This window comes from Streptomyces sp. NPDC006510 (assembly GCF_040611955.1).
Taxonomy (GTDB): Bacteria; Actinomycetota; Actinomycetes; order Streptomycetales; family Streptomycetaceae; genus Streptomyces.
In genome coordinates, this window is sequence record NZ_JBEXPH010000011.1 from 1 (window position 1) to 87752 (window position 87752).

The 87752-nt window shown below is 71.0% G+C and carries 82 protein-coding genes, 1 tRNA gene and 1 pseudogene; 36 read left to right on the plus strand and 48 right to left on the minus strand.

What is annotated here, in order from left to right:
• The 3 genes from ABZY11_RS05800 to ABZY11_RS05810 all read right to left on the minus strand — a co-directional run.
• On the minus strand, positions 1-1048 hold a 1048-nt coding region (locus ABZY11_RS05800), incomplete at its 3' end, for a carboxyl transferase domain-containing protein (RefSeq protein ID WP_356477907.1).
• Positions 1041-2495: an acyl-CoA synthetase gene (locus ABZY11_RS05805; protein WP_356477908.1), complete on the minus strand. Its 1455-nt coding sequence runs from the start codon at positions 2493-2495 to the stop codon at positions 1041-1043. The genes ABZY11_RS05800 and ABZY11_RS05805, both read right to left, overlap by 8 nt.
• A 195-nt stretch (positions 2496-2690) precedes the next feature.
• Positions 2691-3899 carry an MFS transporter gene (locus tag ABZY11_RS05810; RefSeq protein ID WP_356477909.1) on the minus strand — a complete coding sequence of 403 codons (1209 nt, stop codon included), beginning with the start codon at positions 3897-3899 and terminating at the stop codon, positions 2691-2693.
• A gap of 151 nt (positions 3900-4050) precedes the next feature.
• On the opposite strand from ABZY11_RS05810, the gene ABZY11_RS05815 reads away from it, so the two are divergent.
• Entirely contained in the window at positions 4051-4482 is a 432-nt protein-coding gene (locus ABZY11_RS05815; RefSeq protein ID WP_356477910.1) for an Lrp/AsnC family transcriptional regulator, read from the plus strand.
• On the opposite strand, the gene ABZY11_RS05820 is transcribed toward ABZY11_RS05815, so the two are convergent.
• From ABZY11_RS05820 to ABZY11_RS05835, 4 genes are all read right to left on the minus strand, one after another.
• Positions 4460-5980, minus strand: a complete 1521-nt coding sequence (locus ABZY11_RS05820) for a GAF domain-containing protein (protein ID WP_356477980.1) — start codon at positions 5978-5980, stop codon at positions 4460-4462. The genes ABZY11_RS05815 and ABZY11_RS05820 overlap by 23 nt on opposite strands.
• 101 nt (positions 5981-6081) lie before the next feature.
• The gene (locus ABZY11_RS05825) at positions 6082-7119 is read right to left on the minus strand and encodes a rod shape-determining protein (protein WP_356477911.1); all 1038 of its coding nucleotides are present in this window, start codon (positions 7117-7119) and stop codon (positions 6082-6084) included.
• Positions 7120-7265: 146 nt separating this feature from the next.
• On the minus strand, positions 7266-7832 hold the full coding sequence (locus tag ABZY11_RS05830; protein WP_356477912.1) for a hypothetical protein: 567 nt from the start codon (positions 7830-7832) through the stop codon (positions 7266-7268).
• Positions 7829-8329, minus strand: coding sequence for a MarR family transcriptional regulator (locus ABZY11_RS05835; RefSeq protein WP_356477913.1), 501 nt, complete (start codon positions 8327-8329; stop codon positions 7829-7831). Before ABZY11_RS05835 ends, ABZY11_RS05830 begins: the two co-directional genes overlap by 4 nt.
• 151 nt (positions 8330-8480) lie before the next feature.
• Here ABZY11_RS05835 and ABZY11_RS05840 point away from each other — a divergent pair, with 151 nt between their 5' ends.
• From ABZY11_RS05840 to ABZY11_RS05855, 4 genes are all read left to right on the plus strand, one after another.
• Complete coding sequence (locus ABZY11_RS05840) at positions 8481-9500, plus strand: NADP-dependent oxidoreductase (RefSeq protein ID WP_356477914.1); 1020 nt, start codon at positions 8481-8483, stop codon at positions 9498-9500.
• An 89-nt stretch (positions 9501-9589) separates the two neighbouring features.
• On the plus strand, positions 9590-10018 hold the full coding sequence (locus ABZY11_RS05845) for an organic hydroperoxide resistance protein (RefSeq protein WP_356477915.1): 429 nt from the start codon (positions 9590-9592) through the stop codon (positions 10016-10018).
• A 169-nt stretch (positions 10019-10187) separates the two neighbouring features.
• Complete coding sequence (locus ABZY11_RS05850; RefSeq protein WP_356477916.1) at positions 10188-11003, plus strand: EI24 domain-containing protein; 816 nt, start codon at positions 10188-10190, stop codon at positions 11001-11003.
• A gap of 15 nt (positions 11004-11018) precedes the next feature.
• Positions 11019-11627 (plus strand): LysE family transporter, encoded by a 609-nt coding sequence (locus ABZY11_RS05855; RefSeq protein ID WP_356477917.1) that lies wholly within the window; start codon positions 11019-11021, stop codon positions 11625-11627.
• Positions 11628-11667: 40 nt separating this feature from the next.
• On the opposite strand, the gene ABZY11_RS05860 is transcribed toward ABZY11_RS05855, so the two are convergent.
• The gene (locus tag ABZY11_RS05860) at positions 11668-13629 is read right to left on the minus strand and encodes an FAD-dependent oxidoreductase (protein ID WP_356477918.1); all 1962 of its coding nucleotides are present in this window, start codon (positions 13627-13629) and stop codon (positions 11668-11670) included.
• A gap of 119 nt (positions 13630-13748) precedes the next feature.
• Positions 13749-14342, minus strand: coding sequence for a TetR/AcrR family transcriptional regulator (locus tag ABZY11_RS05865; RefSeq protein WP_356477919.1), 594 nt, complete (start codon positions 14340-14342; stop codon positions 13749-13751).
• A 151-nt stretch (positions 14343-14493) separates the two neighbouring features.
• Here ABZY11_RS05865 and ABZY11_RS05870 point away from each other — a divergent pair, with 151 nt between their 5' ends.
• Positions 14494-16965 carry a glycoside hydrolase family 3 C-terminal domain-containing protein gene (locus tag ABZY11_RS05870; protein ID WP_356477920.1) on the plus strand — a complete coding sequence of 824 codons (2472 nt, stop codon included), beginning with the start codon at positions 14494-14496 and terminating at the stop codon, positions 16963-16965.
• A gap of 83 nt (positions 16966-17048) precedes the next feature.
• On the opposite strand, the gene ABZY11_RS05875 is transcribed toward ABZY11_RS05870, so the two are convergent.
• Both ABZY11_RS05875 and ABZY11_RS05880 read right to left on the minus strand, forming a co-directional pair.
• Entirely contained in the window at positions 17049-18047 is a 999-nt protein-coding gene (locus ABZY11_RS05875; RefSeq protein ID WP_356477921.1) for an aldose epimerase family protein, read from the minus strand.
• An 11-nt stretch (positions 18048-18058) separates the two neighbouring features.
• Positions 18059-18967 (minus strand): SGNH/GDSL hydrolase family protein, encoded by a 909-nt coding sequence (locus ABZY11_RS05880; RefSeq protein ID WP_356477922.1) that lies wholly within the window; start codon positions 18965-18967, stop codon positions 18059-18061.
• 350 nt (positions 18968-19317) lie between these two features.
• Here ABZY11_RS05880 and ABZY11_RS05885 point away from each other — a divergent pair, with 350 nt between their 5' ends.
• On the plus strand, positions 19318-19812 hold the full coding sequence (locus tag ABZY11_RS05885; protein ID WP_356477923.1) for a DUF3145 domain-containing protein: 495 nt from the start codon (positions 19318-19320) through the stop codon (positions 19810-19812).
• 167 nt (positions 19813-19979) lie between these two features.
• Here the strand turns inward: ABZY11_RS05885 and fabF are convergent, their stop codons facing one another.
• From fabF to ABZY11_RS05910, 5 genes are all read right to left on the minus strand, one after another.
• Positions 19980-21242, minus strand: a complete 1263-nt coding sequence (fabF, locus tag ABZY11_RS05890) for a beta-ketoacyl-ACP synthase II (protein WP_356477924.1) — start codon at positions 21240-21242, stop codon at positions 19980-19982.
• A gap of 77 nt (positions 21243-21319) precedes the next feature.
• A complete protein-coding gene (locus ABZY11_RS05895; RefSeq protein WP_356477925.1) occupies positions 21320-21568 on the minus strand; it encodes an acyl carrier protein in 249 nt (82 codons plus the stop codon).
• 64 nt (positions 21569-21632) lie between these two features.
• On the minus strand, positions 21633-22634 hold the full coding sequence (locus ABZY11_RS05900) for a ketoacyl-ACP synthase III (RefSeq protein ID WP_356477926.1): 1002 nt from the start codon (positions 22632-22634) through the stop codon (positions 21633-21635).
• A 14-nt stretch (positions 22635-22648) separates the two neighbouring features.
• Positions 22649-23563 (minus strand): ACP S-malonyltransferase, encoded by a 915-nt coding sequence (locus ABZY11_RS05905; RefSeq protein ID WP_356477927.1) that lies wholly within the window; start codon positions 23561-23563, stop codon positions 22649-22651.
• A gap of 89 nt (positions 23564-23652) precedes the next feature.
• Positions 23653-24852 carry a helix-turn-helix domain-containing protein gene (locus tag ABZY11_RS05910; protein ID WP_356477928.1) on the minus strand — a complete coding sequence of 400 codons (1200 nt, stop codon included), beginning with the start codon at positions 24850-24852 and terminating at the stop codon, positions 23653-23655.
• A 116-nt stretch (positions 24853-24968) separates the two neighbouring features.
• Here ABZY11_RS05910 and ABZY11_RS05915 point away from each other — a divergent pair, with 116 nt between their 5' ends.
• Positions 24969-25634: a pirin family protein gene (locus tag ABZY11_RS05915; protein ID WP_356477929.1), complete on the plus strand. Its 666-nt coding sequence runs from the start codon at positions 24969-24971 to the stop codon at positions 25632-25634.
• Between the two features lie 10 nt (positions 25635-25644).
• On the opposite strand, the gene ABZY11_RS05920 is transcribed toward ABZY11_RS05915, so the two are convergent.
• The 3 genes from ABZY11_RS05920 to ABZY11_RS05930 form a co-directional block, all read right to left on the minus strand.
• Positions 25645-26235, minus strand: a complete 591-nt coding sequence (locus ABZY11_RS05920; RefSeq protein WP_356477930.1) for a GNAT family N-acetyltransferase — start codon at positions 26233-26235, stop codon at positions 25645-25647.
• 103 nt (positions 26236-26338) lie between these two features.
• Positions 26339-26533 (minus strand): DUF397 domain-containing protein, encoded by a 195-nt coding sequence (locus tag ABZY11_RS05925; RefSeq protein WP_356477931.1) that lies wholly within the window; start codon positions 26531-26533, stop codon positions 26339-26341.
• A complete protein-coding gene (locus ABZY11_RS05930; protein ID WP_356477932.1) occupies positions 26493-27341 on the minus strand; it encodes a helix-turn-helix transcriptional regulator in 849 nt (282 codons plus the stop codon). Before ABZY11_RS05930 ends, ABZY11_RS05925 begins: the two co-directional genes overlap by 41 nt.
• A gap of 85 nt (positions 27342-27426) precedes the next feature.
• On the opposite strand from ABZY11_RS05930, the gene ABZY11_RS05935 reads away from it, so the two are divergent.
• Positions 27427-27861, plus strand: a complete 435-nt coding sequence (locus ABZY11_RS05935; protein WP_356477933.1) for an ATP-binding protein — start codon at positions 27427-27429, stop codon at positions 27859-27861.
• 6 nt (positions 27862-27867) lie between these two features.
• Here the strand turns inward: ABZY11_RS05935 and ABZY11_RS05940 are convergent, their stop codons facing one another.
• On the minus strand, positions 27868-28689 hold the full coding sequence (locus ABZY11_RS05940; protein ID WP_356477934.1) for a serine hydrolase domain-containing protein: 822 nt from the start codon (positions 28687-28689) through the stop codon (positions 27868-27870).
• 117 nt (positions 28690-28806) lie between these two features.
• On the opposite strand from ABZY11_RS05940, the gene ABZY11_RS05945 reads away from it, so the two are divergent.
• Both ABZY11_RS05945 and ABZY11_RS05950 read left to right on the plus strand, forming a co-directional pair.
• Entirely contained in the window at positions 28807-29268 is a 462-nt protein-coding gene (locus ABZY11_RS05945) for a MerR family transcriptional regulator (protein WP_356477935.1), read from the plus strand.
• Positions 29268-30284 carry an aldo/keto reductase gene (locus ABZY11_RS05950; RefSeq protein WP_356477936.1) on the plus strand — a complete coding sequence of 339 codons (1017 nt, stop codon included), beginning with the start codon at positions 29268-29270 and terminating at the stop codon, positions 30282-30284. The genes ABZY11_RS05945 and ABZY11_RS05950 overlap by 1 nt, the downstream gene beginning before the upstream one ends.
• Positions 30285-30314: 30 nt before the next feature.
• Here ABZY11_RS05950 and ABZY11_RS05955 read toward each other — a convergent pair whose 3' ends face one another.
• Positions 30315-31361, minus strand: a complete 1047-nt coding sequence (locus ABZY11_RS05955; RefSeq protein ID WP_356477937.1) for an alpha/beta hydrolase — start codon at positions 31359-31361, stop codon at positions 30315-30317.
• Between the two features lie 259 nt (positions 31362-31620).
• On the opposite strand from ABZY11_RS05955, the gene ABZY11_RS05960 reads away from it, so the two are divergent.
• A complete protein-coding gene (locus tag ABZY11_RS05960; protein ID WP_356477938.1) occupies positions 31621-33120 on the plus strand; it encodes a helix-turn-helix domain-containing protein in 1500 nt (499 codons plus the stop codon).
• Positions 33121-33331: 211 nt separating this feature from the next.
• Positions 33332-33823: a hypothetical protein gene (locus ABZY11_RS05965; protein WP_356477939.1), complete on the plus strand. Its 492-nt coding sequence runs from the start codon at positions 33332-33334 to the stop codon at positions 33821-33823.
• Positions 33824-33922: 99 nt separating this feature from the next.
• Here ABZY11_RS05965 and ABZY11_RS05970 read toward each other — a convergent pair whose 3' ends face one another.
• The 5 genes from ABZY11_RS05970 to ABZY11_RS05990 form a co-directional block, all read right to left on the minus strand.
• Entirely contained in the window at positions 33923-34606 is a 684-nt protein-coding gene (locus ABZY11_RS05970; protein ID WP_189541760.1) for a response regulator transcription factor, read from the minus strand.
• Positions 34603-35985, minus strand: coding sequence for a sensor histidine kinase (locus tag ABZY11_RS05975; protein ID WP_356477940.1), 1383 nt, complete (start codon positions 35983-35985; stop codon positions 34603-34605). Before ABZY11_RS05975 ends, ABZY11_RS05970 begins: the two co-directional genes overlap by 4 nt.
• A gap of 93 nt (positions 35986-36078) precedes the next feature.
• Positions 36079-37071: a DUF4429 domain-containing protein gene (locus ABZY11_RS05980; RefSeq protein WP_356477941.1), complete on the minus strand. Its 993-nt coding sequence runs from the start codon at positions 37069-37071 to the stop codon at positions 36079-36081.
• Between the two features lie 85 nt (positions 37072-37156).
• Positions 37157-38368, minus strand: a complete 1212-nt coding sequence (locus tag ABZY11_RS05985) for an alpha/beta hydrolase (protein WP_356477942.1) — start codon at positions 38366-38368, stop codon at positions 37157-37159.
• 245 nt (positions 38369-38613) lie between these two features.
• Positions 38614-39279, minus strand: a complete 666-nt coding sequence (locus tag ABZY11_RS05990) for a TetR family transcriptional regulator (RefSeq protein ID WP_356477943.1) — start codon at positions 39277-39279, stop codon at positions 38614-38616.
• 117 nt (positions 39280-39396) lie between these two features.
• On the opposite strand from ABZY11_RS05990, the gene ABZY11_RS05995 reads away from it, so the two are divergent.
• Together ABZY11_RS05995 and ABZY11_RS06000 are read left to right on the plus strand one after the other, a co-directional pair.
• Positions 39397-41007: an MFS transporter gene (locus ABZY11_RS05995; RefSeq protein WP_356477944.1), complete on the plus strand. Its 1611-nt coding sequence runs from the start codon at positions 39397-39399 to the stop codon at positions 41005-41007.
• A 189-nt stretch (positions 41008-41196) separates the two neighbouring features.
• Entirely contained in the window at positions 41197-41574 is a 378-nt protein-coding gene (locus ABZY11_RS06000; protein WP_356477945.1) for a peptidase inhibitor family I36 protein, read from the plus strand.
• 70 nt (positions 41575-41644) lie between these two features.
• Here ABZY11_RS06000 and aceE read toward each other — a convergent pair whose 3' ends face one another.
• The gene (aceE, locus tag ABZY11_RS06005; protein WP_356477946.1) at positions 41645-44386 is read right to left on the minus strand and encodes a pyruvate dehydrogenase (acetyl-transferring), homodimeric type; all 2742 of its coding nucleotides are present in this window, start codon (positions 44384-44386) and stop codon (positions 41645-41647) included.
• A 471-nt stretch (positions 44387-44857) separates the two neighbouring features.
• On the opposite strand from aceE, the gene ABZY11_RS06010 reads away from it, so the two are divergent.
• The 6 genes from ABZY11_RS06010 (at position 44858) to ABZY11_RS06035 (ending at position 49591) form a co-directional block, all read left to right on the plus strand.
• Positions 44858-45295, plus strand: coding sequence for a DUF3052 domain-containing protein (locus tag ABZY11_RS06010; protein ID WP_093895494.1), 438 nt, complete (start codon positions 44858-44860; stop codon positions 45293-45295).
• Between the two features lie 245 nt (positions 45296-45540).
• Positions 45541-45999, plus strand: coding sequence for a peroxiredoxin (locus ABZY11_RS06015; protein WP_356477947.1), 459 nt, complete (start codon positions 45541-45543; stop codon positions 45997-45999).
• A 145-nt stretch (positions 46000-46144) separates the two neighbouring features.
• Positions 46145-46720, plus strand: coding sequence for a TerD family protein (locus ABZY11_RS06020; RefSeq protein WP_037696943.1), 576 nt, complete (start codon positions 46145-46147; stop codon positions 46718-46720).
• 171 nt (positions 46721-46891) lie between these two features.
• Positions 46892-47467, plus strand: a complete 576-nt coding sequence (locus tag ABZY11_RS06025) for a TerD family protein (RefSeq protein WP_072483485.1) — start codon at positions 46892-46894, stop codon at positions 47465-47467.
• A gap of 70 nt (positions 47468-47537) precedes the next feature.
• Positions 47538-48683, plus strand: coding sequence for a DUF475 domain-containing protein (locus ABZY11_RS06030; RefSeq protein WP_356477948.1), 1146 nt, complete (start codon positions 47538-47540; stop codon positions 48681-48683).
• A 173-nt stretch (positions 48684-48856) separates the two neighbouring features.
• Complete coding sequence (locus ABZY11_RS06035; RefSeq protein WP_356477949.1) at positions 48857-49591, plus strand: Tellurium resistance; 735 nt, start codon at positions 48857-48859, stop codon at positions 49589-49591.
• 59 nt (positions 49592-49650) lie between these two features.
• Here ABZY11_RS06035 and ABZY11_RS06040 read toward each other — a convergent pair whose 3' ends face one another.
• Positions 49651-50517 carry a TerD family protein gene (locus ABZY11_RS06040; protein WP_356477950.1) on the minus strand — a complete coding sequence of 289 codons (867 nt, stop codon included), beginning with the start codon at positions 50515-50517 and terminating at the stop codon, positions 49651-49653.
• Positions 50518-50737: 220 nt separating this feature from the next.
• On the opposite strand from ABZY11_RS06040, the gene ABZY11_RS06045 reads away from it, so the two are divergent.
• Genes ABZY11_RS06045 through ABZY11_RS06060 form a run of 4 tightly spaced genes read left to right on the plus strand, consistent with a single transcriptional unit; the run spans position 50738 to position 56055 of the window.
• Positions 50738-51901 carry an HpcH/HpaI aldolase/citrate lyase family protein gene (locus tag ABZY11_RS06045; protein ID WP_356477951.1) on the plus strand — a complete coding sequence of 388 codons (1164 nt, stop codon included), beginning with the start codon at positions 50738-50740 and terminating at the stop codon, positions 51899-51901.
• Positions 51898-54483 (plus strand): phosphoribosyltransferase, encoded by a 2586-nt coding sequence (locus ABZY11_RS06050; RefSeq protein WP_356477952.1) that lies wholly within the window; start codon positions 51898-51900, stop codon positions 54481-54483. The genes ABZY11_RS06045 and ABZY11_RS06050 overlap by 4 nt, the downstream gene beginning before the upstream one ends.
• A complete protein-coding gene (locus ABZY11_RS06055) occupies positions 54480-55349 on the plus strand; it encodes an HAD family hydrolase (RefSeq protein ID WP_356477953.1) in 870 nt (289 codons plus the stop codon). Before ABZY11_RS06050 ends, ABZY11_RS06055 begins: the two co-directional genes overlap by 4 nt.
• Positions 55350-55395: 46 nt before the next feature.
• Positions 55396-56055 carry an O-methyltransferase gene (locus tag ABZY11_RS06060; RefSeq protein ID WP_356477954.1) on the plus strand — a complete coding sequence of 220 codons (660 nt, stop codon included), beginning with the start codon at positions 55396-55398 and terminating at the stop codon, positions 56053-56055.
• A gap of 30 nt (positions 56056-56085) precedes the next feature.
• On the opposite strand, the gene ABZY11_RS06065 is transcribed toward ABZY11_RS06060, so the two are convergent.
• The 4 genes from ABZY11_RS06065 to ABZY11_RS06080 form a co-directional block, all read right to left on the minus strand.
• Positions 56086-56310 carry a zinc ribbon domain-containing protein gene (locus tag ABZY11_RS06065; RefSeq protein ID WP_356477955.1) on the minus strand — a complete coding sequence of 75 codons (225 nt, stop codon included), beginning with the start codon at positions 56308-56310 and terminating at the stop codon, positions 56086-56088.
• A gap of 132 nt (positions 56311-56442) precedes the next feature.
• Positions 56443-57033 (minus strand): DUF4383 domain-containing protein, encoded by a 591-nt coding sequence (locus tag ABZY11_RS06070; protein ID WP_356477956.1) that lies wholly within the window; start codon positions 57031-57033, stop codon positions 56443-56445.
• 94 nt (positions 57034-57127) lie between these two features.
• Positions 57128-58495: a hypothetical protein gene (locus ABZY11_RS06075; protein WP_356477957.1), complete on the minus strand. Its 1368-nt coding sequence runs from the start codon at positions 58493-58495 to the stop codon at positions 57128-57130.
• A gap of 71 nt (positions 58496-58566) precedes the next feature.
• Positions 58567-59283, minus strand: coding sequence for a DUF4097 family beta strand repeat-containing protein (locus ABZY11_RS06080; protein ID WP_356477981.1), 717 nt, complete (start codon positions 59281-59283; stop codon positions 58567-58569).
• 238 nt (positions 59284-59521) lie between these two features.
• On the opposite strand from ABZY11_RS06080, the gene ABZY11_RS06085 reads away from it, so the two are divergent.
• A tRNA-Val gene (locus tag ABZY11_RS06085) sits at positions 59522-59596 on the plus strand.
• Positions 59597-59753: 157 nt separating this feature from the next.
• Here ABZY11_RS06085 and ABZY11_RS06090 read toward each other — a convergent pair.
• Positions 59754-60050 carry a GYD domain-containing protein gene (locus ABZY11_RS06090; RefSeq protein ID WP_356477958.1) on the minus strand — a complete coding sequence of 99 codons (297 nt, stop codon included), beginning with the start codon at positions 60048-60050 and terminating at the stop codon, positions 59754-59756.
• Between the two features lie 431 nt (positions 60051-60481).
• Complete coding sequence (locus ABZY11_RS06095) at positions 60482-61105, minus strand: hypothetical protein (protein ID WP_356477959.1); 624 nt, start codon at positions 61103-61105, stop codon at positions 60482-60484.
• Between the two features lie 93 nt (positions 61106-61198).
• On the opposite strand from ABZY11_RS06095, the gene ABZY11_RS06100 reads away from it, so the two are divergent.
• On the plus strand, positions 61199-61456 hold the full coding sequence (locus tag ABZY11_RS06100) for a hypothetical protein (protein ID WP_356477960.1): 258 nt from the start codon (positions 61199-61201) through the stop codon (positions 61454-61456).
• 260 nt (positions 61457-61716) lie between these two features.
• Here the strand turns inward: ABZY11_RS06100 and ABZY11_RS06105 are convergent, their stop codons facing one another.
• Positions 61717-62628 (minus strand): MerR family transcriptional regulator, encoded by a 912-nt coding sequence (locus tag ABZY11_RS06105; protein WP_356477961.1) that lies wholly within the window; start codon positions 62626-62628, stop codon positions 61717-61719.
• A gap of 94 nt (positions 62629-62722) precedes the next feature.
• Here ABZY11_RS06105 and ABZY11_RS06110 point away from each other — a divergent pair, with 94 nt between their 5' ends.
• From ABZY11_RS06110 to ABZY11_RS06125, 4 genes are all read left to right on the plus strand, one after another.
• On the plus strand, positions 62723-63352 hold the full coding sequence (locus ABZY11_RS06110; RefSeq protein WP_356477962.1) for a hypothetical protein: 630 nt from the start codon (positions 62723-62725) through the stop codon (positions 63350-63352).
• Between the two features lie 173 nt (positions 63353-63525).
• Entirely contained in the window at positions 63526-63960 is a 435-nt protein-coding gene (locus tag ABZY11_RS06115; RefSeq protein WP_356477963.1) for a hypothetical protein, read from the plus strand.
• Positions 63961-64005: 45 nt separating this feature from the next.
• A complete protein-coding gene (locus tag ABZY11_RS06120; protein WP_356477964.1) occupies positions 64006-65355 on the plus strand; it encodes a DUF1254 domain-containing protein in 1350 nt (449 codons plus the stop codon).
• A gap of 74 nt (positions 65356-65429) precedes the next feature.
• Entirely contained in the window at positions 65430-65654 is a 225-nt protein-coding gene (locus ABZY11_RS06125) for a DUF2277 domain-containing protein (protein WP_356477965.1), read from the plus strand.
• Here ABZY11_RS06125 and ABZY11_RS06130 read toward each other — a convergent pair.
• From ABZY11_RS06130 to ABZY11_RS06140, 3 genes are all read right to left on the minus strand, one after another.
• Complete coding sequence (locus ABZY11_RS06130) at positions 65641-66315, minus strand: VTT domain-containing protein (protein ID WP_356477966.1); 675 nt, start codon at positions 66313-66315, stop codon at positions 65641-65643. The two genes, ABZY11_RS06125 and ABZY11_RS06130, sit on opposite strands and share 14 nt — an antisense overlap.
• 244 nt (positions 66316-66559) lie before the next feature.
• Positions 66560-67015 carry a DoxX family protein gene (locus tag ABZY11_RS06135; RefSeq protein WP_356477967.1) on the minus strand — a complete coding sequence of 152 codons (456 nt, stop codon included), beginning with the start codon at positions 67013-67015 and terminating at the stop codon, positions 66560-66562.
• Between the two features lie 1014 nt (positions 67016-68029).
• The gene (locus tag ABZY11_RS06140; RefSeq protein WP_356477968.1) at positions 68030-68674 is read right to left on the minus strand and encodes an HNH endonuclease family protein; all 645 of its coding nucleotides are present in this window, start codon (positions 68672-68674) and stop codon (positions 68030-68032) included.
• A gap of 265 nt (positions 68675-68939) precedes the next feature.
• Between ABZY11_RS06140 and ABZY11_RS06145 the strand changes: the two genes are divergently transcribed.
• Positions 68940-69674, plus strand: a complete 735-nt coding sequence (locus ABZY11_RS06145; RefSeq protein WP_356477969.1) for an ABC transporter permease — start codon at positions 68940-68942, stop codon at positions 69672-69674.
• A gap of 58 nt (positions 69675-69732) precedes the next feature.
• On the opposite strand, the gene ABZY11_RS06150 is transcribed toward ABZY11_RS06145, so the two are convergent.
• Entirely contained in the window at positions 69733-70395 is a 663-nt protein-coding gene (locus ABZY11_RS06150; RefSeq protein ID WP_356477970.1) for an HAD-IA family hydrolase, read from the minus strand.
• A gap of 231 nt (positions 70396-70626) precedes the next feature.
• Complete coding sequence (locus ABZY11_RS06155; protein WP_356477971.1) at positions 70627-71721, minus strand: peptidoglycan-binding protein; 1095 nt, start codon at positions 71719-71721, stop codon at positions 70627-70629.
• Positions 71722-71911: 190 nt separating this feature from the next.
• Here ABZY11_RS06155 and ABZY11_RS06160 point away from each other — a divergent pair, with 190 nt between their 5' ends.
• Positions 71912-73984 carry an MDR family MFS transporter gene (locus tag ABZY11_RS06160; RefSeq protein WP_356477972.1) on the plus strand — a complete coding sequence of 691 codons (2073 nt, stop codon included), beginning with the start codon at positions 71912-71914 and terminating at the stop codon, positions 73982-73984.
• A 38-nt stretch (positions 73985-74022) separates the two neighbouring features.
• Here the strand turns inward: ABZY11_RS06160 and ABZY11_RS06165 are convergent, their stop codons facing one another.
• Both ABZY11_RS06165 and ABZY11_RS06170 read right to left on the minus strand, forming a co-directional pair.
• Complete coding sequence (locus tag ABZY11_RS06165) at positions 74023-74520, minus strand: GNAT family N-acetyltransferase (protein WP_356477973.1); 498 nt, start codon at positions 74518-74520, stop codon at positions 74023-74025.
• Between the two features lie 119 nt (positions 74521-74639).
• The gene (locus tag ABZY11_RS06170; RefSeq protein WP_356477982.1) at positions 74640-75734 is read right to left on the minus strand and encodes a DUF2330 domain-containing protein; all 1095 of its coding nucleotides are present in this window, start codon (positions 75732-75734) and stop codon (positions 74640-74642) included.
• A gap of 468 nt (positions 75735-76202) precedes the next feature.
• Between ABZY11_RS06170 and ABZY11_RS06175 the strand changes: the two genes are divergently transcribed.
• Positions 76203-78194, plus strand: a complete 1992-nt coding sequence (locus ABZY11_RS06175) for a bifunctional glycosyltransferase 87/phosphatase PAP2 family protein (protein WP_356477983.1) — start codon at positions 76203-76205, stop codon at positions 78192-78194.
• Between the two features lie 180 nt (positions 78195-78374).
• Here ABZY11_RS06175 and ABZY11_RS06180 read toward each other — a convergent pair whose 3' ends face one another.
• Both ABZY11_RS06180 and ABZY11_RS06185 read right to left on the minus strand, forming a co-directional pair.
• Positions 78375-79466, minus strand: coding sequence for an AEC family transporter (locus ABZY11_RS06180; RefSeq protein WP_356477974.1), 1092 nt, complete (start codon positions 79464-79466; stop codon positions 78375-78377).
• Positions 79467-79600: 134 nt separating this feature from the next.
• The gene (locus tag ABZY11_RS06185) at positions 79601-80881 is read right to left on the minus strand and encodes a cytochrome P450 (RefSeq protein WP_356477975.1); all 1281 of its coding nucleotides are present in this window, start codon (positions 80879-80881) and stop codon (positions 79601-79603) included.
• A 281-nt stretch (positions 80882-81162) separates the two neighbouring features.
• Between ABZY11_RS06185 and ABZY11_RS06190 the strand changes: the two genes are divergently transcribed.
• Both ABZY11_RS06190 and ABZY11_RS06195 read left to right on the plus strand, forming a co-directional pair.
• The gene (locus ABZY11_RS06190) at positions 81163-82332 is read left to right on the plus strand and encodes a steroid 3-ketoacyl-CoA thiolase (protein ID WP_326765407.1); all 1170 of its coding nucleotides are present in this window, start codon (positions 81163-81165) and stop codon (positions 82330-82332) included.
• A 122-nt stretch (positions 82333-82454) separates the two neighbouring features.
• Positions 82455-83798, plus strand: coding sequence for an alpha/beta hydrolase (locus tag ABZY11_RS06195; protein WP_356477976.1), 1344 nt, complete (start codon positions 82455-82457; stop codon positions 83796-83798).
• Positions 83799-83907: 109 nt separating this feature from the next.
• Here the strand turns inward: ABZY11_RS06195 and ABZY11_RS06200 are convergent, their stop codons facing one another.
• From ABZY11_RS06200 to ABZY11_RS06215, 4 genes and pseudogenes are all read right to left on the minus strand, one after another.
• On the minus strand, positions 83908-84540 hold the full coding sequence (locus ABZY11_RS06200; RefSeq protein ID WP_356477977.1) for a hypothetical protein: 633 nt from the start codon (positions 84538-84540) through the stop codon (positions 83908-83910).
• Between the two features lie 280 nt (positions 84541-84820).
• Positions 84821-85639: an ECF transporter S component gene (locus tag ABZY11_RS06205; protein WP_356477978.1), complete on the minus strand. Its 819-nt coding sequence runs from the start codon at positions 85637-85639 to the stop codon at positions 84821-84823.
• The gene (locus ABZY11_RS06210) at positions 85636-87348 is read right to left on the minus strand and encodes an ATP-binding cassette domain-containing protein (protein WP_356477979.1); all 1713 of its coding nucleotides are present in this window, start codon (positions 87346-87348) and stop codon (positions 85636-85638) included. Before ABZY11_RS06210 ends, ABZY11_RS06205 begins: the two co-directional genes overlap by 4 nt.
• Positions 87345-87656, minus strand: a pseudogene (locus ABZY11_RS06215) (energy-coupling factor transporter transmembrane protein EcfT); the annotation flags it as partial. The pseudogene ABZY11_RS06215 and the gene ABZY11_RS06210, both read right to left, overlap by 4 nt.
• Between the last annotated feature and the right edge of the window lie 96 nt (positions 87657-87752).

Genomic DNA, 87752 nt, shown 5'->3' on the forward strand with positions numbered 1-87752 from the left:
CCGCCGCCGCGTCGTTGGCCGCGCCCGGGGTGTCGATCAGGGTGAGCACGGGAACCCCGAGCCGGTCGGCCAGCCGGACCACCCGGGCCGCCGCGCGGTAGCCGGCCGGACGGGTCGCGGTACCGCACTGGGCCACGTACGCGATCGACCGCCCGTCGCGCCGCCCGAAGCCGCAGAGCAGCCCCGGGTCCGTACCCCCGCAGCGGTCGCCGCCGAGCGCGAGCCGATGGTCGAAATACGCGTCCAGATACGCCTCGGCGCGCGGCCGGGAGGGCGAGCGGGCCTGCCGCACCGCGTCCCAGCCGGTCACCGGGAGGCCGGTGGCGGACAGGGCGTCCGGTACGGGGGCGGGCAGCGCCGGGGAGCCCGGGGCATGCAGCGCCCGCAGCCAGTGGGCCACCGTCTGCGGGAGCTCGTCCGGCGGGACGACCGCGTCGATCTGACCGGCGGCCAGCTGGCCCTCGGCGGTGTACGCGTGCGGGTCCGCGTCCGGCGGCCGTACCCGGGAACCGGCGAACCCGACCTGGGCGCCCGGCAGCGCCAGGATCACATCGGCGCCCGCCCCCAGAGTGGCCCAGCCGCCCCCCGTCGTCGGGTCGCGCAGCACCGCGAGCTGTGCGGGGCCCGCCGCCCGCAGCCGCGCCGAGGCCCGGGCCACCCGCTGGAGCTGGGTCAGGGCGACCATGCCCTCCTGCATCCGGCTGCCGCCCGTCGCGATGAGCGAGACGAGCGGCAGCGCCCGGGTCCGGGCGGCCTCGTACGCGGCCTCCAGCCGGTCCCCGGTGCGCTGCCCCAGCGAACCGCCCAGGAACCCGAACTCGAACGAGACCAGCACGCAGCGCCGGCCGCCGACCGAGGCGAGGCCGTGCACGACGGACTCCTCCTCGCCGGTCCGGGCGGCGGCGCGGGCCCGGGAGTCCGCGTACCCGGCCCAGGCGAGCGGACCGTCCCCTGCGCTGTCGCGACCGGGCGCGGCGGGTTCCGGGAACTCCTCGAAGTCCGCGGTGAGTGCCGCGATCGCCGCTCTCGCCGTCAGCCGGTCAGCCATGGAGCGACCGCTTCATGATCTTGCCGAGGTCGTTGCGGGGCAGCGCGTCCAGGTAGCGGACGGTGCGCGGGCGCTTGTGCGGGGAGAGCTGGGCGGCCACATGGTCCGCGAGCTCGTCCCCGGACGGCGGTGACGCCGGGTCGGCCGGCACCACCCAGGCGACGATCCGCTCGCCCAGATCCGGGTCCGGTTCACCGGTGACGGCGGCCTCGCGGACACCGGGGTGGTCCAGGAGCGCGTTCTCGATCTCCCCGGCGCCGATCTTGTAACCGCCACTCTTGATCAGGTCGGTGGCCTTGCGCCCGACGATCCGTACGTAGCCGTCGGCGTCCCGGGTGGCCATGTCCCCCGTACGGAACCAGCCGTCCTCGGTGAGCGCGGCGGCCGTGGCGTCGGGGCGGTTCAGATAGCCGGTGAAGAGGTTCGGGCCGCGCACCTGGATCTCGCCGATGGCGTCGGGGCCGGTGCCGTCCTCGGCGAGGACGGTGCCGTCCTCCTCGACCAGGCGGAGCTGCACGCCGCGCAGGGGCGCGCCGACCGTTCCGGGGCGCGGCTCGCCGTCGGCCCGGATGCCCGTGTTCATCAGGGTCTCCGTCATGCCGTACCGCTCGATGACCCGGCGGCCGGTGGCAGCGGCGATCCGCTCGTGGTCGTGCACCGGCAGCGCGGCCGACCCGGACACCAGCAGCCGGGCTCCGGCCAGCGCCTTCGCCAGCCCCTCTGCCCCGGGGCCGTCGAGGGCCTCGGCCAGCCGGTGGTACATCGTCGGTACGCCGAAGAGTATGGTGCCGCCGGACGACAGTTCCCGGGCCACCCCGTCGGTGGAGAACCTGCCCAGGTGCCGTACCGAACCGCCCCGGCGCAGCGGCCCGAGCACGCCCAGGATCAGGCCGTGCACATGGAACAGCGGCAGGGCGTGGACGAGCACGTCGTCGCCGGTCCACTGCCAGGCGTCCTCCAGCGCGTCCAGCGATGCGGCGATCGCCCGCCGCGGCAGGATCGCGCCCTTGGGCGGACCCGTGGTGCCGGAGGTGTAGACGATCAGCGCGGGGGACTCGGGGGAGGGCTCGGGGAGCGCGGCGCGGGCGCCCTCGGCGGCCGTGTCGACGTCGATGCGCTCCAGCGCGTCCAGCACCGGCGGGAGCGTGTCGCCAGCCCCGGCCAGCACCGCGGCCGGTTCGCTGTCGGCCACGATGTGGGTGAGTTCGCGCGTCCCCGTCTTCGGGTTGAGGGGAACCGCGGGCACCCCGGCACGCAGCGCGGCCACGACGGCGACCACGGTCTCGGGTGTGGGAGTGGCCCAGACCGCGACCCGCCCGGCGCCGGCGAGACGCCCGGCGAGCGCGGTGGAGGCGGTGGCCAGCCGGTCGTAGGTCATGGTGTGTTCGCCGAACCGGGTGGCTTCCCGGGTCGAGCCGTCATCCGGCACAAACAGAAGAGGAGTCACCCACCGCACCCTAAGGGCTACGCCGAACGGGAGACCCTATGGCCTGTCCGGCGGATCACGGCCGGGGTTGCGACGTCTGGCACGGCACCTCGCGGCGTTGCCGAAACGTCCGAACAGCTCCGCTGTCAGGAGGCTCCGGCGCCTGCACCGCACCGGACACCGCGCCCTGTCCGACCCCGATCCGCCGGACAGGCCCTAGTCCCGCTGGAGCCCCCGCATGCGGCCGTACACGTACACGCAGCCCGCCAGCGCCAGGTCCGACAACAGCATGAAGCCGATCGAGTACGAGCCCTTCGCGCTGTAGATCGCGCCCATCACCAGCGGCGGCACGAAGCCGCCCAGGCCGCCCATCGCACCGACGATCCCGGTCACGCTGCCCACCTTCGCCTGCGGCGTCACCTGCGAGACCAGGGCGAAGACGCTGCCGCTCGCGGTGCCCAGGCCCGCCGCCATGCAGAGCAGCGCGATCGTGCCGCCCGGGGCCAGCGGCGGGTCGAAGGCCTGGACGATCGCCATCAGGGCGGCCAGGCCGAGCGCCGCCGCCGTGATCACGGCCGGGTGGACACGGTCCGAGAGCCAGCCGCCGATCGGCCGGAAGACGACCGTGACCAGGGCGAACCCGGCGGCCTTCGTGCCGGCGTCGGTGGGCGACAGGTCGTACCAGGTCTTCAGATACGTGGGGAGGTAGACGCCGAACGCGACGATTCCGCCGAAGCCGATCGCGTACAGCGCGGACAGCTCCCAGGTGACCCGCAGCCGTCCGGCGTCGGCCAGCCGGTGGCCGAGCGAAGCGGTCGGCACCGGGCGGCCCGGACGGTCGGTGACCAGCACCGCGGCCAGTGCCGCGTATATCACGAGCGCCGCCGCGACCACCAGGTACGGCAGGTTCTCGCCGTGCCCGGCGATCCGCGGGGTGAAGTACCCGGACAGGGCGACACCGCCCATGCCCATGCCGAACACCCCGAGCGCCAGGCCCCGCTTGGCGGGCGGGAACCAGGAGTTGACCAGCGGGATGCCGATCGCGAAGGTGGTGCCGCCCAGGCCCAGCAGAAAGCACACGGCGAGCATCGCGGCGTAGGAGCCCCGTGCCGGGATCAGCAGCATTACGGGCACGATGGTGAGCGCCGAGACCAGCGGGAACATCAGCCGTGCGCCGTACTTGTCGGTGAGCGCGCCGGCCGGGATCCGGCCCAGCGAACCGACCAGTACCGGCACCGCCACCAGCAGTGACTGCTCGAACGAGGTCAGCCCCAGCCGCTCCTTGTAGTCCCCGGACAGGGGCGCGATCAGGTTCCAGGCCCAGAAGGTGAGCCCGAAGCCGATCGTGGCCGTCACGAGGTTGCGATACGCGGCCGCGGACGGTGTGCCGACCGTGGCGGGGGACTGCTTGACGGCTGTATCCACCCCTTCAGTCAAGGGCGGGCACAGGCCGCGGGCCTGCCGGAATGCGCCATGCGGGGTCACCCCGGTGCTTGGGGGGCCGGGAACGGGGGCGGGGTACCGCCGGACACGACTTGCCCAGTCACGAACCGGACAAAGCTGCGACAATCGCAGTATGGACCGTCTGGACAGAGAAATCCTCGGCATCCTCCAGGAGGATGCCCGGATCTCGTACCGCGATCTGGGCGTACGGGTCGGGCTCAGCGCCAACGCGGCGGCCGACCGGGTGCGCAGACTGCGCCGAGATGGCGTCATCCGCGGCTTCACCGTGATCATCGACCCGGCCGCCGACACCCGTACCGGTCTCGTCGTCTTCATCGATGTGACGCTGCGGATCGATACGACCAACGAGGTGTTCGAGCGGGCGGTGCTCGCCCTGCCCGGCATCACCGAAGTGGTCCATGTGACCGGCGGCCACGACTATCTGGTACGGGCCACCGTCGCCGACACCACGGCCCTGGACGGGCTGCTGCGCCGACTCAAACGGGAGGCCGGGGTCGCCCACTCCAACACCCGGGTCGCGCTCAGAGCGGCGCCTGCCAGGTGACGGTCGACGAGCGCGAGCCGTCCTCGTCGCGGCCGTCGTCGGCCACCGTCAGCCGGACCGCGGCCCGCCCGTCCGGCAGCTCGGCGGTCACGTCCACCTCCACCTCGATCGCCGACACCCCGGTCCGCCGGTGCGCGGTCGCGAGTGCGCACCGCAGCGCGGCGAGCAACTGCCGGTCCACCGGATCCCGGACCAGTGCGTCGACCGCCCCGGTGAAGTGCACCGACGGCGGGAAGCCGAGTACGGCGGCGGCGCCCCCGGTCTCCCGCAGCACCCGGCCGCGGAAGGTGGCGGGGGCCTCGGCGGGCGGCTGCTGGAGGGCGAAGATCGCCGTCCGGACCTCCTGAATGGTGGAGTCCAGCTCGTCGACGGCCCGGCCGAGCAGCTCGTCCGTCTCCGGGGCCCCGGCCTTGCGGCGGGTCGACTCCAGCATCATCTCGGTCGCGAACAGCCGCTGGACCACGAGGTCGTGCAGATCGCGGGCGATCCGGTCCCGGTCCTCGTACACCGCGAGCTGTTCCCGGTTGTGCCGGGCGTCCGCCAGGACCAGCGCGAGCGCGGCCTGCGAGGCGAACTGCGTGGCCAGCAGCCGGTCCATGGCCGTGTACGGGCGGTCGCCGCGCCGCCGGGGCAGGGCGAGGGTGCCGATCAGCCGGCCGTCGCTCTGCAACGGCAGCATCATGCTCGGGCCGAACCGCGACCGCACATGCGTCGTCATCCGCGGATCGGTCGCCGAGTCCTCGATGAACACCGGTTCCCCGCCCAGCAGTTGGACCAGCACATCGGAGCCGGGCTCGATGGCCGTACCGACGATCCCGGCCGGGTCGTCGAGGGTGGAGGCGGTGACGATCTCCATCCCGCCCTCCTCGTTCGGCTGGAGGATGACCCCGGCACAGGCGTCGGCGAGCGTTCTGGCCCGTTCGGCGACGGTCATCAGCGCGTCGGCCGCGCTCCCGCCGGTCAGCAGGGCGGTGGTGACGGCGGCCGCCCCCTCGATCCAGCGCTCCCGCTGCCGGGCCGCCTCGTACAGCCGGGCGTTGGCGATCGCGATGCCGGCCTGCGAGGCCAGCGCCCTCAGCACCGCCGTGTCCGCGTCGGTGAAGCCGCCGGTGTGCTTCCCGGTGAGGCAGAGGTTGCCGAAGAGCTGGTCGTGCACCCGGATCGGCGTCCCGAGGAAGGAGCGCATCGGGGGACGGCCGGGCGGCACCCCGCCGGTCGGCGGCTCGGCGGTCAGGTCGTCGCGGCGCCACGGCCCCGGCTCGTCGGCGAGCGCGCCGAGCATCCCCGAGTGCCCGTCCGGGAACCGGCCGATCCGCTGCCGCTCGGTGTCGTCGAGCCCCGAGGTGTACAGCTCACCGATGGTGCCGCGCTCCGGGTCGAGCATCCCGAGCACGCCGCACCGGGCCCCGGTCAGGACCGTCGCGGTGTCCACGATCTGCCGGAGCATGGCCCGCAGTTCGAGATCGGGGCCGAGGCCGAGCACCGCCTCCAGGAGCATCGACAGCGGCGGCTTCTCCGGGGCGGGAGCCGCCCCGGACGGTCCCGCGTCCACTGTCTCTTCGGTTGTCTCTTCGGTCATGCGCCGTACCCCCTTGGTGCTCAGCAGGCGAGCGGGTCGAGGACCAGCGGCTCGATCTCTCCGTCCAGCATGGCGCCCAGCCCCAGCACCGCGCAGACGTCCGGCCGCTCCGCGATGTGCACCGGCACGCCCGTCGCGTCCCGCAGCATCTGGTCGAGGCCGGGCAGCAGGGCGCTGCCGCCGACCATCATGATTCCGCAGTCCGCGAGGTCGGCCACCAGATCGGGCGGGCATTCGCGCAGGATCTTGCCGAGCCCGTCCAGGACCGCGGTGAGCGGGGCGTGGATGGCCTGCTGCACGGCGGCGGTGTCGACATGCACCGAGCGGGCCAGACCGGTCGCCACGTCCCGGCCGTGGATCTCGGTCGTGGCGGGCCCCTTCGAGGTCAGGCCGCTGCCGCTGAGCGCCAGTTGCAGCGGGCGGACGGACTGACTCGGCAGCATCAGCTGATGGTGCTGCCGCAGATGCTGGATCACCGCGTGGTCGATGGCGTCGCCGCCGACGGGGATGCGTACGGCGCTCACGATCGAACCGAGCGAGAGCACCGCGATCTGGGTGGTCGCGGCCCCGCACACCATGATCATGGTCGCGGTCGGCTGCTCGACCGGCAGCCCGCAGCCGACGGCCGCCGCGATCAGGGTGTCGACCAGTTCGACCCGCCGGGCACCGAGGCCGACCAGCGTCTCGACGGCGGCCCGCTGGGCGAGCGGATCGCTGTCGTGCGGGGTGCAGGCCGCGGCCCGCAGCCGAGGCTTGCGGCGCAGCTGCCGGCGGAGCTTCTCGCCGAGCAGATGGCGGAGCATGCGCTGGGCCATCTCGATGTCGACGACGGTCCCGCCGGAGACCGGGCGGACCACCCGGATGTAGTCGGGGGTACGGCCCGTCATCTGTTCGGCGAGCGCGCCGACGGCGATGAGTGACCCGGTACGGGTGTTCACCGCGGCGACGCTCGGCTCGTCGACGACGAGCCCGAGGCCCTTGACGTACACCCGGGTCCGGGCGGCCCCGAGGTCGACGGCGACATGGCAGCGGCGCAACTGCTCAAGACTGACGGTCACGGCAGGTCTCCCGAGAGCGCGGACGGTGGCACCGGCGGCAGCCGGCCTCTCTGGCATAGTGCGCCGTTCGGAGTCATGGCGCGCGCTGGGATGAGCCGTAGGGGTACTGAGCTGACGGGCCGACAGAAGGGTGCGGTACGCGCGGATCAGCCCGGCAGCAGCCGCTGGAACAGTCCCCAGGTGAACTCGGCGACGTACGGCTCGCCCGTTCCCGGCGCGGTGATCGCCAGCGCCCACCGGGTCGGCGCGCTGCCCTCCATCGGGCGGGCCGGCGCGAAGGCCCGCGCGACCTCGTCGACCGTGCCCGACCAGGGGCGCAGATCCTCGACCGTACGCAGCTCGGGGCCCGGCGCCCCCGGCGCCCGGACCAGCCACTCGTTCCAGACCGCGCCGTTCGGTGCGACCATCACCTCGAACCACAGGTCCGGCCACAGCTCCATCGGCCACCGCAGCGCGTCGCACTCCAGGTCGCCGATCGTGCGGCGTACGGACGACACGGGTTCGCCGAGCACCGAACGGTAGCGGCGCAGGGCGCCCCGTGCGCCGGGCGCCCGCACCATGGCCTGCCAGCGGCGGTTGGCCTCGCGCAGCTCGGCGGACGAGGCGCCCAGCCGGTGCCGGGCGTCCTCGACGAGGCCGGGCTGATGGTCGGCCATCCGGCGCAGCAGGACGAGCTGGAACTCACGGGGGCCGAAGGGCGCGGGCGCGGTCATGGACTCAACGGTTCCACACCCCGCGAGCCCCGGCCCGATCCAGCCGAAAGCCCCTGACCGCCGGACGGACCCGGCTCGCCCAGCATCCGGCGCAGCAGGTCCCGCAGCATCGTCCGGTCCCCGTCCGACAGCTCGGCCAGCGGCTCCCGGGCGAAGGTGAGCGAATCGCGCAGCTGCTGCGCCGTCCGCGCGCCCAGCTCCGTCGGAGCGGCCAGCTTCACCCGCCGGTCGGCCGGATCCGGCCTGCGCTCCACCAGGCCGCGCGTCTCCAGCCGGTCGACGATGCCGGTGACGTTCGACGGCTCGCACTTCAGCTTCTGGGCGATCCTGCGCATCGGCATCGGTTCCAGCGAGAGCAGCCCGAGCACCCGCGCCTGTGCACCGGTGAGCGAGTGGGCCGCCGCGGCCTCGTCGTACTCCTCGTAGTAGCGCGCCACGACGGTACCGATGAGCTCGACGACTTCGAGGGTCAGAGGGTCTGTACGGGTGGTGGCCATGACACCCAGGATAGCCGGTTGCTTGACAACATGAAATATTCAGGAGCATGGTTGTTTCACCACCTGAAGTATTTCGCTTCCCCGGCGCGGCCGCGACCGCCCCGGCCGGAGCTTCCCCCGCTCCGTAGGACATCGAGGAGAATCCGAGCCCATGTCAGCAGCACTTCCCACGTCCGGCCGTGAATGGCACCTTGTCGCCCGCCCCCACGGCTGGCCGAAGGCCGAGGATTTCGCGCTGCGTGAGGCCCCGGTCGCCGCTCCCGGCGAGGGCCGCGTCCTCGTCCGCAACCTGCACTTCTCGGTCGACCCGTACATGCGGGGCCGGATGAACGACGTGAAGTCATACACCCCGCCCTTCAAGCTCGACCACCCCATGGACGGCGGAGCGGTCGGCGAGGTCATCGCCTCGAACGCCGAGGGCTTCGCGGTCGGCGACCACGTCCTGCACGGTCTCGGCTGGCGCGAGTACGCCCAGGTCCCGGCCGAGCACGCGGTGAAGGTCGACGCGTCGCTCGCCCCGCTCTCCGCCTACCTCGGGGTGCTCGGCATGACCGGGCTCACCGCCTACGCGGGCCTCTTCGAGGTCGCCTCCTTCAAGGAGGGCGACGCCGTCTTCGTCTCCGGCGCGGCCGGCGCGGTCGGCAGCCAGGTCGGCCAGATGGCGAAGATCAAGGGCGCCTCGCGGGTCATCGGCTCGGCCGGTTCCGAAGAGAAGGTCCAGCTCCTCGTCGAGGAGTACGGCTTCGACGCGGCCTTCAACTACCACGACGGCCCGGTCGCCGAGCAGCTGCGCGCGGCCGCCCCCGACGGCATCGACGTCTACTTCGACAACGTCGGCGGCGAGCACCTCGAAGCGGCGATCTCCTCGCTCAACCTGCACGGCCGCGTCACCGTCTGCGGAATGATCGCCCAGTACAACGCGACCGAGCCGACCCCCGGCCCGCGCAACCTCGCCCTCGTCATCGGCAAGCGGCTGCGCATCCAGGGCATGCTCGTCAGCGATCACGCCGCACTCCAGCCGCAGTTCGTCCAGGATGTCGCCGGCTGGCTGGCCTCGGGCGAGCTGAAGTACCGCGAGACCTTCGTCGAGGGCATCGAGAACGGCTTCGACGCCTTCCTCGGTCTGCTGCGCGGCGAGAACACCGGAAAGATGATCGTCTCCCTCGCCTGACAGCCGCTCCGGCGCACCCGTTAGGCTCACCAACAGGCCGTCGCGATCGCGGGCGCGAGTCGCGGCGCACAGCAGGAGGAATCCTCAGCATGACCATTCAGGACATAACCGTTGCCTACACCGCCGTCGCCACCGCCGAGAACGGCCGTGACGGCCGCGTCTCGTCCGACGACGGCAACCTCGACGTCGTCGTCAACCCGCCCAAGGCCATGGGTGGAAGTGGTGCGGGCACCAACCCGGAGCAGCTCTTCGCGGCCGGCTACAGCGCCTGCTTCCAGGGTGCGCTCGGCGTGGTGGCCCGTCAGGAGAAGGCGGACATCTCCGGCTCCACGGTGACCGCCGAGGTCTCCATCGGCAAGACGGCCGAGGGCGGCTTCGGTCTGGAGGTGGCGATCAGCGCCACCATCCCGAACGTCGACACCGCCACCGCGCGGGCGCTCGTCGAGAAGGCCCACCAGGTGTGCCCGTACTCGAACGCCACACGAGGGAACATCAAGGTCGAGCTGTCGGTCGCCTGACCGCGCTCGCAGCCGGCCGCGGGCCGTACCCCCGAAGGGGTGCGGCCCGCGGCCGTGTTCCGGACACGGGAAGGTCCGGTCCGGCGATTGGGGGCAAACCGTCCGGACGGCCGTGCCCCGCCCCAACGCCCCGGCCGGCGGCCCCCTTCCCCACCAGTACGCTGACGCCATGCGTGATCTAGGGGCGGGCTTCGGCTACTTGATAAAGGGACAGCGCTGGGTCGGCCGGCACGGACGCTGGTTCGGCTTCGGACTGCTGCCCGGACTTCTCACACTCGTCCTGTACGCGGGCGCCCTGGTCGGTCTCGGCTACGGCGCCGACGACCTCGTGGACTGGGCGACCCCGTTCGCCGACGACTGGTCCTCGCCCTGGCTCGGCCTGCTCCGCACCACCCTGACCGTGCTGGTCTTCGGCCTCGGACTCTTCCTCGCCGTGATCACGTTCACCGCCGTGACCCTGCTGGTCGGCCAGCCCTTCTACGAGTCGCTCTCCGAGCAGGTCGACCGCACGGAGGGCGGCGCGGTCCCCGAGTCCGGGCTGCCGCTCTGGCGGGAGCTGTGGATCTCCGCCCGCGACAGCGTCCGCATCCTGGTGCGGGTGGGGTGCTACGCGGTGCTGCTCTTCGCCCTCGGATTCATTCCGGTCGTCGGCCAGACCGTCGTCCCCGTGATCGGCTTCTGCGTCACCGGCTACTTCCTTGCCGAGGAGCTCACCGCCGTCGCCCTCCAGCGCCGCGGCATGGTGCTGCGGGACCGGCTCGCCCTGCTGCGCGGCCGCCGCCTGCTGACCCTCGGCTTCGGTGTACCGCTGGGGCTCGCCTTCCTGATCCCGTTCGTCGCCGTGTTCCTGATGCCGGGCGCCGTCGCCGGGGCGACTCTGCTGGCGCGTGATCTGGTGCCGTCCGTCGAGAACGAGAACAAGGGCGAGAACAAGGGCGAGGACGAGGGCGAGACTCCGACTCCGTACGACCTCGACAAGGACTGAGGAGAGCACCCGCCCATGACCGAGCTCATCGCTGTCGCCGTCATCACCGTCCTCGCCGTCATCAGCCCCGGTGCGGACTTCGCGATGGTCATCCGCAACAGCTACCTGTACGGCCGGACGACGGGGCTCATGGCCGCCCTCGGGGTCGCCGCGGGCGTGCTCGTCCACGTCACCTACACGATGCTCGGCGTCGGGCTGCTGATCGCCTCGTCGACCGCCCTGTTCACCGCGATCAAGCTGGTCGGCGCGGCCTATCTCGTCTACATCGGGCTGCGTACCTTCTTCGCCCGCGGCGATCTCGACGTCGACCTGGAGTCCAAGCCGCAGCTGACGCGGTTCGGGGCCCTGCGCACCGGTTTCCTCACCAACGCGCTGAACCCCAAGACCACGCTCTTCGTCGTGTCGACCTTCACCCAGGTCGTCGGGCCCGGAACCAGTGTGTGGCAGCAGGCCGGCTACGGGCTGTTCATGTCCGCCGCCCACTTCGGCTGGTTCGCCCTGGTCGCGCTGTTCTTCTCGAACTCGCGCCTGCGCACCTCGATGCTGAGGTGGCAGAAGGCCCTCAACCGGGGCATCGGATCGGTGCTCGTCGGACTGGGCGTCACCCTGGGCCTGGCCCGCTGAGCGACGCCCGCCGCGCCCGATCCGAACGGAAGACGCCGATTCAGCTGGTGTGCACTTCCAGCGCCGACCTGACCGCCGACTCCAGCGCCCCCTCGATCCAGGCCGGCTTGATCGAGGTGTGGCAGCCGGCGAAGTGCAGCGGCCCCTCGACCGACCGCACATCGGCGAAGAGTTCGGTGTGCTGGCCGGGCAACAGCACCGACGCCTCGCCGTACGCGTACGGGTCACGCATCCACGACTGGGTGGCGCCGACGCCCGTGTAGAACACCTCGACGCGCTGCCCGTACACGTCCTGCACCCCGCCCAGGGCGTGCGGATAGCGCTCGTCGTCGTCCAGCGAGTCCCACTTCAGCGCGTCGTCGGCCCAGCTGTACGAGGCGAGGACGACACCGCCCGCGCTGCCCTCGACCGGGTGGGAGGGCTGGAACATGAAGCGGTTGGGGTTGTCGGTGACCGATCCGCCGCCGATGACATGCGCCGCCTCGGGCTGGTTGCGGGCGGTGGCCCGGTACGCCGCGTAGTGCACCCGCTGGTTGGGCGGGAGGTGACCGCGCGGTACGGAGGGGTGGGCGCCCAGCAGCGAACCGTCGGCCGGTGCCTTGCCCAGCCGGTAGGCGTCGTACAGACCGGGCCTGACCTTCTCCAGCTCAACCTTCCAGTCCTTCTCCTCGAACTCCCACCAGCGGCGGCTGAATTCGAGCAGCACCTTGGTCGCCGCGTCGTAGTGGATCTCGGTGATCGCACGCCGCTTGCCGTACGACAGCGCGGGCGAGACGGGGATGTGGCGCAGCCCGGAGAACGGCACGGTGATGATCGCCCGGTCGCCGCGGAACGTCTGCCGCACCAGCGGCTTGCCGTTGCGGCCCTCGGAGATCGTCTCGACCTCGACGCTGTCGCTGCCGTAACTGATCCTGGTGGCCCGGCGGTCCAGCCGCACCACGTCCTCGACCCGCTTGTACATCGCGTCGGCAAGGGTGGCCGTGCCGTCCGGCAGCTCGAAGAACGCGGTGTCCGGGCTGATCAGGGAGGCCCCGATGAAGCTGTGCACAAAGGCGAGATGGAGGCGGGACGTGAGGTTCTCGACCGTGCCGATGAGGTCGATGGTGCGCTCGTCGAGCTTGGCCGCCTCGGTCAGGAAGCGGAACATCGACCAGTGCCCGTACTTCTGGATCACCCGGGCCCAGCCCTCGACGAGTTCCCGGCCCTCCAGCCCCTCGAACTCCTTGCGCACCGGCGCGAACGCCTCGCGCACGATCGTCGCGGCGGTCTTGTTCTCGAACTCGGCGGGGACCCCGAACGAGCGGTTGATGGCCCGGGGCCTCTTCGCGTAGTCGGCCTTGCGCATCCGGATGCCGTTGACGTGGATCCAGGTGCGGTTGACGGGCCGGCCCTCGGCGTCGACGTCCACCAGGTAGAAGCGGCGGCGCTTCAGACCGAAGCTGTCCATGAGGCCGGTGACCAGCGGATGGCTGTCGGGGATGCGCATCGCGCCGGCCTCGGCGTACTGCTTCGGGTCCGCGAACGGGGCCTTCGCGTTCTCGTGGCCGCCCTTGCGGAAGGTCTTGATCCGGCCGCCGACGCGGTTGCCGTTTGCCTCGATGACGGTGACGGTGTGCCCGGCGCTGCGGAGCAGGTGGGCGGCGGTGAGCCCGGCCGGGCCGGCGCCCACGATCAGCACCTTCTTGGGGTCCCTGCGGCTGCGCGGCAGGCCCTTGGACAGCAGGATGTCGCGGTAGAGGGGGACCAGCGGCTGGTCCTGCTCGTCGCGGACGAGGATGGCGCGGGCGATGGCCAGGCAGGCGTCCCAGTCCGAGCCGGTGGCCGCGGGGGCGAGCGCGGTACCGGATGCGGCGGCTCCGGCGGCTCCGGCGGCGCCGGGCGCGGCGGCGCTCGCGGCTCCGGCGGCGGTGACGGCCAGGGCCGCGGCACCGGCGGTGGCACTCGTGATCAGGGTGCGGCGGGAGGACAGGCCGGAGGAGGGTCCGGCGGGCTTGGAAGTCATGCGGCCAACCCTGGGGCGCCCGGGAGGGTGCCTTGTGCCCGAACGCGCGTAGACCACCCGGAATCACCCGCAGGAGGCCCTGATTGTTTACGTTCTCACCCGCGTCGCCGCAGGTCATGTCATGATTGCGGGTTCTTCGGAGTCTCTGGTTCCGACGGCTGCAACAGCGCCAGGAAATCCCCGAACGCCGCGGGCATGTCCACCGATTCCGGGTCCAGCAGCCACTGGTACTGGAGCCCGTCCAGCACCGCCACCAGCAGCGGCGCCGCGCGCTCCGGGGTCAGCCCGCCGGGCAGCCGGTCGCCGTACTCCGCGCGCAGTATCGCCGCCATGCTCGCCCGGACCTGGGTGTAGCGGCGGGTGAAGAACTCCCGCGCGGGATGACCCTCCGTCACGCTCTCGCCGAGCAGGGCGGAGAACGTCTGGACGATGCCGGGCCGCATCGCGTTGTACTCCACCAGCGAGGCCAGCAGCTCGATCCGCCAGACGCCGTCGCCCCGGGTGCCGCCGGTGTCCCACTGGTCGCGCTCCTCCAGCACGGCGACGAGCAGCGCCTCCTTGGTCGGGAAGTAGTGCAGGAGCCCCTGCTGACTGAGGCCGACCCGCTCGGCGACGGCGCTCAGCGAGGCGCCGCGGTAGCCGCGCTCGGCGATCACTTCGAGCGTGGCCCGGACGATCTCCGCCCGCCGCTCCGTACTTCTGGCCCGCACCATCGCCCCGGCCCCTTTCGGCGCTTCATCGGTCCCGCACTGGGGACCGTACGCCATCCCGAAAATCACAGAACGATAACAAAACCTACTGCTCTACCTGTGATGGGGTCAGTATGGAGGCATTCAGTCCAGAATCCGACGAGGAGGAACGGCCGTGGCAGACGCGTCCACACCCACCCACCCCGATGCGGCCCGCGAGGCCGTGGTCGACGCGGCGCTCGCCGCGCTGGGGCTCGACGACAAGGCACGGCTGCTGGCCGGCCAGGACATGTGGTCGCTGCCCGCACTCCCCGCCATCGGGCTGCGCTCCCTGGTGATGTCCGACGGACCGATCGGGGTCCGGGGCGTCGCCTGGAGCGCCGACGACCCGTCCGTCGCCCTGCCCTCGCCCACCGCGCTGGCCGCGACCTGGGACCCGGCGCTGGCCCGCCGGGCCGGCCGGCTGCTGGCCCAGGAGGCCCACCGCAAGGGGGTGCACGTCCTCCTCGCCCCGACCGTGAACCTGCACCGGACCCCGCTCGGCGGGCGCCACTTCGAGACGTACAGCGAGGACCCGTACCTCACCGGCGAGATCGGCACCGGCTATGTGCTCGGGGTGCAGGACGGCGGGGTCGGCACGACCGTCAAGCACTTCGTCGCCAACGACGCCGAGACCGACCGCTTCACCGTCGACAACATCGTCGCCCCGCGCACCCTGCGCGAGATCTACCTCGCCCCGTTCGAACGGATCGTCAGGAACGCCCACCCCTGGGGCATCATGGCCGCCTACAACCGGGTCAACGGCTTCACCATGACCGAGCACCGCTATCTGCAGAACGCGGTGCTGCGCGGCGAGTGGGGCTTCGACGGCTACATCGTCTCCGACTGGCTGGCCGCCCGCTCCACCGTCGCCGCCGTCAACGGCGGCCTCGATGTCGCGATGCCCGGCCCGAAGACGGTGTACGGCAGGGCGCTCGCCGACGCCGTGCGGGCCGGTGAGGTCGAGGAGTCCGTCGTCGACGGCGCCGTACGCAATGTGCTGCGGCTGGCCGCCCGCGTCGGCATCCTGGACGGCGCCCCGCCCGTCGTCGACGAGGCCGGCCGCCCCGAGGCGGTCGACGGCGACGCCCTGGCCCGTGAGATCGCCCGCCGCTCCTTCGTGCTCGTACGCAATGAGCGCGCCGCCCTGCCGATCGACCCGGCGGCCGTCCGCAGGATCGCGGTCAGCGGGGCGCTCGCCCGGGACGCCCGGGTCCTCGGCGGCGGCTCCGCCCAGGTCTTCCCGCACCACATCGTCACCCCGCTCGACGGCCTCCTCGCCGCCCTTCCCGAGGGCGTCGTCGACTACCGGGTCGGCGCCGACCCCAACACCGAACTCACTCCCGCGGAGAAGGGCTTCGGGCTCAAGGCCGTCTGCTACGACGAGGCCGGCACCGTCATCGGCTCCGCGCCGCTGCGGGGCGGTACCGTCCAGTGGATCGGTGACGACCTCCCCGAGGGCGTCACCCGCCGGGCGCTGCACAGCGTCGAGATCACCGGCACCTTCGTCCCGCGCGACAGCGGCGAGCACATCTTCGGCACCCGCGGCACCGGCGCGCTCACCCTTACCGTCGCGGGCGAGACCCTGTACGACGAAATCCACCGGGTCACCGGATCCGCCGACCCCGGCGAGGCCTTCTTCGGCAACCCGCTGGAGCGCGGCCGGATCACCCTCACCGCGGGCGAACCCGTCGAGATCTCGCTGCGGCAGGTCCCCGAGACCCTGGGCGACGACGAGCCGATCCTCGGCGTCTCGTTCTCCCTCTGCCACCTCGGCCCGCGCCGCGACCCCGAGGAGCTGATCGCCGAGGCGGTCGAGTCGGCCCGCGCCGCGGACACCGCGATCGTCGTCGTCGGCACCACCGAACGCGTCGAGTCCGAGGGCTTCGACCGCACCGACCTGAGGCTCCCGGGCCATCAGGACGAGCTTGTCAGGGCGGTCGCCGCCGCCAACCCGAACACCGTCGTGATCGTCAACTCCGGCTCCCCGGTGGAGCTTCCGTGGCGCGACGAGGTCGCCGCGGTGCTGCTCAGCTGGTTCCCCGGCCAGGAGGCCGGCCACGCGCTGGCGGACGTCCTGCTCGGCGCCGGGGAACCGGGCGGGCGCCTCCCCACCACCTGGCCGGCCGCGCTCACCGACGTCCCGGTCTCGAACACCGCCCCCACCGACGGCGAACTCCACTACGACGAGGGCGTCTTCGTCGGCTACCGGGCCTGGGAGAAGTCCGGCACCGCGCCCGCGTACCCCTTCGGCCACGGGCTCGGCTACACCACCTGGGAGTACGAGAACCTGACGGCCGACCCGGACTCCGTCACCGTCCGCGTCCGCAACACCGGCACCCGGCCCGGCGCCGAGACCGTCCAGATCTACCTGGCGCCCCGGGACGACACCGCCGACCGCCCGGCCCGTTGGCTGGCCGGCTTCGCCCGGGTCGAGGCCGCGCCCGGCGAGAGCGCCGAGGCGGTGATCGCGCTGGAGCGACGGGCTTACGAGATCTGGGACGAGGAGGCGTACGACTGGGTCCTCGTCCCAGGCGCGTACGAGGTGCAGGCGGCCCACTCGCTGGGTGACGTACGTCTGACGGCGGCCGTGGACATCAAGGACTAGGGGCGGCCGGGCGGCGGATCATGGCCGGGGTCGCCCCTGGCGGCCGGGCAGGGGGACGGGACGACCCCGTCCCCCTGCCGCCGTCAGCGCACCGTGAATCCGTACACGGTCGTCGAGACGAACTCCTCGCCCGGCCGCAGCACCGTGCTCGGGAACGCGGGCCGGTTCGGGGAGTCGGGGAAGTGCTGGGTCTCCAGCGCGATCCCGGCGCACGGTCCGAACGGCCGCCCGTCGAAGTGGTCCGCCGTGTACAGCTGGAGCCCCGGCTCCGTCGTGGTCACGGTCAGCACGCGCCCCGAGGCCGCGTCGTACAGCTCGGCCGCCGGGCCCGCTCCCGCCGCGTCCAGCACGAAGTTGTGGTCGTAGCCCGCGCCGACCGGCGCCGGCTCACGGAAGTCGAACCGGGACCCGTCCACCGGCAGGAACTCGCCCGTTGGCAGCGATTCGGCGTCCGTCGGAGTGATCCGCCCGGCCGCGATCCGCAGCCGCTGCCCGAGCGCGCTGCCGCTGTCGTCGCCGGCGAGGTTCCAGTACGTGTGGTTCGTCAGGTTCAGCACCGTCGGGGCGTCGGTCGTCGCCCGGTACGTGATCCGCAGCGCCCCGCCCTCGTCCAGGGTGTAGGCCGCCGACACCGCGAGGCGGCCGGGGAAGCCCTCCTCGCCGTCCTCCGAGACCAGCGAGAGCTCGACACCGTCGACCACCTCCCGCGCCCGCCACACGCGCTTGTCGAAGCCCCTGGCCCCGCCGTGCACCTGGTTGCGCCCCTCGTTCGGCGTCAGCCGGTGCGTGTGCCCGTCCAGCTCGAAACGGGCCCCGCCGATCCGGTTCGCGTACCGCCCGACCAGCGCGCCGAAGTACGGGCCGGAGAACGTCTCGTACCCGGCGAGGTCCGGCAGCCCGAGGGCGACACCCACCCGCGCCCCGTCCCGGTCCGGCACCTCCACCGACTGCACGATGCCGCCGTACGTCAGCACGCGCACCCGCGTACCGTCCCGTTCCAGCGTCCAGCGGTGCACGGGGGTGCCGTCCGCGAGGGTGCCGAAGTCTTCCGTGCGCATCGCCGTGCGCGAACCAGTGACCATGATCACGGACCTTACGCCGGAGGCCGGGCGGCGGTGACATTGCGGTACGCGATCTCCGCCAGCCTCGCCTGCCCGTCGCGCCCGGGATGGAACCAGTCCCATTGGCTGAGCTGCCTGCCGGTGAACGGGTAGTCGAAGACCGCCCCGCCGTCGTAACGGCAGCGCAGGTCCTTCACACAGACCTCCCGGAGCACCTTGTTGTACGCCACGACCCGCTCCTGCACCGATGCCCGCCGGGCCATCGCGGGCGCTCCCATGTCGTCCGCGTCGCCCAGCATCGACTGACAGATCCCCAGCTTCCAGATCTGCTTGCCCAGCGCGTTGCCGCGCCCCGTCGACCAGAGCCGCTTGAGATCCGGCACGCTCGACACATACACCTGCGCCTTCGGTGCCCCGGCCCGCAGCTGACGCATCGACGCCTCGAACGAGGCACGGAAATCAGCCACCGGCGTCATGTACCGCGCCGAGTCCCGGCAGGCGTCATTGGCGCCGATCATCACTGTCACCAGATCGGGTTCTTCCTTCGCGGCCAGCGCCATCTGCTCCGGCAACTGCGCGATCCTGGCGCCCGTCTCGGCGTGGTTCCAGCTGCGCGCGGCGGCCCCCGACTCACCGAGCAGCCGCACGGCGAGGCTGCGCACCTGGCTGTCGGTGCCGGTCGCCCAGGACACCTCCGGACAGTCCGCCAGCACCGAACAGGCGTCGAAACCACGGGTGATGGAGTCGCCGACGGCGGCCACCGATCCCGGTTCGCGGTCCCAGACCGGGCCGGGCCTGGCGGACGGCTGCGCGGCCGCCCCCTTCGTCGTCCCCTCCGGGCCGGAGTCACAACCGGTCAGAACGGCCGCGCCGAGCAGTGAGAGCGCCGCCAGGACGGCGGCCGAGGTACGCGAACGGCGGCGGGCGGAACGATCCTGCATCCCTTGGTCCCCTCGGTTATGCCCCCGGCAACCCCTGGTGGCACCGGTCGGAAGGCCCGGCCGCTCCGGCGGGTGAAAGCTGAGCGAATGATGGACCCAGGACCGACCGTACGTCACACCTGGGACCCCGCCGCGCGGTAGCTTTTCCTCGGCGAACCAGCGGCGCGTTCCCCCGCCCGGCTCCACTCGGGTGGCTTTCCGGAAATCACATCACGTCACATACTGTCCCTTTTCAGGAGCTTCACCCCGATGCTGTTTACTGATGACAACCTCGGGATCCGGCCGAGAAGAGACGGTACGGGCGCGAGGCCGCTGGGGAAGGCGAACTTCGTCCCACACTGGAGGTCCCGGTGACGACACGTGGAGTTCTGTACGTTCACTCCGCACCGCGCGCGCTCTGCCCCCATGTCGAATGGGCGGTGGGGGGCGTCCTCGGTGTGCGGGTCCAGCTGGACTGGATCAGACAGCCTGCCGCGCCCGGCACCTGGCGGTCCGAGTTCTCCTGGCAGGCCCGCCCCGGCACGGCGTCCAAGCTCGCCTCCGCGCTGCGGGGCTGGGACCTGCTGCGCTTCGAGGTGACGGCGGAGCCGAGCCCCACGTCGGAGGGCGAGCGCTACAGCTCCACGCCCGGCCTCGGCATCTTCCACGCCGTCACCGGCATGCACGGCGACATCCTGGTCCCCGAGGACCGGCTGCGGGCGGCGCTGGCACGGTCCGTGCGGGGCGAGACCGACCTGGAGGCCGAGATCGCCAAACTGCTCGGCAAGCCCTGGGACGACGAGCTGGAGTCCTTCCGCCACGCGGGCGAGGGCGCGCCGGTGCGGTGGCTGCACCAGGTGGTGTGACGGCGCGAAAATAAGCCCCTCCGGCGATCGAGGAGCGGGGTCCGGGGCGGAGCCCCGACATCCCCCCCCCGCCGGCTGCGCGGGCGGCGCCCGCCCCCCCCCCCCCCACGGGGGCGTTGCCCCCGCACCCCCACTCCTCGATCGCCGGAGGGGCTTGATTGTGCAGGTCAGACGCTGCGGAACGCCAGGACCACGTTGTGCCCGCCGAACCCGAACGAGTTGTTGATCGCGGCGATCGAACCCTCCGGCAGCGGCCGGGGCTCATCGCGCACGATGTCCGCCTCCACGGCCTCGTCGAGGTGCTCCACGTTGATCGTCGGCGGCGCCGTCCGGTGGTGCAGCGCCAGGACCGTCGCGACGGTCTCGATGCCGCCCGCGCCACCGAGGAGGTGACCGGTCATCGACTTCGTCGCGGAGATCGCGACATGGTCGAGGTCGTCGCCCAGGATCTTGCGCAGCGCCTTCAGCTCCGCGACGTCGCCCTGCGGGGTCGACGTGGCGTGCGCGTTGAGGTGCACGACCTCGGAAGGCTTGAGGTCCGTCTGGTCCAGCAGGTTCTGCATTGCGGCGGCGATGCCGCGCCCGGTCGGCTCGGGCTGCGCGATGTGGTGGGCGTCCGCGGACAGCCCCTGGCCCAGCACCTCGCAGTAGACCTTGGCGCCACGCGCGGCGGCGTGCTCCGCGGACTCCAGGACGACGACCCCGGCGCCCTCGCCGAGTACGAAGCCGTCACGGCCGGTGTCGTACGGGCGGGAGGCCTTCTCGGGCTCCTCGTTGTTCTTGGACATCGCCATCATGTTGGCGAACGCGGCGATCGGCAGCGGGTGGATCGCCGCCTCGGTGCCACCGGCGAGGACCACATCGGCGCGGCCGGTGCGGATCATCTCGACGGCGTACCCGATCGCCTCGGCGCCCGAGGCGCAGGCGGAGACCGGCGTGTGCACACCGGCCTGGGCGTTGACCTCCAGGCCGACGTTGGCCGCCGGGCCGTTGGGCATGAGCATGGGCACGGTGTGCGGGGAGACGCGGCGTACGCCCTTCTCCTTGAGCACGTCGTACTGGTCGAGCAGGGTGATCACACCGCCGATGCCGGAGGCGATGACCGAGCCCAGCCGCTCGGGCTGGATGTTCTCGTCCTCGCCGGCCTTGCCGGTGAAACCGGCGTCCGCCCAGGCCTCACGGGCCGCGATCAGCGCGAACTGCGCCGAGCGGTCCAGCTTGCGGGCGAGCGGGCGGGGCAGGACGTCGCCCGGGTCGACTGCCGCGAGGGCGGCGATCCGGACGGGCAGTTCGGCGAAACGTTCGCCCTCGAGAGGCTTGACGCCGGAACGACCGGCCATCAGACCTTCCCAGGTCGACGCCGAGTCGCCACCCAGCGGAGTGGTTGCGCCGATACCGGTGACGACCACGGTGCGATTGGTCGAGTTCACTGGAAAATCTTCTCCACGTGTAGAGGGTCGTGAATCAGCGGCGCCACCGCCGGGTGGCGACACAGGAGCCGGCCTGATCAGGCCTGGTGGTTGAGGATGTAGTCGGCAGCGTCGCCGACCGTCTTGAGGTTCTTGACGTCCTCGTCGGGGATCTTGACGTCGAAGCGCTCCTCGGCGGCGACGACGACCTCGACCATGGACAGCGAGTCGACGTCCAGGTCGTCGGTGAAGGACTTGTCCAGCTGGACGTCCTCGACCGGGATCCCGGCGATCTCGTTGACGATCTCGGCGAGACCCTTGACGATCTCTTCCTGAGTGGCGGCCATCTTGGCGCTCCTTCGATGTTTAACTGCAGGGTTCTGGTGTCCGGGCCCAAAAGGCCTGGTGTGCCTAGGGGAGGGTAACGACCGTCGCGGCGTAGACGAGACCCGCCCCGAAGCCGATGACGAGCGCGGTGTCGCCGCTCTTCGCCTGACCGGTCGCCAGGAGCCGCTCCATTGCGAGCGGAATCGAGGCGGCGGAGGTATTGCCGGTGGTCTCCACGTCGCGGGCGACGGTGACGGTCTCCGGCAGCTTCAGGGTCTTCACCATCGAGTCGATGATCCGCATGTTGGCCTGGTGCGGAATGAAGACGTCCAGGTCTCCCGGGGAGATCCCGGCCGCGTCCAGCGCCTGCTGGGCGACCTTCGCCATCTCGAACACGGCCCAGCGGAACACCGCCTGGCCCTCCTGCGTGATGGCCGGGAACTTCTCCGGGCGCTCGGCGTGGAACTCGTCCCACGCCACGGTCTGCTTGATGGTCTCGGACTTGTCGCCCTCGGAGCCCCAGACGGTCGGGCCTATGGCGGGCACCTTGGAGGGACCGACGATGACCGCACCGGCACCGTCACCGAACAGGAAGGCCGTCGCGCGGTCCTCCTTGTCGGTGAGGTCGCTCAGCCGCTCCACGCCGATGACCAGCACGTACTCCGCCGAACCCTCGACGATCATGCCCTTGGCGAGGGTCAGCCCGTAGCCGAAGCCCGCGCAGCCGGCCGAGATGTCGAAGGCGGCCGGCTTGCCCGCGCCCACCAGGTGGGCGATCTCGGTCGCGATGGCCGGGGTCTGCTTGAAGTGCGAGACGGTGGAGACGATCACGGCACCGATCTGCTCGGGCGTGATCCCGGCGTCCGCGATCGCCTTGCCGGACGCCTCCACGGACATCGCGGCCACGGTCTCCTCCTCGGAGGCCCAGTGGCGGGTCGCGATGCCGGAGCGCGAGCGGATCCACTCGTCGGACGAGTCGATCGTCTCGAGGATCACCTCGTTGGGCACGACCCGGGTCGGGCGGTAGCCGCCGACACCCATGATCCGTGCGTACGGGGCGCCCTGACTGGGCTTGATCTTCGACATTCTCTCGGGCTCCTTCAGGCGCCTGCGTGCTCGGAGACGAGCGCGCGGGCCGCGTCGAGGTCGTCGGGGGTCTTCAGCGCGAGCGTCTTCACACCGGGCAGCGCGCGCTTGGCAAGGCCCGTGAGGGTGCCGCCGGGGCATGCCTCGATGAGAGCCGTGACGCCCAACTCCTTGAAGGTCTCCATGCACAGGTCCCAGCGGACCGGGTTGGCCACCTGGCCGACCAGCCGCGAGATGACCTCGTCGCCGGTGGTAACGGCCTTCCCGTCCGCGTTCGAGATATATGTCACGGCCGGGTCGGCGGGCTCCAGCGCCGCGGCGGCCTCGCGCAGCCGGTCGACGGCGGGGGCCATGTGGCTCGTGTGGAAGGCTCCGGCGACCTTGAGCGGCACCACGCGGCGCACGCCCTCGGGCATGTCCTCGATCAGCGCGGCGATCTGCGCGGTGGTGCCCGCGGCGACGATCTGGCCGGCCCCGTTCACGTTCGCCGGGGTCAGCCCGAGCTTCTCCAGGTGCGCGACCGACACATCGGGGTCGCCGCCCAGCAGCGCCGCCATGCCGGTCTCGGTGACCGCCGCGGCCTCGGCCATGGCGAGCCCACGGGTACGTACGAGACGCAGCGCGGCCTCGTCGCCGATGACTCCGGCGAAGGCTGCGGCGGTGATTTCACCAACGCTGTGACCTGCGACGACGTCCGGCGACGCGTCGAGTGCGGCGGCGGACAGCAGACCGGCGGCCACCAGCAGCGGCTGCGCCACCGAGGTGTCACGGATCTCGTCCGCGTCGGCCTTGGTGCCGTAGTGGGCGAGGTCGAGCTCGATGGCGTCGGACCAGAGCGCGATGCGTTCGGCGGCACCGGGGAGATCGAGCCAGGGAGTCAGGAAGCCGGGCGTCTGAGCGCCTTGGCCGGGAGCGACGAGTACGAGCACCCTCACACTCTCTCTTGTGAACGGTCCGGAACACCCGTGGGGACAGGGACGAAGAACCGTATGGGGAATTGTTGATGTCCGACAAAAGTCTAGGACTGAGGATCCTTCGCGGCCAAGCGCCCCAGAATCAGGGCGATCCGCAGCGTGAACGCCGAGCGGACGTCGGACGGTGACCATCCGGTGACGTCTGTCACACGTCGAAGCCGGTAGCGCACGGTGTTGGGGTGAACGAAAAGCATTCTGGCCGCGCCCTCCAGACTGCTCGCCTGTTCCAGATACACACTCAGCGTCTCCAGGAGCGCGGAGCCCGCTTCCTCCAGCGGTCTGTAGATCTCCTCCACCAATTGGTCCCGTGCGGCGGGATCGCCCGCCATCGCGCGCTCCGGCAGCAGATCGTCGGCGAGCACCGGCCTGGGGGCGTCCTGCCAGGCGCCGCACGCCTTGAGCCCGGCGGCCGCGGCCTGCGCGGACCGGGTGGCCGCGAGCAGGTCGGGCACCACGGGCCCGGCGACGACGGGGCCTGCCGCGTACGGGCCGATCAACGCCTTCGCGACCTGCAGCGGGTTGTCGCTGCCGCCCGCGATGACGACCAGGCGGTTGCCGAGGACCCCGGTCAGGACCTGGAGCTTCGCGTGCCGGGCGGCCCGCCTGATGGCTTCCACGGTCAGTTCGCTGTCGCCGTCCGGGGCCGTGCCGAGCACCACGCAGACGTGCTCGGGGGAGTTCCAGCCGAGCGCCGCGGCGCGTGACACGGCACCCTCGTCGGCCTCGCCGGACAGCACCGCGTTCACCACGAGCGATTCCAGCCGGGCGTCCCAGGCGCCGCGCGCCTCGGCCGCCTGGGCGTACACCTGGGCGGTCGCGAAGGCGATCTCCCGGGCGTAGACGAGCAGCGCCTCACGCAGCACCGACTCGTCGCCGGGCGCGGCGACCTCCTCGATCGCGGCCTCCATGACCTCGATCGTCGTACGCACCATCTCGACGGTCTGCCGCAGGGTGATCGCCCGGGTCAGCTCGCGCGGAGCCGTCCCGAAAACATCGGTGGAGATGGCCTGCGGGGTCTCCGGGTGCCGGAACCACTCGGTGAACGCGGCGATACCGGCCTGGGCCACCAGGCCGATCCAGGACCGGTTCTCCGGTGGCATAGCCCGGTACCACGGCAGCGACTCGTCCATGCGGGCGATCGCGTTCGCGGCGAGCCGGCCGGAGGACTGCTCCAGGCGCTTCAGGGTCGCGGCATGCAGGTGGGCGGCGTTCGCAGCGGGCTGCTCAGGATCGGGTCGGGGCACGGAGACAAGATTGCCTTATCGGACCACGGGCACGGAGGGCCGGGGCGACCGCGGGTCGTACCGACCGGTAGCAGTCGGGGGATTCCTTCGCTCCCCCGCCCGGCTACCGTGGGCAGGTGATTTCCGTACACCGCGCCGAAGACCGCTTCCTCGGCGGGGACCAGGACGCCGGCATCCTGTCCCGGCACGCCTTCTCGTTCGGCAGTTTCTACGACCCGGACAATCTGCGCTTCGGCGCGATCCTGGCGTGCAACTCGGAGCGGCTGGAGCGCGGCGCGGGTTTCGAGGAACACCCCCACAGCCATACGGAGATCGTCACCTGGGTCGTCGAGGGCGAGCTGACCCACCGTGACTCCACCGGGCACGCCACGGTCGTACGGGCCGGTGACCTCCAGCACCTCAGCGCCGCCTCGGGTGTGCGCCACGTCGAACGCAATGACGGGGACGCCCCGCTGACGTTCATCCAGATGTGGCTGGCCCCGCTCGAACCGGGCGGCGAACCCTCGTACACGATCGTCCCCGGCATCGCCGACTCCACCCCGTACGCCCTTCCGGCGGCCGGCGCGATGCTGCATGTGCGCAGGCTGGGCGCGGGGGAGCGGGCGGCGGTGCCGGACGCGGCGCGGGTGTACGTCCATGTGGTGGCCGGGGGCGTCCGGATCGGCGACGAGGAGGGCGAGGAGCTGGAGCCGGGCGACTCGGTGCGGATCACCGGCGAGGCGGGGCTTGAGCTGGTGGCGACCGGATCGGCCGAGGTGCTGATCTGGGAACTGTCGGCCTGAACGGCCTGAGCTACCGGTCGGCGTTGCGGCGCCACATCGACCACATCGGCGGCCCGGCGCGGAACGTCATCTCCTCGTGCACGGCGAAACCGTGCCGCTGATAGAAGGTGAGGTTGCGGCGGTTGCTGGACTCCAGGAAGACCGGCCGCCCGTCCGCGTCCGCCCGCTCCAGCAGCCCGCCGAGCACCCGAGCCCCGCGCCCGGTGCCGCGCGCGTCCGCGCGGGTGCCGATGTACTCGACGTACCAATGCTCGGGACCGGCCGGGTGGCGGTGCTCCATGGTGAACAACCGACCGGCGGTACGCGGGAGTTGGATGCGCGCCGCACACAGGAGAGGACCCGCGTTGCGCAGCAGGTACGTCACCGGCAGCTTCCACTTCCCGGGCTCCGTCCACACCGCCGCGGCCGTGCGTTCCGGATCGGTCCACACCCGCCCGGCCGGGACCTGCTGGGCCAGGTGCGCGGTGAACAGCAGCCGCAGCCGCCGGTCCCGGTCGCGCGGCATCAGCCAGGTCCAGACGGGATCCTCGGCGTAGGCACTGGCGAGTACGGAGGCGAGCGCGGGGACATCGGCGGCGGCAGCGCGGACTATGTCGGCCATGGCCGAGGAGGGTAGTGGGTGCCGCCCGCTCGTCTGACGAAGGGGGTCGGGGACGACGACCAGTCGTCTCCGACCCCTGGGTCGTACGGACGTGTCGCGGCGGTCAGACGAGCCCGTCGACAAACGCCCGCCAGGCATCCGCCCCGACGACCAGGACGGGGCCGTCCGGGTTCTTGCTGTCGCGGACGGGCACGGCGCAGGGAAGACCGTCGACCACTTCGAGGCATTCGCCGCCGGTGTTTCCGCTGTAGCTGGACTTACGCCACCGCGCGTTCTTCAGGTCGTGACCGGTCTTCATAACGCTCCTCCATCACGCGGGTGATCAGGGCCGCGGAATCCTCGACGGAGAGGGCTGCGGCCTGCAAGTGAGCGTAACGGAGTGCGGCTTCCCTGACGGTGTCGGGGCTGGCGGTCATATGGCCGGAGATGACGTCCTCCGTGTAGACGATGTCCGGGTCGTCGTCGAAGCGCATCGCGGTGAACGACCCGGCGAGGCTCGCGTGTTCACCGGCCGCGAAGGGCAGCACCTGGATCCGCATCCAGTGGTGGTCGGCAAAGTCCAACAGCCGCTGGAGTTGCTTCCGCATGACCTCGCGACCACCGATCGGCCGGTGCAGCACGGCCTCGTCGAGCACGGCCCAGGCGAGCGGCGGCCGTTCCCGCTCCAGGATGCGCTGGCGCTCCATCCGGGCCGCCACCAGGTTTTCGAGGTCGTCCGGCATGCCAGTGGCCAGCACCGCCCGCGCGTACCCCTCCGTCTGCAACAGCCCGTACACCAACTGTGCCTGGTACGTGGAGATATACGCGGCACACGACTCCATCTCCGCGTACGGCTGGAACCAGGTGGGCAGTTGGCTGCGCAGGACCAGGCCGATCAGCCGGGAGAACACCCCGTCCGTCCCGAGCGCCGCGTCCAGCCGCTCGGAGAATTCGCGGGTGGGGACCTTCTTCGTGGTCTCGATCTGGCCGATCAGCGAGCCCGTGCAGAAGATGATGTCGCCGAGCTGGCCCTGCGTGAGACCGCTGGCCTCTCTCTGGCGGCGCAGCTCCCAGCCGTAGTAGTCCAGCGGGGAAGCGCTGGGGTCGAGTGTTTGGATGTTGGTCACGGCGGGGCACCTCCGGCTTTCAACGCCTTGCGGCGTTCGTTTCGGTACGTAGCCGAGCGTAATCACGTCGCTGCACTCTGGTGACATGAATGACGTAATCGATCCGCAGGCCGGTGGCATTGGGGCCACCTACCGCGCCGACTTCGCGATGGGTGAGCACTCGGCCCGGCATTTGCGCCGCATCCTGCGGCTCTACCTCACCGGCTGGGGTCTCCTCGAAGTGGCCGACGCGGCCGAGCTGGCGCTCACCGAGCTGATCGCCAATGTCGTACGGCACGTCCCCGGCCGCCGCTGTCAGACGCTCATCTTCCTGCTCCCGGACGGGGGTGTGCGCGTCGAGGTCGCGGACAACTGCCCGGAACTGCCCCGCGCGGTCGCGGGTGATGCCCTCGACGAGGGCGGGCGAGGGCTGATGCTGGTCGGCGCCGTCACCGACCGCTGGGGCGCGGAACCGCGCCGCGACGGCACCGGTAAGACGGTGTGGTTCGAGTGCCTGGCCACGAAAGCGGCCGACGGGTGACGTCGCTCAGCGGCCGGAACGCAGCTCCGCGAGCACCGCGTCCGTGAACGGCGGCCACACCTCTACCGCCCACGGGCCGAAGGCCCGGTCGGTCAGCGCGATGCACGCCGCGCTTGCGACCGGGTCGATCCACAGGAACGTCCCCGACTGACCGAAGTGCCCGAAGGCCGCGGGCGACGAGGAACTGCCCGTCCAGTGCGGCGACTTGGAGTCCCGGATCTCGAAGCCGAGGCCCCAGTCGTTGGGGTTCTGGTGGCCGTAGCCCGGCAGTACGCCCTTCAGGCCGGGGTGTACGACGGTCTGCGCGGCCAGCACCGTACGCGGGTCGAGCAGGCGGGGCGCCTGCACCTCCGCCGCGAACCGTATGAGGTCGTCGACGGTCGAGACGCCGTCCTTGGCGGGTGAGCCGTCCACCGTGGTCGCCGTCATCCCGAGCGGTTCCAGCACCGCCTGGCGCACGTACTCCGGGAACGGGATGTCGGTGGCCTTGGCGATGTGGTCGCCGAGCACCTCGAAGCCCGCGTTGGAGTAGAGCCGCCGGGTGCCGGGCGCGGCCGTCGTCCGGTGCTCGTCGAAGGCGAGCCCGCTGGTGTGCGCGAGCAGATGCCGGACGGTGGACCCTTCCGGCCCGGCCGGTTCGTCGAGCTCGACCGCGCCCTCCTCGTACGCCACCAGCGCCGCGTAGGCCGCGATCGGCTTGGTGACGGAGGCGAGCGGGAAACGGTGCGCGCTCGGACCGTGCGTACCGACGACGGTGCCGTCCGCTCGTACGACGGCAGCCGCCGCGGTGGGGACGGGCCAGTTGTCGATCATCGCCAGGCTCTGCATGCGTACGAGCCTAAAGGGCGCCCCGGAGCGGCGCGGAGGGGGTGGCCCGGGGGCCGCCGGAACCCGTCCCCGATTGCGCTTGCTTCGAGTGCACTCCAAGGTTCTAGCGTGGAGGTCATGACGGTGATGGAGAGCACTTCGGCGAAGGTGGACGCCTGCGCCACGGCCCCGCAGGCGCATCCGCGTCCCGAGGGCCAGGACCGGTACACCATCAGTGAGGTCGCGGCCTTCACCGGGCTCACCGCGCACACCCTGCGCTGGTACGAGCGGATCGGGCTGATGCCGCACGTCGACCGGTCCCACACCGGCCAGCGCCGCTTCAGCAACCGCGATCTGGACTGGCTGGCCTTCGTCGGCAAGCTGCGGCTGACCGGGATGCCGGTCGCCGACATGGTCCGGTACGCGGAGCTGCTGCGCGAGGGCGAGCACACCTTCGAGGAGCGGCAGGAGCTGCTGGAGGCGACCCGCCGCGACGTGAGGAAGCGGATCGCGGAGCTCCAGGACACCCTCGCCGTGCTCGACCACAAGATCGACTTCTATGCGAGCGCCCGGCGGGCGCCGGAAAGGCCCTGTGCCTGATGACTGACGACAAGATCACTACCGTGGAGCTCGGCGACGGCGGCCCGCAGGTCGGCGTGCAGGGGCTCGGCTGCATGGGCATGAGCGAGTTCTACGGCGAGACCGACGAGTCCGCAGCCCGCGAGACGCTGGAGACGGCGCTGGCGGCGGGCGTCACCCTCTTCGACACCGCGGATGTGTACGGTCTCGGCGCCAACGAGACCTTCCTCGCCCCGTTCGTCGGGGCGCACCGGGACGAGATCACCCTCGCAACGAAGTTCGCCATAGAGCGCAAGAAGGACGACCCGCACTACCGGGGCGTGCGCAACGACCCCGCGTACATCCGCAAGGCCGTCGAGGACAGCCTGCGCCGGCTGAACACCGACGTCATCGACCTCTACTACATGCACCGCCGCGACCCGGCCGTCCCGCTGGCCGAGTCCGTCGGCGCGATGGCCGAGCTGGTCCAGCAGGGCAAGGTCAAGCAGCTCGGGCTGAGCGAGGTGACCGGCGCGGAGCTGCGCGAGGCGCACGCGGTGCACCCGATCGCGGCCCTGCAGTCCGAGTGGTCGCTCTTCAGCCGGGACGTCGAGCGCAGCGCCGTACCGGCCGCCATCGAGCTCGGGGTGACCTTCGTGCCGTACTCGCCGCTCGGCCGGGGCTTCCTGACCGGGGCGTTCACCGACGCCGCCAAGGACCTGTCCAAGGGCGACTTCCGCCAGTACCAGCCCCGCTTCACCGGCGACAACGCGAAGAAGAACGCCGCCCTGCTGGAGCCGGTCCACAAGATCGCGGCGGCGCACGGGGCGTCGGCCGCGCAGGTGGCGCTCGCCTGGGTGCAGCAGCGGGCCCAGGTGCACGGGCTGACCGTGGTGCCGATCCCGGGCACCCGCAAGAGCAGCCGGCTGCTGGAGAACGTGGCCGCCACCCGGCTCACCCTGACGGACGGGGAGCTGGCACGGCTGGAGCCGATCGCGGGGCTGGTGGCCGGGGACCGGTACCCGGACATGAGCTCGACGTCCGCCGCGCGCGAGTAGCCGGTACGGGGCGGGCCGGGTGCCCCGGGCTCAGCGCGCCCTCCCCTCGGTGATCGCGGCGAAGGCGCGGAGCGAGTCCGTGCCCGGGGCGAAGTAGCCGGTGTGCCCGCGGGCGTCGTCGGCCGGGACGTGGCGTGCGCCGAACTCCGGGGCGGCCGGATCGGGGCCGTGGCCGAGCCCCGCCACCTCGATGTTCGGCACGTCGTCGATCCAGTCCGTGGCGTCCTTCGCGGCCCAGACCCGGGCGTCGGTGCGCAGATCGGCGACGTCGTCCACGCGCATCCCGGGGGAGCCGAGGACGACCAGGTCCCTGGCGCGCAGCCGGGGTGCGGCGAGCCCGCACACGACGGAGCCGTAGCTGTGGCAGAACACGGCGGGCTCGGGGAGGCCGTCGGCCGCGAGACCGTCCGTGAACCGGGTCAGCCGGTCCGCCCCCGCCTCGGCGAGCGAGCCCGTCGCGGCGTCGATGCCGAGGCCCACGGGGGTGGTGTACCCGGCCCAGGCGATGACCGCGCTGCCGGGCCCGGTCCGGGCGTACAGCGCCTTCGCCATGCCGGCCGGAGTGCCGTACACATCCTTCGTACGGTCGAAGGTTCCGGCGTCGATGTCCGAGCCCGGCACCACGACCGCGACATGACGTGCGGTGCGCAGGTCCCCGAAGACCTCGGCGACCTGACCGCGTCCGCGCGGGTCGAACGCGAGGATCTGCCGACCCCGGGCTTTTCCGAGATGCGCGTACCGGGGATCGTGACTGGCTTGCAAGGAACGGGCGTTGGCGCGGTAGCGCAGTTCGACGGGGACGCCGTCCAGATTGCCGACGACGAGCGGATGCCGTACGACCAGGGCCTGTTGCTGTGCTTCGGTCAACCCCCGGAAGAATCGGGCCACTTCGGCCGGCGTGCTCCGCCCGGGGTCGGGCAGCTCCCGCCCCAGCGCGTGATCCGCGCGCCAGGCCGCGGTGCCCGGGGGCGGCCCGGTGAGGGCCTGTTGCGCATTCCCGGACGCCCAGCCGGCCGTCCCCGCCACCACGGTGGTGGCCAGCGCGACCGCGACCAGAGTCCTCGCGTAACGGCGCATCCCGCCCTCACTCTCCGGCTGATCCGGCTCCCGCACGCCGTCCGGCGCGACGGAGAGGAAGGTAGGGAGAGGACCGGTGCGAGGGCGTCGCACCGGGGGGCCAGAAGCGGAGTGATACCGGGGTAGGGGGCGTACGGGTATCGGCCGGCACGCTGCCCGCGCCGTGTCCCGGAATGACTGGCCCCACGGCGAACGGGTACCAAGAGATGCGAACGCTCAAGAGATCGGCCCTTGGGGCGACATGGGAGGAAGACCGGGTATGACGGACCCCAGGGCGCTTCGGCCCGCCGAGCGGCTCGACGAGTTCCTGAGTCTGGTCGGGCAGGTGGCCCGGAAGCCGGACGCCGATCTCCGGGTGATCGCCGAATGGCTTCCGCGCGAGCTCGGCGCGGAAGCGGCGATCGTCAACGGAGTCCTGAGGACGGTGGAGTTGTCGACGGCCGGGTTCTCCGAGCGCGTTCTGGACCACCTCGAACCGATGCTCACCCGGCTGGCCAACGGGCGGGTGGCCTCGGCCGCCATGGACGTAGGGACGGCGCAGGTACGGCTCGAAGCGGTCGGCGCGGAGCTGCCGCGCCGGGTGCTCGTGCTGGTCAGCCCCACCCCGCTGACACGCCAGGCCGCGGCCCTGGCCTCCCGTACCGGCGGCATCATCGCGGTCCTGCACCGTGCCCGGGAGACCGACCGGGTGATCCGCAGCTACCAGCAGAAGGCGCACCAATTACGTGTGGGCGTCATCATGGCCCTTCAGGCCGGGGACCCCCTGCTGGCCCGCCGTATGACGACCGGATCCGTCCCGGAACTGCTGGACTGCGACCGGCTGCGCGTCCACATCCTGCGGTGCGCGAAGGACGACCGCGAGCGGATCGCCCAGGCCTACCAGGACCCCTCGGGTTACCACGGCGACGGTCTGATGGTGGGGTGCCCCGTCTACGACGAACACCTCGTCTGCCTGATCGCCGACCGGGACGGGAGCGGCGCCGAAGCCACCGACGGCCTGGCCGCGGTGCTCCGCGACCTCGTCGCGGACAACCCCCGTTACGCGCTGGGCATCAGCAGCGCCCATCCGCTCCCCGCGACGGCCGAGGCATACGGGCAGGCCCGGCACGCCCTGGCCGTGGCGTCCAACACCCCGAGCCGGGTGGCCGGTTACCGGGGCCAGGAGCCCCTGGAGCGGCTGCTGCCCCGGGCGGAGGCCATCGAGTGGGCCGGCTCCGTCCTCTCGCCGCTGACCGGCTTACCGGAGCTCACCAACGAGATCACCCGGCTCGCGATGCACTTCCACCGCTCGGGAGTGGCACGCATGATGAACGTCAGCCGCAACACGGTCACCGCCCACCTCGGCCGTGCGCAAGCGGCGCTCGGACTGGACCTCCGTGATGTCCGCTGCCGGGCAACTCTGGCCCTGGCCCTGGGTGTTGCCGCCCTCCACCGGGAAGTCGGGCATGCTCCCGCGCAGGCGGACCCACCCGCTCTGGAAGAGCTGTTGCACACGCGGCCCGCGGCGGAGTGGGGCCGTACGTTCCTGGAGCCGCTGCGAGACGCCAGGTACCACCCGGTGCACCGCACCCTGCGCACCTGGATCGACACGAACGCCGACGCCCAGCAGGCCGCCCGCCGCCTGGGGTGCAGCCGTACCACCGTGGCCGCCCATCTCCGAACCGCCGAGCGCCGGCTGACGCGGGATCTGCTGAGCTCGGGCTCGGGGGTCCACGACCTCGTCCACGCGCTCCACCTCTCGGGCGACACCCCTCTCTGACCGTGCACCGTGAGCAGTCGGCCGGAGCCGAGGTGTGCATCGTGCCCTGTCCCGCCCCCGGGGTGCGCAGCGTGCACACCACGGGCGCGGAAGTTGGGCAGCGTGCACACATATCGGCCCTTCTGGCCCCCTGGACGGCGTGCTCCACTCGTTCTGAACAGCCCGTACTGCACAGCATCGGCCCACGGGGGCAGATGCAGAACGGAGAGAAATGATGTTCAGGACGAAGACCACACTCGCCGCCCTGGGGACCGCCGTACTGCTCGCCGCGGGCGGTGCCACGGCCACGACCGCTCAGGCGTCGGCGGACGCCGCGTCGAGCCCGCAGATCCTCGGCACCAAGGGCTCGTCGAAGGCCAACGCGAAGTTCGGCTACGCACACGCCACGTGGAAGTGGACGGGCGCCGGCAAGACCGGAAAGGTCAAGGTCTACGTCAACGACCAGGACTGCGGCGACGGTGACGACACGTTCGCTTTCATGCAGTTCAAGGGGGGCAGGTGGGGCAAGGACACCACCGACGGGGAAAGCCGGGCCTGGAACGACAACTCGGACTGCGTCGGCAAGGGCAAGACCTTCACGTTCCCCGGCTACACGGACACCTTCAACGTGCTGAAGGCCCGCGTAGTGGTCTGCAAGAACGACGTCTTGGGGACCGGCGACACCTGCCTTGAGGGCAAGTGGCACAAGAACCCCAAGGCGTAGGCGCATCCCGCCGGCAGAGCGCCCCGGTGGCCCGGGGTGACCGGGTCCGCCGTCGGGGGGCGGCGGACCCTTCGGTTCCGGGCGAGGGGGGAAGCACTCTCACCCCTCGCCCGGCACCACCACCCCCGCCTCGTACGCGAAGATCACCGCCTGCGCCCGGTCCCGCAGGTCCAGCTTGGCCAGTACCCGCCCGATGTGCGTCTTCACCGTCTGCTCGGCCAGCACCAGCTTCCCCGCGATCTCCTGGTTGGACAGGCCCCGCGCGATCAGCTCCAGCACCTCCGTCTCGCGCGGAGTCAGCCCGTTGAGCCGCAGCGACTGGCCGCTCCGGGTGGCCCCGGTCGGGCCCTGCCGGGCGAAGTCGGCGATCAGGCGGCGCGTCACGGACGGGGCGAGCAGCGCCTCGCCCGCCGCGACCACCCGCACCGCCGAGATCAGATCCGCGGGCGGCGCGTCCTTCAGCAGGAAACCGGACGCCCCGGCGCGCAGCGCCTCGTACACGTAGTCGTCCACGTCGAACGTGGTGAGCATCAGGACCTTCGGCCGGTGCACCACACCGGCTGGCGGGTTCAGCAGCTCGCGGGCCGCCGCCAGGCCGTCCATCTCGGGCATCCGGACGTCCATCAGGACCACGTCCGGGTGGACGCTCCGGCTGACGTCGATGCCCCGGCGGCCGTCCGGCGCCTCACCGACCACATCGATGTCGCTCTGCGCCGAGAGCAGTGCCGCGAACCCCGCCCGCACCATGGCCTGGTCGTCGACGATGATCACGCGGATGGTCAAGAGTCCTCCGGGGCCGGGGGTGTAACAACGGTCAGGGGCAGTCGCGCGGCGACGCGGAAGCCGCCGTCGGGCAGCGGGCCGGTGTCCAGCGTGCCGCCCGTCAACCGTACGCGTTCGCGCATACCGACCAGGCCGTGCCCGGTCCCGGTCGTCTCCAGCGGCGAATCGGGTTGCTCCGCCCGGTCGTTGACCACCAGGACGGTCAGATGCGCGCCGTCGGACGTGATCGACACCCGGGTCCGCGCACCGGGCGCGTGCCGGATCGCGTTGGCCAGCGCCTCCTGCACGATCCGGTACGCCGACAGATCCACCGCCTGCGGTACGTCCGGGAGTCGGCCGGAGAGCGACAGCTCGACCGGCAGCCCCGCCCGCACCGTCGCCTCCACCAGCTGCTGCACCCGGTCCAGCCCCGGCTGCGGGGCCCGCTCGCCCTCCGTGCCGTCGCTGCGCAGCACGGCCAGCAGCCGCCGCATCTCCGTCAGCGACTCCCGCGCGCTCGCCGCTATCGCCCCGAACTCCTCGCGCGCCTGCTCGGGAAGGCCGCTGATCCGGTAGGGCGCGGAGTCTGCCTGGACCGTGATCACGGACATGTGGTGCGCGACCACGTCGTGCAGCTCACGGGCGATCCTGGCGCGCTCCTCCAGCAGCGTGCGCTGCGCCCGCTCGGCCTCGCTGATGGTCTCCTGCTCGGCGAGGCGGCGCTGGGCGTCGCCCCGTTCCCGGATCACCGCGCCGATCACCATGAGCACCGCGCCGAACGCCGGGAGCAGCGCCGAGGTGCCGTTGCTGCGGTCCGTGCCGCCCAGGTGCAGGACCAGGCTCGCCACGGCGGTCAGCGCCCAGACGGAGACCACGGTCCGCCGGGTCTCGCGCAGGGCCACCGCCAGCATCACGAAGAGGTAGCAGATCAGTGTGGGCGGGGGCCACGGCCAGATGCCCTGCGGCGGGTCCGGGTACTCCAGCAGTACCAGCGCCCCCACGATGTCGGCGGGGAGGATGATCCACCACGCCTGCAACGGGCGGTGTGCCAGCATCAGCAGCGGCGCCGTCTGGGCGACGGTCAGCAGGCCCGCCAGTCCCTCGGCCACACCGTATTCGTTGGTCAGCACATTGAGCGTGACCGGGATGAAGATCGCCGCGAGGGTGAGGACGACGACGTACGGCAGCAGCCTCCGCCACCGCTTGGGCGCGTCCGCCAGGGGCGGGACCGGGGGATGGGACGGGTGGGAGAGCCCGTGGGCGATCTCGCGCAGATTGCGGCGGGCGGCGCTCACCAGGCCGTCGGCGGCGGGCTGAGGGCGCGGCGGTGCCTCGGGCGGAACGTACGGCGGATCACGGGGTGGGTCGTGCGGCGGGTCATGCGGCGGGGAAGTGGTCATGGCCGGGTCAGCGTAGGCAGCGGACCGGCCCGGTGGCGTCATACCCGGGTTCCGGTCCGCGACCGGGCCTCTCATACGGGAGTACTACCGGCCCTACAGCTCGGCGAGCAACTGGGCCTTCTTGGCGCTGAACTCGTCGTCCGTCACCAGACCGGCCTGGTGCAGCTCCCCGAGGTGCCGGATCCGCTCCGCGATGTCCGCGGGGTCGCGCCGCCCCGCGCCCGCCAGGACGGCGGCAGGTGCGGCGGCTGCTGAATGGTGCCTGCGCACCGATTCCAGTACGGCCGCGGCGAACGGCAGCGACTCGTGCACCGGCCCGTAGCCGAGGCCGAAGATCACCGCGGCCGGGTCCTGATCGGCGCGGGTGGGGCGGGATGCCACCGGCTGCGGGCTGCGCACCGCGCCGGTGCCGAGCCCCGTGCCCGGCCCCGCGTCCGGGCCCGCGCCCATGCCGGAACCGCTGCCCGGGGCGGGATCCGCGCCCGGTCCCGGGACCGCGCACTCCAGGCCCCTCGGCAGCAGCCGCAGATAGCCCTCGAACGCTTCCGGGGAGCGCCACTCGACCCCGCTCAGCTCCGTCACCGGGAACGTCTGGTCGCCGGCCTTCCACTTCGCGGTGGAGGCACCCGTCCAGAACCAGCGGAAGGAGACCCGCTGCCCGTCGAAGCCGGCCCGGCCGTCGTACGCCTTGAACTGCATCGGTGCCTCCGGCGCCGCGACCAGGAACCGGTCGGCGGGCTCCGCAGCGTCGAGGCCGAGCCGGGCGCGCAGTTCGTCCGCGTAGTACTCGGCCAGCGTCTCGCGCTCGGCGGGGAGCACCAGCCGGTACGGATCGCAGCCGTCCTTCAGCTGCCCGGCCGCGGCCTCGACCAACGGGTCGGCACCGGGTCTGGGCACGGCACGCAGGACCACCGTGCCCCGCTTGCCCGGGGTCAGCGTCACCGACGACAGCGCCGCGTGCGGTACGCGTCGTTCACGCAGGCTCTGGAAGAGCTTCGGCGTGCGGATCCCCCGTTCGAAGCGGATGAGCACGGAGTCGGTGTCGAACTCCCAGGTGGCATGAATTCCGGCCAGCACATCACCCATGTGCCTCATCGTATGCGGCACTTGCCCCACACGTCCCCCCTCGGCGCAGGCTGTGATCGATGACCGGCCAGGGCCCCTGCGCCCGTCAGATGGTCCGGCTTCCGGTGATTCGTTCGCGGCAGGCGCTGTCGGATGCCGCGCAGCTCACCGATTCGTAGGCGCCCACGCCGATGGCGGCGAAGTTGTCGAGGCTCTCGGTCCCCGGCTCGAAATAGCCACTGTGCCCGACCGCGTCGCCCGTCGAGACGATGCGTGAGCCGAACCCCGGGTCGACCGGGTCGGCCCCGTGGCCCAGACCGCCGAGCTCCAGGTTCGGTACGTCCTCGATCCAGTCGTCGCGGTCCCGCATCGCCCACACCCTGGCCCCGGTACGCAGCTGCGCGGCGTTCTCCACCCGCATGCCGGGGCTGCCGGCCACCGCGATGTCGCCGACCCTGGAGGGCAGTTCATGTGCGGCGACCCCGCACAGCACCGAGCCGTAGCTGTGGCAGAACAGCGAGACCGGGGCGTTCCCGGGCAGCGCGTCCACCAGTGCGTTCAGCCGTACCGCGCCGCGCTCGGCGAGGTTGCCCAGGGCCGCGTCCACGCCGATTCCGGCGGGCGTGGTGTAGTCGGCCCAGGCGATGACGGCGGTACGGGTGCCGGGGCTCGCCGCGCGCTCGGCCGCGTACAGCGACTTCGCCATTCCGACCGGGGCGGCGTTCACCTTGGGCGCGGACCGCTCCAGCGTCAGCAGATTGGTGTCGACGCCGGGGACGATCACCGAGACCCGCTCGGCCCGGTCGAGACTGCCGAACACCTCGGCGGCGCGGCCCCTCCCGGACGGGTCGAAGGCGAGGAAGTGGCGGCCGCGGGCGAGCATCGAATCGAAGCGGTGCATCCGGCGGACCGCCTCGGCGCGGCCGTCGGGGGAGAGCCGCACATCGTGCATGCGCTGCCGCTCGACCTTCCGCGCCTGCACCACGGCCAGCCGATTGGCGCGATAGCGCAGAGTCACCGGCGCGCCGTTCAGATTGCCCACGACCAAGGGGTACTTGTCGGCCAGCCCGGCGCGCTGCGCGGCCGTGAGTGTGGCGAAGAAGCGGGCCAGCCGGTACGGCGGCGCATCGGCGTCCGGAAGCGCATGACCCGCTACCCGGCCCCGGGCCCAGGCGGCGAGTGCGAGGGTGCGTGGCTCGTCGGAGTGCTGGTGACGTACGGCGGTCCAACCAGTGGTCGCCAGCATCACGAACACGACCGCGACGGCGAGCAGTGCGCGCCACGCGGTGAGTGTGGGGGAGGAGTCGAAGGAAGTCACTCCGGCCCACATTAGGAGACGCGCGACGACAGCCGTGAAGAGGGTGACACACATCACTCCGCTGCGGGGAATTCGGCGCCGATCTTTTCACGCTGTGTGGTTGTCATACGCACGCTCAGGCGCGGGAAGCGCCTCCGGGAAGCCGCATGTGGCCACCGGGGCACGGCTGTTGTGAAGTCGGTCATGCCGCGGCGCTGAGGCGTACGGCACACCGGACGGGGCGACCGCCATCACGCCGGCCCCCGTCACGCCGGTCCGGCGTCCGCCCGCCAGTCCCCGGCCAGCGCCGGCCCGAGCTGGTCCAGGTACGCCTCGGTCAGGGCGCGCAGTGAATCCACATCGCCGTCCCGGCCCCGCCCCCAGAGCTGACCGGTCACCCGCATCACCCCGCAGAACGCGGCCACGGCGACCCTCGGCCGCGGGTCCTCGTCCATGTCGAGCCCCTCGCGCCCGGCGATCAGCAGCGCGATCTGGTTCTCCAGATCCATGCACCGTCGCAGGTGGACGGCAAGCAGTGAGGGCGTCGACTCGATCATCCGGTACGTACGCAAGTGGAGTTCGACCGAGACGATCTCCTCGATCGTCTCGTCGATGCTGTTCCAGGCGCGGACGACCGCGTTGCGCAGCGCCTCGAACGGGGCCTCCGCGGCGGGGCGCCGGCGCAGCTCCGAGAGGAAGCGCGACTCCAGCATCTCCTGGATGGCGAAGGCGGCTTCCTCCTTGGAGGCGAAGTAGCGGAAGAACGTGCGCTGGGAGACCTCCACGGCGTCGACGATCTCGTCGACGGTGGTCTCGTCGTAGCCCTGGGTGGTGAAGAGATCGAGGGCGGCGTGCAGCAGGGCGTCCCGGGTGCGTCGCTTCTTCCGTTCACGCAGTCCGGTCGGATGTGCGGCCCGCTGCCCATCGGTCACTTAACCGGCCTTCTTTCTCCTGCTTTGTCCAGCTCAGCGTACCTGTGAGCTACGTGACAGTTACTGGCTTGTGAAATGGTTTGTCAACTGTCAGAGGCTGACACTAATCTCCCGGGCATGACTAGTCAGACCACCGTCGACAAGGCGTCGCGGGAGCCGCAGAAGACCGCCGCTCCCGCACCTGCCAAGGGGCTGCGCGGCCACCCCTGGCTGACGCTCTTCTCCGTGGCCATCGGCGTGATGATGGTCGCGCTCGACGGCACGATCGTCGCGATCGCCAACCCCGCCATCCAGCAGGACCTGCACGCCTCGCTCGCAGACGTCCAGTGGATCACCAATGGCTACATGCTCGCCCTCGCGGTCTCCCTGATCACCGCGGGCAAACTCGGTGACCGGTTCGGTCACCGCCAGACCTTCCTCATCGGTGTCGTCGGCTTCGCCGCGGCATCGGGAGCCATCGGCCTGTCCGACAGCGTCGCCCTGGTGATCGTGTTCCGGGTGCTCCAGGGCCTCTTCGGCGCCCTGCTGATGCCCGCCGCGCTCGGCCTGCTGCGCGCCACCTTCCCGGCCGAGAAGCTGAACATGGCGATCGGCATCTGGGGCATGGTGATCGGTGCCTCGACCGCGGGTGGTCCGATCCTCGGCGGCGTGCTCGTCGAGCACGTCAGCTGGCAGTCCGTCTTCTTCATCAATGTGCCGGTCGGTGTGATCGCGCTGCTGCTGGGCCTGGTGATCCTCAAGGACCACCGCGCCGAGAACGCGCCGCGCTCCTTCGACATCGGCGGCATCGTGCTGCTGTCGCAGGCGATGTTCTGCCTGATCTGGGCGCTCATCAAGGGCGCCGAGTGGGGCTGGGGCGACTACAAGACGCTCGGCTTCCTGGGCGCCGCCGTGGCCCTGTTCGTGGTCTTCGCGCTCTCCCAGAAGAACGTCAGGGAACCGCTGATCCCGCTCGCGATGTTCCGGTCCGTGCCGCTGTCCGCGGGCGCGGTCCTGATGGTGCTGATGGCCTTCGCGTTCATGGGCGGCCTGTTCTTCGTCACCTTCTACCTCCAGAACGTGCACGGTCTGAGCCCCGTCGACAGCGGCCTGCACCTGCTGCCGCTGACCGGCATGATGATCGTCGCCTCGCCGCTCGCGGGCGCCATGATCACCAAGTTCGGCCCGCGGGTTCCGCTGGTCGGCGGCATGGTGTGCACGGCGGTCGCCATGTTCGGCATGTCCCAGCTGGAGATCGGCACCGGCACCCTGACCATGTCGATCTGGTTCGGCCTGCTCGGGCTCGGTCTCGCCCCGGTGATGGTCGGCGCCACCGAGGTCATCGTCGGCAACGCCCCGATGGAGCTCTCCGGCGTCGCGGGCGGTCTCCAGCAGGCCGCCATGCAGGTCGGCGGCAGCCTCGGTACGGCGGTGCTCGGCGCCGTCATGGCCTCCCAGGTCGACTCGAAGCTGGCCGACAACTGGAAGGCGGCGGAGCTTCCGCCGCTGAGCCCGCAGCAGCTGGACCAGGCTTCCTCGGCCGTCGAGGTCGGCATCCCGCCGGTCGACGGGAACGTCCCGCCGGAGGTCGCGGCGAAGATCGCGGGCGTCGCCCATGACACCTTCGTGTCAGGGATGAGCACGGCGTTCATGGTCGCCGGCATCGTCGCGGTGGCCGCCGCGCTGGTCGCCACGCTCACCAAGCGCGGTGCGAACGCCGAGGCGGGTGCGGGCGCCGGTCACATCTGACCGGTCGTCACGACGACGCCCCGGGCCCGCGCCGACGCGTCAACACAGTGCGTACAACAGCCCCGCCGGACCGTTTCCGGCGGGGCTGTCGCCTATCAGGGTGGTGTGCCCCGCACCCCCTTCCCCGGGCACTGCCCCGCAGGTCAGGGTGCGTGCAACTGATTCGCACCAGCACGGGGGACGATTTCCATGCGTACGACCGTTCTTGCCACCACCCTGGCCACCGCCGCCCTGGCCGCCACCGCACTGATCCCGCAGACCGCCGCCCACTCCGCGCCCGTCCGGCTCGGCTCCTGCGCCGCCGGCCAGCTCTGCCTCTGGGACGCACCGGACTTCACCGGCACCCGCCGGACGCATGAGCTGTCCACGACCGACATCGAGAGCTGCGTCCCGCTGCCGAAGGGCAGCAGGGTCCAGGCGCTCGCCAACCGCACCGGCCGCCCCGTCACCACGTACCAGTCGGCGGAATGCGCCGAGACCGGTGAGTTCGAGACCTACCCGGGCGGCGGCACCTGGGTGCCCCGGTCCCCGTACCAGGTCAGGGCCTTCAAGATCTGGGAGAACTGACCGGCCTCCGGACGCCGAAGGGCGGCGGGACCTCTCGGTCCCGCCGCCCTTCGTGCGTACTCCGTCGGCCCTACGCGTCGCCGCCGGCCGCGCCCGGGTCGGCCGCGGTCACATCCAGCAGCTCGTACCGGTCGATCGCCTGCTTCAGCAGCGAACGGTCGATCCGGTTCTCCTTCGCGAGCTCGGTGAGCACCGCGAGGACGATCGACTGCGCGTCGATGTGGAAGAACCGGCGGGCCGCACCACGGGTGTCGGCGAAGCCGAAGCCGTCCGCACCCAGCGACTGGTACGCACCGGGCACCCAGCGCGCGATCTGGTCCGGCACCGAACGCATCCAGTCCGAGACCGCCACGAACGGGCCCTCGGAGCCGGAGAGCTTCCGCGTCACGTACGGGACGCGCTGCTCCTCCTCCGGGTGCAGCAGGTTGTACCGCTCCACGTCCACGGCCTCGCGGCGCAGCTCGTTCCAGGAGGTCGCCGACCAGACGTCCGCCCGGACGTTCCACTCGTCGGCGAGGATCCGCTGCGCCTCGACCGCCCACGGGACCGCCACACCGGACGCCATGATCTGGGCCGGGATCTCGCCCCGGTCGGCGGCCTTGAAGCGGTACACGCCCTTGAGGATGCCCTCCACGTCCACGTCCGCCGGCTCGGCCGGGTGCTGGATCGGCTCGTTGTAGACGGTGAGGTAGTAGAAGACGTCCTCGTTCTCCTCGGGGGTCCCGCCGTACATCCGGCGCAGACCGTCCTTGACGATGTGCGCGATCTCGTAGCCGAACGCCGGGTCGTACGCGACACAGCCCGGGTTGGTCGAGGCGAGCAGCTGCGAGTGGCCGTCCGCGTGCTGGAGACCCTCACCGGTCAGTGTCGTACGGCCGGCGGTCGCACCCAGCACGAAGCCGCGCGCGAGCTGGTCGGCCATCTGCCAGAACTGGTCACCGGTGCGCTGGAAACCGAACATCGAGTAGAAGACGTACACCGGGATCAGCGGCTCGCCGTGCGTGGCGTACGCCGAACCGGCGGCGATCAGGGACGCCGTGCAGCCGGCCTCCGAGATGCCGTCGTGCAGCATCTGACCGGTCGGCGACTCCTTGTACGCGAGCAGCAGATCGCGGTCCACCGCCTCGTACTGCTGGCCCAGCGGGTTGTAGATCTTCGCGCTCGGGAAGAAGGCGTCCATGCCGAAGGTGCGGTACTCGTCGGGCGCGATCAGCACGAAGCGCTTGCCGATCTCCTTGTCCCGCATGAGGTCCTTCAGGATGCGGACGAAGGCCATGGTGGTCGCGATCGACTGCTGGCCGGAACCCTTCTTCGCGGTCGCATACGTCTTGTCCTCGGGCAGGACCAGCGGCTTCGCACGCACCACCCGGGTCGGGACGTAACCGCCCAGACCCTTGCGGCGGTCGTGCATGTACTGGATCTCCTCCGAGTCGCGGCCCGGGTGGTAGTAGGGCGGGTAGCCCTCGTCCAGCTGCTTGTCCGTGATCGGGATGTGCAGCCGGTCGCGGAACCGCTTGAGGTCCTCGACCGTGAGCTTCTTCATCTGGTGGGTCGCGTTGCGGCCCTCGAAGTTCGGCCCCAGGGTCCAGCCCTTGACCGTCTGCGCCAGGATCACCGTCGGCTGGCCCTTGTGGGCCTTGGCCGCCGCGTAGGCCGCGTAGACCTTCCTGTGGTCGTGACCGCCGCGGCCCAGGTGCAGGATCTGGTCGTCGGTCATGTCCTTGACCATGTCGCGCAGCCGCGGGTCGTCCCCGAAGAAGTGCTCACGGATGTACGCGCCCGACTCGGTGGCGTACGTCTGGAACTGGCCGTCCGGCGTGGTGTTCAGCTTGTTGACCAGGATGCCCGTGCGGTCCTGCGCGAGCAGCGGGTCCCAGGAGCGGTCCCAGACCAGCTTGATGACGTTCCATCCGGCGCCGCGGAACTGCGATTCCAGCTCCTGGATGATCTTGCCGTTGCCGCGTACCGGGCCGTCGAGCCGCTGCAGGTTGCAGTTGACCACGAAGGTGAGGTTGTCCAGGCCCTCACGGGCGGCGATGGAGAGCTGGCCGAGCGACTCGGGCTCGTCCATCTCGCCGTCGCCCAGATAAGCCCAGACATGGGACCTGGAGGTGTCGGCGATGCCGCGCGCCTCCATGTAGCGGTTCATCCGGGCCTGGTAGATCGCGCCGAGCGGACCGAGGCCCATCGAGACGGTCGGGAACTCCCAGAAGTCCGGCATCAGCCGCGGGTGCGGGTAGCTGGAAAGGCCGTTGGGCGCCTTCGACTTCTCCTGGCGGAAGGCGTCGAGCTGCGCCTCGCTCAGCCGGTCGAGCAGGAAGGCGCGGGCGTAGATGCCCGGGGACGCGTGCCCCTGGAAGAAGATCTGGTCACCGCCCAGACCGTCGTCCTTGCCCCGGAAGAAGTGGTTGAAGCCCACGTCGTACAGCGAGGCAGAGGAGGCGAAGGTGGCGATGTGGCCGCCGACACCGATTCCCGGGCGCTGGGCGCGCGAGACCATCACGGCCGCGTTCCAGCGGGTCGCGTTGAGGACCTTGCGCTCGATCTCCTCGTCGCCGGGGAAGAACGGCTCGTCCTTCGTGGCGATCGTGTTCACGTAGTCCGTACTGCGCATCTCCGGCACGGCGACGCGCTTCTCGCGCGCACGCTCGATGAGCCGGAGCATCAGATAACGGGCCCGCTCACGGCCTCGCTCGTCGACCGCGGCGTCGAGCGAGTCGATCCATTCCTGGGTCTCTTCGGGATCGAAGTCCGGGACCTGGCTCGGCAGGCCGCCAATGATGATCGGGTTGCGATCGGATCCGGAAGCCACGCTGTTCCTTCGCTGTTCGGTGGTGCTCTACGGGGCCTGATCGAGGGAGAACATGCCCCCGGGATGTATGCAAGTGCGCCATCACCATCGTGTACCGCGAGGGCGCAAACGTCATCTCTACCGAGGGGTAACCGCCGTGTTGTGAGACATCGTGTCCGGTGCGCGGGGATGGGTCGGGCCAAACCGCAACCATACGCCCAACCCGTCCAAGCGTTCCCAAAGGATGTTCGACTCCGAATGGCGGACCGAAACGGCATAAGCTGTGGAAGGACGTAAAGGGTGTGGGCGGTAGCGCCGGGCCCCCGGAGGGGATCTGCCGACAGTGCGGCGACGTGGCAGGGAACGTCACCGTTTAGGCGGTCTCGCACGCTGGGTACTTGCGCGATCCGCCGCTCCCGTGTGGACTACGGCCAACGCCCCGCGCACGCGCGTGGCTGAAGCATTTTCCGAAACATGATCAGGAGGCAACCCGTGAGCGCGACCGCGGACCACGCGGAGGAGCGGACCAACCCGGCAGCACGCCTGGGGTTCGAGCCCGGACAGGTGGTCCAGGAGATCGGCTACGACGACGACGTCGAGCAGGAGCTCCGTGAGGGCATTGAGGCCACAATCGGCCAGGATCTCGTCGATGAGGACTACGACGACGTCGCAGACGTCGTCCTGCTGTGGTTCCGCGACGAGGACGGCGACCTTACGGACGCGCTGGTGGATGCCATTGGTCTGATCGAGGACGGCGGTGCGGTCTGGCTGATGACGCCGAAGACCGGCCGTGATGGGTACGTCGAACCGAGCGACATCAACGAGGCCGCACAGACGGCCGGTCTCTCCCAGACCAAGAGCATCAACGCCGGCAAGGACTGGACGGGCAGCCGCCTGGTCACGCCGAAGGCGGCCAAGGCCAAGCGCTGAACCACGCTCGCCACGCATTCGCCCTGAAGGCCCCCGACGGCATCGAGCCGGCGGGGGCCTTCGTACAGCCGGCTACAGCCACCCGAGGCCACCGGACGGCCGGTCGGGAGGCGCGGACGGCCGGGGAGTGAGGGGAGTGCCGGGTCGTCCCCGTGCGGGCGCTGCGTGGCCCGCCGCGGGCTCTGCGTAGGGTGGGAGCCACCCGGACGGCCCAGCCCGGTGAACGTAGCGAAGGGACGCTTTTCATGGCGATCGAGGTCGGCACCAAGGCCCCGGATTTCGAGCTGAAGGACAACCACGGCCGGACCGTGCGGCTCTCCGACTTCCGCGGCGAGAAGAACGTCGTGCTGCTGTTCTACCCGTTCGCCTTCACTGGCGTCTGCACGGGTGAGCTCTGCGCGCTCCGCGACGAGCTGCCGAAGTTCGAGAACGACGACACGCAGCTGCTCGCCGTCTCCAACGACTCCATCCACACCCTGCGCGTCTTCGCCGAGCAGGAGGGGCTGGAGTACCCGCTGGTCTCGGACTTCTGGCCGCACGGCGAGACCTCGCGGGCCTACGGCGTCTTCGACGAGGAGAAGGGCTGCGCGGTGCGCGGCACCTTCATCATCGACAAGGAGGGCGTGGTGCGCTGGACCGTCGTCAACGGTCTGCCCGACGCACGCGACCTCAACGAGTACATCAAGGCGCTCGACGCTCTCTGATCCGGCACCGGTGGATCTGTGGCCGACCCGATGAAAAGCCTGCTTCGCCGGGAACCGGTCACTAGGATCCAGTCGTTGATCGGATGCCAACGCAACGTGGAGGCGCCGGCGTCTGCCGGCCCCCAAGAAACCAATGGGAGGACTCGTGGGAGTCAGCCTCAGCAAGGGCGGCAACGTCTCGCTGACCAAGGCCGCGCCCAACCTGACCGCGGTCGTCGTCGGTCTCGGCTGGGACGCTCGCACCACCACCGGTGGTGACTTCGACCTCGACGCCAGCGCCCTGCTGACGAATGCCGAGGGCAAGGTCGGCAGCGACGGAAACTTCGTCTTCTTCAACAACCTCAAGAGCCCCGACGGCTCCGTGGAGCACACCGGTGACAACCTCACCGGTGAGGGCGAGGGCGACGACGAGGTCATCAAGGTGAACCTGGCCGGCGTCCCGGCCGATGTCGACAAGATCGTCTTCCCGGTCTCGATCTACGAGGCCGAGACCCGGCAGCAGAGCTTCGGCCAGGTGCGCAACGCCTACATCCGCGTGGTCAACCAGGCCGACAACAGCGAGCTGGCCCGCTACGACCTGAGCGAGGACGCCTCGACGGAGACCGCCATGGTCTTCGGCGAGCTGTACCGCAACGGGGCGGAGTGGAAGTTCCGTGCCATCGGTCAGGGGTACGCCTCGGGGCTGCGCGGCATCGCGCAGGACTTCGGCGTCAACGTCTGAGAAAGCGCGACCGGGCCGGGCCGCCGAGGCACGGCCCAGGTCACGCCAGCAAGTACCCCGTCCGGCGCCGCACCCTTGTGTGCGGCGCCGGACGCGCTCAACAGACGGCTCGGGGGCTGACGGCCCGACGGGCCCGGCAGACGGTTCATCGACTCGGGGAGGACACACACCATGGGCGTCACGCTCGCCAAGGGAGGCAATGTCTCCCTCTCCAAGGCCGCACCCAACCTCACCCAGGTGCTGGTCGGTCTCGGCTGGGACGCACGGTCCACCACCGGCGCCGACTTCGACCTCGACGCCAGCGCGCTGCTGTGCCAGTCGGGCCGGGTGCTCGGCGACGAATGGTTCGTGTTCTACAACAACCTCACGAGCCCCGACGGCTCCGTGGAGCACACCGGCGACAACCTCACGGGCGAGGGCGAGGGCGACGACGAATCGGTCATCGTCCATCTCACCCAGGTGCCGGCGCACTGCGACAAGATCATTTTCCCGGTCTCGATCCATGAGGCCGACAACAGGGGACAGACCTTCGGCCAGGTCAGCAATGCGTTCATCCGCGTGGTGAACCAGGCGGACGGCCAGGAACTCGCGCGTTATGACCTCAGCGAAGACGCATCGACGGAAACCGCGATGATCTTCGGCGAGCTCTATCGGTACAACGGCGAGTGGAAGTTCCGTGCAGTGGGACAGGGGTACGCGTCCGGTCTGCGCGGCATCGCTCTAGACTTCGGGGTCAACGTTTCGTAAAACCGCGCACGGCGCGGGGGAGCCCCGTACACCTCGGGGGAGACCCGTTACATACACGATGGGGTAGCCAGTGCTTCTGAAAACCTTCGGCTGGTCGTTCGCGGTTACCGCGCTCGGCCTTGTCGCAGCTGTGATCTACGGAGGGTGGGAAGCCTTCGGGGTCGTCGCGATTCTTTCCGTCCTGGAGATTTCGCTGTCCTTCGACAATGCGGTGGTCAACGCCGGAATCCTGAAGAAGATGAATGCCTTCTGGCAGAAGATCTTCCTCACAATCGGCGTGCTCATCGCGGTCTTCGGTATGCGGCTGGTGTTCCCCGTCGTGATCGTGGCCATCACCGCCAAGATGGGTCCGATCGAGGCGGTCGACCTTTCCTTCAACCAGCCCGAGCGCTACCAGGAACTCGTCACCGACGCCCACCCGGCGATCGCCGCCTTCGGTGGCATGTTCCTGCTGATGATCTTCCTCGACTTCATTTTCGAGGACCGTGACATCCAGTGGCTGCGCTGGATCGAGCGCCCGCTCGCCAAGCTCGGCAAGGTCGACATGCTGTCGGTCTGCATCGCGCTGATCGTGCTGCTGATCTCGGCCATGACCTTCGCGACCAGCGCGCACCAGCACGGCGGCGGTCACGCGGACAAGGCGGAGACGGTCCTGCTCGCCGGTGTCGCCGGTCTGATCACGTACCTCATCGTCGGCGGCCTCTCCGGCTTCTTCGAGAACAAGCTGGAGGAGGAGGAAGAGCGCGAGCACGAGGAGGAGGAAGAGGCCAAGCGGACCGGCAAGAAGATCTCCGCCGTCGCGCTCTCCGGCAAGGCCGCGTTCTTCATGTTCCTCTACCTGGAAGTGCTCGACGCGTCCTTCTCGTTCGACGGCGTCATCGGCGCCTTCGCCGTCACCAACGAGATCGTGCTGATGGCCCTCGGCCTCGGTATCGGCGCCATGTACGTCCGTTCGCTCACGGTCTACCTGGTCCGCCAGGGCACGCTCGACGACTACGTCTACCTGGAGCACGGCGCCCACTACGCGATCGGTGCGCTGGCCGTGCTCCTGCTCGTCACCATCCAGTACCAGATCAACGAGCTCATCACCGGCCTGACCGGCGTCGTGCTGATCGCCTGGTCGTTCTGGTCCTCGGTCCGGCGCAACAAGGCGCTGGAGGCCGAAGCCGGCGACAACGACGCGGGTTCCAAGGCGGAAGTCCCGTCCGGGGTGTGACCCGGTAGGGATTGAGGAACGCTCTCAGCGGGGCGGTCCGTGAGGCAACGGTTCTCCGGAGAAATCCGGACCCGGCCCCGCGGCCGCCCCGCAGTGATGTGGGCGCCCCCGGCGAGGCGGGGGGCGGTCACGGGGCCGGGGCACTTTTCTACCGATACGTGTGGGGGTTGGGGATGGCGTTCTGGGACAGCCTGTGGCCGGGGCGGGAGGCACAGTTCGAGTCGGGCAACGCGGCGACCAACTCCATCGTGCTCTCCCGGCGGCACGCCACGGTCTCGCTCACCAAGCAGGGTGCGCTGACCGGCAATCTGCGGGTCAACCTCTCGTGGCGGATGCGTACGTCCGACATCGAGGGCAGATCACGGCAGAGCGGCCGGCTGCTGCGGCCCCTGAAGCTCTTCCAGCCCGATGTGGTCCAGGCACACACCCAGGGCGTGGTCAACGTCGACCTGGACCTGGGCTGCATGTACGAGCTGAAGGACGGCACCAAGGGCGTGGTCCAGCCGCTGGGCAACCTCATGGGCGACCTGAACGCGCCGCCGTACATCCGGCTCAGCGGGGACGACCGCTTCGGGGCGCCGTCTGGTGAGACCGTCTACGTCAATCTCGACCAGCGCGACCAGATCAAACGGCTGCTGTTCTTCGTCTACATCTACGACCGGACACCGGCCTTCGACCGTACGCACGCCAAGGTGACGCTCTACCCGGGCAACGGCCCGCGGATCGAGATCGAACTCGACGAGCGGGCCCCGCAGGCCCGTTCCTGTGCCGTGTTCACGGTGGACAACGCCAAGGACGAGCTGATCGTTCGGCGCGAGGTGAAGTTCGTCTACGGATTCCAGTCGGAGCTGGACCGGATGTACGGCTTCGGCATGCAGTGGGGGCGCGGCTACAAGTCCCGGACCTGAGGGACGCCCCGGAGCCCGTACGGGCCGGGCTCCGGGGCGTCGTTCAGGACCGTACGGACTCAGGACCGTACGAACTGTGGCCCCTGCGGCGGCAGCACGAAGTTCGGGTCCGGGGCGGGCGCCGCCGCGGCGGCGGGCTGCGGATAGCCGTAGGCCGGCCGAGAGGCGGCGGCGGGCTGCGGGTACCCGTACGCGGGCCGGGCAGCGGACTGGGCCGCCGCGGGCTGCGGATAGCCGTACGCGGGCTGCCGGTGCTGGACCGTGGCCTGAGCGTCGGGGCCGGGTGCCGCTGCCGGAGGGAAGTCGGGCGCGGGCGGGAACCCGGGCGCCGGTCCGGGCGAGGGAGCCGCCGCGGGCGACGTGGCCGGCTCGGGCTCGGCCGCGGACTCGTCGACCGAGATACCGAAGGCGGTCGCCAGACCGACCAGCCCGGTCGGATAGCCCTGCCCCACGGCTCGGAATTTCCAGCCATCGCCGCGCCGGTAGAGCTCGCCGCAGATGATCGCCGTCTCCTCGCCGGTCTCCGGCCGCACATCGAAGACCGCGAGCGGCTCCCCGCCGGCCGACGCCGAGTCGTACAGCAGGATGCGCAGATCGAGCACCTGAGCGAATGCCGCGCCGTCGGAGGACGCGGCGACGACCACCTGCTCGACCGAGGCGTCCAGCCCGCCCAGATCGGCCTCGATGGTGTCCGTGAGCCCCTCGGGGACGCTGCGCTTCGGCAGCCGTCGTACCAGGCCGGAGGGGTGGCGGGGCTGGTTGTAGAAGACGAAGTCCTCGTCCGAGCGCACGCGGCCACCGGCTCCGAGCAGCAGCGCCGAGGCGTCCACGTCCGGAACTCCGGCGCCCGGGGTCCAGCGCAGCACGGCCCGTACGGCCATGGCGTCCAGAGGGACGTTCGAGCCTTTCACCATCGCGTGCGTCATGCCCGTCATCCTGCCTGCTGGCTGCCCGCGCGGACAACGCGGGGGTCGTACCGGGTGTCCCGGCGACAGGCCGGAAGGTCGCCGTCCGTGGCGCTCCGACCCATCGGGAAATGGACGAGTTACCCGGAATTCATGCACGTGGGGAACTCTTGACACCCGTCCATACGTACTATTACCGGCCATGCGTTGTCCGGCCGGTCAGCCAGTTCGGGGGAGTTACATGCGTCATTTCGGGCATATTGCGCCCGCTGCGAGGGAGGGCCTGTTCTTCCAGGAGCCGTGCGAGTTCGGTCCGGACTCCTCGGCGGATGTGCTTTCGGCTGCCCTGGGAGCGACCCTGTACAGCCCCGCCACCCGGCCGAGACTTGCTGACGACGTCATCAAGCAGGCCGGGCGCGGCGTTGTCTCGATGGTGCTGTGCCTGGAGGATTCGATCGAGGACTCCGAGGTCGCCGACGCCGAGGAGAACCTGGTCAGGCAGTTCGCCGACCTCGATGCGCGCGGCACCGAGTTGCCGCTGCTCTTCATCCGAGTCCGGGAGCCGGGCCAGATAGTCGACCTGGTGCACCGGCTCGGCGACACCGTCCGGATGTTGTCTGGTTTTGTACTTCCGAAGTTCACCGAAGAGCGCGGCGTGCCCTTCATGGAGGCGCTCACCCAGGCCGAAAAGGCATGCGGGCGACGCCTGTTCGCGATGCCCGTTCTCGAATCACCGGAGCTGCTGCACCTGGAGACCCGTGGCGAAACGCTCCAGGGGATAGCCCGCACCGTCGACAAGTACCGCGAGCGGGTCCTCGCGCTGCGGCTCGGCGTCACCGACTTCTGCTCGGCGTACGGACTGCGCAGAGCACCCGACATGACGGCGTACGACGTGCAGATCGTCGGCGCCGTGATCGCCGACGTGGTCAATGTGCTGGGCCGCGCGGACGGCACCGGCTTCACGATCACCGGGCCGGTGTGGGAGTACTTCCGGCTCCAGGAGCGCATGTTCAAGCCCCAGCTCCGCCGCAGCCCCTTCCTGGAGGGCCGGGCCGAGGAACTGCGCACGGCACTGATCGAGCACGACCTGGACGGCCTGCTGCGCGAGATCGAGCTCGACCGGGCCAACGGCCTGCTCGGCAAGACCTGCATCCATCCGTCGCACGTCGCGCCCGTGCACGCGCTGTCCGTGGTCAGCCACGAGGAGTTCAGCGACGCGCAGGACATCCTGCGGCCGGAGCGCGACGGCGGTGGCGTCATGCGCTCCGCGTACACGAACAAGATGAATGAAGTGAAGCCGCACCGCGCCTGGGCCGAGCGGACCCTGCTGCGGGCCGAGGTCTTCGGCGTGGCGAGGCAGGACGTCGGCTTCGTGGAACTGCTGGCCGCGGGCCTCGCGGAATGAGCGAGCACAGCGAGCACTCGGCAAGGACAGAGAAAGAGACGGCGAACGTGGTGTGGTCGGGCAGCTGGGTATCGGAGCGACTGGGCATCGAGCTCATCGGTGACGGGAAGCCCGACGGCGACAGTGAGCTGAAGGACCTGCTCGGCCTCGCCCTGCGCCGCAACCCCAAGCGGGCCCATCTCCTCGTGTCCAATGTGCTCGGCAAGCATGTGCCGCAGAAGCCCTCCGTGGTGTACGGCGCCGGATTCGAGCTCGGCCGACGGGTGCGCGACCTCCTCGGTGACACCGAGGCGCGCCGGGCCGTTGTGCTCGGTTACGCGGAGACGGCCACCGGCCTCGGCCACGCGGTCGCCGACGGGCTGGGCGTCGCGCCGTACCTGCACTCGACACGTCGCCCCGTCGAGGGCGTGGCGCGGGCGGGCGGCTTCGAGGAGTCCCACTCGCACGCCACCTCGCATCTGCTGCTCCCGGAGGACCCGAGTCTGCTGGCGGGCGATCGCGACCCGGCGGACGCCGGGCGGGGCGACGGCGCGGCACCCCCACCGGCCACCGCTTCCGACGCGCCGCTGGTGCTGGTCGACGACGAATTCTCCACGGGCAACACCGTGCTCAACACCATCCGCGCACTGCACGAGCGGTACCCCCGGAGCCGTTACGTCATAGTCGCCCTGATGGACATGAGGTCGCCGGCCGATCGGGGAAGGCTGGCCGGGTTCGCCGCGGAGATCGGCGCCCGCGTCGACCTGGTGGCGCGCGGCTCGGGCACGGTCACCCTCCCGGACGGCGTCCTGGAGAAGGGCCAGGCACTGGTCGCCGCGCACGACGCGGAGCCGGCCGCCGCCACCGCGCGCGAGCCGGCCGCCGCCCCCGGCCGCCGGCCCTGCACCCGGGTGGATCTCCGCTGGCCCGCCGGTGTGCCCGACGGCGGACGGCACGGCTTCACCCCCGCCCACCGGGCAGTCCTGGAACCCGCCCTCCCCGCCATGGCCGCCCGCATCGCCGGAGCGCTGGGCGACGCCCGCCGCGTACTGGTCCTCGGCTTCGAGGAGCTGATGTACGCCCCCCTGCGTCTGGGCACGGCCCTGGAGGACCACACCGACGCCGAGGTGCGCTACTCCACCACCACGCGTTCCCCGGTCCTCGCCGTGGACGACCCGGGCTACGCGATACGGACCCGGCTGGTCTTCCCGGCCCACGACAACCCGGCCGACGGGCCCGGTGACCGGTACGCGTACAACGTCGCGGGCGCCGGTTTCGACGCCGTGGTGCTCGCCGTCGACTCCACCGCCGACACCCCCGAACTCCACGCCCCCGACGGCCTGTTGGCGCAGCTCGCCGCACACACCGAGCATGTCCTGCTCGCGGTCGTCCCCTCGTACATCCCCTCGTACGCCCTGTCGGGCCCCGACACGTACGTCGCCGAACGGCAGGAACCCCCCATGCTGCCCGAGCCCCTCCGCGGCCCCGCCTTCTCCTCCTACGCGCCGGACGAGGTCGGCTGGCTGCTCCAGGACCTCTCGGGCACCGAGCTGGAGGCACCCACCGAGGAGCGCGAGGAGGCGATACAGAGCGGTGGCGCGCACTATGCCGAGTCGCTGCCCGTCGAGTACCAGCCGTCCGCCCAGTACCAGGACCTGTTCAAGGCGGCGCTGGAGCTGTCGGCCGCCCGCGTCGCCCGCGCCGTCGGCACCGTCACCGAGACGGTCCTCGCCGAGCGCACCCCCCGCCCGGTCCTGGTCTCGCTCGCCAGGGCCGGCACGCCCGTCGGCGTACTGATGCGCCGCTGGGCCCGGCACCGGCACGGAATCGATCTGCCGCACTACGCCGTCTCCATCGTGCGGGGCCGCGGCATCGACGCCAACGCCCTGCGCTGGCTGGCCGCCCACCACGACCCGGCGGATGTCGTCTTCGTCGACGGCTGGACCGGCAAGGGCGCGATCACCCGTGAACTGTCGGCGGCGCTCGCCGGGTTCGAGGGCTTCGACCCCGAGATCGCGGTGCTGGCCGACCCCGGCGGCTGCGTCCGCACCTACGGCACCCGCGAGGACTTCCTCATCCCGTCCGCCTGCCTCAACTCCACCGTTTCCGGGCTGATCTCGCGGACCGTCCTCCGTTCCGACCTGGTGGGACCCGAGGACTTCCACGGCGCGAAGTTCTACCGCGAGCTCGCGGACACCGATGTGTCCGGCCACTTCCTCGACACCGTCGCCGCGCACTTCGACGAGGTCGTCGACGCCGTGGACGCCGAGGTCAAGGAACTGCTCGCGACCGATCGCGCACCCACCTGGGAGGGCTGGGCAGCGGTGGAGCGGATCAGCGAGGAGTACGGCATCCACGATGTGAACCTCGTCAAGCCGGGCGTCGGCGAGACGACCCGGGTACTGCTGCGTCGCGTCCCGTGGAAGATCCTCGCCAAGCGCGGCGCGGGCGCGGACCTCGAACACATCCGTCTGCTGGCCGAGCAGCGCGGCGTACCGGTGGAGGAGGTCGACGGACTCCCGTACACCTGCGTCGGTTTGATCCACCCGAAGTACACCAGGGGCGCGACGGGCGCGGACGGCAGGGCGGTGGAGTCGAAGTGACCACCCCGACGACCCCGGCCACATCTGCTTCCGGTCCGGCCGCCGCCACCGTGACGCTCGTCGCCAGCGACCTCGACCGCACCCTGATCTACTCCGCGGCGGCGCTCCAGCTCGCCATGCCGGACGCCGAGGCCCCCCGGCTGCTCTGCGTGGAGGTCTACGACCACAAGCCGCTCTCCTACCTGACGGAGACGGCCGCGGCGCTGCTCGACGAACTGGCCCGCACCACGGTCTTCGTCCCGACGACCACCCGCACCCGCGAGCAGTACGGCCGCATCCATCTGCCCGGCCCCGCACCGCGGTTCGCGATCTGCGCCAACGGCGGACACCTCCTCGTCGACGGCGAGTCCGACCCCGACTGGCAGCGGCAGGTGGCCCGCAGGCTCGCCGACGAGTGCGCCTCCCTCGCCGAAGTCCGCGCCCATCTCCTGGCCGCGGCCGACCCCGCGTGGCTGCTCAAGGAACGGGTCGCCGAGGACCTCTTCGCCTACCTCGTCGTGGAACGCCCGCTGCTGCCGGAGGGCTGGGTCAAGGAACTGGAGGAGTGGGCACAGGCACGCAACTGGACGGTCTCCCTCCAGGGCCGCAAGATCTACGCAGTCCCGGGCCCGCTCACCAAGAGCGCCGCCATGGCGGAGGTGGTCCGGCGCACCGGTGCCACGCGCACCCTCGCCGCCGGTGACAGCCTCCTCGACGCGGATCTGCTCCTCGCCGCCGACCGCGCCTGGCGCCCGGCCCACGGCGAACTGGCCGATACCGGCTGGAGCGCCCCGCACGCCGGGGCGACGGCCGAGCGCGGTGTGGCGGCGGGCGAGGAGATCCTCCGGTGCTTCCTCCGGGCCGCGGGCGAGGGAAGATCGTCCTGACGCCGGCCGCAGGCGTACCGGCCGATCCACGGACGAGGAGCAGCGCATGACCAAGGGCAACGAAACCAAGATCACGGACGAGCTGTACGCGTACATGCTGGCGCACAATCCACCGCTCGACGCGGTGCAGCGCGAGCTGGTCGAGACCACGTACGCACGCCTGCCCGAGCACGCGGGCATGCAGTCGGCCGAGGAGCAGGGCCCGCTGCTCGCCTTCCTCGTCCGGCTCACCGGGGCCCGGCACATCGTGGAGGTCGGGACGTTCACCGGATTCTCCGCCCTGTCGATGGCGCAGGCGCTGCCCGCCGACGGGCGGCTGATCGCCTGCGACGTCTCGGAGGAGTGGACCGCCTACGGCCGACAGGCCTGGGAGAAGGCGGGCGTCGCGGACCGGATCGAGCTCCGTATCGCCCCCGCGCTCGACACACTGCGGGCGATGCCGGCCGAGCCGCACATCGATCTCGCCTATCTGGACGCGGACAAGGGCAACTACATCCCGTACTGGGAGGAGCTGGTGCCCCGGATGCGGCAGGGCGGCCTGATCGTCACGGACAACGTGCTCTTCCACGGCGGGGTGACCGACCCGCAGGCGACCGGCGGAGCGGCGGCGATCAAGGAGTTCAACGAGCACGTGACCGCCGATCCGCGGATGGACAGCGTGCTGCTGACCGTGTCGGACGGCCTGACGCTCTCCCGCAAGCGGTAACGGCCCCGGACAGCCCGGGGCCACCCGCGCTCAGCCGCAGCAGCCCCCACCGCAGCAGCCGCCCCCGCCGCCACCGGCCGACGGGGCGGCAGGGGCGGACTTGCCGGACGACCCGCCGACGGCCACGGTGGAGAGCAGCTTCACGGTGTCGGTGTGCCCGGCGGGGCAGGCGGCCGGGTCGGAGGACTGAGCCATCGGGCGGCTGAGTTCAAACGTGTCTCCGCAGGAGCGGCAGCGGAATTCGTAACGAGGCATGGCCTCAGATTAGAGCCTTCCGCCGGGATCACGCCGGGCTCGCGGGGCATTGGGACCCTGCCGGGCCCGGAGGGTCGTCGGGATCCTGCCGGCCCGCGGGGCATTGGGATCCTGCCGGGCTCTGCGGCGGGTTCAGGGGTTACGCCGGACGACCGGCATGGGTGGCGTGGTCGCCCTCCGGTTCAGCCGCATTTCCCGCTCGGCCTCCTCGGGGTGCCGGGCCCGCCAGTACGGGTTGTCGTGCGGAAGGCCACCGCTGACCCGTCCGTACATCCCGAAGACCATCAGCATCAGGCCGACCACAAAGCTGAACAGCACGTTCTGGATGTGGAAGGCGAGGAAGTTGTAGTCGGTCTCCAGCAGCGCGAGATTGACGAAGCCGCTGAGGATGAAGGCGATGCCCAGAATCATGTTGAGCGTCGAGGCGAAGTTGCCGCCGATCACCATCCCGATGAACAGGAGCAGGCCGACGCAGATGGACAGGACGCTCAGGGCGCCGTTGGTGTTGAGGCCCGCGACGGTGGCTCCGCCGGTGTTGAAGAAGCCGATCTTGTTGATCAGCCCCAGGACACCGAAGGCGAGCAGCACCAGTCCCATCAGCCCTGCCCCGACCCGGTAGACGCTGTTGAGCCGGTGGTCGACCGGCAGATGCTTGTCGAGCTGCGTGACCTTGCGGCGGCGGGGGGTACGCCGTCCCGTGGTGTGCAGTACATGGGGGGCCATGTCGGTCTCCTTCGGGCGTACTACCAGGATCCGCCCACGCCCACGCCACCGCACATCAACGCCCACGGGCCCGTACGCCGGTACGCCGACAGGGCTAACCGCCCGCCCCGCGCTCCTCACGGATCTCCGAGACCACCCGCGCGGCCGTCCGCCGCACCGCTTCGGTCTCGGTCAGGAAATGCCAGTAGTCGGGATGACGCCCATCGAGTCCGACGACGGCACGATCCAGCCGGGCCACGGCATCGTCCAGCGGACGGGCATGGCGCGGATCGGGCGTGCTGCGACCGTCCATGGCCAGGCGCTGGGCGTCCCGGACCGCGAACCGGGTCCGCTGGATCTCCTGCTGCGGGTCCTTGGCCACATCGTCCAGCCGGTGCAGCCGGTCACCGGCCGCGGACACCGCCTCGTCCGTGGCGTTCAGCAGGGCGCGGACCGTGCTCAGCCGGGACGTCGCATCGGCCCACCGCTGCTCGTCCCGCGCCTGGGCGGCTTCCTTCAGCTTCTCCTCGGCCTGCCGCACATTGACGGCCGCCTGCTCGGGCACGGGCTGGAGATCCTGCCAGCACGCCGCCGAGAAACGCCGCCGCAACTCGCTCAGCACCGGCTCCACCGAGCCCGCCCTGGTGGTCAACGCCTGGGCGCGGGTACGCAACGACACCAGCCGGTGGTCGATCTCGGCGGCGCGCTCCGGCAACTGGGCCGCCTCGGCCCGCACCGCCTCGGCATCGCGCAGCACCCGATCGGCGCGCTGCAAGGTCTCCGGAACGCCGTGCCGGCCGGCGCCCTGGTTGAGTTTGGTCAGCTCGGGAGCGAGGGCCGCCAGCCGGGCGGCGAGCTCATCCGCCCGCAGTCCGGACGCGCGCACCGTGTCGAGAGCGTTGCTCGCACCGAGCAACGCCTGCCGGGCCCGCTCCACGGCGGGCGCGAGCCGCGCGAGCTGCGTCTCCGCGCTGCCCAGCAGCGGACCGAGCCCCTGCGCGAACCGGTCCAGCTCACCGTTGACCCGTACCAGCTCGTCCTTGGCCGTGGTCAGCTCGTTCCGTGCGCGGGCGGCGACCCCCGGTTCCAGATCGTCCCGGTCCAGGTCGTGCGCATCGACCGCGGTGATGTACGTATGACTGGCCTCGTCGATCCGCCGCCCCAGGGCCGCGAAGTCGTCCACGGCCCTGCGCGCGGCGGGTGAGCTGTCCACCGCGGTGATCGTCTCGATCGAGATCCGGAGATCACGCTGAGCAGTGTCCAGCTCGTAGAAGGCCGACGCGGCGGCATCCTTCGCCGCCTGCGCCTCGGCACGCTGACTCTCCCCGCGCCCGCCGAACCAGCGCCTCGTACCGCCACCGGCAAAGGCGGCCGGCAACGCGGCGGCGAGCAGCGGCACCGGCAACAGCATCAGCACGAAGACGTCCCTGACGGCGGAACCCCCACCCGCTCTCGCCCGCGGCTGCGCGTGTGTCGCCGTCACATCCCTCTCCCGTGCCGTTCCGCCCTGCCCGGTACATTCTCCCACCAGGTAAGGACGAACACACGGGCCGGTTAGTTCACACTTCGGACAGTGACTTCGCCGTTGTCGCTCCGGGCCTTCACCACATGACTGCTGCCGTCGCTGCGCGGCGCGTCCACCGAAGTGCTCCCGTTGTGCGCGACGGCGTCCACCGCGTACGTCACGGAGCCGCCCGGCAGATCGATGGTGATCGCCCCGTTGTCGCTCACGGTGTCCACGAGATCGGGCACGGCCGTGAACCCCAGCCGGACGCTGCCGTTGTCGGACCGCGCCGAGACGGACCTGGCCGAGATCCCCTCGGCGACGATGTCACCGTTGTCGCTGTCCAGCTTGAGCGGCCCGGTGGAGTCCCGGACGGTCACCTGCCCGTTGTCGGCGCGGAGCTCAAGCGGAGTACGGAAGCCGGAAGCGACGACCTTCCCGTTGTCCCCCTTGACGACCACCGCCACTCCGCGCGGCACCTTCACCTGATGCTGCGAGGCACAGTCACTGATCAGTGCCTTGCACTTCACCCGGAGCGTGAGCGTGTCGTCCCGCATCCCCCACTGGGGATCGGGCCCGTTCCCGAACGCCACCCATCCATCGACCCGACGGGTCACCTCGACCTTCTGCACATCGGCCGGTACGAGCTCCAGCGAGGACTGCCCGGAACTGATGGTCAGCGTCTTCCCGCTCAGTGCGAACGACTTGTGCTCGGGAGGCGCGTCGCTGACGTCCGTACTGCCACAACCGGAAAGAACAAGGGCCATGAGCACGGCGCCACCGGACGCGACGAGAGTGCGGGTGCGGACTGCCACGGTGATCTTTCCCCCAGGTCGTACGACGGATGCTCCGACGGTGCGGGCTTCACCGTATGTATCCGCCCGCCCCGACAGAATCCGGGCGGCTACCGTATGCGGGGTGGGGATAACCCCCGCACGACTGCTGCCGCCCGGGGATCGTTTGTGACCACGGGCCGTAGTCCATGTACGCTGTTGCTTCATCCACGGGTGCGTAGCTCAGGGGTAGAGCGCTGCTCTTACAAAGCAGATGTCGGCGGTTCGAAACCGTCCGCGCCCACCAGTACGAAGGCCCCCGACCGATCATGGTCGGGGGCCTTCGACATGCACTTCTGGCATCCACGAGGGCGGTTCCACGCGGTCGGCGCGTCGCTGCCGCTTCAGCATGCGGTCCGGGTGACTCACGGCCTCGCGCTGGGTGTCCTGGACGACGTGGGTCGTCAGCCCGCCGCCTTGGCGATGATGCGCTCCATCTCCTCCGGGCCGAAGGCCCGCAGAGTCGTGGAACGGACGTTGCCCACCCCACCGAGCTGCAGGAGCGCTGCCGTGGCAGTTTCGTCGTCGGGCGCCTCGACGATGGCCACGAGGTCGTACGGACCGACGGTCCAGTAGATGCTCAGGAGCTTCGCCCCGAGCTTCTGTACCGCTGACCCGAAGGCCTCGGCGCGCTTTGCGGTGTCCTTGTAGTTCCGGACCCCTTGATCGGTCCAGCTCAGCAAGGTGACGTACGTCGTCATGTTCTTTCACCTTCACGAGGAGACACATTGTGAGGCCAAGCCTGGACATATGGGCTGGAACCTGCACGAGATGCGCACCCGTACGAGCAATACGAGCGACCACAGGCATCGAGGGGCAGGCTGACATCCACGCCTGACATCAACGACAGCGACACCAATGGTCGCCGCGGTTCTCTGCGGAGCAGATGCAGTCGTACAGCCGTAGCGATCCAGGGCCGCCGTTGTCGCGGATCGAACTCACAACGTCCACGCCCACCAGTACGAAGGCCCCCCAACCGATCACGGTTGGGGGTCTTCGACATCTGCGGGAGCGGTCAGCCATGGGCGTGGTCACACACGGCCGGGACGCCGCTTGAGCATGCGGTCCGGGTTGCTCACGCGGGCTCACCGTGACGTCGGTCAATCGCCGCGGGGAGCAGCCGCCGGAGGAGTCAGCCTTCGAACCAGACGACCAGGCGGACGCCCTCGTCGCCGTGCACCTTCGACAGCGTGCGCATGATCGACCAGACGGCACCCCAGTCGCTCTCCGGTACGGCGTGGCTCCGGCGGAGGCGGCCGATGCGGAAGAGGCGGTCGCCGTCCGGCCACTCGGTGCCCTCGGGGTAGGTGCTGCCTGCGCGGTGCAGGGCGTGGGGGTCGGTGAGGCCGGAGAGTTCGGCGAAGCGGGCGAGGCTGGAGTTGCGGCCGTACATCTCCCAGGTGCCGTCAGGGCTCCGGCGGTACTCGTGAACGCAGTCGTCCACCTCGTTCGCGACCTCGTCCCGGTCCGCGGCCGCCAGCTCCGCCCAGGTGATCCAGGACGCACCGAACGCGTCCGGGCTCCATGGCTCGATGTCGGTGAAGGCATCCCGTGACAGGTCGGGAGGGAAGCCGCGGTGATCGGCGAGTGGGCGGAAGGAGTTGGTGTCGCGGACACCGAACAGGGACCCGAAGGCGAGGTAGGAGCGCCCGTTGTAGAGATGCGCGAGGTCGATGGCCCTCTCCCAGCGGCGGTCGTCCTCGTCCAGCCAGCGATCCCAGCGGCATTCGATGAAGCCGTGCATGTCTGTCCCCATGCCCGGAATTGTTCTGCGCCGGGGTGCGGCGGGCGATGAGATTTCTGGCTTGCTCCGCGATGTGGCTGCTGCGGCAGCTGTCATCATCACCGGATGACGGGTGAGCAGCTACCGGCAGGGTGGACTCTGGAGGAGATCCGTAGCGTTTCCGGAGACCGGGAGGCGACGGCGCTCGACAGCGATCGCAGTGTGACGTGGCTGGGGTGGCCGGCGGAGGACGAACGGCTCTGCCCGGAAATCGTCCTGGGGTTTCATGGACTGTGCTTGGTGAAGCCCGTCGGCGATGACGACTGGTACATGGGAAGTCTGAACGACGACGGCAGTGTCGACTGTTGGAAGCGCCTACGGTGATTTCTACGAGGCGCTTCGCGGTCTGTAGTGGCGGAGGCAGCTGGTGCGACGTCAGTTGTCTTCTGGTGCCCTGGGAGGCGTGTGTGCGTGTGCGCTCCCCAGGGCACCACGGCACAGGGGTCCGGGCTGCCCGTTGGGATGGGTTCAGGCGTTGGGGCGCTTGCCGTGGTTGGCGTTCTTCTTCTTGCGGGCGCGGCGCTTGTTTCCTCGCTTGGCCATGACGTGCCTCCCTCACCTGGGGTTTTCGGGCCTCCGTCAGTTTAGGTTCGGTCCGTCCCGGTCGCATCAGCGGTATTGCCGAGGGCCTCGATGAGCCAGGTGAAGGCCGGTGTCGGGTTGTCCGGGGGTGGCCAGGAGTTGATTACGGCGAGCAGGTGGAGGTAGCGCCCGCGGCGGGGGTCGTTCGCCGTTTCCAGGAAGGTCGGCAGGTGGTGGTCGGTGGTGCGGGCGTACTCGGTTGTGATCGCCCTGACGATGGGGGTGGCCTGGGGTGATGTCGGGGCGATGCCCGCTCGCAGGGCCGGGGTGACGTGCTCGCGGATCATCGCGGCGGGGTCGGGCCGGGTGAGGTCGGTTGTTACGTGTTCGGCCAGGCGCCGGAAGAGGGCGGCGAAGTCCGGGTCCTGGGTCAGTTCGGCCAACTCGATCCAGGCTTCTACCTGTTCGGTGTCGGGGTGCTCGGGCAGCTCCGGGGTCATCGAGCGCATGATTCCGGCGAACCCCGGCGCGGCGTCCGGGCCGCCGAACGCGGCGTCGAGGAAGTCGTCGATCAGGTGTCGGCGTTCGTTCTCGGAGAGCCTGGCCAGTTCGTGCATGGGTTCCAGCTCCTCAGGTGTGGACCCGCGCCTGGCCGCCGCCGTCAGCACCGCGCGCCGCATCCGCAGCGTACGGATCTGCACCGTCAGCGCCTGGGCGTGCGCCGCGGCGACCTCGGGGAGCGAGAGTTCGCGGTCGGCGACCTTCCGGATCGTGGGAAGGTCCAGTCCCAGTTCGCGCAGCGTCCGGACCAGGCGGAGGCGTGCGACGGCGTCGGGGTCGTAAAGGCGGTAGCCGGCCGGGCTGCGGTCGGCAGGGGGCACGATCCCGCGGTCGGAGTAGAACCGGATGGTCTTCACCGACAGCCCGGTCTGCCTGGCCAGATCCCCGATCGGGAGGAGCGCGTCGCCGTTCATGTCCGCAACTCTTGAGCCTCCCCCTGCGGGAGAGTCAAGCCCCGGCCCGCCGTAACGTGTCCTGGTCACGTCAGCACCATCCCAGGGGGGATACATGTCGTACGGCTATCCGCCGCCCCAGCCCGGTCAGGAGCCCCAGCCCGGTCAGCAGCCTCAGCAGCCACCGTCGCCGTATGCGCAGTGGCCGCAGCCCGGTCCCGGGGCGTACGGCTATCCGCAGCCGCCGAGGAAGTCCCGTACCGGGCTGATCGTCACGCTGTCCGTGGTCGGCGGGGTGGCCGTCCTGCTGGCGCTCGGTGTGCTTATCGCCGTGACGAGCGGCGGCGGCCCGTCGTCGACGGCCGAGTCGAAGCCGTCGGCGGTGGAGTCCACGAAGAGCGAAGCACCCGAGCCGGAAGACGCATCCGATGCGCCCACCGAGCTGCCGGCTCTCGAAGGCACGGACGCCGAGGGCGATGTGCGGATCACCCGGTGCGAGGTGGACTCGTTGACCGAGTGGCCGGACGCGGACGTGGAGATCGTGAACCACTCCGATACCCAGGCGTCCTACATCGTGTCCGTGGAGTTCGTGGACGGGGACGGTACGCGCCGGGCCTCGGGGCTGGCGACGGCCACCGATCTGGCGGCGGGGAAGAAGTCGGTCCAGAAAGCCCAGGGGCTGGGGAAGGTCCCGGGCAAGATGACGTGCAAGGTCTCGAAGGTGACGCGGCTTCCTTCGTCGTAGCCGGCGGTCGCTGGAGGTGCGGGGCGGTTTCCCGGATCCGCGCCCCGCCCGCGATCCGGGTGATCCGAGCGGTCCGAGACTTCACCCGTATGGGTGCGTTTGAGTGGTAGCGCGGGACGGCGGCACGCAGGGTCGTTGCTGTCCCGCACTTTCGATCCGGCCAAGGAGTTTCGATGGCTCACACAGCGCCCGCACCCGGTCCGGCCGGTTCCGCCGGCCAGGGGGACATCAACCCCTGGGCAGCCAGCGGAATCATTTTTGCCGGTGTTCTGCTGCTCGTCGACGGTGTGCTCGGAGTGATCAAGGGCATCTCCGGTATCGCCACCGACGATGTCTACGCGCACGTCAGGAACTACACCTTCAAGTTCGATGCGACCTCCTGGGGATGGATCCACCTCGTCCTCGGCATCGTGCTCGGAGTCGTCGGCTGGAGCATCCTCAAGGGTGCCGGCTGGGCGCGTGCCACGGGTGTGGTGATCGCCGCCATCAACCTGATCATCAACTTCGTCTGGCTGCCGTACCAGCCGGTCTGGGCGATCGTCTCCATCGCCATCGACGTGTTCGTGATCTGGGCCCTGTGCACGGAGCGCTCGAAGGCGGTCATCTGAGCGGTCGTCCGAGGGGAAGCGCGGTGTCGGGAGGAGGTGGCAGAGGTGGAACCCGGCGCACAGGTGGAACCCGGCGCTCTCGTCGCTCTTGCCGCTGAGGCGTACGTCTACGGGTACCCGCTGGTCCGTGACCTGTCGGTGGTCGAGAGCTCCATGTACACGGGCTTCGGTCCGCTGCCGCCCACTCCCTTCAACCACTTCGCGCACGCGGGCCGATCGGCACCGCTCGGCCCGCCCCTGTCCGTCGACGACGACACCGTCCGTTCCATGGCCCACCTCGACCTCTCCGGCGGACCGGTGCTGCTGCACCTTCCCGACCCGGACGGCGCGGACGGCGTGTTCCAGTTCGTCGACACCTGGACCAACAACTTCGCGTACGTCGGCCGCCGCGCGGCCGGTACTCGGGCCGGTGACTGGCTCGTCGTTCCCCCGGGCTGGGCGGGCAGCGTGCCCGACGGGGTGCGCGGGGTCATCGACGCACCCACCTCCGTCGTCTCCGTCATCGGCCGCGGTGCCTGCGACGGCTCCGACGACCCGGAGCGGGTCCGCGCGTTCCGGGAACGGCTGACCGTCATATACGTCGAACCGGGTACGCACCGCACGGGGCTGCCCGCGCCCGACCCCGACGTACCGGAGCCGCTGCGGTTCTTCGAGCAGCTCAGGGTATGGATGGCCGACTTTCCGCCGGCCGCGCCCGACCAGGCGTATCAGGACCGGTTCCAGCCGCTGGGGCTGCTGGAGGAGGGGCCCTCGCCCTACACCGCCGCCGATCCCGCCCTCGTACGCGCGCTGACCGAGGGCCTGGCACGGGGCAGGGCGTGGGTGGAGGAGGCGAGCCGGGCCGCGGTGGCACGCGGGGGATGGGTGATGGATCCGCATCGCTACGACTACAACCTCGACCACCACGGCGTCGGAACCATCGACTCTCCTCAGTGGCGGATCGCCGACCGGGAGGCGTCCTACCGGGCCAGGGCGGTGGCGGCACGGAGCGCGCTGTGGGGCGTCCACGGCTACGAGGCGGTGTACGCCCACACCCTGAGCGACGCCGGGGGCGAGCAGCTGAACGGGGCCCATTCCTACGTGCTGCGCCTCGCGGGCCCACCGCCGGTCGGGTCGTCCTGGTCGCTGGCCGTGTACGACACGTCCGGCGACCGGCCCGTCGAGGCCCCGGGGGGTCGCCGCCCGGTCGGCGACCGGACCCCTGGCCTGGTGTACGGGGAGGACGGTTCGCTGACGATCCGGGTCCAGCGGGAGCGGCCGGACGACCCGGTCGCGGCGGCGAACTGGCTGCCCGCGCCCGACCGGGACTTCCGGTCCGTGCTCAGGCTCTGCGCGCCGGGGCCCGAGATCCTCGACGGCACGTACGAGATCCCCGCCCTCGAACGGATCCGGTGAAGGGAAGGGCGGTCGGGCAGGGGCGGCAGGGCCGGATCCGGGCGGTTGTCAGTGGCACGGGCCACACTTGAGACATGTGCCGCAGCATCAAGACCCTTCGCCCGCCCGCCATCCCCGAAGAGGCCTCCGAGGAGGAGATCCGGGCCGCCGCCCTGCAGTTCGTACGCAAGGTGTCCGGCTTCCGCGCTCCGGCCGCGCACAACCAGGAGGTGTTCGACCGGGCCGTCGACGAGATCACCGAGGCGACCGTCAGACTGCTGGACGGTCTGGAGATCAGGGGTGCGGTCAGGACGCCGTAGTGGCCGCGGCGGGCGCCGATGCCGCGGCGGCCGCTTCCGCCGCCGGTCGGCGCACGAGGTACGCGGCCAGGGCGCCCGCCACGAACAGGGCGAGGACCGAGACGGCCGTGGCCACCCACGTCGCGCCGAGCCACTGGCCGCCGAAGTAGCCGAGGCCCACGCTGTAACCGGCCCATGCCACGCCCGCCAGGGCCGACCAGGGCAGGAATTCCTTGACCTTGCGATGCGCGGCGCCCGCGCCCAGGGAGACCACCGAGCGTCCGGCCGGGGCGAAACGGGCGATGATGACGAGGATGCCGCCGCCCCGGGCGAGGGCGGCCCCGAGGCGTTCCTGCGCGGAGGTGAGGCGGCGGGAGCGGGCGATGGCCCGGTCCAGGCGCTCCCCGCCGCGCCAGGCCAGCCGGTACGCGACGAGGTCACCGAGCACCGAGGCGGTGGCCGCACAGAGGATCAGGGCGAGGAGCGAGGGGACCTCGGTCACCTGCTCGGCGGCGGCGCCCGCGCCCGCGACGGTCGTCGAACCGGCGGCGGCAGCCGTGGCGGCGGTGATCACCAGGACCCCGCTGGGCAGCAGGGGCAGAAAGACGTCCAGGAGCACCGAAAGGGCGACCACGGCGTAGATCCATGGGCTGCCGGTCAGCGCGCCCACACTCTCAAGCACCTACTACTCCCCGATTCGGAACAACGCCGCGACGTCGCAGGGGAGCGGCAGGAGCGGCAGGGTCAGCTGTACAGCGTACGCCTGGCGTTAATCCGGTGATCGACAAATGCGTGCGATGTTGGGAACCTCACGTACACCCGGAAATGGGAAGCCTCGGTTCCGGGCGCATGCCGGATGTACGTGAGGTACGGCCCGCGTGGGCGCGAGGAGCGGGCCCGCGCGGATCAGGCCGCGTGATGGCGGATCAGACCGTGACGGGCGGTGCCTGCTCGGGTGTGCGGTCCTTGTCGTGCTCCGTGCTGCCCCGGCCGAACAGCCGGTCCAGGGCCAGTGCGCCGGAGCCGGTGAAGACCAGCAGCAGGAACGCCCAGCAGAAGACGGCCGAGGGCTCGCCGCCGTTCTGCAGCGGGAACAGCGCCTCGGGCTGGTGGACCTTGAAGTACGCGTACGCCATGGAACCGGAGCAGATCAGGGCGGCGACACGGGTGCCGAGCCCGAGTGTCACGAGGGTGCCGCCGACGAGCTGGATGACCGCCGCGTACCAGCCGGGCCAGGTGCCGGCGGGTATGGAGCCGCCGTTCATGGCGCCGCCGAGGACGCCGAAGAGCGAGGCGGCGCCGTGGCAGGTGAAGAGCAGGCCGATGACGATCCGGAAGAGGCCGAGTGCGTAGGGCTGAGCCTGGTTCAGGCGTGTGTGCATGGGGGGAGGGCTCCTTCGGTCTGTGGGGACGTGAACCGATTGAGTGCCTCAGATTAGGGAAACCTCACCAATGCTTGCAAGTTCAACATTCTGCCGACCGGCTGAAAATCGCCCCGTGGTTCTCGGCCGGGCTTGGGTTCGGCGCCGTCTTCAACTGCGAACCTCCCTCCTTCACCTTGGCCTGAACCAATGGCGGCGCAGCTTTCCGGCCACGCGGGGTCGGGGGCATGAGCTGGTCGGCGAACGTGATCCGCCGTTCCTGTGCCACTGGGCCGGTGATGCGCCCGTCCCGCCCGCGCCGCGCGAGCGGCCTGTTGATCCGCCGTCCCGCCCGGCTCCGGCCGAAGCGGAAGCCGGTCCTGGGTGGTCCGGGGGGCGAGTGGTGCAGGGGTGGGCAGGTCAGCCGCGGGGTGTGGGCCTCGGGGGCGCCGCCCGGCGTCGGGGCGGGGCGTACGGGCTCCGCGATGCGCGCGTGGCGCACAACGTCCGACAGCGCACAAACCGTCGCCGGGGCCTCCGGACCTCGGCCCGCCCGCCGGACCGGCTCCGCCGGCGCCCGGAAGGATTCGGGGAAGGCCGCCCAATGTCCCAGGTCGGAGCGCCGGTGCGGCTTCTCGCCGAGGCGCGCGCGGCGTCCCCGGTGCCTGTCGCGCTCACCGCGACACAGCGCCGTGCTCCACCGCTCCGCACAGTGGACCAATGACGGCAGGACTCCACGGCGGCGGGGTGCCGATGGCGAGATCGCCGTACGGGCCGGGGTCGGCAAGGGCCTCCTCGCGGGCTTGGCGGGCTTCCTTCGTGTCGGGCGTCGGCGCCCGGCGCTCGCCGGGCTCGCGGGCCGCACGGGGGTCGGCCGGGACCCGCCGTACTCGGCCGAAAACACGCCGGTGGCTCCGGCGCGTGCGGTGGGGGAGGGGCCCGCGAGGGAGAGGCCCGCGCGTACGGGTACGGAGCCGTGCGGCATGCACGGCTCCGTACGGTACGGAACTGCGGCGGAGGGTCGGCCGGTTCCGCTCAGCAGCCGTTCAGGACGGACTGCAGGGCGCTCTTCTCGGCCGGGTCGACGGTCAGGTCGTAGTAGTGCTTGACGTGCACCCAGGCACGCGCGTACGTGCACTTGTACGCGGTGAGCGAGGGCATCCACTCGGCCGGGTCCTTGTCGCCCTTGGCCTGGTTGACGTTGTCCGTGACCGCGATGAGCTGCGGGCGCGTCAGGTCGTTGGCGTACGCCTGCCGCTCGGCGGTCGTCCAGCTGCTGGCGCCCGACCGCCAGGCCTCGGCGAGCGGGACCATGTGGTCGATGTCCAGATCGGATGCGGCGGTCCAGGTGGCGCCGTCGTACTCCGAGTACCAACTGCCGCTGACGGCGGCGCAGCTGGAGTCCTGCTGCACGTTCGTGCCGTCGCGCTCAAGGACGACCTCGCGGGTGTTGCAGGCGCCCGACTGGGTGATCCAGTGCGGGAACTTGTCGCGGCTGTAGCCGGTCGACGAGCCCTCCGCCGAGACGGTCAGCTGGCTCAGGTAGGTGCGGGCGGTCGAGGCGGAGACCGGGGTGGGCATGGCCGCCTGGGCGGTGGGGGCGGTGAGCAGACCGGTGGTTGCGGCGAAGGCGGCGGATGCGGCGACGACGGCGATGCGACGCGCGTAGACACCAGACATGCGAACTCCCTTGATGTGGGGGGACCTTGGACGGTGACCCGTGGGGCCCGGCCATCGTGGCGGCGCCAGGTTTCCGTGGGGTGGGCACCAGGTAACAGAGTGGCGACATGGGCACGTCACATCAAGGGTTCTGACGAACAGGTCTGGAGCATGGGGGCGTACGTCCGCATCTGCGCGGGCGCACAGGCTGACGCGGCGACAATTCGGCGATGGCTGCGGCCGATTCGCGCGAGGGGTCCGAAGGGGCCGGTCGTAGGGTTGCGGCGTGCTGCTACCGGTCGACATCACGCTGGGGGTCGTGCTCGCCGTGCTGCTCGCGGCGGCGGCCGCGGTCGCCGCTCTGGCCTCGCTCGGCCGGTCGCGCGAGATTCTGCTGGCCGGGCTGCGGGCCGCGGCCCAACTCGCCGCGGTTTCCCTGCTCATCGGCTGGGTGGTCCGTTCGCTGCCGGCGCTGCTCGCGTTCGTGGTGCTGATGTACGCCGTGGCGGTACGGACCGCGGGCCGCCGGATCACCCGCAATCGCACCTGGTGGTGGGCGGCTCTGCCGATCGGGGCGGGGGTCGCGCCGGTGGTCGCCCTGTTGCTGCTCACGGGGCTCGTCCCGGTCCGGGGCATCGCGCTGATCCCGGTGACCGGCATCCTCATCGGCGGTGCGCTGACCGCGACCGTGCTCGGCGGGAGGCGGGCGCTGGACGAGCTGACGACCCGGCGCGGGGAGGTGGAGGCGGGTATGGCGCTCGGGCTGCTCGACCGTGACGCGCGGCTGGAGATCGCCCGGCCCGCGGCGTCGGACGCGCTGCTGCCGGGGCTCGATCAGACCCGGACGGTGGGGCTCGTGACCCTGCCGGGGGCCTTTGTGGGCATGCTGCTGGGCGGCGCCTCACCGGTGCAGGCGGGTGCCGTGCAGTTGTTCGTACTGGTGGCCCTGATGGCCGTGCAGGCGGTGGCCGTCACGACCGTGCTCGAACTCGTGGCACGGGGCCGGCTGCACCGGACGTGAGGCCCGACCGGCCAACGGTACGGGTACGGGTGAAGGGCCGGGGCCACCCCCCGCAGGGCTATCGCGCGCTGATGTGCAGCCGGATCGAGCCGTCCGGTGCTGCTTCCACCCGGACCTGCGTCAGGTCGTCGACGTGCGCGTCGGGGGAGAGTGCCGCGGCGCGCGGGCCGACGCCCACGACCCGCATGCCCGCCGCCCGGCCCGCCGCGATGCCCGCCTCCGAGTCCTCGAAGACGACGCAGTCCGCCGGGGTGAAGCCCAGCTCGGCCGCGCCCTTGAGGAAGCCCTCGGGGTCCGGCTTGCTGGCGCCGACGCTCTCGGCGGTGACGCGGACGGCGGGCATCCGCAGGCCCGACGCGGTCATCCGGGTCCGGGCCAGCGCCTCGTCGGCGGAGGTGACCAGGGCGTGCGGCAGTGCGGCGATCGCATCCATGAAGGCGGGCGCGCCGCCGATCGGTACGACGCCGTCGGTGTCGGCGGTCTCCTCCGCGAGCATGGCCCGGTTGTCCGCGTAGTTCTGCTCCATCGGGCGGTCCGGGAGGAGCACCGCCATGGTGGCGTACCCCTGCCGTCCGTGGACGACCTTGAGCGCGGCCTCGGGGTCCAGCCCCTCACGCAGTGCCCAGCGCCGCCAGCAGCGCTCCACGACGGCATCGGAGTTCACCAGGGTGCCGTCCATGTCCAGGAGGAGGGCGCGGGCGGTGAGGACGGTGGCCGGCATGGGCGGGCTCCAGGGCGCGGGGGAGCGAACGCGCCGGGACGCGCGGACGCGGGAAGGAGAACAAGCAGCCTCGCCCGCCGGTCAGGGGGTGGCGGGCGGAGGCTACTTTGTTCCATCACGATACAAAAACCTGTCCGAGAAAGCCAATTCTTCCGTTCCGGGTGGCCGGGATGGCCTGCCCGGGAGGCCGGGGCGGCTCGCTCGGGTGGTCGGGGCGGCCCGTCCCAGGTGTCAGGAGGGCCCCCGGCCCGTCGTCTCCGCCTCCAGCGCACGCCGGGTGCCGGGTCCGTACACCCCCGGAGGGTCGCCCTCGATGGCCTTGTACGACTGGTAGACGCTCACCGCGTGCTCGACCTGGTTCGAGTAGTCGCCGTCGTCGCGCCCGTGGTACAGCCAGACCTCCGCCAGACGGCGCTGGAGCTCGGCCACCGCGGGACCCTGGTCGCCTCGGCGCAGCGTGGGCCCGGCCAGGGGTGCGGGGGGCGGGGCGGTCGACGGGGGAGTGCTCGCGGTGCGCGAGGGCGTGGGGGAGGGCGGCTGCGAGGAGGCGGACGCGGAGGAGGACGGCGAGGTGCTTACCGAGGGCGAAGCAGAGGCCGGTGCGGATGGCGATGCGGAGGCCGATGCGGAGGGCGAGGGCGATGTGGGGGCCGATGCCGACTCCGTTGCGGGGGTGCTCGCCTCGGGTGCGTCGACCGTCGTGCCGGGCAGAGCCTGCCGCCGGTCCGCGTCCCCGTTGTCGCCCCCGCCGAGCAGCCCGCTCGCGAATGCGGCCGTTCCCACCGCGGCGACCAGGGCCGCTCCCACGGCGACGGCCGCGAAGGGGCGGCGACGCCGTGGCCCGCCGGGCTCCTCGCCGGGTTCGACGGGCGGCGCGAGGGCGGTGGCGCCGGATGCCCCGAGAGGATCGAAGGGGTCGGTGGGACTGGCAGGACCGGCTGGATCGGCAGGACCGGCTGGATCGGTGGCGTCCGGCAGTGGTCCCGCCGTCGCCGGGCCGAGGAAGAGCGGCATCGTCGTGGCCGCGTCCTCCGGAAGACGGTGTGGTCCCCGTTCCTCCGGTCGTTCGTCGACATCGGCCGGAGCCGTGTCGTTCCCCAGCGTCACGTACGGCCGTATCCGCAACGGATCGAAGTCCTCGGCGGCCGCCGTCTCCGCCCGGTCGGCCGCCGACCGCTCGGTCCGGTGCTGCTCGGCGGCCAGATACTGCTCGGCGGCCCGCTGCGCCGCCTGCCGTCCGCACACGCACCCGGTGTCGGATCTTCCGTCAGGTCTCGCGTCGGGTCTGCTGTCCATACCGCACTCCGGGCATATATGTCCGGTCATTGTGGGTCCCTCCCCTTGAATGCCCTGCGATTATGCAGCTCGCTGCCGGAATGCCCAACGGCGTACCGAAACGTGACACCCGGTCCGGATCGGGGCGCGGCACTCGGCCCGACCCTGTAACGGTGCTCAGCAGGCCGTAACGGCACGAAAAGGCCAGGATGGGGATGTAGCGGACCCGAGGAGATGTTCCATGGCCCAGCATCCGAGCCCCCCGGCACCGACCCCGGCCCCCGGCGAGCGCTCCACGCGGTCGGTCCTCGTGGCCATCGGTGCGCTGCTCCTCGGCATGCTCCTGGCCGCACTCGACCAGACCATCGTCTCCACCGCACTGCCGACCATCGTCAGCGACCTCGGCGGACTGGAACATCTCTCCTGGGTGGTCACGGCCTATCTGCTGGCGTCGACCGCCGCGACCCCGCTCTGGGGCAAGCTCGGCGACCAGTACGGCCGCAAGAAGCTCTTCCAGGCCGCCATCGTCATCTTCCTGATCGGGTCGGCGCTCTGCGGAATCGCCCAGAACATGCCGCAGCTCATCGGCTTCAGGGCCCTTCAGGGACTCGGCGGCGGCGGTCTCATGGTGCTCTCGATGGCGATCGTCGGCGATATCGTCGCGCCGCGCGAACGAGGCAAGTACCAGGGCCTGTTCGGCGCGGTCTTCGGCGCGACGAGCGTCCTCGGACCGCTCCTCGGCGGTCTGTTCACCGAGCACCTCAGCTGGCGATGGGTCTTCTACATCAACCTGCCGATCGGCGTCGTGGCGCTGCTCGTGATCGCCGCCGCGCTGCACATCCCGGTCCGCGGTACGAAGCACACCATCGACTACCTCGGCACCTTCCTCATCGCCTCCGTCGCCACCTGCTTGGTGCTCGTCGCCTCGCTCGGCGGCACCACCTGGGCCTGGGGCTCGGCGCAGATCATCGGTCTCACCGTCCTGAGCGTGCTGCTGCTGATCGCCTTCGTGTTCGTCGAGCGCCGGGCCGCCGAACCCGTCATCCCGCTGAAGCTCTTCCGGATCAGGACCTTCACCCTCGTCGCCGTCATCAGTTTCGTCGTGGGCTTCGCGATGTTCGGCGCCATGACCTACCTGCCGACCTTCCTCCAGGTGGTGCACTCCATCTCGCCGACGATGTCCGGTGTGCACATGCTCCCGATGGTGCTGGGCCTGCTCCTCACCTCGACCGCGTCCGGACAGATCGTCAGCCGCACCGGCCGCTGGAAGGTCTTCCCGATCGCGGGCACCGGCATCACCGCGATCGGACTGCTGCTCCTGCACCGGCTCACGGAGACCAGCAGCACCTGGCAGATGAGCATCTACTTCTTCGTCTTCGGTGCCGGGCTCGGCCTGGTGATGCAGGTGCTGGTGCTGGTCGTGCAGAACGCCGTCACGTACGAGGACCTCGGCGTCGCCACCTCCGGAGCCACTTTCTTCCGCTCCATCGGCGCCTCGTTCGGCGTCGCCGTCTTCGGCACGATCTTCACCAACCGGCTCACCGACAAACTGGCCGCGGCGCTCGCCGGCCGGCCGCTGCCCCCAGGGGCCGGCGTGGGCGGGCTGGCCTCCGACCCGCGCGCCATCGGGCAACTGCCGCCCGCGCTGCGGCCCGCGGTGCTGCACGCGTACTCGACATCGATCACGGACGTGTTCCTGTACGCGGCTCCCGTCGTGCTGATCGCCTTCGTCTTCGCCTGGTTCCTCAGGGAGGACAAGCTGCGCGGCTCGGTGACCGCTCCGGAGCCCACCGAGACCCTGGCGTCGAACCCGGTCGAGCGGTCCTCGTACGACGAATGCGCCCGCGCTCTCTCGGTGCTCGCCACGCGGGCGGGGCGCCGCGAGGTCTACGTGAAGATCACCGCGCGGGCGGGTTACGACCTGCTGCCCGCGGCGAGCTGGATGCTGCTGCGGATCCGGCGGCACGGCACGGTCGAACCGGCCATGCTCGCCGAGACCACCCCGGTGCCGCTGCGGGTGATCAGCGACGCGGCCCGTCAGCTGGAGGAACGCGGACTGGTGCGGCGCGAAGGCGTGCAACTGGTGCTCACCGAGGCCGGCTCGGAAGCGGTGGTGAAGCTCGCGGAGGCCCGTGAGGAGTCCATGGCCGAGCTGCTGGGCGACTGGTGGGGGCCGGACCGCCCGACCGATCTGGTCGGACTCGTGGAGGAACTGACCGCGGAGACGAACGGGTCGAGCAAGGAACGGCCGCACAGCCCCGAGCCGAAGCGGGATCACGCGGCCCCCGAACCCAGGCGGGACCACGCGACCTGAACCGGCCCCGTGAACCTACGGGTCGTACGGCTGTGAACCTACGCGTCGTACGGCCTCGCGGGCAGCTCCTTCGCGAACCAGTGCTCCGCGTACTGCCGCCGGTGGAACGCCGGGACCTCCCGATAGCCGTGCTTGGCGTACAACCCCCGTGCCTCGACCAGGTCATTGCGGGTGTCGAGCCGGAGCGTACGGATACCGAAGGAGCGCGCCGCGTTCTCGACGGCCGTCAGGAGCAGTCCGCCGCCGCCCGTGCCGCGGTGTCCGGGGCGTACGAACACCCGGGTCAACTCCGCGGTGTCCGCGTCCACCACCAGCAGTCCGGCGCAGGCCGCGGGCTTCCCGTCGAACCGGCCGACGACGAACTGGCCGGTGGGCGGGACGAGCCGGTCGGCCCCGTCGTCGGTGAGCCCCTCGTCGATCTCCTCGGCGGTGGCGGGCCGCCCCCAGTAGCGGCTGGCGACCTCGTCGTAGTAGTCGCGGCGCAACAGCGAGGCGTCGGAGGAGTCGAACGGTTCAGGGGCCAACGTCCAGGTCATGCCGGTCATTCTGACCGGAGCACGATCAGGGGATCCAGCGATTTGGCGGGCCCGGCCCCTCACCCCGTACACAAGTGTTCGGTTTCATCCGCCGGGGACGCGTCCGCCGACCCGGCGGCTCACCGCAGCGGCGGCGGGACCGTGACCGACGCCGGAGGCAGCACCGGACGCCGCCGCCGGGATCGCAGCACCAGCAGTACCGCGGTGACCGCCACCAGTACGGCCCCGAGCAGCGACAGCACCCAGGCGGGGATGCCGGCCACGGTCAGCAGCCGGTCCCGGTACTCCTTGGTCCGGTACGGGGTGTCGGCCTCGGCCGCGCGCAGTTGGTGATCGCCGTCGATCCGTTCCGGGTGCGGGAACGACTGCTCGATCGCGGTGAGGAACACCGGCTTCTCGCCCGTCAGCCGCCGAAGCGCCCCCGTGCCGTCCGCCACCGACCGGGGGTCGATCTCGCCCGCGTACGTCACCTCCGGCGCATCGCCGCCGATCGGGCCGCTCGGCTCCATCCGGTGCTCGGCGAGGACGTACAGGCCGAGTTGCTGCGGCGTCGAGGCGAGCTTCGACAGCCGCATCGGGTAGACCAGCCGGTCGCTCGCGAAACGCAGCCGCAGCGGGTCGAGCGTGCCGCCGAGCGGGCTGCCGCTGTCCCGGGGAGCGAGGCGGATCGCGACGTACTCCCACTTCTGGTCGACGTAGGGCTTCAGCGCCGTCGCCAGCCGGTCGGGCAGGTCGAAGCCGTTGTCCTCCAGCCATTTCTGCAGCGCATCCGGGTCGGTCGCGGCCAGCCGCGCCACATCGAACGGGCCGAGCCGTTCCCGGCCCACCACCTCGACCGCCGGGGCCCCGGCCGACGGAGCCCCGGCCCCGTCCCCGACGCTGCTGGAACCGGCGAACGGCCAGTCGTGGGAGCGGGGCCAGAAGTAGTGCCTGGTCACCAGCTCCGGCATGGTGAGGACGGAGAGCTCGGAGAAGAGACCGGGATCACCGAGCTCCACGCTCGCACGGTGCGGCACCGGCATGATCCAGGCCGCCTCGGGAGCGTCACCGCGGACCGTGAGCCGCATGACGATCTGCTCGGTCCGGCCGTCCCAGTCCACCACCGACGTCTCCCGGTCGACCGCGACCTGGGACTCCTTGCTCGGGACCATCGCTCCGCAGCCACAGGCGTACGCCGGGCTGATCAGCGACCCCAGCTGCAATGACACCAGCATCAGCAGCAGCGACAGCGCACGCACCAGCCACCCGCGCCCCTCACCCCGCACACTCCGCTTCACCCCTGCGCACTGCATGTACGGTCCGCCTCCCCCCGTGATCGACAACACGGGGGAAGGACGTGCGCACCGTGGATCCGGTTCCGGCCACGGTTCCGGTTCCGGCGGCCGGCGCGTTCCTCCTCCGCGGCCGGTGCGTTCGTCCGCCCGTGGTCCGGCGCGAGCGTTCGCCCGTGGTCCGGCGCAAGCGTTCGCCCGGACATTCGTTCGGGTAACGGCGGGAATGACCGTCAGGTGAACAGAAGGGTGATTGTGTCTACCTCGTAGTGCAATGCGATGGTTTGACGGCACGCCCGGACCGAGGGACGGGTACCTGAACGGCGGGAGGGTCGGTGCAGCGTGGCGAATGCGGAGCACGGTGTGCGAGGAGACACGGCGACGGGGGCGAGGACCGGGGCTGTCCGTGCTCTGCTCTGGCTGGTCGCGGCCGCACTGGCGGTACGGCAGATGGCGGTCGTGCTGCGGCAGCCGCCCGGCGAACGGCTCACCGATCCGACGACCTGGATCGGTGAGAACGGTGTCCTGCACGTGTCGGGCTCGCTGTACGACAGCGACCGGTTCACCGGCACCCCGTTCGCCGGGCTGGTGCTGAGACCGCTGACCCGCACCGCGGAACAGAGCCTGGGCGTCGCCTGGACCTTCGGCTCGCTGCTGCTCGTGGCCGTGCTGGGCATCGTCGCCGCCCGTGCGCTGCCGGGGCCGGTGTCCCGCCGCACCGCGCTGCTGGCCGCACCCGTCGCGATCAGCCTGCTGATGCTCTCGCTGCCGGTCCGTAACGCGCTGCACCTGGGGCAGACCAGCATCCTGCCGGTCCTGCTGGTGCTGCTGGGCTGTTTCGTGGTCCGCGGGGAACGCGCTCCGGGCATCCTGATCGGGCTGGCGGCCGCGCTCCAGCCGACCGTGCTGCTCTTCGCCGTGCTGCTCCGGCTGACCGGGCGCCGGCCGGCGGCGGTGACCGGGGGAGCGGTGTTCGCCGCCTGTACGGCGCTGGCCTGGGCCGCGATGCCGGGCGACTCGTGGACGTACTGGGTGCACCATGTCGCGGGCACCGGGCTCGGCGGCAGCGCGGACAGCCTCGCCAACCAGTCCCTGCACGGCGCCCTGCTCCGCTTCGGTCTCGCGGGCCCGCTGGAGATCGCGCTCTTCCTGGTGCTGGCGGCCACCGTCTGCTTCCTCGGGCTGCGCCGCGCCGCCCGGTACGCGAGCGACGGGCAGCTGCTGCTCGCCGTCGCCGTGACCGGCTGTGTCGCCGTCGCCGTCGCCGTCTCGCCGACCGCCTGGCGGTACCAGCTGCTGTGGGTGCTGCTCGCCGTGGTCGGCCGGGTCGGGAAGCGGGCCTCCGACCGACCGGTCTGGCCCGCGGTCGTGGTCCTCGTGCTCATTCTGCCGGGGGCGATACTGCTGCCGAACATCGAGGCGCTCTTCCCCGTACGCGACAACGTGCTGCTGATCGTCGCGCTCGCCGCGGCCTTCGCCGTGCCGTTCCTGCCGCGCACCTCGGAGTACTGGCAGCATCCCATTCCCACGGGCCACGCCGCCCCGGCCCCGGCCCGCTGGAGCCGCATCCCGCTGCTGCCGTTCTGGCGGCGGGTGCTGAGCCGGCCCAACCTGTTGCTCGAACTGCTCCTGATCCGGGCCGTGTACTCCGCGTACGCCCAGGTCAGGCTCGCGGCGACGGCCGGCCGCGGCACCGCCGAACACCACGGCCGCCAGATCCACGCCATCGAGCAGTGGCTGCACATCGACATCGAGCACCGGATCAACCACGCGGTCGTGAACGTCGGCTGGCTGAGGGGCTTCTTCGACCACTACTACTCGACGTTCCACTTCATCGTGCCGCTGGCGATCCTCGGTGTGCTCTGCGTACGGCGCCCCGCGGACTACCGCTGGGCCCGCAGCACCATCGGCTTCGCCACGCTGCTCGCGCTGGCCGGCTTCTGGCTCTACCCGCTGGCCCCGCCGCGCCTGATGCCGGGGCTCGGCTTCATCGACACGGTCCATGGCGTCCAGGACTTCGCGAAGCCGGACTACGGGAGCCTGACCGAGATGACCAATCAGTACGCGGCGATGCCCTCGCTGCACTTCGGCTGGTCGCTCTGGTGCGGTGTGGTCGTCGTCATGCTGGCCCCGAAGGCGTGGATGAAGGCGCTGGGGCTGCTGCATCCGCTGTTCACGGTCTCCGCGATCGTCGCCACGGCCAATCACTGGGTGCTGGATGCGGTGGGCGGAGCGGCCGTGGTCGCGCTCGGCTTCGGCCTCACCTATGTGCTGGCGGGGCCGCGGGCGCTGCGGCCGGTGGCCGTACCGGCGGCGGCAAAGCCGCGGGACGACCTGGAGCAGCTGGTGCCGGTGCCGGTTCCGCGGCCGACGGGCGAAGCGGTGAGCAGCAAGCAGCACTGAGCTTGCGGTGACCGCGCCGTGGCGGGCCGAGTCCTCGAAAGGGCCGATTCCTTGAAAGAGCCGAGTCCGTGAAAGGGCCGAAGGGGTGCCCGGACGAACACATCGTCCTGACACCCCTTCGGCGTGGATCGCCGCCTGACCAGCATCCGCCCTTCCGGCCCGGTCCGCCACTCGAACGGCTCAGGAGCCGGTCGGGCCCAGGGCCCAGGTGGCGAGGGAGAGCGTGGCCATGGAGACCACCGTCGAGGCCACCACGGCATTGCGGGCCACCCGGGTGTCCAGGCCGTACTGCTGGGCGTAGATGAAGGCGTTCTGAGCGGTCGGCAGCGCCGAGCAGAGCACCACGGCGAGCAGTTGGTGCTCCGGCAGATGCAGCAGCGGGCCGCCGACGGCGTAGGCGATCAGGGGCTGGACCAGCGTTTTGAGCGCCACCGCCACGACGACCTCGGCACGCGCCGTGCACCGCGCGCCCTCCGTACGCACCGCGACGCCCGTGCGCCGCGCCACCTCCGTACGCACCGCGACGCCTGTACGCGCCGCGCCCTCCGCAGGCACCGGCTGTGCCGCGTTCCGTGCGGGGTCCGCCGAATCGGCGGCGGCCGGGCGGGCGTTCAGGGACAGGCCCAGCGTGATCAGGGCCGTCGGTACGGCGGCGGCGCCGAGCAGATCGCAGGAGTGGGCGAGGGCGTGCGGCAGCCGCAGCCCGAGCGCGGACACGGCCACCCCGAGCAACGAGGCCATGATGATGGGATTGCGGACCGGCATGGTCAGCATCCGCCGGAACACGACGGCCTTCCCCGAACCCGGCTTTGTACCCGCACCCGTCCCCGTGTCCAGCAGCGTCAGGATCACCGGAGAGACCAACAGGACCTGGAACAGGATGATCTGGGCGACGAACGACGCGTCACCGAGCACCTGGACCGCCACCGGAATGCCGAGATTGGCGGAGTTGACGTAGCCCGACGCCATGCTGCCGATCGCCCGGTCGGCCGTTCCCCGGCCGAAGAGGCGCCCGGCCGCCAGGAATCCGAGACCGCAGACCAGCGCGGTACCCGCGGCGAAGGCCACCATCGAGGAGTTGGCGAAGGAGTTCAGCCTTGCCCCCGAGACCATGGTGAACAGGGCGGCGGGCATGGCCACATGGAAGACGAACCGGCCGAGCACGGCCTCCGCCTGCTCACCGAGCAGCCCGCTGCGGCCGACCGCGTAACCGATCGCGGTGAGCATCCAGATGGGCGCGAAGGCGGAGAGCAGGGCGTGCATGCCCGCCATGATCCTCGCGCCGTTGTGCGCCTCCCGGGCGGGGGTTCAGCAGGGTTCGGCAGGAAGCGCGTTTCCGGGTACGGACGGCGGGGGCCGGGGCGTGAGGAATGAAGACCCCCGCCGTCCGGAACCGACGGCAGCGGTCAGCTCCCGGCGGAGATATCGGCACCGGCGGCGCTCGCGGCGGTGCTGACCTGGAGCTGCTTGATCCCGTTGAGCCACGCCGAGCGCAGCCGCCGGGGATCGTCGACCAGCCGCAGGTCGGGCAGTACGTCCGCGATCGCGTTGAAGATCAGGTTGATCTCCATCACGGCGAGGGACTTGCCGAGGCAGAAGTGCGGACCGCCACCACCGAAGCCGAGGTGGGGGTTGGGGTCGCGGGAGATGTCGAAGGTCTCCGGGTTCTCGAAGACCTCGGGGTCGTTGTTGGCCGATGAGTAGAACAGCCCGACCCGGTCGCCCTTCCTGATCCGCTGCCCGCCCAGTTCGGTGTCCTGGGTGGCGGTCCGCTGGAAGGAGACCACCGGGGTGGCCCAGCGGACGATCTCCTCGGCGGTCGTCTCCGGGCGCTCACGCTTGTACAGCTCCCACTCATCGGGGTGGGTGAGGAAGGCGTGCATGCCGTGGCTGATGGCGTTACGGGTGGTCTCGTTCCCGGCGACGGCGAGCAGGATCACGAAGAAGCCGAACTCGTCGGAGGAGAGGTTGCCTTCGCCCTCCGCGGCGACCAGCTGGGAGACGATGTCCTTGGCCGGGCACTCCTTGCGGGCGGCCGCCAGATTCATCGAGTACGAGACGATCTCCATGGCCGCCTCGGTGCCGACCTCCTCGGTGATCGCGTACTCGGGATCGTCGTACGCGGCCATCTTGTTGGACCAGTCGAAGAGTTTGGACCGGTCCTCCTGCGGTACGCCGATGAGTTCCGCGATCGCCTGGAGCGGCAGTTCGACGGCGATGTTGGTGACGAAGTCGAACGATCCGTCCTCGTCGGCGGCGGCGAGCGCGGTCTCGACGATCGAGCGGGCGCGGCTGCGCAGCGCCTGCTCCAGGGAGCGCACCGCCCGGGGCGTGAAGCCCCGCTGGACGATCTGACGGACCCGGGTGTGTTCGGGCGGGTCCATGTTCAGCATGATCAGCTTCTGGACGTCGATCTGGTCCCGGCTGATCGACTCGTTGAAGCGGATGACCGCGGTGTTGGTGTGCGAGGAGAACAGTTCGGGGTGGGTGGAGACGTACTTGACGTCCGCGTGCCGGGTGACGACCCAGTAGCCCTCGTCGTCGAAACCGGAGATGCCGGCCGGCTGGGTGCACCACCAGACCGGTGCGGTCTGCCGCATCCGTGCGAACTCCGGGTGCGGAATGCGGGCTTGGAGCAGATCGGGATCGGTGAAGTCGAACCCTTCGGGCAGATGGGGGCAGGGCATCGGCAACTCCAGGTCGGTCCGAGAGCCGTCCGGGCGTTGCCTGACGACCCATCAGAAGTTGACCGAAAGGTAGTAACGGGTTCTACAACTGGCAAGAGAGGCGGCCCGATCTGTTGCGTGAAGAGTGGATGAGGCCGGCATGAAGCGGGCGCGAGGTGCGTGCAGCACTCTTGCGTACCGGGGGTAAGCCTCATAAGACTGCTTGCAGAACTAGAACGCGTACTAGTTCCATCCGTGGGCGCCGGGACGCCCCTGCGGATGTGCGAGGAGAGGACGAGCTCATGGCCGCGGAACCCGTCATCGTCGAAGCCGTACGCACGCCCATCGGCAAGCGCGGAGGCGCGCTCGCCAATCTGCATCCCGGCTATCTGCTGGGCGAGACCTACCGAGAACTCCTCGGCCGCACCGGCATCCACGCCGACTGCGTCGAACAGATCGTCGGCGGCACCGTCACCCACGCCGGCGAACAGTCCATGAACCCCGCCCGCAACGCCTGGCTCGCCGTGGGCCTTCCGTACGAGACCGCCGCCACCACCGTGGACTGTCAGTGCGGTTCCTCGCAGCAGGCCTCCCACATGGTGGCCAACATGGTCGCGGCCGGAGTCATCGACGTCGGCATCAGCTGCGGCGTCGAGGCCATGTCGCGCGTGCCGCTGGGCAGCGGCTCCAAGCACGGACCGGGCAAGCCCTGGCCCGACGAGTGGAACGTCGACCTGCCCAACCAGTTCGAGGCCGCCGAGCGCATCGCCCGCAAGCGCGGACTGACCCGGGAGAACGTCGACTCGCTCGGGCTGATCTCGCAGGAGCGGGCCGCCGTCGCCTGGGCCGAGGAACGGTTCAAACGGGAGACGTACGCTGTCCAGGTGCCGACCACCGAGGAGGAACAGGCGGCCGGACAGGGCATGTGGCGCCTGGTCGACCGGGACGAAGGGCTGCGTGACACCACCATGGAGGGGCTCGGCCGGCTCAAACCGGTCATGCCCACCGCCATTCACACCGCGGGCAACTCCTCGCAGATATCCGACGGCGCCTGCGCGATCATGTGGGCCTCCAAACGGATGGCGCGCGCGCTCAAGCTCAAACCGCGCGCCCGCATCGTCGCCCAGGCCCTGGTCGGTTCGGACCCGCACTTCCACCTCGACGGGCCGATCGACGCGACCCGCGCGGTGCTCGGCAAGGCCGGGATGTCGCTCAAGGACATCGACATCGTCGAGATCAACGAGGCTTTCGCGTCAGTGGTGCTGAGCTGGACGCAGGTCTTCGGGCAGGACCTCGAAAAGGTCAACGTCAATGGCGGAGCCATCGCGCTCGGCCACCCGGTGGGCGCCACCGGGGCCCGGCTGATCACCACGGCGCTGCACGAACTGGAGCGCCGCGACAAGGAGTTCGCGCTCATCACGATGTGCGCGGGCGGCGCGCTGGCGACCGGGACGATCATCCAGCGGCTCTGACCCGGGCGTCGCCCCGCGGCTCCGCGGAGGGTGACCCCCGGCCCGGGGTGTTGTCAGGTGCACCCCGGGCCGGGGGCTCATGCCGATGTCGGCGCGGCGCGCCGCTGACTAGCGTCGCGGCCATGGAAAACGACAACAGGCGTACGGGGCATACGACTTGGCGCAAGCGGCGACGCATCGCCCGCCGGACGACGGCGGCCGCCGCGGTGATGGTCCTGGCCCTCGGCGTCGCGCCGGCCGTCGCACAACAGCCCCCGGGTCAACAGCCCGCCGGTCAACAGCCCGCCGGTCAACAGCCCGCCGGTCAACAGCCCGTAGGCGCACCCGGGGCACCGCACTCGGCCACCGCGTACGGCAGAGGAACCCTGCTGAGCGTCACCCCCGTGGCCGACCTCGACCGCGCGGACGTCGCCCGGTTCCTCGCCTCGGGCGGCATGGACACCGGCACCGTCCGCCACGGACTGCGCGCCTACCGCCTCAGCTACCGCACCGTCACCCCGCAGGGCGCACCCACCACCGGGACCGGCCTCCTCGTCCTGCCCAAGGGCGGCCCCCACCGTCTCGACCTGGTCTCCGACACCCACGGCACCATGGCCCACCGCGACTACGCACCCTCCGTCGGCGAGGGCTTCGGCCGCTTCGCTCCGTACCTCCACGCCTCGGCGGGCCGCGCCGTCGCCGCGCCCGACTACCTGGGCCTCGGCAAGGGCCCCGGACGCCACCCGTACATGGACACCAAGTCCTCCGTCACCGCCTCCGTCGACATGCTGAGGGCCACCCGCATCGCCGCGCAGCGCCTGGACCGGCCGCTCACCGGCGATGTGTACGCCAGTGGCTTCTCCCAGGGCGGCCAGGTCGCGATGGCTCTGGGCAAGGCCCTCGGCAACGGGGCGGACCGGCACTTCAGGCTCCGGGCCCTCGCCCCCGTATCGGGTCCTTACGACATCGAGCACGCGGAGACGCCCGCCCTGTTCGACGGCAGGGTCAACGACACCAGCGCCGTCTTCTACATGACGTACTACCTCACCGCGCAGAGCAGGCTGCACCCGCTCTACAAGGACCCGTCCGAGGCGTTCCGGAAGCCGTACGCCGCAATCGTCGACGACCTCTTCGACACCGGTCACACCGAGGAGGAGATCATTCCGGCGCTGCCCGCGACGCTGAAGGAACTGCTCACCGACGACTACTATCGCCGGCTCCAGCACCCCACCGGCGGTCTGCTGGCCGCGGCGCGCGCCCAGGACGGCAACTGCGCCTGGAAGCCGGACGTTCCGGTACGGCTCTACTCCTCGTCCGGCGACACCGATGTCCCGATCGCCAACGCCCGCCACTGCGCCGCCGATCTGGCCGCCCGGGGCGTCGACGCCCCGGTGATCGACCAGGGGCGGGCCGACCACAACACCACGTACCTGAAGTCGGGGCCGCAGCTCGTCCGCTGGTTCGACACGGTGGCCGCGCGGCGCTGAGCAGCGGGTCCGCGGGGCGCTGAGCAGCGGGTCCGCGGGGCGGGACGTCGGGGGAACCCCGGCCGGTCGTCCGGCCGGGGCGGCGTCGCCGGAGCGACGGGGCGCGTGTTCAGTACGGCACGTGGGTGGGGAAGGTGGCGGTGGGGCTGAACAGCGCCGCGTACCCCTCTTCGTGGTGGCGGCGGTGCCGCCCGGACCGGCTCACGTCCGCGACCGGGGTCGCGAGCGTGAGCACCCCGTCGTTGGCGAGTTCCTGTACGCGCATCAGCAGTGCCCGCACCTCCAGGCCGAGTTCGGCGGCCACCGTCTGCAGATCGAGGCCGGATTCCCAGCTCCACAGCAGTACGGAGTCCATGCTCGGCGACCAGATGACGGTGTTCTCCATCTCGGGCGGCGGAGCCGGTGACGGGATCGCGGCCGGGGCCTGGGCCGGGACGGGCTGCGGTACGTCCGGTGGCAGCACGGCGGTCTCGTCGGCCGGGGGCGGCACCGGGTACTCCGGTGCGGCGGGTGGCTCCACCGCCGATTCGCCCGGTGCCGTCGGGGATCGGCTCAGGAGTTCTTCGGCAAGGGACCGCGCGTCACTGCGCCCGACGGTGCGTCGCGCTAATCGCACTTCGCGTTCGTTGAGGCCCATCATGTCCGCGATCGATCCGTCGTCACCGACCGTGACGGCGAAAGCGGCTAGCGTTCTGCTCCGCTCCGCCTGCGTCTCGTCCAGCAACGCCTGCGCCTGACGCATGCGTTCGTCGCTGGCGCAGAAAGCTTCCGCTAGGACGGTGTGCCGCTCCCAGAATTCTCGTGGTTCCACGAGAGTGACAACGCGCCGGTGGTCGCCGGGAACGGGCGGACGCGCCCAAAGCGCCTAGATGGACTAATGAGTAATTAAGTTGGCCAAGTGATATCAAGTGCCCTATTCACTCGGGGGAGTTACCGGGCCGGGGGCAGGGTGACGGCTCCGGCCGGTGGCCGGGTACGGCCCGGCTACTACCCCGTGGAGGACCAAGGGCCGGTGGGAGCCCTCACTCGCCGGCGGCGTCGAATGTGACCTGGGCCTCGAAGGCGGCGCGGCGGGTGGCCCGGCGCAGCGCCTTCAGCAGCGGCGCGCCGACGGCCAGGGTGAGCACCACGGTGAGCGCTGCCCGTCCCAGGTCCCAGCCGAGCGACGTGGCCACGCAGTAGGCGAGGAAGCGGACCAGGTTGTCCGCCAGCGGATCCCCCGGGTGGAAGGAGATGCCCGAGCCGAGACCGGGCACGATCGTCCAGCCGGACAGGTTCATCACCGTGCCGTACGCGAACGACGCCACGAACCCGTACATCGCCAGCATCAGCAGCTCCGCGCGTCCGCGCAGCCGGTCCGGGCCCGGCAGCAGGCCCGCGCCCATCGCGAACCAGCCCAACGACAGCATCTGGAACGGCATCCACGGCCCCACCCCACCGGTGAGCAGCGCGGAGGCGAACATGGTCACCGAGCCGAGCACGAAGCCGAAGCCGGGCCCGAGCACCCGGCCACTCAGCACCATCAGGAAGAACATCGGTTCCAGCCCCGCCGTGCCCGCCCCCAGCGGGCGCAGCGCGGCGCCGACCGCGGCCAGCACCCCCAGCATCGCCACTGCCTTCGCGTCCAGGCCGGAGTCCGCGATCATCGCGACGACCACACCGACCAGCAGCGGCAGCAGCGCGACGAACAGCCACGGCGCGTCCTGGGAATGCGCCAGACCGGAGTCGGCGTCGGCCAGCAGCGGCCAGCCGAACGCGGCCGCACCGATCGCGCCGATGAGGACGAGCGCGGCGATCGCGCGCGGCCCCAGCCGTACCGGCCGGACCTGCCGGCCGCTCATGACGTGGTCTCCAGCGCGGCGCGCACCTGTGTCACGGTCAGCCACTCCTGCGGGGCGAGGATCTTCGCGGTCTGCGGGGCGAACGCCGGGGACGAGACCACCACCTGCCGGGTCTCGCCGTCCGCGACGGTCTCCCCGTCGGCGAGGATCACCACCCGGTGCGCCAGTTCGGCGGCGAGCTCCACATCGTGCGTGGCCAGGACGATCGCATGCCCCTGGGCCGCGAGGCTGCCGAGCACCCCGACCAGCCGGGCCTTCGCCGCGTAGTCCAGGCCGCGGGTCGGCTCGTCCAGGAGCAGCAGCGGGGGCCGCGCGGTCAGCACGACGGCCAGGGCGAGCGCGAGGCGCTGGCCCTCGGAGAGATCGCGGGGGTGGGTGTCGTCCGGTACGCCGGGCAGCAGTTCGGAGACCAGGGCCCGGCAGCTGCCGGGGGCGGCGCCCGCGTCGCTGTCGGCCGCGGCGCACTCGGCGGCGACGGTGTCCGCGTACAGCAGATCGCGGGGCTCCTGCGGTACGAGGCCGACCCGGCGCACCATCTCGCGAGGCTGGGTGCGGTGCGGGGTCCGGCCGCCCACGAGGACGGTGCCGGTGGTGGGCTCGACCATGCCGACGAGGGTGGCCAGCAGGGTGGACTTGCCCGCACCGTTGCGCCCCATGAGGGCGACGGTCTCGCCGGGGGCGACGGTGAGCGTCACCCGGCGCAGCGCCTCGACCCGCCCGCGCCGTACGCCGAGCCGCTCGACCCGGGCCGTGGCGTCGACGGCCGGCTCGGGAGCGGCGTCGGTCCGCGCCCCGCGCCCCAGCAGCCGGGCCAGGACACCGGGCCGCACGGGGGAGGGGGCGAGGGGCGACAGGGCAGGAACGGTCACCGGCTCCGGAACGGGCGCCCGCACCGACGCGAGCCGCTCGCGCAGCTCCGCCGACCGGCGCCGGGCATCGCGGACCGAGAGCGGCAGCGGCTCCCACCCCGCGAGCCGGCCCAGCGCGACGACCGGCGGGTGGACCGGGGAGACGGCCATGATGTCCGAGGGCGCGCCCATGACCGGGGCGGCGCCCGGCGACGGCAGCAGGACGACCTGGTCCGCGTACTGCACGACCCGTTCCAGCCGGTGCTCCGCCATCAGCACCGTCGTACCCAGGTCGTGCACCAGCCGTTGCAGCACGGCGAGGACCTCCTCGGCCGCCGCCGGGTCCAGCGCGGACGTCGGCTCGTCAAGGACCAGGACCTTCGGATGCGGGGTGAGGACGGAACCGATCGCGACCCGCTGCTGCTGGCCGCCGGAGAGCGTGGCGATCGGCCGGTCGCGCAGCCCGGCCAGACCCAGCAGGTCCAGGGTCTCCTCGACCCGCCGCCGCATCACGTCGGGGGCCAGGCCCAGCGACTCCATGCCGTAGGCCAGCTCGTCCTCGACCGTGTCGGTGACGAAGTGGGAGAGCGGGTCCTGGCCCACCGTGCCGACCAGATCGGCGAGTTCACGTGGTTTGTGGGTACGGGTGTCGCGCCCGTCGACCGTGACCCGGCCGCTCAGCGTGCCGCCGGTGAAATGCGGCACCAGGCCCGAAACGGCACCCAGCAGCGTCGACTTGCCGACCCCGGACGGACCGACGAGCAGCACCAACTCGCCCTCCGGAACGGTCAGATCGACCCCGGAGAGGGTGGGACGCTCCGCCCCCTCGTACCGCACCGAGACCTGCTCGAACCGGATCACTGGATCTCCTTGGAATTCGGGGCGCCCGTCGACGGCGGCACCGGCGCCACCACCGCGGGCAGCAGCCCGATCAGCACAGTGGCGGCGGGCCACAGCGGAAGCACCGGCGCGACCAGCGGTACGACTCCGGGGTGCAGCGCCGCCTCGTCGACACCGCTCGCCCAGATCATCGCCACCGCCACCGCGACACCCGAACCCGCCACCAGCCAGGCCCGCGCCCCCCACCGGTCGGGCCGGTAGCGGGTACGGACCGAGCGGGCCCCGCCGAGCCGCAGCCCGGCCGGCGCGGCGACGAGCCCGGCGATCAGATGTCAGCCGGGCCTTCGTCGTCCGGGCCGCCGCCTACAGGCGGCGGCCCGGCTTCTCTTGCGTTCCTAGAGTTGGCGCCATTGGGTGCCGACCTG

Bases quoted from the DNA above. Each gene is read 5' to 3' on its own strand.
- ABZY11_RS05920 (WP_356477930.1), bottom strand. From the start codon at position 26,235: ATGGCCGACATAGTCCGCGCTGCCGCCGCCGATGTCCCCGCGCTCGCC.
- ABZY11_RS05960 (WP_356477938.1), top strand. From the start codon at position 31,621: ATGACGGACCCCAGGGCGCTTCGGCCCGCCGAGCGGCTCGACGAGTTC.
- ABZY11_RS05880 (WP_356477922.1), bottom strand. From the start codon at position 18,967: ATGCAGGATCGTTCCGCCCGCCGCCGTTCGCGTACCTCGGCCGCCGTC.
- ABZY11_RS05950 (WP_356477936.1), top strand. From the start codon at position 29,268: ATGACTGACGACAAGATCACTACCGTGGAGCTCGGCGACGGCGGCCCG.
- ABZY11_RS06095 (WP_356477959.1), bottom strand. From the start codon at position 61,105: ATGGGGACAGACATGCACGGCTTCATCGAATGCCGCTGGGATCGCTGG.
- ABZY11_RS06100 (WP_356477960.1), top strand. From the start codon at position 61,199: ATGACGGGTGAGCAGCTACCGGCAGGGTGGACTCTGGAGGAGATCCGT.
- ABZY11_RS06200 (WP_356477977.1), bottom strand. From the start codon at position 84,540: ATGCGTCAGGCGCAGGCGTTGCTGGACGAGACGCAGGCGGAGCGGAGC.
- ABZY11_RS05815 (WP_356477910.1), top strand. From the start codon at position 4,051: ATGGACCGTCTGGACAGAGAAATCCTCGGCATCCTCCAGGAGGATGCC.
- ABZY11_RS06080 (WP_356477981.1), bottom strand. From the start codon at position 59,283: ATGGCCCTTGTTCTTTCCGGTTGTGGCAGTACGGACGTCAGCGACGCG.
- ABZY11_RS05980 (WP_356477941.1), bottom strand. From the start codon at position 37,071: ATGGGTGATGTGCTGGCCGGAATTCATGCCACCTGGGAGTTCGACACC.
- ABZY11_RS06185 (WP_356477975.1), bottom strand. From the start codon at position 80,881: ATGCCCTGCCCCCATCTGCCCGAAGGGTTCGACTTCACCGATCCCGAT.
- ABZY11_RS05935 (WP_356477933.1), top strand. From the start codon at position 27,427: ATGAATGACGTAATCGATCCGCAGGCCGGTGGCATTGGGGCCACCTAC.
- ABZY11_RS06195 (WP_356477976.1), top strand. From the start codon at position 82,455: ATGGAAAACGACAACAGGCGTACGGGGCATACGACTTGGCGCAAGCGG.
- ABZY11_RS06115 (WP_356477963.1), top strand. From the start codon at position 63,526: ATGGCTCACACAGCGCCCGCACCCGGTCCGGCCGGTTCCGCCGGCCAG.
- ABZY11_RS06205 (WP_356477978.1), bottom strand. From the start codon at position 85,639: ATGAGCGGCCGGCAGGTCCGGCCGGTACGGCTGGGGCCGCGCGCGATC.
- ABZY11_RS05995 (WP_356477944.1), top strand. From the start codon at position 39,397: ATGACTAGTCAGACCACCGTCGACAAGGCGTCGCGGGAGCCGCAGAAG.
- ABZY11_RS05965 (WP_356477939.1), top strand. From the start codon at position 33,332: ATGATGTTCAGGACGAAGACCACACTCGCCGCCCTGGGGACCGCCGTA.
- ABZY11_RS06050 (WP_356477952.1), top strand. From the start codon at position 51,898: ATGAGCGAGCACAGCGAGCACTCGGCAAGGACAGAGAAAGAGACGGCG.
- ABZY11_RS05945 (WP_356477935.1), top strand. From the start codon at position 28,807: ATGACGGTGATGGAGAGCACTTCGGCGAAGGTGGACGCCTGCGCCACG.
- ABZY11_RS05975 (WP_356477940.1), bottom strand. From the start codon at position 35,985: ATGACCACTTCCCCGCCGCATGACCCGCCGCACGACCCACCCCGTGAT.
- ABZY11_RS06150 (WP_356477970.1), bottom strand. From the start codon at position 70,395: ATGCCGGCCACCGTCCTCACCGCCCGCGCCCTCCTCCTGGACATGGAC.
- ABZY11_RS06000 (WP_356477945.1), top strand. From the start codon at position 41,197: ATGCGTACGACCGTTCTTGCCACCACCCTGGCCACCGCCGCCCTGGCC.
- ABZY11_RS06065 (WP_356477955.1), bottom strand. From the start codon at position 56,310: ATGCCTCGTTACGAATTCCGCTGCCGCTCCTGCGGAGACACGTTTGAA.
- ABZY11_RS05925 (WP_356477931.1), bottom strand. From the start codon at position 26,533: ATGAAGACCGGTCACGACCTGAAGAACGCGCGGTGGCGTAAGTCCAGC.
- ABZY11_RS05835 (WP_356477913.1), bottom strand. From the start codon at position 8,329: ATGGCCACCACCCGTACAGACCCTCTGACCCTCGAAGTCGTCGAGCTC.
- ABZY11_RS05900 (WP_356477926.1), bottom strand. From the start codon at position 22,634: ATGTCGAAGATCAAGCCCAGTCAGGGCGCCCCGTACGCACGGATCATG.
- ABZY11_RS06170 (WP_356477982.1), bottom strand. From the start codon at position 75,734: ATGCTGGTGTCATTGCAGCTGGGGTCGCTGATCAGCCCGGCGTACGCC.
- ABZY11_RS06160 (WP_356477972.1), top strand. From the start codon at position 71,912: ATGGCCCAGCATCCGAGCCCCCCGGCACCGACCCCGGCCCCCGGCGAG.
- ABZY11_RS06090 (WP_356477958.1), bottom strand. From the start codon at position 60,050: ATGACGACGTACGTCACCTTGCTGAGCTGGACCGATCAAGGGGTCCGG.
- ABZY11_RS06025 (WP_072483485.1), top strand. From the start codon at position 46,892: ATGGGCGTCACGCTCGCCAAGGGAGGCAATGTCTCCCTCTCCAAGGCC.
- ABZY11_RS06155 (WP_356477971.1), bottom strand. From the start codon at position 71,721: ATGACCGGACATATATGCCCGGAGTGCGGTATGGACAGCAGACCCGAC.
- ABZY11_RS06135 (WP_356477967.1), bottom strand. From the start codon at position 67,015: ATGCACACACGCCTGAACCAGGCTCAGCCCTACGCACTCGGCCTCTTC.
- ABZY11_RS06035 (WP_356477949.1), top strand. From the start codon at position 48,857: ATGGCGTTCTGGGACAGCCTGTGGCCGGGGCGGGAGGCACAGTTCGAG.
- ABZY11_RS06125 (WP_356477965.1), top strand. From the start codon at position 65,430: ATGTGCCGCAGCATCAAGACCCTTCGCCCGCCCGCCATCCCCGAAGAG.
- ABZY11_RS05820 (WP_356477980.1), bottom strand. From the start codon at position 5,980: ATGCTCCTGGAGGCGGTGCTCGGCCTCGGCCCCGATCTCGAACTGCGG.
- ABZY11_RS05865 (WP_356477919.1), bottom strand. From the start codon at position 14,342: ATGGTGCGGGCCAGAAGTACGGAGCGGCGGGCGGAGATCGTCCGGGCC.
- ABZY11_RS06045 (WP_356477951.1), top strand. From the start codon at position 50,738: ATGCGTCATTTCGGGCATATTGCGCCCGCTGCGAGGGAGGGCCTGTTC.
- ABZY11_RS06105 (WP_356477961.1), bottom strand. From the start codon at position 62,628: ATGAACGGCGACGCGCTCCTCCCGATCGGGGATCTGGCCAGGCAGACC.
- ABZY11_RS06165 (WP_356477973.1), bottom strand. From the start codon at position 74,520: ATGACCTGGACGTTGGCCCCTGAACCGTTCGACTCCTCCGACGCCTCG.
- ABZY11_RS05955 (WP_356477937.1), bottom strand. From the start codon at position 31,361: ATGCGCCGTTACGCGAGGACTCTGGTCGCGGTCGCGCTGGCCACCACC.
- ABZY11_RS06190 (WP_326765407.1), top strand. From the start codon at position 81,163: ATGGCCGCGGAACCCGTCATCGTCGAAGCCGTACGCACGCCCATCGGC.
- ABZY11_RS06015 (WP_356477947.1), top strand. From the start codon at position 45,541: ATGGCGATCGAGGTCGGCACCAAGGCCCCGGATTTCGAGCTGAAGGAC.
- ABZY11_RS05875 (WP_356477921.1), bottom strand. From the start codon at position 18,047: ATGGTCACTGGTTCGCGCACGGCGATGCGCACGGAAGACTTCGGCACC.
- ABZY11_RS05855 (WP_356477917.1), top strand. From the start codon at position 11,019: ATGACCGAGCTCATCGCTGTCGCCGTCATCACCGTCCTCGCCGTCATC.
- ABZY11_RS06070 (WP_356477956.1), bottom strand. From the start codon at position 57,033: ATGGCCCCCCATGTACTGCACACCACGGGACGGCGTACCCCCCGCCGC.
- ABZY11_RS05830 (WP_356477912.1), bottom strand. From the start codon at position 7,832: ATGACCGCGCCCGCGCCCTTCGGCCCCCGTGAGTTCCAGCTCGTCCTG.
- ABZY11_RS05895 (WP_356477925.1), bottom strand. From the start codon at position 21,568: ATGGCCGCCACTCAGGAAGAGATCGTCAAGGGTCTCGCCGAGATCGTC.
- ABZY11_RS06110 (WP_356477962.1), top strand. From the start codon at position 62,723: ATGTCGTACGGCTATCCGCCGCCCCAGCCCGGTCAGGAGCCCCAGCCC.
- ABZY11_RS06060 (WP_356477954.1), top strand. From the start codon at position 55,396: ATGACCAAGGGCAACGAAACCAAGATCACGGACGAGCTGTACGCGTAC.
- ABZY11_RS06040 (WP_356477950.1), bottom strand. From the start codon at position 50,517: ATGACGCACGCGATGGTGAAAGGCTCGAACGTCCCTCTGGACGCCATG.
- ABZY11_RS05940 (WP_356477934.1), bottom strand. From the start codon at position 28,689: ATGCAGAGCCTGGCGATGATCGACAACTGGCCCGTCCCCACCGCGGCG.
- ABZY11_RS05845 (WP_356477915.1), top strand. From the start codon at position 9,590: ATGACCATTCAGGACATAACCGTTGCCTACACCGCCGTCGCCACCGCC.
- ABZY11_RS05850 (WP_356477916.1), top strand. From the start codon at position 10,188: ATGCGTGATCTAGGGGCGGGCTTCGGCTACTTGATAAAGGGACAGCGC.
- ABZY11_RS05840 (WP_356477914.1), top strand. From the start codon at position 8,481: ATGTCAGCAGCACTTCCCACGTCCGGCCGTGAATGGCACCTTGTCGCC.
- ABZY11_RS06180 (WP_356477974.1), bottom strand. From the start codon at position 79,466: ATGGCGGGCATGCACGCCCTGCTCTCCGCCTTCGCGCCCATCTGGATG.
- ABZY11_RS05860 (WP_356477918.1), bottom strand. From the start codon at position 13,629: ATGACTTCCAAGCCCGCCGGACCCTCCTCCGGCCTGTCCTCCCGCCGC.
- ABZY11_RS06140 (WP_356477968.1), bottom strand. From the start codon at position 68,674: ATGTCTGGTGTCTACGCGCGTCGCATCGCCGTCGTCGCCGCATCCGCC.